Source organism: Streptomyces sp. ITFR-6 (assembly GCF_031844725.1).
Lineage (GTDB): Bacteria > Actinomycetota > Actinomycetes > Streptomycetales > Streptomycetaceae > Streptomyces.
Genome location: NZ_CP134612.1, coordinates 4,907,988 through 5,020,917 on the forward strand (window position 1 = coordinate 4,907,988; position 112,930 = coordinate 5,020,917).

Sequence of the window (112,930 nt, forward strand, 5' to 3'; positions counted from 1 at the left end):
CGGTACCCGCAGGCCTCGCGGGGATGAAGGAGAAGAGTGATGAGCAGCCGGCTCGCCGTACCCGTCCGCCTGGTGCCGCTCCTGGACCAGTTCGACTTCGGCTGCGAACGCCTGCTCGGCCGCATCGGCGGCCCCGTGGTGGACAGCGGCAACGGGGTGGAAGTGGCGGCCGCCCCGATGACCGACGCGGAGTACCTCTGGGAGCCGTTCCCCGACTGCTGGTCGGTCCGCCGCCGGGCGGACGGGCCGGGGGCGCGCGCCACCCAGCTGGTCGGGGCGGGCGACTGGGGCCGGGACTCGGCGGACCAGCCGCACCCCGTGCCGCCGCCCTTCACCACGATCGCCTGGCGGCTGACCCACCTCGCGGAGATGCTGGCCGTCCGCGCCGACCACACCAACGGCACCCGCATCCTCACCAAGGGCGACTACCGGGCTCGCCCCGACGCCGCCGGGGCGATCGCGGGCTTCTCGGCCGCCGCAGGGGCCTGGCGCGAGGCCCTGCTCGCCGCCGACGACGCCACGCTCGACCGGGTCGGCCACTGCACGTACCCGCACGGCAGCGACCCGGAGGAGCCGTTCGTCGACGTCATCTGGTGGGTGAACCAGGAAGTTCTGCACCACGGGGCCGAGATCGCCCTGCTCCGCGACCTCTACCGGTACCGGCCGCAGCGCACCGGGTAGGGGCAGGCGTTCTCCGTGTGTGCCGAAGGCTCGGTTTCGCGGACCGGACGGCATACCTTTGGGCCGTCACTCGACGACGACGGAGGTGTCCTCGCATGCGGATCGGCACAACGATCTTCCTCACCGACGAGACGATCACACCGGTACGGCTCGCGCGCCAGCTCGAACAGCGCGGTTTCGCCGGGCTGTACCTCCCGGAGCACACCCACATCCCGGTGAGCAGGAAGACCCCGTACCCGCAGGGCGGCGAGCTGCCGCCCGAGTACGGCCGCACCCTGGACGCCTTCGTGGCGCTCGGGCAGGCCGCCGCCGTCACCGAACGGCTGACGCTCGGCACCGGCATCACCCTGATCGCCCAGCACGACCCGATCGACCTGGCCAAGCAGATCGCCACCCTCGACCATCTCTCCGGCGGCCGCTTCACCCTGGGGCTCGGCTTCGGCTGGAACGTCGAGGAGGCGGCCGATCACGGAGTGGACTGGCGCACCCGCCGCGACCTCGGCCGTGACCGCATGGCCCTGATGCGCGCGCTCTGGTCTGCGGAACCGACTGCGTACGAGGGCGAGTTCGGCTCCGTCCAGGCCAGCTACGCGTACCCGAAGCCGTTCCAGCAGCCCCGGGGCCCGGTGGTCGGACCACGCACCCTGCTCGGCGGTGCGGCCGGACCGAAGCTGTTCGCGAGCATCGCGGAGTACGCGGACGGCTGGATGCCGATCGGTGGCGGGGGCCTCACGGAGTCGATGCCCCGGCTCCGTACCGCCTGGGAGTCGGCGGGCCGCGACCCGAAGGACCTGCGGGTGGTCCCGTACGCGGTCCTGCCCGACGCGGGCAAGCTGGCGCACTACGCGGACCTGGGCATCGAGGAGGTCGTGCTCCAACTTCCCCCGGCGGGCGAGGCGGAAGTGCTGCGGACGCTGGACGCGTACGCCGATTTCCTCTAGGGACGGCTACTTGGTCGTGTGCGTGGGGAAGACCTGCACGCCGACGTAGGAGCCCTTGACCTTGCCCGCGCCCTCGGGCCACTTCAGGTCGATGGTGTGGGTCTCGTTCGGGGGCGTCACCAGGATGTCGGTGGGGTTGGTGAGGCTGTCGTCGCTGTTGTCGATGTCGTAGGCGATGTCGAAGACAGCGGCGTCGCCGGGCTTCAGGATGGTGATGCGCGGCTCGGCGTGGCCGCGCTCGACGGGGCTCGACGTGTGGTCGACGTCCTTGATGTCGACGCCCGGGAAGCCCGTCGCGGAGCAGGTGGCCGGGCCCCGGTTGATCATGGTGACGTTGATCCTGCCGGAGGTCTCGTCGGGCGCGGCGTTCACGGCATCGATGCCCAGGTCCTCGGTCTTGCAGAACGGGGTCTTGCCGCCGGTCCCCGACGCGTCGCTCGCGGCGTCGGAGTGGGTCTCGACGCTCCCGCCGGAGTCCGGCTTCGCGTTGCTTTCCTGCGAGCCGCCCCTCGACTCCGAGCTGTCGCCGGAGGAGTCCGAGGAGGAGCCCTTGGCAACCGAGGTCTTTCCGGAGCCGTCATTGCCACAGGCGGTGAGCGAGAGGGTGGCGGCGAGCCCGACGGCGGCGATAGCTGCGATGCGGGTGTACTTCACGGTGTTCCCCCAGAAGCGAGGCGGTGCGTGGGGCCGTAAATATCCGTATCGCGCACCGAGTTGCAGACGGTCTGCGACGGCGTCTTCGTTCTGTCACAGCCCGTCCGGACCCGCCGGTCGTCGTGCTGCCGTCCGTGACAGCGCACGTGCTGCGGCTGCGGGGAGGCCGCCCCTGCCGGGGGAGGCGGGTCAGGAGCTGCTGCCTTCCGGTGCCAGCCTCTGGAGCAGCTTCTTGTCGGGTTTCCCCGCATCCGTGAGGGGCAGCGCGTCCACGAAGTCGATGCGGGCCGGTTCGTACATGGGGCCGCGCTGTGCGCGCACCATGGCCCGTAGCTCCCCGGTCTGCACCGCGGTGCCCGGCGCGGGAACCACGGTGGCGTGCACCCGCTCCATGCGGTCGGCGTCCCGAACGCCGTAGACGGCGCTCTGCAGTACTGCCGGGTGGGAGTTGAGGAGGTCTTCCAGTTCGGTGGTGTAGACGTGTCCGCCGACCACCACGATCATGTCCTTGAGCCGGTCGACGACGGTGAGGTAGCCCTTCTCGTCGAGGCGGCCGAGGTCACCGGTGTGCAGCCACCCCTCCCGCAGGACCTCGGCCGTCAGCTCGGGCTGCTTCCAGTAGCCGCGCATGACGCCCGGGGAACGGACGCAGATCTCGCCCAGCTCCCCGGGCGGCAGGTCCCGGCCATCCGCGTCGCGTACGGCGACGTCCACTCCCGGCAGCACGCGGCCTGCCGTACGCATCCGCTCCGGGCGCGCGAGGTCGTGGTCCTGCGCGGGCAGAACGCTGATCCCGCCGGTCTCGTTCTGGGCGTAGACCTGCACCAACACCGGTCCCAGACGCCGGACGGCGTCCGCGAGCCGGGCAGGGGAGGATTGGCAGCCGCTGTAGATCACCGTCGTCAGGCTGCTGAGGTCGCGGTGGTGGACATCGGGGTGGTCCAGGAGCCGGTAGAGCAGCGGCGGCAGCAGGAACAGGCAGGTGATGCGTTCGCGTTCGATGGCGGCGAGCACCTCGCCCGCGTCGAAGTCGTCCTGCAGCACTACGCTCCCGCCCGCACGGAGAACGCCGTCGGCCATCATGCCCCCGGCATGGGCAAGGGTCGTGCACACGAGCTGCCGCGGCGCCCCGCCCCCGCCCCGCTGCCTAGGGGTCATCACCTGGCTGATCCGTCCGGCCGAGTCGAAGGCGGAGACGATGCCCTTGGGGCGCCCCGTCGTGCCCCCGGTGTGCCGGATGACGCAGATGTCGTCCAGCCGGCACCGTGCGGTAAACGGTTCCCCGCTCTGCTCGGCGGCCAGCGCCAGCAGGTTCCGCCCAGGCCCGTGGCCGGGATCTCCCAGCACGAGCACGTGCTCCACCGGCACGGTCTCGGTGATCTGTGCGGCACGGCCGATGAGCCGCGGGTCCACGACCAGCACCTGGGTCTCGACGTCCCGCACGATCGCCGCCTGCAGGTCGGCCGAGATCCTGCTGTAGAGGTGGTTGACCTTGCACCCTGCGAGGTTGGCCGCGTACCGGGCCGCGAGCGTCTCCGGCAGATTCCCGCTCAGCAGGGTCACGGTCGCGCCTCGCTCGATGCCCAGGGCCGCCAGGGCGTGGGCCATGCGGTGCACCAACGCACGGAACTGCCCGGCCGACAGCCGCCGCTCGCCGCACCTGACGAGCTCCCGGCCCGGAACGGACCGCATCGTCTCCAGGATGTCTTCAACGAGAGTGCGCGGCCGTGCGGGCCCCGGGACCACCGCCGCGGCCGGGGAGGCAGCGGCGGAGGCCTTGGGGGACACGGCGGCAGGGCATGCCTCGGACGGGAAGGCTTCTCCGGACACGGGACCCCCTTCAGCGGCAGACATGGTCACCCCACGCGACGACACCGGCGACGCGGCGCGGGAAAGGGGCAGGCTCATTTGTCCTCACCCCTGACTTTCCACTCCCAGTCGCACACCTCTTCGGCCGCCACGAACAGCGTGTGCTCCGGGCACGCGAATCGGTGCGGAATCTCGTTGGTGCAGATGTAGAAGACCGCCGGGTCCTCGGCGTCGGGGAAGATCACAGGACGCGCCTTAGGGTTGGTCACGGGAGGACAGACGGGCACCGCCGTCCCGGCGACACCACGGGGCGGAGTATCCGCGGCAAGAGCGGCCGAGGGCGTCAGCGCGGCGGCGAGAACAAGACCGAGCAGGAAAGTTCGTTTCATATCGAAAGCAACCCGCCAACCACGCTCCGGTCACGTAGGTCCACCCGTGAGAGTGAAAGAGGCTCTGTCGTCGAATGTCACGCCCCGGATGTCCCCCTCCCCATCGGGGAGACACTGCTGCCCAGGGGCCTCTCGTTCCCTCTACTCTCCTTGCTGCTCTTGCTGTTCTTGTTCCGCGCGCATCAGCAGGTGTCCCCGGCGGAACCGCTCGGCTTCGGGGGGCTCGCGCAGCATCCGGCCGATCTCGACGAACCCGGCCTCGCGCGCCAGCCCGGCGAGTTCGTCGACGGGCCACCGGTAGGCCGTCGTCACCTTGTGGTCGAACGCCTCCACCGGCCCGTCCCCGGCCTCGAAGAAGGCAAACAGGAGGACCCCGCCCGGGGGCAGTACCCGGCGGAACTCGTCGAAGCAGGGGGGAGTTCCTTCGGCGGGGTATGGATGACCGAATACCAGGACACGATGCCGCCCAGCTCGCCGTCAGCCAGGTCCAGCGCGTCCATCGAGCCGACCTCGAACCGCAGTTCCGGGTACGCCTCGCGGGCGAGTCCGACCATCACCGGCGACAGGTCGATCCCGAACGCGTCCAGTCCCAGGCCCCGCAGGTGCGGCGAGAGTGCGTGCATGGCGTCGCGCGGCAGACGGCAGTTTGAAAGACAGGCCCTAGGGCGTTCCCAACCGTCCCGCCGCCGGAAGCGGAAGAACAAGCGGAAGGGGAAACGGAGGAAGTGGCAGGCGGATGGAATGCGGCATTCCGCATGCCTGGTGGCCCTTGTGGGGACTTGCCCGAAGTTACGGTACGCGCCGTCAGTTCGCGGCTACGCGTTGTGCGGTGTGACCAAAATAAGTACCCCTTGTGGAGAGATTCCACCTGCTTCGATTGAACTGATTACGAGATGGTCACTATGGTTGGCCCTCGAACCTTCGCACGGTTGGTCACCCATCCGGGGTGCCAGCGAAGGAACCGCCGATTCCGTGACGTGTGCGGAGCCGGGGCTTCGCGTCCCCCCATGGCCCGGTAGGCGGCTCCAGGAAGAAGGAGCTCGCCTTCGTGGCGTCCCACCGTCGTCCCAAGAACCCGAGCCGTGCCCGTGTGACCGTGCTCACCGCGACCGCCGCTGCGGCCGTGGCCCTGACCTCCCAGGCCGCTCACGCCGACCCGAAGCCGACCAAGAGCGAGGTCAAGGCGGAGGTCGACAAGCTCTACCACGAGGCCGAGGTCGCCAACGAGCACTACAACGCGGCCAAGGAGAAGCAGGAGAAGCTGGAGAAGCAGGTCGGCGCGCTGCAGGACAAGGTGGCCCGCGGTCAGCAGGAGCTCAACACGCTTCGGACCGGACTGGGTTCGCTCGCCGCCGCGCAGTACCGCTCGGGCGGCATCGACCCCTCGGTGCAGCTCTTCCTCGCCTCCGACCCGGACAGCTTCCTCGACCAGGCTTCCGCGCTGGACCAGTTGACGGCCAAGCAGTCCGAGGCGCTGACGAAGATCCAGGGCAAGCAGCGGACCCTCGCGCAGGAGCGCAAGGAAGCCCAGGACAAGCTGAGCGACCTGGCCGACGTCCGCAAGACACTCGGTTCGAAGAAGAAGCAGCAGCAGGGCAAGCTCGCCCAGGCCCAGAAGGTGCTCAACACCCTCACCGCCGCCGAGCGCGCGAAGATGCGCGAGGACGACGCCCGCGCCAGCAGCGCCGCCAGTGACAAGGTGCGCGCCAGCCGAGGCTCCGGTGACCGCGTCGAACTCGGCAACGAGGCACCCGCGTCCAACGTCGGCGGCGCCGCCCTCCAGGCCGCCGCGACGCGGATCGGCATGCCGTACCAGGCACGCGCCACCGGTCCCGGTGCCTTCGACTGCTCGGGGCTGACCCAGTGGGCCTACCACCAGGCCGGTGTCGAGATCACCCGCACCACGTTCACCCAGATCAACCAGGGCACGCGCATCTCGACGAGCCAGCTGAAGCCGGGTGACCTGGTCTTCTTCAACGGCAATTCGCACGTGGGGCTCTACGCGGGCGGCGGCAGCGTGCTCCACGCCCCGTACCCGGGCGCCTTCGTCCGCTACGAGTCGATGGGCACCATCGGTTCCATCGTGGGCGCGGTGCGCATCTGATCACGCGTTGACGGGCCTGCTTCCGTGCCCGGTGAGTACTTCTCCTGCCCGTCGGTGACTACAGGTCACCGGCGGGCAGGGCGCGTTCACGGCAGCGGCCCGGCGCGGGACAGTCGCGGTGGTGGCTTGGCGCGCCGATATGAGGTCGCCCGCCAGGGCAAGGCCGCCCTCGCGGCAAGGTGGACGACGCCCCGAGCGGCTGACCCCACCCACGGATCCGGGGAACCGGGGCCTGGGGCACCTGGATCCGGGCGGGGCGCGAAATCGGCCGCGCCGAAGGGCGGGCGCTGTTAGCTTGCGGTCGTGGACGACTTCTCACGCTCCTGGACAGCACTGCTCGCAGCGGTGGCCGGACTGGACGACGCGGACTTCGCGCGGCCGTCCGGCTGCACCGGATGGCTCGTGCGGGATCTGGTGTGTCACCTGGTCATCGACGCCCAGGACATCCTGATCACCCTCGCCACCCCCGCCGCCACCGAACCCACCCGGGACGCGGTGACGTACTGGGAGGTCGCGGACGCGCCGCCGACCGGTGAGGACCCGCTCGACGCGCTGACCGTCCGGCTGGCCGCCGCGTACGAGGAGCCGTGGCTGCTCAAGTTCCACCTCGACGACGTCGACTCCGCGACGGGCCGTGCCGCTGGCCTCGCCGCCCCCGGGCCTCAGGGTGAGCACCCGCGACGAGGTGTTCACCCTGGCCGACTACCTGTCGGTGTACGTCCTGGAGAGCACGCTGCACCACCTCGACCTGATCGCCCACCTGCCGGAGGCCCCGGCGCCGCCCCCCGAGGGCCTGGCCCGGTCGCGCGAGCTGCTGATCGCGATCGCGGGTACGCCGTTCCCGGCATCGTTCTCCGACAGGGACGCACTGCTCATCGGCACCGGACGGCGTTCCCCGACGGAGTCGGAGCGGGCGGAACTGGGTAGCCTGGCCGCGAAGTTGCCACTGATCCTCGGCTGAGTAACGAGTAACGAGTAACGAGTAACGAGTAACGAGTGGCCGAGCGGCCGGGTTTCGCGACCTGCCCGACCGGTCCGGTGTCAGCTCCGGGTCACCCGGTCGACCAGTTCGGTCCAGCCCGCCTCCACCCGCTCCAGCGGCATCCCGCGCTGCTCGGTCAGATGGTGGATCAGGGAGGGATCGAGGTAGGCCAGGAGCGCCTGGGCCTGGAGCTCGTAGTCCGCATCCGGGGTGACCTCCTCCAGCAGCGCGGTGACGTGCGCGAGGAACGCCTGGCGGATGGGGTGGGCGAGACGGCGGGCCGGGTCCGACTGGGAGGCGAGGATCAGCTCCAGCTGCTCGGCCGACCAGCGGATCACCGCCACGCCGAACGCCCGCAACCGCTCGATACCCGGCGCGCCCGGACCCAGCGGCGGCGGGCCGCTCAGCCAGCCGGCCCGGAGCTGCTGGGCGGAACGGTCCAGGAGGGCGAGGAGCAGGCCGGCCCGGTCACCGAAGCGCCGGAAGACGGTTCCCTTGCCCACGGACGCCGCCGCGGCCACCGCCTCCATCGTGACGCCGGCCGCACCGCGCTCCGCCACCAGGCGTCCGGCGGCCTCCAGCAGTCGCGCACGGTTACGGACCGCGTCGGCGCGCAGGCACGGCTCGACCGTCGTGGGGTCGGCGCCGGGCCGTCGTGCCCTGCTCGGGGCCGGGTCTTCTGCGGGTTCTTCTGCGGGTCTTTCCGGGTGTCCTTCCGACGGCGGACAAGGGGGCGGGGTGCTGGCCATGTACTCAGCGTAAGGCACTCCCGGCGAAATGGACCGCGGTCCGGTTCGTCTGGTACACAGTAAACGGACCCGGGTCCGCATGGTCGCAACGGTGCACCGCCCGCCCGAGCTCCGCAGAGTCCGTGACGCCCCATCCCCCTTGGAGCCCCCATGTCTGTCCGCATACTGGCGCTCGTCGGCAGCCTCCGCGCCGCTTCCCACAACCGCCAGCTCGCCGAAGCAGCCGTACGGCTCGCCCCCGAAGGCGTCGAGGTCGAGCTGTTCGAGAGCCTGGCCGATGTCCCCTTCTACAACGAGGACATCGACATCGAGGGCAGCCTCCCGGCCGCCGCCGGCGCACTGCGCGAGGCGGCGCTCAGCGCCGACGCCCTGCTGCTCTTCTCGCCCGAGTACAACGGCACGATCCCGGCCGTCCTGAAGAACGCCATCGACTGGCTGTCCCGCCCCTACGGCGCCAGTGCCATCAGCGGCAAGCCGGTCGCCGTCGCCGGCACCTCCCTGGGCCGGTTCGGTGGCGTGTGGGCCCACGACGAGGTCCGCAAGTCCGTGGGCATCGCCGGTGGCACCGTGATCGAGAACGCCGAGCTCTCCATCCCCGGTTCGCTGACCCGCTTCGCCACGACCCACCCCGCCGACGACGCCGAGGTCGCGGCACAGCTCACCGAGATCGTCGCCCGCCTGCACCAGGCCTCGAAGGAGAGCGCCGCCGTCTGACGGGTCCGCCCGCCGAGGGAGGCGCCCCGGGCGAACGGGCCGGGAGGCGGGATCGTGCCCACGCCCGGACGCGATGATGGGGGCCTGCCCGCCCCGGTCCCGGGGCGGCACCGAGCGGAGGACGACGCGCGTGTACGACGTCAGCGGCTTCAAGGACATCTCCCCGACCACGCTCGCCGACCTCCTGGGGCGCGGGCAGGTCATGGACGCGGGTATCCGTCCGCTGTGGCCGTCGCGGCGGCGGGTCGCCGGTCCGGCGTTCACCGTGCGGTGTCCCGCGGGCGACAATCTCATGCTGCACGCCGCCATCCACCGCGCCGAGCCCGGTTCCGTCATCGTCGTCGAGGCGGGGGACGTGGACTACGCGCTGGCCGGCGGGAACGTGTGCGCGGTGGCGCGGCGCAGGGGGATCGCGGCGTTCGTGACGGACGGGGTGATCAGGGACCTCGCGGAGGTCCGGGAGATGGGCTTCCCCGTCTTCGCCCGGGGCGTCATCCCCATTCCCGGTACCAAGAAGGCCGTGACGCCCCTCAACGAACCCGTGCGGTGCGGCGGGGTGACCGTGCACGCGGGGGACATCGTCGTCGCGGACGAGGAGGGCGTCGTCGTCACGCCCGGGGCCCGGCAGGAGCAGGTGCTGCTCGACGCGCGGGCGAAGGCGGCCGGGGAGGCGGCGGAGAGCCTCGACGCGTGGGAGGCCGCCCACCGCGCCCGGATCGACGAGATCCTCGCCGCCAACGGCTACGAGGGCTGACGGACCGCCGCCCCGGCCACGCCCCGGCCCGCGTAGGCGCCGACGTTCGGCGGGTCCGTGACGGCGTTGCCGTACAGGTCCCGCCGCACGCCGGGTACCGGGGTACCGGCGCCGATCGCGGGCGAGCCCCGGCGCAGCCGCAGTCCGTCGGGGAGTGGGCCGGTTTGCGGTCGGTCAGCAGGGGGTCCGCGGTGGAGCCGCCGGGGTTCGCGGGAGCGCCGGTGACGTTCACCAGGGTGTTGTGGGAGAGCGAGACGCCGGTTACGTCCCTGAGGGCGAACGTCGCGGTGCCCGTACCCTCCTTGACCACGATGTTGTTGGTCAGCGTCAGGCCGTGGCGGCTGTCCGTGGAGAGCGTCCCCGTCGCCGTACAGACCAGGAAGAAGCCGCCCGCGTTGTCATGGCTGACGTTGTACTGGAAGACGGTGCCGAACGTGCCTTCGTCGACGTCGTACGCCATTCCGTCGCGGGTCGTCTCGCCGCCGGACACCTCGTTGTACTGGAAGAGCGTGTTGTCGGCGTTCCAGGGCCACATGCCCGCGTTGTAGCCGGCCGAGCGGCGCTGGAATCCGTCGAGGCGGTTGTGCTCGACGAGCGCGCCGTCGGTGGCCGTCATGACGATGCCGTCGCCCGCGAGGTCCTTGAGCGTGTTGTTTCGGACGACGACCCGGGTGGACGGCAGGTAGGCGGGCCCGGCCGGGTCGTAATCGCCGTGCACCGGGCGGTTGTTCCAGGTCGAGCCGGAGTAGATGCCCTCGCGGTCCACGCCGGTGACGGTGTTCCCGGAGACCTCGACGTCGTCGAACCTGGTGGGTGTGGCCGAGCCCGTGACGGAGAACAGGATGCCCGCGGAGCCGGTGGTGCCCTTGGTGTCGTCGCCCCGGATGTCGTGGATGTCCAGACCGGTCAGCCGGTAGTGGGTCCCGGTGCCGTAGTCCTCCAGCTGGACGCGTACGACGCGCTTGTTGCCGCCCGGGTTGCCCGAGTTGGTGATCGAGAGGTCGCTCGCCTCGACCCACTGGGTGTTCTTCAGCAGCAGCGTCTCGGGGTTGCCGCCGCCGTCGATCACGGGCTTGGCGCCGGTTCCGTAGGCGCCGATCACCATCGGCCTGCCCGGTGCGCCCGAACCGTCGGGTGCCAGGGTGCCGGTGCAGCGGGTGGAGCGCCTGAGCCGGATCTCGCTGCCGGTCCTGAGCTCCAGCCGGTTGACCCGGTCCAGGCTCTGCCAGGGTGCGGTGACGGAACCGGTCTGCCGGCTCCCGGTGGCGGAGCAGTCGACGTACTGGACCGTACTGCTGCTCGCGTGCGGGGCGGCGGCCGACGCCGGGGCGGAGACGGCCGGGAGCGACAGGGCGGCCGTGGCCGCGATCACGGCGGTCACGGAAGCCGCGGCCGGCCTCGTGCGCGGCAGCGGCCTCGTGCGCGGTAGCGGGGGATGCATGGGCTTCCGTTCTCTCGGTACTCGGCGCGGGTGCTTTCGCACAGCACTAGGCGGCGAGGAGCGGGAGGTCCGGAAGTGTGCCGTCGGAGGTTTCTGTTTGTTTCTGTCGGGTCGTCGCGGTCAGGGTGGGGCGAAGTGCGCTATATCTGCGCGTTGTTCGTGGGGGAGTGGGCGGGCTTGCGCCCAGGGATCCGATGAATCCCGGTGGTCTACAGCGCCCGCAGGGCCCTCGGCCGGGGCGGGTCCGGCACCCTGTCCAGGAGCGCCGGAAGGTCCGTCAGCGCGTCGATGCGGAAGTCCGCGGCGGCGACGACATCGGGATGGTCCGCCCACCAGTACCCGCACGGCCCCCGCCGGAGGTGCGCGGCGAGCAGCCCGCACGACTTGGCCGGGAACAGATCGCCGGCCGGGTGGTCGCCCACGTAAAGCGTCGCCCCCGGCTCAGCGCCCGACACCTCCAGCACCCGGGCGAAGAACTCCGGGTCCGGTTTGGCCAAGCCCCACTCGTCCGAGGTGACGACGAGGTCCGCGGGCAGGTCCAGCGCCCGCAGGAGCTCCCCCGCCAGCACCGTCCCGTTGCCCGCGATCACCACTCGTACGCCCAGCGCGCGCAGTTCCGCCAGCACGGGCCGTACGTCCGGGTACAGGTCCGGCTCCGCCAGGTGCTCGCCGCGACCGGCGGCGGTCCGGGCGAGCGAGGCCTCGTTGATGTCTATGTCGGGGCGCAGGAGGCTCAGCGCGTCCGCGCTGTCCCGCCCCTGGACGACCGCGGCACCGACCAGCGCGCTCAGCGTGTGCGGCGGGACGCCGAGCCAGTTGGCCCAGGAGGCCCAGTAGCGGTCGTCGCGGATGAGTGTCTCACCGATGTCGAAGACGATCGTTTCCATCACCGTGCCGACCCTACGGGGCGCGGACCGCTGCGCGTCCGAGGCGCCAGGGGCGAGGGGCTGTCCGGCGGAGATGGCATGCTCAGGGGCGCCCGGGGCGGGCGCTCCCCGCGGCGGACGGGATGCCGGGGGCGGGTGTGGCCTGCGGGAGATCCAGCCGGTCACCGGCCGGCTACCCGCTCGTATGCTCGTTTCATGACCGATCCTCAGAGCGGACGCCCCACCACCAATTCCATGCGCCGTGCCCTCAGGCGGGCCCGCGACGGTGTCGCCCTCGACGTGGCAGAGGCCGCCGTCCTCCTCCAGGCGCGCGGCGAGGATCTGACGGATCTCGCCGCCTCGGCCGCCCGGGTCCGGGACGCCGGACTGGAGGCCGCGGGCCGGCCGGGTGTCATCACGTACTCCCGGAAGGTCTTCATCCCGCTCACCCGGCTCTGCCGCGACAAGTGCCACTACTGCACCTTCGTCACCGTGCCCGGCAAGCTCCGGCGCGAGGGCCACGGCATGTTCCTCTCGCCCGACGAGGTCCTCGACATCGCCCGCAGGGGCGCGGAGCTGGGCTGCAAGGAAGCGCTGTTCACGCTGGGCGACCGGCCGGAGGACCGCTGGCCGGAGGCGCGGGAGTGGCTGGAGGCCGAGGGGTACGACGACACCCTCGCGTACGTACGCGCCATGGCGATCCGGGTCCTTGAGGAGACCGGACTGCTGCCCCACCTCAACCCGGGCGTCATGACCTGGACGGACCTCCAGCGGCTCAAGCCCGTCGCCCCGTCCATGGGCATGATGCTGGAGACCACCGCGACCCGCCTGTGGTCGGAGCCGGGCGGCCCGCACCACGGCTCACCGGACAAGGAACCGACCGTACGGCTGCGCGTGCTGGAGGACGCGGGCCGCTCCAACGTCCCGTTCACCACCGGCATCCTGATCGGCATCGGGGAGTCGTACGAGGAGCGCGCCGACTCCCTCTTCGAGCTGCGCAAGACCGCCCGCGCCTACCACGGCATCCAGGAGGTCATCATCCAGAACTTCCGCGCCAAGCCCGACACCGCGATGCGCGGCATGCCGGACGCGGAGCTGGAGGAGCTGGCCGCCGCCGTCGCCGTCGCCCGCCACATCCTCGGCCCGTCGGCCCGCATCCAGGCCCCGCCGAACCTGGTGGACGCCGAGTACGCGCTGCTCATCGGCGCCGGGATCGACGACTGGGGCGGCGTCTCGCCGCTCACGCCCGACCACGTGAACCCCGAGCGCCCCTGGCCGCACATCGACGAGCTGGCGACGAAGACCGCGCAGAGCGGCTTCACCCTGCGTGAACGGCTCACCATCTACCCGGAGTTCATCCAGCGCGGCGAACCCTGGCTGGACCCGCGCCTGCTCCCGCACGTCCGTGCGCTGGCGGACCCGGAGACCGGGCTCGCGAAGGAGGGGGCGATCCCCGCCGGGCTGCCCTGGCAGGAGCCCGACGAGGGCTTCAACGCCTCCGGCCGTACCGATCTGCACCACACCATCGACACCGAGGGCCGCACCGCCGACCGCCGCGACGACTTCGACGAGGTGTACGGGGACTGGGAGGCGCTCCGCGAGGCCGCCGCCCCCGGCATGGTGCCGTCCCGCATCGACGGCGACGTCCGAGGGGCGCTGAGCCAGGCCGCCGACGACCCGACGAAGCTCACCGACGAGCAGGCGCTCGCCCTGCTGCACGCGGACGGGCCCGCGCTGGACGAGCTGTGCCGGATCGCGGACGCCCTGCGCCGGGACGTGGTCGGTGACGACGTCACGTACATCGTCACGCGCAACATCAACTTCACCAACGTCTGCTACACCGGCTGCCGCTTCTGCGCCTTCGCGCAGCGGCGTACCGACGCCGACGCGTACACCCTCTCCCTGGACCAGGTCGCGGACCGTGCCGCGCAGGCCTGGGACGTCGGAGCCGTCGAGGTCTGCATGCAGGGCGGCATCCACCCGGACCTGCCCGGCACCGCGTACTTCGACATCGCCAAGGCCGTGAAGGAACGCGTGCCCGGCATGCACGTGCACGCCTTCTCGCCCATGGAGGTCGTCAACGGGGCCACCCGTACCGGCATGTCCATCCGTGAGTGGCTGATCGCCGCGAAGGAGTCCGGTCTCGACTCGATCCCCGGCACGGCGGCCGAGATCCTGGACGACGAGGTCCGCTGGGTCCTCACCAAGGGCAAGCTGCCCACGGCGACCTGGCTGGAGGTCATCAGGACCGCCCATGAGGTGGGCCTGCGCTCGTCCTCGACCATGATGTACGGCCATGTCGACCAGCCCCGTCACTGGCTCGGCCACCTGAGGACCCTCGCCAACCTCCAGCAGGAGACCGGCGGCCTCACCGAGTTCGTGACGCTGCCGTTCATCCACACCAACGCGCCCGTCTACCTGGCCGGCATCGCCCGCCCCGGTCCGACCGACCGCGACAACCGCGCGGTGACGGCCATGGCCCGGCTCCTCCTCCACCCGCACATCACCAACATCCAGACCAGCTGGGTGAAGCTGGGCACGGAGGGCGCCGCCGAGATGCTCCGCTCGGGCGCGAACGACCTGGGCGGCACGCTGATGGAGGAGACGATCTCCCGGATGGCCGGGTCGAGTTACGGCTCGTACAAGTCCGTCCAGGACCTGATCGCGGTGGCCGAGGCCGCCGGACGGCCGGCGAAGCCGCGTACGACGCTGTACGGCGAAGTGCCCGAGGAGCGGGTGGCGGCGGCCGAGGCGTCGGACGGCCACCTGCCGCAGCTGCTGCCGGTGCTGCCCGCTTAGGGGCGGGGGCGGCCGCTGAGCCGCCGGCCCGTAACCCGGGCCGGCGGCTCAGCGGATCTACTCGCTGATCAGGCGCGCTTCGAGCGGCGGCGGGACGCCACCACCAGCCCGGCGCCCGCGGCGAGCACCACCGCGGTGCCGGCGATCAGCGGGAGGGTGCCGCTGCTGCCGGTCGTGGCCAGGTCGCCCCCGGCGGGGGCCGTGCTGCTCTGCGACGGGGTCGGCGTGCCCGCTTCCGCAGGCTGCGAGGCGGAGCCGGAGGGCGAGCCGGACGGGGAGGCGGAGCCCGCCGGGGTGTCGCTCGGGGAGGGCGTCGAGGAACCGGACGGGGTGCTGACGACCGGCGGGGTGGTGCCCGGGGTCTCACTCGGCGACGGGGTCTCCCCGGTCTCGGGCAGGCAGCCGCTGAACGGGAAGTGATGCGTCTCCGCACCGCCCGAGCCGTGCAGGGAGGCCACCCATACCGAGCCGTTGACCGGCGCGGCGGTGCCCAGTTCGAGGTGGGCACGAGGCGCCAGCACGCTGCCGGGCCAGGCCGCCTGGCTGTTCTTGGTGATGGTGCGGGCGTCGGGGAAGTTCCACAGCAGGCGGGCGCGGACCTTGCCGTCGGAGGCGCTCTGGAGCTTGTCGTCCAGCACGAAGTCCTGCCCGCCGGACAGGAAGAACCCGGTGGTGCCGGCCGTGGCCATGTCGTAGCTGTCGCCACTGACGTTGACGAGCGAGGTCGCACCGGCCGGGACCTTCAGGAACACCTCCTTGGCCTGCTCCAGCTGACCGGCGGTCACCCGGAAGACGTTGCGGGTGGTGTTGTCGCCCGTCAGGGTGAGCCGGCTGCCGTCCGCCTTCACCTGGGTGCCGTCGGTCGCCGCCTCCCCGGCCAGCGCGGCGGAGTAGCCGCGGAGCTTGGTGAACTCGGCGTCGAAGTCGATCAGCCCGGCCTCCTCGCGGAAGGACCCGGAGTGCAGTTCGACGGCACGGTCGCCGACCTTGCCGCCGACGACCGCGTTGCCCTTCATCACGGCGGTGACCGAGCCGCCGTTGAGGAGGTCGCCGCGCACGACGAGCGACGCCTGTCCGGGCAGCGCGGCGACCTCCGCCGCCGTCAGCTCGTTGGCGACGCTGAACCCGCCGCGGAAGTCGGCGTCGCCGCCCACGGCCACCGCGCCCTCCGCGTCGGGGGAGTGGACGTCGTCACCGAGGACGAACTCGCCGTACTTCCCGGCTACTCCGAACGCGTCGGTGGCGCATTCCGAAGGGCCGGCAGGCGTGGCCTGGGCAGCCGGGACGGATATGAGGCCCAGGGCGAGGCTCCCGCCGAGCACGGTGGCCGCGGTGACTGCGGATATGCGCATGGTGCGTGGTTCTCCTGCGGGTCGATGCGAAGAGTGAATGCGAAGGCCTGGTGAAGGCGTCGCACATGATCTCCGCATCCTCGCGCATTGGTCAAGACCAATGCGCGAGGGGGGTCCCGCGGGGAACCGGCCGGGTCAGTCCAGCCGGCGCGGGACGCCGAGGAGTCCGGCCTCGATGTCGGTCGGCTGGAGCTTGACGAGCTTGCGGTGCTGCGTCGTGCACCACAGCACCATGTCGTCGCCGAGCGAGGGCAGCGCCTCCGCCTGCACCTTCGGCAGCCGCAGGATCCGGCCGAGGACCGCGGCCTCCTCCGGGGAGACCCGCTGGATCCCGACCAGCCCCGCGTTCTCGATCAGCTTCGGCGCCGTCGGGCCCAGGAACGGCATCAGCGTCAGCACGGACTGCCACGGCCCCGTCGCCAGCCGGCTGCGCGGCGGGCGCATTCCGCAGTCCCGTACGACCAGCACGGGGCTGGTGACCGAAGCGCCCTGCGGGCCCACCTGCTTGACGTCGTGCACGGTCATGCACTGCTGACCGCCGCCCGCCGCCTGCGCGAGCCCCGTCCACGCCTGCGGCCTGGCCGTCTCGACGGCGACGCGCGCACCGGTACCGGCCGTGCGCAGCGCCAGCACCTGCGCCGTCCACACACTGCCGATGACCACGACATCGAGCTGGGTGGGGCGGAACAGGCCGAGCACCGCGGGCTGCCCCTTGGCGTCGACACCGGCCACGACCCCGTCGTCACCGAGCGGCAGCCTCAGCGCGGCGAGCTGTTCCACGGGCAGTACGTGCCGGTCGCGGCGCGGGCCGAGCAGCCCGAACCCGGGCCTGCTCCGCCCGGCCGCCCGAGGGGCGGCGGGAGCCGGACCGCTGGTCCCGGCGGGCGTCGTACGGTGGGTGCTCAACGGGTACCTCCGAGGGGCAGGCTGGCCAGCACACCGGGCAGCTGTTCGCGGTCCAGGCGGACGAGGCTGACCTTCACCCCGCGCGCCGCGCGCTCCAGCTGCCGCCGCACCGAGACCAGTTCGTTGCTGCCGCGCGCGGTGAGACGGACGTGTCCGCTGACGGCCGGTGTGCCGCCGGTCCCGCGCGACACCGCCAGGCTGAACGTGCTGGCCAGCGCCGGCATCGAGGTGAGCAGCGCCACCAGCTGCGCGGTGGGCGCGGCCCCCGCGCCCAGGTGCGGCCAGCGGCCGACCCAGTACGTCGTGTGCCAGCGGTCGTCGCAGCGCCAGGCGCGGGTGGACTCCGTGGTCCGCCGCAGCGGGGCGTCCGCCCGTACCGCCAGGGCGCTGGCCTGCGGGCTGACCCCGGCCGAGGTCGCCAGGGCGGACGTCACCTGCGCCTCGGTCATGACCGAGGCGTCGAACCCCGCCCCCGCCAGCCGGCTCGCCAGCTGGTCCGTGGCCCGCAGCAGCGCGCGCTGCGCCCCGCCGACCCCGCCACCGCGGGCCCGCACCGCCTCCGGGCACAGCTCGGGGGCGAGCTTCAGCGCGATCCAGGTCAGCCGGATCGCGGGGGTGCCGGCCTGGGCCTGGAGCGGCGCGTACGAGCGGGCCGCCGCGGCCTGTTCCGGCAGGTGCGGTCCGGGCGCGGGCTGGGTGTGCTGGACGACCTGGACGGACTCCAGCCGGATGTCGTCCACCTCAAGGGCGTCGTGCAGCAGGCCGAGCTCCAGCGGCCGGGCGTCCCGGGCCGTCCGCAGCGGTTCGTCGCGCGGCTGCACGAGCAGCAGAGCCGTCAGGAACGTCCCGTCACCCACCATCCCGATGGAGCGCTCACGCTGCCGGTCGGTGTAGGTGTACGTCCGCAGCGCCGCGTCGCACTCGATGACCGGCGCCAGCCCGGGATCGATCCCGTCCGCGGACCACGGCTGCCGGGCGGCCCGTAGCCGCCCGCGCAGCGCCACGACCGCGTTGAGCCACTCCACCACCGGCCGTCCCCGCCGCCGCAGGACCGCCAGCAGCACCAGTACCGCCGCGACCAGCCCCATCGGCACCAGCATGACCCTGTTCGTCACCCACGCGATCAGCATCAGCGCGCCGGCGACCTCTATCAACACCACCTGGTGCAGCCGAACCCCGCCGATGCGTCCTGGCTTCGGGTGCACACTCATCACTGCGGTCGTCGCGCTGCTCATCCCCCGGTATGTCCCTCCGTGTCACGGCACTACGGCGTGTGTGCGTGGACCGACGCGCTTCGCACACCGGCCCGCGACCGCCAACTGTCCCACGACCGGACCCGAGGCGTTCGAACGGGGGCTCGGGGTGCACGGCCGGACAGGAGCGTTTGGCAGACTCCCTGAATCATGTACCCGCACGGCGGCGGACGAGCGTCGGCGGGCATAGTGGTGGTGGTTCGCGAGGCAGCTACAACCACGGGGAGAAGTCGGGCAGATGGCATCACGGCGGGACGAACTCAACGCCTACACCTTCGCGAAGAAGCGGCTGGTCGCCGCCTTTCTGCAGCCGTCCGCAGCCGGTACGGACGAGGCGGCGCCGCGCCCGCTGCGCGCCATGGTGCCGGGAGTGGTGGTGGGCGCCCTGCTGCTGGCGGGCTTCGGGGCCTGGGGGATCTTCAAGCCGAAGGTTCCCGACGGCTGGGACAAGCCCGGTGCCCATGTCATCGTCGGCAGCGATTCGACGACCCGCTACGTCGTGCTGGAGACCAAGGGCGTCAAGCGCCTGCACCCGGTGCTGAACTTCTCCTCCGCGAAGCTGCTCCTGGACCCGGGCACTTCCACGGTGCTCCAGGTCAAGGAGTCCGAGCTGGACAGCGGGAAGCTGCAGCGCGGGCCGATGCTCGGCATACCGTACGCACCCGACCGGCTGCCCAGCGCGGACGACGCCGGCCGGAACAAGCTCTGGGTGGTCTGCGAACAGCCCGGCGCCGGGGCCGGGGGCGCCGTGCAGAAGGCGGTCTTCCTGCTCGCGGACCGGGACGCGGACAAGGTCGGCGGCAAGAAGCAGCTCCGCGGCGGCCAGGCCCTCTACGTCGAGGCGGACGGCGGCGACGGCACCAGGTACCTGGTGGACGCGGACGGCACGCAGCACGCCATCGGGACCAGCGGCGGCGACAAGCCCTCCGCCCGCGACGAGGTGCTGCGCCGCTCCCTGTTCAGCGAGGGCGCCCAGCCCCAGAAGGTCACCAAGGACTGGCTCGGCACCCTGCACGCCGGCGCACCCATCGACTTCCCGAAGCTGCCCGCCAAGGCCGGTACGCCAGCGGGCGTCAACGGCCTGGACGCCCGCCTGAACAAGGTGGGCACGGTGCTCAAGGCCGTGGCCGGTACCGGCATGCAGCAGTACGTCGTCCTGCCGAACTCGGTCGCACCCGTGTCCGACCTGGTCGCCAGGCTGCTCCTGACGAGCCCGGAGGCGGCGGTGCTGGGCCAGAAGGCACAGGCCACGGAGGTCGGACCGCAGTCCTTCACCTCTTCCCCGGACGGGTTCTACGCGAAGTACGGCTGGCCGGAGAACGTACCGACGCAGGCCAACGACACCGCGTCCCCGACCGGGACCGTCTGCAACGTGCTGCACGGCGTCACCGGGACAGGAGTCCCGAAGCTGACCACCTGGGCCGGTTCCGGATACCCCGTCCGCTTCCTGGACGGTGCGACCAGCGCGTACGTCACCCCGGGCAGCGGTGTGCTGTACCGGCAGTTCAACGGAGCGTCCCCCAGCACCGGCTCACTCTTCCTGGTGACGGACACCGGACTGCGCTACGCCGTACAGACGAACAACGACAGCAGCGCGGACCCCTCGAAGATCGGGGCCACCGGGAAGCCCACGACCCCGGAGGAGCAGGCCGCCGAGGTCAACAAGGCGCAAACCAGGCTCGGTTACAAGGACGTCAAGCCGCTGCCGGTGCCGGACAACTGGTCCAACCTGCTGCCCAAGGGCCCCCGGCTCGATACCAACAGCGCCAAACAGCCGCAGAGCTCCTGAGGACGGAGAGGAGGAAGGCGCGTAATGACTACTCGCACCACTCGTAGCGGAGTCCGCTCCTCGGCCGTCGTGCTGCTCCTGACGATCGCGGCGGGCGCCGCCCTGCCGGGGCTCGCCGCCGCCGACGAATCCGATCCGCAATCGGGCTCCGAGGCCAGCGGTGAGTGCACCTTTCCCATGAAGAAGCAGATCCAGGGCCGCCCCTGGGCGCTCCAGCGGCTGGTCTTCGACCAGCTCTGGCAGGACACCAAGGGCAAGGGCGTCAGGGTCGCGGTGATCGACACGGGTGTCGACGACACGAACCCGCAGCTGAAGTCCGCCGTCGACCGGGCGGCCGGGGCCGATCTGCTGCCGGTGCCGAAGGACGGGTCCCAGGACCCGGACGCCTCGAAGGGCAAGGGCAAGGGCAAGCCGAGCGGCGGTGACGGCACCAACGACGTCGTCGGCCACGGCACCAAGGTCGCCGGCATCATCGCGGCCCGCCCGCGCTCGGGCACGGGGTTCGTCGGCCTCGCCCCGGAAGCGACGATCATCCCCATCCGGCAGAACGACGACAAGGGCACCGGCACCGCCACGACGATGGCCGCGGCCATCCGCCACGCCATCGCGCAGCACGCCCGGGTCATCAACATCTCCCAGGACACCGCCAAGCCCCTGCGAGCCGACTCCGACCTGGCACTCGCGGTGACCGAGGCGCTGAACAAGGACATCGTCGTGGTCGCGTCGGCCGGTAACGACGGGCTCGCGGGCGCGGTCAAGGTGACGTACCCGGCCGCGTACAAGGGCGTCCTGGCGGTGGCCGCCTCCGACCGCAACGACGAGCGGGCGCCGTTCTCCCAGACCGGCGACTTCGTGGGGGTCGCGGCGCCGGGCGTCGACATGGTGTCCACCGTCCCCAAGGGCGGCCAGTGCGTCGACAACGGCACCAGCTTCTCCGCCCCCTACGTCGCCGGAGTCGCCGCGCTCCTGCGGGCGAAGCACCCGGGCTGGAAGCAGAACCAGGTGGTGGCCCAGATCGAGCAGACCGCGGAACGCGCGGTCAACGGCCGGGACAAGTTCGTCGGGTGGGGGGTGGTCGACCCGGTGCGCGCCCTCAACGACGACGAACATCCGGTGAACGCCCCCTCCCCTGACCGCGCGGTATCGAATGGTCCCGCAGGACCGGAACCAATCGCGCTCCAGATGGGTGAAACAAGGAAGGAACGCATCGCCCGGATCTCAACCTACGTGCTGGCTACCACAGGCCTTCTCGTGGCAGTGATCGCGGGCGCCGCGATCGTGTTGCGGGACCGTCGCAGCCGCGTAATTAGGTGAATATCCAACAACTCAAGTCAAGACTAAGGCTGTTGGATTGCGTGGCGGCCGCAGCTAAACTGATAATTGACAACTTTGGTCCGATGTACGCGTGGTAGCGACAGGCAAGCAGCCCGCGACATCCGATTCATGGGGGAAGGTGCGTTATGACAGACAAGCTCAAGCACTCAGCTGATCAGATTGACAGTCTGATCCGCGAGCTCGGCAACATGCACGACACACTCCAGGGCAGGATCACGCACCTCAACGGGGTCATCGACGCCGTGGAAGGTCACTGGAAGGGTGTCGCGGCCAACGCGTACAACGGCCTCCAGACGCAGGTCAACCTCGACGTGCGGGACCTGAAGGATCTCCTCGACTTCACCCAGGAAGCCGTCCGGATGAGCAAGGACGGCTTCGACGCGGAGGAGGTCGAGCAGCTCAACAAGTTCAAGGGCATCGACGGCGTCGGCAACACGGGCAGCAACGGAGTCCTGGACCGGTTCCAGGTCTCCTAGTAACCCGCCCTCGCAGCCCGCCCTCACTTCGCCTCGCATCAGGAGACCGTTCCATGGAGATTACGTACTCAGGGGTCGTAGAAGCCTCGAACCAGGTCAAGTCGACCGCCAACACCATCAAGGGTCAGCTCGACGACCTCAACAGCAAGGTCAAGGCCGTCGTCGCCACCTGGGACGGTGAGACGCAGCGCGCGTTCTACGACCGCCACAGGGGCTGGGACGTCAAGGTCAACCACATGCACGAGACGCTGCTGACGATCTCGACGAGGCTCATGGAAGCCACCGAGGGCTACCGGGCGAACGACCTCGCCCAGTCCCGGCGCTTCCAGGGCTGACCCAAGCTCAGATGAATCACGACGGAACCGGCACGATGTGGATGTGGGATGCGGCCGACGCACCCCACATCCACGCCTGCGGTTCCGCGGCACTTTAGGGGAGGTGCTTGCATGAGACCTGAACTTCCGGGCGACGGGTCACCCGCGTCCGATCTGGACACGCCCAGCGAGTCTCTGCAGAAGTTCAAGATTCGCGTGGACAAGCTGCTGACGAAGCTCGAAGGCTCACCGGCCGCGCACGGCCGCATCACCGAGCAGAAGGTCAGCAGAACCGCCTACGGCAGCAGCGACTTCCCGGAGGCCGTGGGGCTGGACATGGCCTACACAAAGGTGCACGAGCGCTTGACGCTGCTGTCCAAGACGCTCAGCGATCAGCTTGAAGCGATGGGCATCACCGTCGACCTGGCCGACCGCGGCTACGAGAACGTCGACCAGGAACACTCCGAGCGTCTGCACGCCATCCAGCAGCGCACCGAGATCTACTACAAGAAGCCGGACACCGGCAAGGATCCCGGAGCGCACGGAGGCGACAAGGGCAGCACCGGCGACGGTTCGTCCAGCGGTTCAGACGGCTTGTAACACGTAGAAGTGAACGGGGGACAGGGATAACCATGGGCGAGAAGCTGCCACCACTCAACGCCTGCTACAACACCACCAACTTCGAGCAAGCGTCGTACCAGGAGATGCTCAACATGGTCCGCGGCGTCGACGCCGCGGCGATCATGGCTCGCGGCACGGCTCTCGTCGACGCGCAGACCGAGATCGAGAAGATCGGCACCGAGCTCAAGGAGCACGTCGGCCGTACCACCTGGAAGGGCGCGGGCGGTGATGCCTTCCGCGAGTGGGGCGACGGATTCGCCAAGGAGACCCTGAAGCTGGCCGACTACGCGGGCACCGCGGGCACCTCGCTGCAGACGGCCGGCCAAGCCCTCAGCGAGGTGGCCAAGGTGGTTCAGGGACACCCTGACGCCGTGTCGATGTGCTACGCGGACGAAGCGAAGGAAAAGGCCCGGCTCAAGGCCGTCGAGACGGCGCGGAACGAAGCCATTCCGCAGATGAACAAGCTCGCCTCGTACTACCTGATGGCCCAGCAGTCGATCTCCTCGCAGGAGGAGCCGAACTTCAAGCCGCTGCCGAAGGCAGCGCTGCCGGATCGTTCGTACGACGACTGGAAGGCGGGCTACGGCTCTCCTGGGAATAGTGCCGGCAGTACGGACTCGGTGACAGGTGCGCAGACCGGCAACGCGTCGAGGGTCGATCATCATTACTCCACCGTGGGTCCCGATGGTGTCAGCTCGTCTTCCCCGGACGGCACACCCGTGGCACACACGCCGCAGCATGTCTCCGCAGTGCCCGGGGCCCCGGACAACACGGGGACGAACATCGACACGGTGACGATGCCGCAGGCCCCGAACCCCACGGTCCCGCCCACGGGCGGTCCCGTGCCGCAGGGCCCGGGGGGCGGCGGGCACCAGACGCCTCTTCCGCCGGTGATCCCCCCGCGTACGGGACCGGTCGGTCCCGGAGGCGGCCCGGGGCGTACTCTGCCCACGGCGCCGGGTGGCAGGAGTGACGTCGGACGCGTGCGGCCGCCGACGGGCAACCCTGACAGGAGCACCGTGTCTCCGACGGGCACCCCCGGCAGGGGTGGCGTCGAAGGAGCCCGGCCTCCCATGGGCACGCCCGGCAGGGGCGGCGTCGAAGGTGTACGGCCGCCCATGAACACCCGGACCGACACCGGCATCCACGGCGGTACGCCGGCTCAGGGTGGCCGGGGTGGGGTCGGCCCGGCCCGGGGCACCGGGCGCGGGACGGTCATCGGTGGGGAGAAGCCGTCGACCTTGACCGGCCGCGGAATGATGCAGGGCCACGCCGGTGGCGCGCCCGGGATCGCCGGGGGCCGGGCCGGGTCCACCCGCCCCGGTGGCAACGGGCAGCGCCTGGTCAACGAACCGGGCGGCACCGTGCGGGCACCACGCGGCACGCAGTCGGGGGCCGGCGGGGAGTTCACCCCGGGCGGCACCGGGCTCGTCCGCGAATCGCCGCGACAAGGCGGAGCGATGGGCTCGATGGGTGGCGCGATGGGCGGGTCCCAGGCCAAGCGGCGACGTCCGCAGCGGCGTGACGGCGAGATCCCGGACTATCTTGCCGAGGACGAAGAGACCTGGGGCACGGGGGACGACGGCATTGTTCCCCCCGTGATCGACTAGAGCCGGTTCCGGAGCAGCGACGCCGGACGGCGGACAGAGAACGAGTGGGTGGCATGAGGTCAACGGTCAGGTGTCACCGCAGGCGAGCGTCGGCGGTGGTGTCCGCGCTGGGTTCCCTGCTCCTCCTCGGTGGCGCCATCGCCCCGGCCGCGTCCGCGGACACCATGCGCGACCGCGAGTGGTACCTGGACCGGATGCAGGCCGCCGAGATGTGGAAGGTCAGCACCGGGAAGGGGATCACTGTCGCTGTTCTCGACAGCGGCGTTATCCCTTCCGTTCCTGAAATGACGGGGAAAGTTCTGACTGGGAAGAACTTCGTCGAACCTCAGCGGGGCGCACACAAGGACAAGAGCGGGCATGGCACGGCCATGGCGATGCTCATCGCGGGGAACGGGGTGAACGGTTCAGGCGTGAAGGGTCTTGCACCGGATGCTCGCATCCTCCCCTTGACCGTTTTCGGATCCAGTAAGGAATCGGGCACCAATAGCATCCCGGCTCTCGTCGCGGCCATCCGATATGCCGCTGACAGTGACGCCAAGATCATCAACATGTCCCTGGGCTTCGAGGACTTCGAGCTCGAAGGGAGCGAGCAGGCCCAGATCCAAAAGGCAGTGGATTATGCCGTGGGGCGCGGGAAGCTGCTTCTGGCAGCGACCGGTAACAGGGGCGACAAAGAGAACAACGTCTCGTACCCGTCGGCAAGCGCCGGCGTCGCGGGTATCGGGGCCGTCGACAAGACGTCCTCGGTCACGAAGTACTCGGTGTCAGGCCCTCAAGTGGCGCTTGCCGCACCGGGCGAGGAAATCCCGATCCTCTGTGGAGGCGGTCAGGCGGGCTACTGCAACAGCGGCGGCACCAGCCAGGCGACCGCCATCGCCTCCGCCTCCGCAGCCCTGATCTGGTCCAAGCACCCCTCCTGGACCGGCAACCAGGTCCTCCGCGTCCTGATGAACACCGCGGGCAAGCCGACCAAGGGCAAGGTCCCCAGTCGCTACATCGGCTACGGCACGGTCCGCCCCCGGCTGGCCGTCCTCGGGGACCCCGGAGATCCGGGCCCCGCCGATGTGAACCCGCTGGTGGCCGCCCGGACCCCGAAGAAGTCCCCGTCCCCCTCGGCGTCCGCGTCGAAGGTCGGCGGTTCCGGCTCCTCGAACGCTTCGAAGCAGCCCGCGTCGTCCGCAGCCTCCGAGAAGTCGGACGACGGCAAGGGCGTAGGCGCGATCGTCTGGATCATCGTCGGAGTCGGTGTGGTGGTCGTTGTCGGCGCGGTGCTCCTGCTGCGCCGGAGAACCGCCGGTACCCGGCGCTGACCGTGCCATCGTGCACCCACCATCCCATCATTCCAACGGCACCTGTACGCGCACAGGCCAGGAGGAGGCATTGTGAACGACGAATTCATAGACGGCCTGCGGCAGTTCCAGCAGCAAGCCCTGAACCTGCAGAGCATGATGACGGACATGCAGCAGCGGATGCCCCAGGGCGTCGAAGGGACGGACGCCCAGGGCGCCGTGACCGTACGGCTGGCGACGGACGGGCTTCCGGAATTCATCAGGGCCGCATCGGACTGGCAGCGCAGGCAGGAACCCGAGGCTGTCGGTGCCGCCGTCAGTGAGGCTTATGGAGCGGCCATGAGTCAGCAGATGACGGCATGGGCCCAGGCTTTCGAGGACAGCGACTGGCAGGGCAAGGCGGACCGACTGGACAGCCAGTCCGCTCAACCGGAGGCCTCGGCCGATCCCGCAGCGCAGCCCGACATTCCTGAGCGGGACCTGCGCTATGTCGTCTCTCGTCCCCTCGATGTGCTGGCCGAGGATGTCCTTTCGGCCTTTGACGCGGTGGACCGGATGGACGAGACGGCGTCCGGGCCGGCCGAGGTCGAGGGGACGTCCGCCGGCCGCTATGTGACCCTCGCGGTGACCAAGGGCGCTCTGCGCTCCTGTGAGGTGGATCGGCGGTGGGCGCAAGGACAGTCGTACATCCAGCTGAACCAGGCCTTTGAAGAGGCACTCAGCGATGCCCGGGACAAGCTGAGCAGCCTGGAGGCTGCTGACGCGGACGGCATCGCGAGCCTGCAGGTGGACAGCTTGCTTGATGAGGCGCTGGCCATACTCCAAAATCCGCAACGTTTCATTGACTGAGTTTCGAAGGGTAGGTCGAAATGGCAGATCTGAAGCACATCACCGATGCGCTGCGGTCTGAAGCGGGTATGTGGGACAAGCAGAGTGTTTCCATGGGGGAGGTGTCCCGCGCGGCTGACGGGATGAGGCTCACACGCCTTGAGGCCGGCCTGTTCCAACTAGTTGTCAGCAACTACAACGAGGCCATCGATCACATCTCGGCCCGATGCTCCGAGGGAGAAAGTCGCATGGCGGAGGTCGCGGATGCATTGATCAAGAACGCGAACGCCTACGACAATCACGAGGCGGAAACCACCAAATCCGTCGAAGACGCCTACTGATAAGAGGAGTTCGTAATGGCGTTCAATGTGGCTCAAACGCAGGCGACAACAGAGAAGTTGAACACCGGCGTTACGAAGATGTCGGCCAAGTTGGATCTCATCGGCCCGGCCGTCGAAGAGGCGATGAACCACTGGTACATTCCGGATGCCATCGCCAAGCCGGTGATCTGGGCTGCGAACAAGCTGATCGAGCTCGGATCCTGGATCCTGAACAAGGTCGTCGAATGCCTCAAGGGCGTTGCCGCGCCAGTGATGTTCTTCTTGGACGCGCAGGACTGGCAAGGGGCGTCGATCCGGGGGAAGGCCTCGGGCGTTGCCGGGAACGTTGCGGGGGAAGCGCTCAAGGCGCCCCTCAGCTGGACGGGCGAAGGCGCCACAGCGTACACCGGGGCAGTGAAGGGGCAGCCCACCGCGGCCACTCAGATCGAGACGACCTCCGACAAGCTTGCCACGGCGTTGACGGTTTGCGCAGTGGCCGGAGCGGCATTCTATCTGGCGCTGCTGGCCGTTCTGATCAAGGCCATCCTTGTCATGATCGCCGCAGCCGCTGCCGCGGCCACCGGCGTAGGGGCGCCGGTGGGCTTTGCAGCTGCCGTAGGCGAAGCGCTGTCGGATGCCGGCATCATCACCGGACTTGTGGTAACGCTGGTGGGCGTGCTCACAGCGCAGGCTACTCAAATGGCCGTTATCAAGGGTGAAGCAAACGACAGCAGCGCCTTCCCGGGAGGCAAGTGGCCGTCCGCGACTGTCTGACGCAGGTATGGTACGGCGCTGCCGAATTGATTCTGCGAGCTCGGCAGTGCTTGGCGATGCCGGGAAGGCAGGATCTTCTGAATGACGGGTGATGGTTTCGCATGTACTGGATTCGAGTACCGCTTTGGTGTGCCTCCCTGGTCTGCTTCTATGTGGTGTTCGTTGTTCAACCCGATAGCCTGCCGCTGACGATCCTTCTTTACGCCCTGTTCGTTCTCCTTCCGAGCTTTGCCGAGGGATACGCGCAGCGGCGGCGCCAGAAGGACTGGTACGGACAGTTCGGGTCCACCGACGCATTGCGGTCGATCGTGACGGACGAGGCGGAACTTCGCCGGATCCGTGACGAGAAGGGGTTGCTGGTGGCTGCCCGCCGGTTCAGGCGCCAATTTCCTCGGTGCCCCTTGCCCGAAGCCCTGAAGCTGGTTCAGTCGCTGTGACCGCTCCGCGCCCTGCCCCGCAGCCGACGGCGCTTCGCCGTCGGTGAGTTGTGCGCCGCACGTGGGGTGTCCGGGGCCCAACGAGGGAGGGGTGTTGTGTCCACACCGTTCAGCGATGTCTCCGAAGTGCTGTTTCTCCTCGCCGAGCGGGCACGGCGGGGCTGGTTCTACGTCGGCTTGGTTCTCGCCGGGGCGCTCTGTCTGATTCTCCTGGAAGTGCTGACGACAGTTGTGACCGCCTTGCTGATGGCTGATGACGTCAGGGAAACGGTGGGATTCCTGGGTGTCTTTGGGTATGCAGCAATACCGGGGTTCGCGGCGGTGGTGTCCGTGCCGTGGCTGATCGTGCTGGTAAGCCGGCGTTCGGCGCTGCGCATCGATGCGGCAGGTGTCAGCAAAGTGTGGAGTGACCGCACCCAGACCGTGCCGTGGGCTGCTATCGACAGGGTCCAGTTCAACAGCAGACGGAGCTACTTGCTGCTGGTGCTGAAGCCGGGCGGGTACCCGGCGGCGACGAACGGTGTTGTCGGGGAGCGGGCGATTCTGATCCACTCGCTCGGACACGCCCTCTGGAGCCGCCGGAGGCCGGCTCACCCTGGCTTGATCGTTGACGCGGTCGAGCGGTTCGCCCCCGGAAAGTTCAACGACCCCTGGAACCCGGGCAAGGGCCGCGCGAAAGGTGCGGGCGCCTCGGCGTAGCCGGGACGGGTGCGGTCCGGGCACCGCGCTTTTGGACTTGCAGGTCCATTTTGGTCGTCGCACAGTGGCAGAGCGCCCCGACAGCCAGGGGGCGCCCCGTCCGGTCGAACGCTGCCGGCGGTCCGGCCGCGCGGGTTCGCAGCGGCGACCAAACAATGGAGAGAACCATGTCTGTGCGGCTTGCGGGCAAGACCGCCCTTGTCACCGGAGCGACCAGCAACCTCGGGCGTGCGATCGCGGAGGCCTTCGCCACAGAGGGGGCGTACGTCGCCGTCTCGGGCCGCAGTGCCGAGCGCGGCGCGGAGGTCGTCGACGGGATCCGTGCACGGGGTGGACGCGCGGAGTTCGTACGGGCCGACCTGGACGGCAGCGCCGCCGCCTCGTGGGCGCTCGCGCAGGACGCCGCGCGGGTCCTGGGCGGACGTATCGACATCCTGGTCAACAACGCCGGTATCTACCCGCGCAACACCACGCCGACCGTCGACGAGGAGACCTTCGACCAGGTCTACGGGGTCAACGTGAAGGCCCCGTTCTTCCTGACCGCCGCCGTCGCGCCCGCCATGGTGGAGGCCGGTGGCGGGGTCATCGTCAACCTGGGTTCCTGGATCGCGCGGCTGGGCATTCCCGGCGCCCTCTACAGCTCCACCAAGGGGGCGGTGGAGACCCTGACCCGGGCCTGGGCGGCCGAGTTCGGGCCGCAGGGGGTCAGGGTCAACGCGATCTCCCCGGGCGTCGTCCAGACGCCCGCACCCGGCGAGACCCACCCCGGCGAGATCATGATGAAGGGCACCCCGGCCGGAGGGATGGGCGCCCCCGGCGACATCGCGAACGCCGCCGTCTACCTCGCCAGTGACGAGTCCTCGTTCGTGCACGGCATCGTGCTCGACGTCGACGGCGGCCGCACCACTGTCGCCGTCATCGCGGCCTGAGACGCCTGGGGGGCCTGAGCTGCCTGAGACGCCTGGGGCGCCGCCTGACACGTACGGCACGGCCCGCACGGGTGCCCCGCACACCCGGGTCACGCCGCAGGGCCGCCGCCCGCGCGGCGCAGGTCCGCGATCCCCTGGTCGAGCGCGGCGCGCAGGTGCGTGGACCGGCCCGTCGACAGCAGGATCGACACGCCTCCCTGGATCCCGGCCAGCAGCGCCGCGGCCCGCGCGTCGGCATCGACATCGGCGGGCAGCGCCCCGGAGTCCCGCAGCGCCCGGACGCCCGCCGCGAGGCTCTCCTGCCAGCGGCGCAGCAGCTCGACCACGATCGCCCGCGCCCCGGGGGTCGAGCGCCCGATCTGGTGGAACAGCGAGCCGAGCGGGCACTGGTCGCCCTGCGCCTCGTAGCGCTTGATCACCGCGTCCCGCCACTGCTCCCAGGACTCCCACGAATCGAGGCGGCCCAGGTAGGGCTGCTGGTCCTCCAGGACCTGGTCCGCCTCGAACTGGGCTACGGCGACGAGCAGTTCGTCCTTGCCCGCCGGGAAGTAGTGGAAGAGCTGGCTCTTGCTGGTGCCGGTCCGCGCCATGATGTCGTCCAGGGTCGCCCAGGCGACGCCCCTCTCCCGCAGCACCGCTGAGGCCCCCTCGACGATCCGGCTCCGCGTCGCCTTTCCCTTCGCCGTCAGCTTGCTGGGCATGCCACACCTCCGCTACTAGAATGGACCATATGGTCCATTCTAGTAGCGGAGGTGTGGGCGTGGAGTGCACGACCAACCCGCGCGATCTTGGCCGACCCTGCCATTCGCTCGAAGAGCAAGCATGCGCCGGGCTGTATCGGTCGTGGACGTGATGACAGACTTCTCCCGTTCGATCTCCTCGCCCTGTGCTTCGATGAACCGGCGTGCGCCGTCCTTTTGAGCCCCCTGCTCCTCCGGGCTCATCTGTTCCCAGTTTTCTCGGAAGGTGCGGACCCACTCTCCCGACGCTTCCGAATAGGCAGGAACCCGCAGTGCTTCGCGCCGGGGCGCACAGGGTCCATCCTGTGCGCGCTTTCAAAGAACGAAACCCCGATCGCCCCAACCGTACGGACTACCGATACCGGTCTCAGGCATCCTCGATCTTTTGGGCCATCGGGCTTTTCGCCCTTACCGGCTGGATTGGGCTGATTACTTCCGCTATTACGGGAGATTTCGCCATCATCTTCGTAATCCCCATCGGTTTGCTCACTGTCGCGGCGGCGTTGGCGTTCTACGGCCTACGGCACCAGAGGTTCGGTTTCACTGTGCTGGCGGTCGCTGTGACGCTGGGTGGCATGGGCTGGCCCCGATTCACCGAATGACCGACCGGACAGGAGCTCGTCCAGCCGCCCTGGGTGTGGCCCCCTCATCCCCGCACCCGAGGCTTCTCAGCCCACCGCTCAGTCCAGGTCCGTCGGCAGCCAGCCCGTCTGGATCAGGGAGGGCGCGCTGCGGCGGGAGACGAACAGGCCCCGGCCCGGAGGCAGCGGGCGGGCCTTCACGTCGCCGAGGAGTTCGCCCTCGCCGGGGTGGCCGGACAGTACGACGCCCTGGGCGCCCAGCTCCTTGAAGCGCTGGATGAACTGCTCGTACGAGGAGCGGCCGGCTCCCGCGCTGTTGCGGGCGATGATGAAGTTCACCCCGGCGTCGCGGGCGTACGGCAGGTTGTCGACCAGCATCGCCATCGGGTTGTTGGAGGACGTGGCGACCAGGTCGTAGTCGTCGACGATGATGAACGCCCTCGGCCCCCGCCACCAGCTGCGGTTGCGCAGCTGCTGCGGGGTCACGTCCGTGCCGGGGATGCGGCTGGTGATGAGGGTGTTCATGTCGTTGAGGTACGTCTCGAACGCGTTGTGCGTCGTCGCGTAGCCGACCAGGTACGGCTCCGGCACGCACTCCAGCAGGCTGCGCCGGTAGTCACCGACGCAGATCAACGCCTCCTCCGGGGTGTACCGCTCGGTGATCTGCTTGATCAGCAGCCGCAGCAGCGCGGTCTTCCCGGATTCCGACTCACCGAAGACCGCGAACAGCGGGTCGGTGTCGAAGTCGACCAGGACCGGGGCGAGGTTCATCTCGTCGATGCCGATCGCGATGCCACCGCTGGACCGCTCCGGGCCGCTCGGCAGCTCGCGCGCGGACAGCTTCCGGGGCAGCATCCGGACCTGCGGGGCGTGCGGACCCGGCCAGTTGTCGACCGAGGCGCGGACGAAGGCGGCGGTCCCTTCCGACAGGTCGTCGCCGGCCCCCGCGGTGTCGTCGATACGCGGCAGCGCGCCCATGAAGTGGAGCTTCTCCGCGGTCAGGCCGCGGCCGGGTGCGCCCACGGGGACGTTCACCGCGATCTTGCGGTCCAGTTCGGAGTCGGTCGGGTCACCGAGGCGCAGCTCCAGCCGGTTGAGCAGCTGGTCCTTGAGCGCCGCCCGCATCTCCATGTACCGGGCGACGGTCGCGACCAGGTGGATGCCCAGGCCGAGGCCCCGTGCGGCGATGTCCGCGACGACCGGCTCCAGGAACTCGTAGTCCGTCTTGAAGGACTGCCAGCCGTCGATGACCAGGAAGACGTCGCCCCACGGCTCGCCCGGCAGCCGGCCGGCCGCGCGGAGCTGGCGGTAGGTGGTGATCGAGTCGATGTTGTTGTCCCGGAAGAACTCCTCGCGCCGGTTGAGGATCCCGGAGACCTCGGCGACCGTACGGCGGATCTTCTCCGGGTCGAGGCGGGAAGCCACTCCGCCGACGTGGGGCAGGCCCTCGACGGCGATCATGCCGCCGCCGCCGAAGTCCATTCCGTAGAACTGCACCTCGTGCGGCGTGTGCGTGAGGGCGAAGGAGCCGATGAGGGCGCGGAGCAGGGTGGACTTGCCGGAGCGGGGGCCGCCGACGATCAGCATGTGACCGGCCGCGCCGGAGAAGTCCCGCACCAGCGGGTCGCGCCGCTGCTCGAAGGGCTTGTCGACCAGGCCGAACGGAACGACCAGGGAGCCGTTCTTCCCGTACTGCGGGGCGTGGAGTCCGCGCTCGGGCGTCACCGCCAGCGGCGGCAGCATCTGGTCGAGGGACGGCGCCTCGGTGAGCGGCGGCAGCCACACCTGGTGGGCGAGGGGCCCCTGGCCCTCCAGGCGGCGGGCGATGACGTCGAGAACGGTGTCCGCCAGCGCGTCGGCGGTCCGCTGTCCGGGCGCGAGGGAGACGTCCGGGTCGGGCTCCGGGTAATGGACCGCCACCGGGGTCGCGGTGAACAGCACCGGGCGCCGGTCGATGGGCAGTTCCCCGGAGCCGGTGGTCGGGGCGACACCCGGCCGGTAGGTCCCCGACACGTAGGCGGCCTTGAAGCGGGTCATCCCCTCCGTGCCGAACTTCAGGAACCCGGAACCGGGGACCGAGGGCAGGTGGTACGCGTCGGGCACACCCAGGGCGGTACGGGATTCGGCGGCCGAGAACGTACGCAGACCGATCCGGTACGACAGATAGGTGTCCAGGCCGCGCAGCCGGCCCTCCTCCAGGCGCTGCGAGGCCAGCAGCAGGTGCACGCCCAGGGACCGGCCGATGCGGCCGATCTGGATGAACATGTCGATGAAGTCGGGCTTCGCGGTGAGGAGCTCGCTGAACTCGTCGATCACCAGGACCAGCGAGGCCAGGGGCTCCAGCGGGGCGCCCGCGGCGCGCGCCTTCTCGTAGTCGGTGAGGTTCGCGTAGTTGCCCGAGGAGCGCAGGAGCTCCTGGCGGCGCTGCAGCTCACCCGTGATGGAGTCCCGCATGCGGTCGACCAGGGTGAGGTCGTCCGACAGGTTGGTGATGACCGCGGCGACGTGCGGGAGCTCGGACATCCCGGCGAACGTCGCACCGCCCTTGAAGTCGGCCAGGACGAAGTTGAGGGTCTCGGAGGAGTGGGTGACGGCCAGACCGAGCACCAGGGTCCGCAGCAGTTCGGACTTGCCGGAACCGGTCGCTCCCACACACAGCCCGTGCGGCCCCATGCCCTCCTGCGCGGCCTCCTTGAGGTCGAGCATGACGGGCGAGCCGTCCTCACCGATCCCGATCGGCACCCGCAGCCGGTCGGCCGTCGAACGCGGCCGCCAGACGGTCGCGGTGTCGACCGCGGCCGGGTCACCGATGCCCAGCAGATCCGTGAAGTCCAGGTTGGCGAGCAGCGGCTCGTCGTCCTCCGCGCCGATCCCCATCCGCAGCGGGGCGAGCTGGCGGCCCAGCGCCTCCGCGGTCTCGACCGGCAGCAGGTCGGGCGTGCCGTGGTAGATGGCCGCCGCCGACTCCAGCCGCAGCCGGCCCGGCCGTACCGCTATGTGCAGACCGCCGCGGGGCTCGTCCAGCTCCTCCGGGACGATCTCCACGACGGTCACGCCCTGGAGCCCCTCCGGAGAGGCGAGCAGCGACTCCGCCGGTACGAAGGTGCCGTCCAGCACGACGACGACGTGCGGCTGGTCCAGGAGCGGCGCCCCCTCGCGGTTGAACCTCGACCGGCCCGACAGGCGGTCTTCGAGCAGGGCCTCGACCTCCATCAGGTTGTCACCGAACAGCCGCTTCGTACCGGCCCCGTCGGAGGATCCCGGTACCTGGGCGTGCGGAAGCCACTTCGTCCAGTCCCACTGGTCCGTCACGTCCCGGGATGCCGCGACCGCGACCAGGAGGTCGTCGGGCGAGTGCAGCGCGACGAGCCCGGCCACCATCGCGCGGGCGGAATCGCGTACCGAACCGGGCTCGCCCGACACCACGACGTGGTAGAAGGCGCGCAGCGACACCGCCATGGGGAGCCGGTCGAGCGAACCGTGCGCGGCGAGGAACTGGTGCATCGCACCGGCCGACAGCGGCTCCAGCTCATCGAGCGGCGCGGTGCTCGGAGCCACCAGCGGAGTCCACAGCTGCTGCGGTCCCAGACCGATGCGGACCTGGCCGAAGTCCTTGTCGGCGATCCGCCGCTCCCACAGCCGGCTGCCCTCTGCGACCAGTGACCAGAGCTGGTCGGGGTCCGGGTGGAGGTAGAACTGCGCGTCCCGCTGGGTCCGCGCGGTGCGGCGCACCTTGCGCCGGGTCTGCGCGAGGTACTTCAGGTAGTCCCGGCGACCCTCCGACGCCTCGCCCTGGCTGCCCTTGCGGGCCCGCATCACCTGTGCGATCGCCATGGCCACGGTCGACAGCAGCATCATGACGCCCATGATCTTCATGAAGGGCTGTGAGCCCGGCATGAAGAAGAACACCACGGACGAGCCCATGCCGAGCATCGGCAGCAGCTGCATCGCCATGCCCTCCTGCTGCCCGCGCGGGAGCTCAGGAGGCGATTCGAGCCGGAGCTCAGCCGTGGATGTCTCAGGTGGCATGGCGCGCGGCTGGCGCTTGACGACAATCTGGGTCACCGGCGAATCAATCCCTCAGTGCGGCCCGGAGAGTTGCGGGCCGGCACCCCCGTGGCAGCGACCTACCTCCGCGCGCCGACAATCCTACGTGTAGACCATGGGAGGGACCCCGATAGGGTGGCGCCCTTGGCCTGGAGCGTGGTGTACAGCGAACGAGGGGGAAGCATCAGGTGAGTTCGACCCTGACAACCGGTTTTTGCCGAGTAACGGTCGTGGCGCCGGACAGCCGTATCGATGTCGCCCTGCCGGACGACGTCGCCGTCGCGGACCTTCTTCCGGAGATCCTGCGGCTGACCGGCCAGGTCACACCGCCGGGGGCGCCCCCCGGCTACCACCTGGCCCGCCGCGACGGCACCCTCCTGGACGCCACCCACCCGCTGTCCGTTCAGCGGGTCCTGGACGGTGACGTCCTGCGGCTGCGGCCCTTCGCCGAATCGCTCCCGCCGGCCGTCTTCGACGACGTGTCCGACGCCGTCGCGTCCGCCGTCCGCCGCGACCGCGCACTCTGGAGCGATCAGCTGTTCGGCGTCTCCGGGCTCTTCGGCGGCGCGCTTCTCCTCGTCCTCATGGGCTTCGTGCTCTGGTTCGCGGACCCGGTCAAACACGACATGCACGGACTGCCGGGCATCGTCGCCGCCGCCGTCGGCGTACTGCTTGTCACGCTCGCCGGTATCAGGGCACGGAGTTACGGGGACCGGGCCTCCGCGGTCGCGCTCGGCCTCGCCGCTCTGCCGCACCTGATGATCGCCGGGTCCGGGCTCCTCGCGCTCGACCCGGGCACCGGTATCGGACGCCTCCAGTTCCTGCTGGGCTGCGCCGCGGTGCTCCTCGTCTCCGCCGGGCTCGTCGCCGCGATGCCGAGCGGCGACGCACCCTTCGTCGCCATCGTCTTCGCCTCCGCGGTCGGCACCCTCGCGACGTTCTGCGCGATCCTCACCGATTCCAGCCCCAGCGAGACCGCCGGCGTCTGCGCGGTCGTCGCGATCGGCGCCGTGGCCTTCCTGCCCGGCCTCTCCGCCCGGGTGGCCCACCTGCCGATCGGCTACGCCGCCCCGCGCCCCACGACGGACGCCGACCTCGACAACGAGACCGGCGTCGTCGGGGACCCCGACCCCGTGGACGCCGAACGCATCGCGGCGCAGGCCCGGCGCGGGCACGAACTGCTGCTGGGTCTCGTCGGAGGCTGCTGCGTCGTGGTCGTCGCGTCCGCCGCCGTCCTGGGCTTCTCCAGCAACGTCTGGGGCCAGACCCTCGCGCTGGTCGCCGGCCTCGCCATGCTGCTGCGGGCCCGCCTCTTCCGCTACACCGCGCAGGTCGTCGCCGTACTGGGCGCGGGCCTCGCCGCCCTGGGCCTGCTGGTCCTCGGCCTGTCGCTCAACCCGCCGACCGACGCCGTCATCAAGCTCCTGACGGAACACGACCGGGGCCCGCTCGACATCCGCACCCTGTGGCTCGCCGCCGCCGTCACGGCCGGTGCCGCGCTGATGGTCGGCATCGCGCTGATCATCCCGAAGAAGGGGCTCTCACCCTTCTGGGGCCGCCTCTCCGACCTGGCCGAGGTCGTCCTCCTCCTCGCGCTCGTTCCGCTGTGCCTGGCCGTGCTGGACGTGTACTCCTCGGCGCGGGGGATGACGAGCTAGCCGAAGGACGGGTGAACGGGCCGGCATCGGTCCCTCACCCGGACGACGGCCAGAAGTCCGTCGTGTGCGGGGTCCCGTCGAGCGTGGCGTCGACCCGGCCCCGGATGTAGTCGCCGGTCATCGGGCAGTCCAGCGCCCTGTCGGTACGGCAGCCGAGCATGTGGTCGAGCACCGCGACCGCGCCCCGCATCCTCTGGATCTTCTCCAGCATCGCGTCCCGCCGGGCCGCGATCAGCTCCAGGCGGTCACCGACCCGCTCGCTGTCGACGATCGTGCTCGTCTCGGTGAGCGTGAGCATGCCGTCCTCGTGCCAGAGCTGCGCGTAGGCGAGCCCGGCCAGGTCCTCGCGGCTGTACTGGCGTACCCGGCCCCGGCGTTCGCTGTGCCGGACCAGCCCCCGGTCCTCGTAGAACCGCAGGGTCGCGACCGTCAGGCCGAACGCCTCGGCGACCTCACTGATCGAGTACAGCCTCTCCTCGGACATCGCGCACACCTCCGGGTTGCGCTCAAGTTTACTTGAGCGTGAACCCTGGTGGCATCGCCCGCCACCGGAAGGTTCCCGTGTCCGCTCCCACCCCGGCAGTCCGCCCCGCCGATCCGCCCGCGCGGCCCGCCACAGGTGCGCCCTTCCGCACGACGCTCTCGGCCGCGGTGCTCGTCACCGGATTCGTGCTGCTCAGCCTCAACACCCGGGTGGCGTTCGGCCAGCTCGGCCCGCTCGCGCCGGTCGCGGGTTTCTCCACCGGGGCCGTGACGCTCCTGGGCCTGATACCGCCGCTCTGCATGGGCCTCTTCGCCCCGCTCGCCTCGGTGGTACGACGCCGGTTCGGCGAGGAGCGCGGACTGTTCGGGGCGAGCGTGCTGCTGCTCGCCGGGGCGGTCGTACGCATGCTGGGTCTGCCCGGTCTGTTCGCCGGCACCGTGCTCGTCAGCATCGCGACGGCCGTCGTGAACGTGCTGGTCCCGGTGTTCGTGCGCAGCAGGTTCCAGCACCGCAGGGTCGGCGTGATGATGGGCGTCTACGCGCTGTCGATGGGCGCCGGCTCCGCGCTCGTCGCGGCGTTGACGGTGCCGGTGTGGCAGGCGGGCGGGCACTCCTGGGAGCTCGCCATCGGCCTCGCGGTGATCCCGGCGGCCCTGGCGGCGGCCGGGATCGCGCCGCAGCTGGGCCATGCGCGCGGCCGGCGGACGGGGCGGCCCGGTACGGGACGCGGTACGGAGGCGGTACCCGGTACGGGCGCGGGCGGCGGGAAGAGCGCGCCGGTCACGGTGGATGCCGGCGGGCGCGGACTCGTGTGGAGCCTGACGGCGTTCTTCGGGTTCCAGACCCTGCTCTTCTACACCACGCTGGCCTGGCTGCCCGCGATCCTGGTGGACGCGGGAGTCGCAGGGACGGTCGCGGGCGGCATGCAGTCCCTGTTCATCCTGGGCGTCGCCGCCGGAGGCTTCCTGCTGCCCGTCCTGGCCGCCGCCCGTACCGATCAGCGCCCGCACCTCGCCGCGGTCGTCCTGGTCTGCGCGCTCGGATACGCCGGTCTGCTGGTCGCGCCGGGAGCCGCTCCCGCCCTCTGGGCGCTCGTCCTCGGGGCCGGGCTCGGCGGCGGCCAGGCGGTGGCCGGTGTCCTCTACGTGAAGCGCGGACGGGACCACGAACACGTGGCGGCGCTGTCCGCGTTCGCGCAGACCGGGGGCTATCTGCTCGCCGCCACCGGGCCGGTCGCCGCGTCCGTGCTGCACACCGCGACCGGTGCGTGGACCGTGCCGCTGCTGGTCCTGACGGGCGCTCTCGCGCTGAGCCTGGTGGCAAGCCTGCGCGCGGGACACGACAAGCGGTGACCGGCGGGGGCCGATGGCTCAGCCTCTTGTTCCTCTGATTCCTCGGAGCGAGGATCTTGCGCGCAAATTCCCCTGCTCATGCGTGTTCTATGTGATAACTCTCTTTGATAACTGGGAAGTTGGCTTCGTAGGTTCGGCCCGGCTCGAATGTCCGGGTCTGAGGGAAGGGCTCTGGATTCGAACTCGTCACTCATTCCGCGGCGTCGGTCGGGAAGCGTCGGCCTCGAAGTCTCCGCGGTGGGACTCGGCTGCATGGGAATGAGCCAGACCTACGGAGTTCCGGACGACAGGGAGTCGATCGCGACGATCCACCGGGCACTCGAACGAGGCTGCTTCTTCTTCGACACCGCGGAGTCGTACGGCCCCTTCGCCAATGAGGAACTTCTGGGCCGCGCGCTCCGCGGCCGCCGCGACGAGGCGGTCATCGCGACGAAGTTCGGGTGGGAGTACGAAGGAACACGACGCGGAGAGCTGAACAGCAAGCCCGAGCACATTCGCAAAGTGGTCGACGAATGCCTGGAGAGGCTGGAAACCGACCGGATTGACGTCCTCTATCAGCACCGCGTGGACCTGGAAGTCCCGATCGAGGAGGTCGCCGGCACGGTTGGTGAGCTCATCCAAGAGGGAAAGGTGCTCCACTTCGGCCTGTCGGAGGCCGGTGCGGGAACGATCGCCCGCGCCCACGAGGTCTGTCCCGTGGCCCTGCTCCAGACGGAGTACTCGCTCTGGGAGCGCCACATCGAGCAGGAGATCCTGCCGGCGGTCCGGGAGCGGGGGATCGGTCTCGTTGCCTACTCGCCCCTGGGGCGTGGGTTCCTGACCGGGACGGCGCTGCCGGCGGAGGAGTATCCGGAGTCGGACTACCGCCGCTACGACCCCCGGTTCCAGGGGGACAACTTCACCGCCAACTCGGCGGCGGCGTCGGTGGTGCGCGAAGTGGCTACGAAGCACGAGGCGACGCCGGCCCAGATCGCCCTCGCGTGGCTGCTCCACCGGGGCGAGGACATCGTGCCCATTCCCGGGACCAAGCGCAGGGTCACGCTGGAGGAGAACCTCGCGGCCGTGGACGTGGCGCTCGACGCCGAGGACCACCAGCGGCTGGACGAGGCGCTGCCTCCGGAAGCGGTGGCGGGAACCCGCTACCCGGAAGCTGTCATGCATATGAACGGCCGCTGACGGTCGTTGGCGGGAGAGCCTCAGCCGAACCGCTCGTGGTCCTCCAGCACCGCGTCGATCACCCGCAGTTCGTTGGCGGCGCCCACCGGGTCCGTACCGATGCATCCCGTCAGGTTCAGCAGCGACTTCCACAGCGACCACCCGCGGGCCCGTGCCCAGGTGCCGGAATCCTGGCCGACCGCGTGCCGGAACGCCTCCCGGCTCTCGCCGGAGAACAGCCCCCACGCGATCACCAGATCACAGGCGGGGTCACCGACCCCCGACGTACCGAAGTCGATGACGGCCGTCAGCTCACCGCCGTCCACGAGCAGGTTGCCGGAGGCGATATCGCCGTGGAACCACACGGGCTCCCCGCGCCAGGGCGCTGCGAGCGCCGCCTCCCGGACCGCGCGGGCCCGCCCGGTGTCCACGTGGCCCTCCAACGCGGCCAGGCAGCGCCGGGTCTCCGCGTCGTAGTGGGCGGGCGAAGCGCCCCGGTACCAGCTGTGCTCCCCGGCGGCCGGCCCGTCGGTCGCATCGCACCGCTGGAGAGCGAGGACGAAGTCCGCCACGGAGCGCGCGAACCGGGGAACGTCGTCGATACGGTCGAGGGCCGCCGTCTCACCGCGCAGCCAGCGGCGGACCGACCACGGATACGGATAGCCCTCGCCCGGAGCGCCCAGGGCCAGCACCGGGGGAACGGCGACCGGCAGCGAAGGGGCGAGGCGCGGCAGCCAGTGGTGCTCCTTCTCCACGGCGGGGACGTAACCGGCCGCCGTGGGCAGCCGCACCGTCATCGCGTCGCCCAGGCGGTACGTCCGGTTGTCCCAGCCGTCCACCGCCACGGGCGTCACCGGAAGACCGCTCCAGTGCGGGAACTGGGCGTCGATCAGGCGTTGCACGAGCGCGGCGTCGATTCCGGCGCGGCCGTCGGGGTGGGGGGATGCCATCCGGCGATCATCACGCCGCACGATCGGCCGAAGCAACCGGATTTGGCCCGACGGCGCGGTTCACGCCGAGTGCTCCTCCCGGATGTCCTCGATGAACGCGGTCCAGGCGATGGGCCCGAAGGTGAGCGCGGGTGCGGTGGGGGTCTTGCTGTCGCGTACGGGGACGAGGTCGGGGAAGGTGTCGGAAACCTCGACGCAGTTTGTGCCGCCGCCGTCGCTGTAGCTGGACTTGCGCCAGTTTGCGGCGGAGAGGTCGAGCGTGTGGTTCATGGTCTGTGCTCCTCCAAGACGCCCCGGATGAAAGCCAGCGAGTCCGACGGGGACAGCGCCCGATCTCGGACCCGATCGTAGGACAGCCGATAGTCGGCGACCTTGTCGGCCTCGTCGATCAACTCGCCGAATCCGTTGCCTTCCACGTAGGCAACGGAGCTGCCGTCCCGTGCCCACAGCAACCACAAATGACTGCCCATGAGGCCGTGGATTCCCGCGGTGAACGGGAGGACTTGAAGGACGACGGACGGCAGCTGGGTGACCTTGACCAGATGCGCCAGCTGGTCCACCCAGACCCCCGGATCGGCAGTCGGCCGACGGAGAGCGACTTCGTCCAGAATCACCCGCACCTGGGGTGCTGGGTTGCGGTACAGCAGCTCCTGGCGACTCATACGCGCGGCGACCTGCTCCTCGATCAACTCCGCCTTGTCATCCGCTGTCTGTGACGCCGACAGCACCTCGCGCGCGTACTCCTCCGTCTGAAGCAGGCCCGGAACGGCCAGCTGATACATCCACATGATGCGGGCCACGTTCTCCAGCCGCATGAACTCCTTGTACCGGTCCTTGAAGACCTCCTTGCGCGCCACCTTCCAGAGCTGCACCAGCAGCCCCCCGGAGTCGTAGAACCGGTCCAGGTCCTCCATCACCGCCAGCTTGGACAGGCGTTGGCTGACCTCCAGGCGGTACAGGTAGCTCTTGTCGTAGCGGGTCTCCTCGGCGAGCTGGCCGAGGGACCGGCCCGACTTCTCGCGCAGGTACCGCAGCGCCCGCCTGAGCGCGGCGCGGCCGGACTCCTCGTCGGTGGTGGTCAGTTCAGTCATCAACGGCCCTCCGTTGTCCTGTGCGCGGGCAATCGCGTGCCCCTGTCCGAGCGTACGGCGCAGTCGTAATCATCGAGTCACGATCCGTCATCGCCACCCGATGGTGGGACGCCCCCCACCGCGTCAGGAGCAGTCATGGCCCACCTCCCTCCCCGCCTCCTTCCCTGGCTCTCGCCGGAGGGCAAGCCGTGCTGGCTGAGCACCGACGATCCCGACAGCCGGATGTCGCGGCTCGCCGATGACATGGAGGACGAGCAGATGGAGTGCGGCGAGCAGGTCTGCGCCGGGGCGCGGGCCGTGCTGGCGGACCGGGCGGCGGGGGAGCGGGCGGTGCGGTTCGCGCTCAGCCGGGCCACGGAGTCGCTGGCGGACGTACTGCGCATCGCGCACAGCAGGGGGCTTCGGACGCAGCGGGAATCCCCGGCGAATGCCGCGCAAAACTGAACCGAACCGCCACTTCGTACATACTGTTCCGCCCCCTTGACCACATGGCCGTTCGATTACAGTGCTGCGCAGTTACCGCGCGGTCACACCTGGGCGGTCCTACGGGGAGGGGCACGGTGAGCACAGGGACCACGGCTGTCTGGGGCCGTGCCGAACAGCAGGACTTCCGCAGCCGGGTACGGGGAGCGCTGCTCGGCGGCGCCATCGGGGACGCGCTCGGCGCGGGCGTCAGCGGGCTCTCGCTGGAGGAGATCCGCGAGGCGCACGGCCCCGACGCCGTCACCGATCTCGTCCCCGCGCACGGCGGACGCGGCCTCGTCACCGCCGTCACCCAGCTCAACCTGTTCACCGTGGACGGGCTGATCCGCGCCCAGGTCCGCCGCGACATCGGCGCCTGGCACCCGCCCACGGATCTGCACCGGGCGTACCTGCGGTGGGCCGCCACCCAGCACGACTGGGGACCCGACGAGCGCCGCAAGGACAACGGCTGGCTCGCCGGGCAGGAATGGCTCTACGCGCGCCGCGCCCCCACCCGGGAATGCCTCAACGGCCTCGGTGACACCGTCATGGGCACCCTCGACCGGCCCAAGAACCCCGCCGCGCACGATGCGGCGCCGCTCACCCGGTCCGCGCCGTTCGGGCTGCTGGTCGGCTGGGAGCCGCAGCTCGTCCTCCAACTGGCCGTCGAGTGCGCCGCCCAGACCCACGGCCACCCCACCGCCCTGCTCTCCTCCGGCGCCCTCGCCGTGATGGTGCACGGGCTGGCACGCGGCGAGACGCTGGACGGTTCCGTGCAGCAGGCCCTCGCCCTGCTCGCGGAGCGGCCGGGGCACGAACCCGTCACAGAGGCGCTCCGGCAGGCCCTCGGCACCGTGCGGCAGGGCATACCGGGGCCCGCGCTCATCGAGTCCCTGGGCGCCACGGACTCCGCGGAGGAGGTGCTCGCCGTGGCCGTGTACTGCGCGCTGGTGGGCGAGAACATCCGGCACGGACTGCGGCTGGCCGTGAACCACGGCGGACCGTCGGCGGCGACCGGGGCCCTGTGCGGGGCACTGCTCGGCGCGCTGCACGGCGAGACCGCGCTGCCGCCCGCCTGGCTCGCGGAACTGGAGGGCCGGGCGACGCTGCTCGAACTCGCGGACGACTTCGCCATGGAGATGACCCAGGGCCCGGCCCTGCACAGCCCGGCCGCCGTCGCGGCGGGCTGGCTGGCGCGCTACCCGCGCGGCTGAGTGGTGAAGGCCCAGGGCCTGTCTTCAAACTGCCGTCTGCCGGGCGACGCCATGCACGCACTCTCGCCGCACCTGACGCCGCCCGGCCGCCCTTCGGGCAACGACGGCAGTTTGAAGACAGGCCCTAGGGCCGAAGAAGGGGTGCGGGGTGGGTTACGGGACGCCGCCGCATCCCGTGACCCACCCCGCACCCCCGTTCCGTGGAACCGCGCGGGTCAGTCCTTCGCGCCGGGCCCGCTCCGCAGGTTCTCCGTCCCCTCGGTGAGCGCCGCGTCCTGGGGGCCGGCCTGTGCCGGTACGGTCGCGCCGGTGCCGGGACCGTCGCCGTCCGTGTTGATCCGCTCGATGATCGCGTCGCGCTCCGGGGTGTCCTCCGGCTTGATGAAGCCGATGACGATGAAGAGCACCAGCGAGATCGCCAGCGGCAGGGCCACCTGGTACTGCAACGCCACGTCCGTCTTCGTCGAACCGTCGAAGTTGTAGTTGGTGAAGTAGAACGCCAGCAGCCCGGCCGCCCAGCTGACGAGCGCCGCTGTCGGTCCCGACTTACGGAACCGGCGCAGCAGGCCCAGCATGAACGGGATCGCGATCGGACCCATCAGACCGGCGACCCACTTGATGACGACGGAGATGATGTCCTTGAACGTCGGTGAGTTGATCTGGGTCGCCAGCGCCATCGACAGCCCCAGGAAGCCGAGCGTGGACAGGCGCGCGGCCAGCAGCCCGGCGCGGGCGCTCCAGTTGCGGGCGGCCTTGGAGAAGACCGGGGCGATGTCACGCGTGAAGACGGCCGCGATGGCGTTGGCGTCCGAGGAGCACATGGCCATCGTGTGCGAGAAGAAGCCGACGACGACCAGGCCCAGCAGACCGTGCGGCAGCAGCTGCTCGGTCATCAGCGCGTAGCTGTCGGAGGCGTCCGGCTTCTCCGCGTGGACCAGCAGCGGGGCGCACCACATCGGGAAGAACAGGACCGTCGGCCAGACCAGCCACAGGACTGCGGAGAGCCGGGCCGAACGGGTCGCGGAGGCGGCGGAGTCCGTGGCCATGTAGCGCTGGGCCTGGTTCCACATGCCGCCGTTGTACTCGAAGGTCTTGATGAACAGGTACGCCAGCAGGAAGGTCACGGTGTACGGGCCGGCCGTCGGGTCCGTGTGGCCCTCGGGCAGCTTGTCCCAGACCGTCCACAGCGTGCTGAAGCCGTCCAGCTTGCTCATCGCGGTGACGAGCATCGCGACACCGGCGAACAGCTGGATGATGAACTGCCCCAGCTCGGTGAGCGCGTCGGCCCACAGGCCGCCGACCGTGCAGTAGACGGCTGTGATGATGCCGGTGATGAAGATGCCCTGGGTGAGGGTGATGCCGGTGAAGACGGAGAGCAGGGTGGCGATGGCCGCCCACTTGGCGCCGACGTCCACGATCTTCAGCAGCAGACCGGACCAGGCGAGCGCCTGCTGGGTCTGGATGTTGTAGCGGTTCTTGAGGTATTCGAGCGGCGAGGCGACGTGCAGCCGTGAGCGCAGACGGTTGAGCCGGGGCGCGAAGAGCTTGGCGCCGATCCCGATGCCGATGGCGATCGGCAGCGACCACGTCACGAAGGACGTGACGCCGTACTGGTACGCGATTCCGGCGTAGCCGGTGAACATCACGGCGCTGTAGCCGGACATGTGGTGCGAGATGCCGGACAGCCACCACGGCATCTTTCCGCCGGCCGTGAAGAAGTCGCTGACGTTGTCGACACGCTTGTGGGACCAGAGTCCGATCGCGATCATCACGCCGAAGTAGCCGATGAGCACGACCCAGTCGAGACTGTTCATGTGTCCCCTCCTGGGGTCCGCCTTGTGAACGGGTACGCACTTCGTCAGTACGGCCGCTCAGCGGGGCCCCCGTGCGGGAGCGGGGACTTCGGGGATTGAACCGCCTGTTCGGTCCCCCGGTCAAGGTCTCTCGCGGTCAGAGATGTGAACGCAGATCAGTAAGCCGAACGATTTTACGGGTTCTTGACTCGCGGGGGCGTTGTCGCGAACGTGACGGCGGCCACACCATGAGCAGGCACTTCGTCAGGCTGTGCAGAGAACGAGGACACGTCCAGGAACGCCGAAGAACGCAGAGAGACCGCACGGGATGCGGGTCCCGTGCGGCCGAGAAGGAGGAGAGCTCCGTACGAGAGTCTCAGCGCATCAGCTCGCCCGCGTTGACCAGCAGCGACTGCCCGGTGATCGCCCGCGCCCGGTCGGAGGCCAGAAACACCGCGGCCTCCGCCACATCGCCGTCCGTGGCCAGCTCGGGTAGCGCCATGCGCTCGGAGAGCCTCCCCAGCACCTCGGCCTCCGACACCCCCTCGGTGTGGGCGGTGAACTGTACGTAGGCCTGTACCGGCGGCCCCCACATCCAGCCCGGCAGCACCGTGTTCACCCGGATCCGGTGCGGCCCGAACTCTCGGGCCATGGAGTACATCGCGGAGGTCAGCGCGCCCTTGGAGGCCGCGTACGCCGCCTGCCGCACCTGGGACGGCGCGGCCACCGCGGACTGTGTGCCGATGGCGACGACCGAGCCGCCGCGCTCCTTCAGGGCGGGCAGGCAGGCGCGCGTCATCCGCAGGGTGCCGAGGAGGTTGACGTCGATGACCGACTTCCAGGTGTCCAGGTCCGCGTCCTCGATGCCGCCGAAGTAACTGTCCCAGGCGGCGACATGGACGACCGCGTCGATCCGCCCGAACCGCTCGACGGCCAGCGCCGCGAGCGCCTCGCACTGCGCCTCTTCGGTGATGTCGGTCGGCAGGTGCGCGGTGTGCAGCCCCTCGGGATCGATCTCGGCGGCCGACTTCGCGAGATTGGCGGCGGTGCGCGCCCCCAGTACGGCGTTGCCCCCGTCCCGTACGACCGTGGCCGCGATCTGATGGCCGAGCCCGGCGCCCACCCCGGAAACGATGACGGTCTTCCCCGCGAGCAACATCGGCGCCTCCCGGCCCTGGCAGTTTTTCTGACGGGGCGTCAGAGTAGGTGGCTCCGGCGGAGTACGGAAGGGGAACGGCATGAGCGAGGAAACACGGGACGAGGCGGCGGGCGGGACGCGGAGCGGGACCTACGCCGAACTGGCCGCGCTGGGACCGTACGGGGTCCGTCCCGGCCACGCGCTGATCACCATGGTGGAACCGCACCCGGGGCACGAGTACGCGTACAACCGCTGGTACGAGGACGACCATTACTACGCGGGCGCGATGGCGATGCCGTGGATGTTCGCCGGGCGGCGCTGGGTGGCCACCCGGGAACTCCAGGAGCTGCGGTACCCGGAGAAGTCCGCGATCGCGACACCGGTCGGCGCCGGCTGCTACCTGTCCACTTACTGGGTGACGGAGGGGCGCTACGACGACCACATGAAGTGGACCGTCGGGATCAACAAGCGGCTGAACCGGGACGGCCGGGTCTACCAGGACCGCACCCATGTCTTCACGGCGTTCCAGGACCACGAGGCGACGGTCTACCGGGACGGCGCGGCGGGCCCCCGCGACTTCCACGCCCTCGACCATCCCTACCGCGGACTGGTCCTGGAGGTGATCGACGCCGAAGGTCCCGAGCAGCGGGCCGAGTTGTTGGAGTGGCTGCGCTCGCGGCATCTGCCGAAGCGGCTGAGCGGTTCACCCGCGGCGATGGTGACGGTGTTCCGGCCGACGCCGCTGCCGGGCGACCGGATGACGTACGTGAAGCAGGTCGAGGGCGTCGACACCCGGCTGACCCTGCTCTGGTTCCTCCAGGAGGAGCCGGGGCGGTGCTGGGACGAACACTTCACGGGGCTCGACGCGGCGGTCGCGGAATCGGGCCTGGGGCGGGTGGAGCTGGTGGCGCCATTCATCCCGACCGTGCCGGGCACGGACCGCTACGTCGATCAGCTGCGCTGACATCCATCGGCTGCGCTGACGTTCATCGGCTGCGCTGATGTCCATCGGTGGTGCTTCCCACGGCCTCGCGGTGAGCCCCCTCGGCCAGGACGGCGAACCGGGCGAGAGGGCTACCCGCAGCACCGGGTCGGTGCGGCGACACAGCGTGGGAACTCATCGGTCAGGCGTCGAGCGCGCCCTTGGCGACATCGCGCACGAACGCGTTCCAGGCGCCGGGGACGAAACCGATCGAAGGGCCCTCGGGGACCTTCGAGTCACGTACGGCAATAGCACGCACGAGAGGGGACCTGACTTCGACGCAGGCGCCGTTGCCCCCGGAATACGACGACTTCGTCCACTTATCCGTAGCACCCTGACGAATGGCCATGTTCACTCCGGTTCAGAGAGTTGTGTGAGTGGCGCCAACGATGTTCAGCTGGCGTGATCGACGCTACTCGCCAAGCTCCTTGTGTGAAGGGGCCATTCACTCGACCGGATGGCATATACCATGCTGGTCTTCCATTGCGAGGTAGCGGCGGTGTACCGTGCCGCCGCCCCACTCGTCACATCACTTCTCTTCTCTCGTTCCGGGGTTCAGAACGGGTCCAGCCGGGTTCGGAATGGGCTCAGGACGGGTCCAGCCGGGTGTAGCTCTTAGCGATCTCGTCGATGAAGATCCGGGTCTGTTCCACATTCAGGGCCTGTGCCCGCAGGTGCTCGTACATGACGCTGTACAGCTGGACGTCATTCGCCTTCTCCAGATAGAGATCGCTGGTGACTCCCTCGATGTAGACGACGCTGGAATCCGCGGCGTCCGGGAATTCCAGGATGGCGTACTGCCCGTTGATCCCGGGGTGGGCGCCCATGTCGAACGGGAGCACCTGGACGGTCACGTGCGGCAGGTGCGAAAGCTCGACCAGACGTTCCAGCTGCTCGATCATCACCTGCTTGTCGCCGACCAGCCGGCGCAGCGCGGACTCGTCGATCACCGCCCACAGCCGCAGAGGGTGCTCGGGAGAGTTGATCCGCTCCTGGCGGCGCGAGCGGACGCTCACGCGCTTGTCGATGTCGGTCTGCGGCGCCTCCGGCAACGCGCCCTTGATCAGCGCCTCGGCGTACTGCCGGGTCTGCAGCAGGCCCGGGATCACCTGGGGTTCGTACACCCGCAGCGATTCGGCATCGGTCTCCAGACCGATGTAGACGCTGTACGGGATGTCGCCGAAGGCATGCCACCAGCCCTGCTGGCGGGAGTCCTTGGCCATCTGCATGAGCGATTCGACGACCCGGACGTCCTCGACCTCGTACACCCCGCAGAGGTCGCGGACATCGCGCTGGCTGATGGAACGGCGGCCGTTCTCCAGGCGGCTGATCTTCGACTGCGAGACCAGCAGTCGCTCTGCCACCTCTTCTGCGGTCATGCCCTTGATCTCGCGCAGACGGCGCAATTCCTGACCCAACCGGCGTCGTCTGACGGTGGGATTGACGTTGGACGGCACGGAAACGGCACCTCCGGCTATGTAGCTGTGCGTATCTACTGCTCAGCAGATTGCCACCCTCGGCCCCGGCCGCGCTGGAAAACGCACACACGCAGCGGCGCGGGGCAGTCGGTGGTACCGACTGCCCCGCGCTTGGTGCGGCTCCCGGACCGGGTCTTTGGGGACGTCGGTGCGGCGGTATTCGGTTGTTGCGGTGATGCGTCGTGCAGCAGTGTGATGCGGTGGTGCTGCCGTGCGGGTGCTGCGTCGGCGCTCGTGCCGCCCTAGTGGGCCGCGGTGTGCGCCATGCTGTCGCGACGTGACTGCGACTGTGCTTGCGGTTGCAACGGAACGCCGGCCGCCTGGTTGCGGCGCGGCTGTGCGACCGCCCCGTTCTGGACGTCCATGACGGCGTGCGCCACGAGACCGCCCATCGGGTCGTGTCTGATCAGATCCCGGAGCCGGGAGCGCGAAGAGCGCCCCTCGTTCCCGGGGTACAGGTGCTTGCCGAGTCCGACCGCGTGGGCCAGTGCGGCGAGCGCCGCGGTCCGCGGGTCCGGCGGTACGCCGGTGCGGATCGCACTGTCCAGCCGGGCCTTGATGTCCCGGCTGATTGCCGTGTCCGTCGCCTGGTAGCGAGTTGTCGGCAGCACTCCGCACATCTGGCCCGCCACGGCATGCACCATGCCGCACCGCTCCAGATGAGCGAGGTAAATCTGGCGAAGCCCCAGTCGGGGTCCGCCAATCCAGTGGACGGCCCGGACCGGGCTGCCGCGTCTGCGCAGCAGTTCCAGTGCGGAGTCCAGAGTCGGATCTCCTGTCGGCCGTGGCATCACCACGGCGATACGATCCCCGTCAGGGGCTATCCGTCCTGCCAGGGCCAGCTCTACTAGCTGGGCTCCGGCGAGGCCGAGGTCGAGCGACTGCGGCTGCGCTGTGGTACCCGTGGTCGGGTCCAGAGCGAGCAACAGAAGCTCCTCCGGAATTGTTCTGCGGCTCCTGCCCATCCATGCCTCCCCGCGTGGATGAGTGACAGGGTGACCCCTCTCACATCTGTCTGTCGAGGGTGCCTGGGTGCTTTGTGCTGGAACCAGTAGGTATGTCGTTCTCGTCTAGCAGCCCAGCTGAGGGTTCACACGGGACACTGGTAGATGGTTCGGACAGCGCGGGGATGTCCCCGTGCCGCATGGAGGAGGCATCGGTGGCGGGCGAGTCCCCCGACAAGTCGGAGCAGCGGAAGTCGTCGGGAACGGCTCGGAGCGAGCACGATCCGCGGCTCTCGGTGTTCCGCGAACCCGCCGCACCGGCGGAGTCCGGCGGCAGGACGGACACGGCGACGGCCGTTTTCGGCACGCAGCGGTCCGAGTCACCGGCCGACGGCGAGTCCGCGGCCGAGTCCGACGTGGTCGCGGCGGAGGCCCCTGAAGGCCCTGGGAGCCAGGTGGACGCCCCTGAGGCCGCTTCGCGCGCCCCGGAGGAGCCGGAGGAGCCCGAGGAGCCCGCAGGGCCCGCGGAGGGCGACGAGCCCGCTGGGGCGGCGGACGCGGCGGAGGCCGATGCGGCGGATTCGGTGGAGGAGCCGGAGAAGCCGGCTGCCGAGCCGGAGAGCGGTGCGGCGGGGTCCGAGCCCGAGTCGGAGTCGGAGTCGGAGTCGGAGTCGGAGCCCGAGGAGGGCGATGCGCGGCTGCGTGCGGCGGTTGCCGCCTGGGTGTCGACGGACGGCGAGGCTGACGGCGGCCCGTCCGACGAGGAGCCTGTGGCGGTAGCCGACGATCCCAGCTCAGGGTCCGAGGAGTCCGACGAGACCGACAAGGACGGCGGGGACACTGCGTCGGACTCCGAGCGGAAGCCCGAGACGGAGCCCGAGACGGAGCCCGAAACCGAGCCCGAGACGGAGCCCGAAACCGAGGCCAAAACCGGTCCTGACCTCGACGAAAACTCCGCCGCAGAGCCCAAGTCCGACGCAAAGTCCGACGCAAAGTCCGACGCAAAGTCCGACGCAAAGTCCGACGCAAAGTCCGACGCGGAGCCCGGTATCGACCAGGCGACCGCCGTTTTCAAGGCGCCCAAGCTGTCCCGCGTCGACCAGCCGACGACCACGCTGAAGATCAACCCGCCGTCGGCCGCGAAGCCGAAGCCCGGGTCGGGGCCGGACTCCGCCCGGGAGTCCGAGCCCGAGTCCCCCGCGGAGCGGACCAGCAAGTTCGTACCGCTGCGCGCCGACGACGTACGGCCGGCCCCCGCGCCGCGCAGCCCCGGGGCGCCCGCCCCGGAGTCCGGTCCGGACCGGCCGGGGACCACCCCCGCGTGGGGCGCCCAGCTGCCCGGTGACGTGTCGCCCGGTGACGTGTCGCTCGGTGGCGCCGAGCGGACCAGGCAGCAGCCGATGCCGCCCAGGCCGCCGCTCGACCTGCTGGCCGAGCTGACGAACACCCCGCCGCCGCCGGAGACCCCGGTCCGCACGGCGGTGCGGAGGGTCAAGATCTGGACACCGCTGGTGCTCCTGCTGCTGATCGCGTTTGCAATCGTGCAGATGGTGCGTCCGCTGCCCGAGCCCGCGCTCGTGATGTCGGCGGAGTCCACGTACACGTTCAAGGGCGCGGACCTGAAGCTCGAATGGCCTTCGCAGGGGCAGTCGGCGGTCGGCGTGGACGGTGTCGGTTCGCTCGGCTCCACGGGAGCGCAGAAGCCGGCGCCGATCGCCAGTGTCGCCAAGATCATGACGGCGTACGTGATACTCCAGGGCCACCCTCTCGCCGGCAAGGATGAGGGCGAGAAGATCACTGTCGATCAGCAGGCGGAGGACGAGTCCAAGGCGGAGGACGAGTCCAAGGTGCCGATCAGCAAGGGGCAGCAGTTCACGGAGAAGCAGATGCTGCAGCTCCTGATGATCCCCTCTGGCAACAACGTCGCGCGGCTCCTCGCCCGCTGGGACGCCTCGTCGGAGGCCGCCTTCGTCACCAAGATGAACGACGCGGCCAAGAAGCTCGGCATGAGCCACAGCACGTACACGGACCCGAGCGGTCTGAAGAAGACCACCGTCTCCACCGCCGACGACCAGCTCAAGCTGGCCGCCGCCGTCATGAAGAACGAGGTGTTCCAGGGGATCGTCGACACCCCGCAGATCAAGGTCGACGGCATCGACACGACGATCTACAACAACAACACCATCCTGCTGGAGCCGGGCGTGAGCGGCATCAAGACCGGTTCCTCCACCCCGGCGGGCGGCAATCTGATCTGGTCGGCCAACACCATCGTGGACGGCAAGAAGCTGTGGATCTACGGCGCCGTCATGGGGCAGCAGGCGGGAACCGGCCAGCCGTACGACAGCCTTGCGATGTCACTGTCCGACAGCCTCAAGCTGATCAAGGGCGCGCAGGCGGCCGTGACCTCCGCCAAGGCGGTGCACAAGGGCGACGTCGTCGGATATGTGGACGACGGGTTCGGCGGTCACACCCCGCTGGTCGCGACCAAGGACCTCAAGGCGATGGGCTGGCAGGGACTCAAGGTGGAGCTCTCCGTCGCCGGTAAAGGCAAGGAGATCTCGCGCACCATGAAGGCGGGCACGGAGGTCGGCATGGTGACGGTGGGAACGGGCAGCGGCCGGGTGAGCGCCCCCGTCGCCCTCCAGCAGGACCTGACGGAACCGGGCTTCGGCCAGAAGCTGACCCGCGTCAGCTGATCCGGCGAGCGGGGCGGCCGACAGGCCGAGCCCCGGCGGGCGCCGCCCCCTGTGCTCACGTGACGCGGTTCACGCGAGCACAGGGGGTCCGGAACCTTTCCGGCCGACGTCAGAGGCTGCGTGCTAGCGTCCCAGGGGCAACGCGTGTATCCCGGAACGCGTTTTCCGGCACTGACGCCCACGCTGCAAGCAGGCCGGCGGTTCCACCGCGTCCGGGGAAGGACGGGGAGAGTCGCAGTGACCACTGCTGAGCCGACACGGGCGAAGAGCAGCGAAGGCCGGATGCGGGGGCCGGGCGGGGAGACCGTGCCGGAGGGCGTCGGCCGGTTCGACGGTTTCAAGCGGCGCTGCGCACGCCATCCGGTCCTCCTGACGACCGCGGTGGCCGCGGTGGCGCACATCCTCTGGTTCTTCTTCTTCGCGAACAGCGGCGGCGACATCGCGGCCCAGGACGCCTGGGCCGAGTTCGTCGGCCGGCACCCCGGTACCGCGTACAACTTGGCCTGGTACGGGGGGATGCACCCCGTCTCGTACAGCGTCGTGTCGCCGTACCTGATGTCGGTGCTCGGCGTCCGTACGACGATGATGATCGTCGGTACGGTCTCGGCGGGGCTGACCGCGCTGATCCTGGTCAGGGTGCGGGCCGTCCGCAATCCGATCGCGTGCTCGATGGCCGGTGTCTTCGCGTACCTGTGCAACGCGATGTCGGGCCGGGTGACGTTCGGCCTCGGCATGATGTTCGCGGTCGGTGCGGTGGCGGCGGTGTTCTGCTGGCCGTACCGATGGCGGTACAAGCGGTGGGCGAAGGCGGCTGTCGCCGCGCCGCTGGCCGGACTCGCGACCGCCGGCAGCCCCGTGGCCGGGCTCTTCCTCGGTGTGGTCGCGGCGGCCCTGTTCCTGAACAAGCGCCGCCCCGGTGCGTACGCGCTGGGGCTGGCGCCGGTCGTGGTGGTGGCGCTCTCCGCGTGGCTGTTCCCGTTCTCCGGTACGCAGCCGATGTCGATCGCGACGCTGTCGCTGCCGTTCGTCTTCGCGGCCCTGGTCTTCTTCCTGGTGCCGCGCGACTGGAAGACGGTACGGACGGCGGCCGCGGTCTACGGCATCGGGACGCTGCTGACGTACGTCGTGGACTCGCAGATCGGCTCGAACGTGTCGCGGATGGCGATGCTGTTCGCCGGGGTGGTGCTGCTGGCCGCGCTGCCGTACGCGCGGCCCCGCTCCCGGCAGTGGTACGCGCTGGTCCTCGTGTTCGCCGGGCTGAACTTCTGGACCGGGTTCAAGGGCGTGGACGACATAGTCCGCACCGCACCCGACGCGTCCTGGGCGCGGTCGCTGGCTCCGCTGGTCAACCAGCTCCAGACGGTCGGTGCCGAACGGGGCCGGGTCGAGGTGGTCCCGCCGAACAGCCACCGGGAGGCATCCGCGCTGGCTCCGGTGGTGAACCTGGCCCGCGGCTGGAACCGGCAGGCCGACATGGAGCGCAACCCGCTCTTCTACGACGACACCCTGAACTCCGTGAACTACCGGCAGTGGCTGGACCGCTGGGCCGTGCACTACGTGGTGCTGCCGCAGGGGTCGCCCGACTCCAGCGGCGCGGTGCAGGAGGCGGAGCTGGTCAGCAAGGGACTGCCGTACCTGAAGCCGATCTGGTCCAACTCCAACTGGCGGCTCTACTCGGTGGACAGCCCGGTGCCGCTGGCCGATCCGCCGGCGACGGTGGACGAGGCCGGTGCGGGGGAGCTGACCATCCATGTGAAGAAGGCGGGCCGGGTGCTGATCCGCATCCCGTACTCGCGTTGGCTCGCCGTGCTCGACGAGGAGGGCCGCAGCGTGGAGCGGCCCCAGGAGACGGAGGAGTCCAAACGCCGCGAGGACAAGGACATCCCCGGGGACTTCGTCAACGCGAACGGCTGCCTGATCAAGCTGGAAGAGGACCAGTACGGCGACGAGTGGACGGAACTGCTGGCACCGCGCGCCGGTGTGTACCGGCTGGGCGCGCCCTACCAGCTGTCGCCGGGGACCCCGTGCCCGGAAGAACTGCGCTGACGGGAGCGGGGGTCTGACCGGGAGCGGGGGTCTGACCGGGAGCGGCGGCTGACGGGAGCGGCGGATGCCGGAGGGGCGGATGCCGGAGGGGCGGGCGCTGGAGGGGCGGATGCCGGAGGGGCATGAACTTTCCACCTCGGAAAGTTCATGCCATCCCGGCAAGCGTCAGGCCGCTCGTGTCGTGTGTCCTCGGAAAGGATTCGGTGTGCCCATGTCGTCGTCGCTGGAGAACAAGTCCGCGCTCCCGGAGGGCGGTGGCGGGACGACGGTGTGCGCCGAGGACGCGCTGAAAGGTGTGGAGAGCGCCAGGGAGCGGGCTCGCCTCAAGGCCGGGCTGGCTCCCGCGTGGTACGGACCGGCCGCAGCGGTGACGCTGGTGCTGCCGAGCGTGGTGCAGGCCTGGAGCATTGACAGGGGCGGCTGGGCGACGGCGGTGGCGCTTCTCGTGTCGCTCCTCGGGCTCGCGGCCGTGTTCGCGCTCGTCCGGGCGGCGAGGCGGGCGGCGGGAGTACGGGTGACGCGTTCCCTCTCCTCGCGCCTGAGCCGGAGCCGGGTCGCGCTTCCGGCCGTCCTGGCGGCGGGCCTGGTGGCGGGCGGCTGCTGCTGGGCGTCGGGGGCCGGGGCGGCTGCGGCCCGGATCACGGCGTTCGCCGTAGCGGGGCTCGGGGTGTGGGGCGTATGCCTCGTCCGTAACGCGGCGATCGGTCGCGCGCTGAGAGAGCTCGCGTGAAGGACGATCCGCCGGGACGGGAGCGGGCCGCCCTTGACGAGACCATCCACCACTCGACCCGGCTGGCCGTGGTCGCCTTTCTCTCCGCGTGCGACGAGGCGGACTTCGCCGCCGTCCGCGACGGCTGCCAGGTGTCCGACTCGGTCCTCAGCAAGACCGCGTCGGCGCTGGAGGCCGCCGGCTACCTGCACGTCCGCAAGGGGCACGTCGGCAAGCGCCCCCGGACCTGGCTGTCCCTCACCCCCGCCGGCCAACAGGCCCTGGCCGGCCACGTCGCGGCCCTCCAGAACATCGTGACCACGGCCAGTGGAGCGGCCACGACCGCCCGGGAAGCGCAGGAGCCGAGGGTGCGACCGGTGCCGTCCCCCGAATGACTGGCGTCGCGAGGGCTGACGTCGCGCGCGGGTCACCCCCAACCGACGCAGGCCGGTGCCCGGCGGTTGTCCGCCGGGCACCGGCCCTTCCGTTCCGTCGATCGTCCGTGCTGTCAGGGCCTCATCGTGACGGCCCCGGCATCACGGTGCCAGCGTCTGGCCGAGGTGGGCCGCCGCCGGGGTGCCGAGGTTGGAGCGGCCGTAGTAGAGGGCGCCCTTGGCGGAGATGCCCGCGCTGCCGCTGTCCAGCTGGAGGAAGACGCCGTCGCCGGCGTTCTCGCCGTCCGCGCCGATCGCCAGGTCCGCACGGCCGTAGCCGGACAGGTCCTGGAGGAGGACGGAGGAACCCAGCCGGTCACCGGACTCCGTGTCACCGGAGACGTCGGCCGTGTCCTGGCTGTAGGTGACAGAGCCGGTACCGGAGATTCCGGTGGAGGTGCCCTTGAAGAGGATCACCGCGCCGGCGTCCACCCGGCTCACACCGGCCCGGGTGATGTCCTCGTTCGGGGATCCGGCCATGACGTCCGCGTACCCGTCGAGGTCGTAGTCGCCGACGGCGACGGAGGCGCCGAGTTCGTCGCCCGCCTCGCCACCGCCCGGCACACCGGCGGAATCCTGTCCAAGAGTGATCGCGCCGGTCGCGCTGCAGCCCGCCGGACGAACCCTTGAGCCACAGGACACGGGAAATGCCGCTCGGGTCACGGAAGTTGACGGCGGCGTCCGCGTAACCGTCCCGGTTGAAGTCGCCCGTGGCGACGGAGGCGCCGAGCTGCTCACCGGCGGCGCGGGTCGCGGTGGCCGTTCCGTACGACGTGCCGGTGTTGAGCGCGGGGCCGTACAACACGGAGATCAGGCCCGAGTCGGCGTGGCCGCTGGTGTCGTCCTCGCCGGGCGAGCCGATCACGAGGTCACCGTGTCCGTCACCGTTGACATCGCCGTACGTGTTGGACGCACCGAAGAGGTCACCGGACTCGCTGCTGCCCGGGACACCGGGGCTGTTCTGGTCGATGATCGTCCCCGCGGAGGCGACCGGTCCGTCGTCGCCGCCCGGGACTACGGTGAGCGAACCGGCGCCGCTGCCCGTCTGCGGAGCCCCGCGACCAGGTCGGTCACGCCGTCACCGTCGAAGTCCGAGCGGGTGAGGGCGTGCGAGATGCCGGGCGAGGCGGCGAGGGTACGGACCAGTGGCAGCTTGCCGTACAGGGCGTCGCCGCGGCACAGCGTGGCGTTGGTGTCGCGGTGGCCGAAGACCCGGGGCAGTGTGATCGAGTCGCCCTCGGCGACCTTGTTGCCGTCCTGGCCGAGCGGTGAACCGGACACCAGGGTCACGTTGGAGCTCGGGCTGATGCCGTACATGCCGAACTTCCAGGCGACGACCCGGGAAATGGCCTGCAGGCCTGCCCGGGTCGGCTTCAGCGTCATCGTGTTGCCGATGTACGAGATGCCGGCCGTGTTGGTGTTGAGGCCGACGTCGTGGGCGCCGGTCACCGGGAGGTCCATGCCGCCGCTGCGGCCCTCGAAGATCTGACCGCAGCGGTCGACGACGAAGTCGTAGCCGATGTCGTAGCCGATGTCGTAGTAACCGCGGGCGAAGTGCTCCTGCTGGATGGTCCGCATCCGGGCCATCGACTGGCTGCACGGGACGCCGTTGTCCTGGTCGACGCCCGTGTGATGGATGACGGCGGCCTTGTCTCCTGACCGTATTCGGGCGTGCCGTCGTAGTCCGTGGAGGCACCCCACTGGGCCTGGGCGATGATCGGCGGCTTGACGACGGTCGAGGGCAGGGGAGCCGGAGCGGTCGGCGCCGGGGACACCGTCGCCGCCCCGCTGGGCGTGGCCGGGGCCGTCGGGGTCGCGGGACCGGTGGGAGGTGTCGTCAGGGTCGCGGGGTTGGCAGGAGTTGCCGTCGGGGCCGGCGTGACGGCTCGTGCGGACGCGACGGTCTTCGGGGCGCGGCCCGTCGGGTCGGTGCCGGGATCGAGGAGCTTCACGTCCATGCCGGGCGGGAGCGCGGAGGCGGAGCCGTCGGTAGCGACCACCCGCACCTCGACACCGTCCGAGGGCCCGGTCCACACCGCGGAGGTGCCGCCGCCGCAGGTCGCCGCGTCCTCGGCCTCCTTGCCGTCCGCGGAGAAGGGGTCGTCCGGCAGCGCCTGCCAGCCCGACCACTTACCGGTCCCGGCCGCCTTCGAACGTCTCTGGGCCGTCCCCTTGAGCTTGGCGTCCGGGTCCGACCAGGTCAGCAGGGCGGCGCTGTACTCCTTGGTGTCCTGCTTCGGCAGCCCCTTGCGACCGGCACCCTGGCCGGCGAGCTCGACCGTACGCACGGCCGCGGACCGCACCTTGTGGTCGACCGCCGTCCCGTTCCCGGCCGGACCTGGGACGGCGTAGGCCGCCGACCCCACTCCGCTCAGGACGAAGACGCCGACGGTCAGGAGCGCCCGTCTCCTCAGGCTCAGTGGTCTGTGCGTGTGCTCCTTGCGCGTGTTCAATTCCCCACCCCATTGGTTCAATTCGTGGTCACGTGAGTACTGCAAGTGTTCTTGTGAGTCTTGGAGTTCAGCGTCTGTGAAGCGTGGAGCGTCACACCAAGAGGCGATTCGGGCCCGGCTGTTGGGCGCGGCGGCCTGCGAGAAGTGGCGTCAGCCGCTGGTCGCCTCGGCGTTCGCCACCGGGACACCGGCCAAGTGGATCGCGGTGGTGCCGATGACGGCCCAGGCCGCCCGTGATCTGAACATCAGTCCCCCCAGGGATGCCGAGACTCGCGCCGCGATCCCACCAGGTGTGACGTGGAGACCGCGGCTGGAAGGCCTTTCTGTCGGACGGCTCTGACATCGGGCTGGGGTTTTCCGCCACGGAGCCGAATCGATCGGTTCATCACCCGGTCCAGCTGCCACGGTCCGGAACGTGGAGCACCGTCACGCCGGCCGTGCGCAGTGTCTCCACCGACGTGTCGAACTGGGGGTGTTGCGCATAGGCGGCGTTCACACACGGCATCGCGACCGTCGGGATCCGTTTGCCGATACCCTCCGCCACGACGCCGACGACGAACGTCGATGTGATCCCGAGGGCCCACTGATTGATCGTGTTGAAGGTGGCGGGGGCGAGGAGGGTGACGTCCGCCTTGGGCCATACGTCCGGCTGCCCGGGGGAGCTTGTACTCCGAGCGCGCCGGGTGCCCGGTCAGCCCGAAGGGCCGAGCCAGTCACACCGTGTGGCTCCGTGGCGTCCCCGGCGGGACCTGCGGAACCTGCGTGACCCGTCAGGGCATGCGCAGGCCACCGGCCGGCAGACCCAGTTCCGCTTCTGCGAGTGTGCGGCCAAGGTTGGCGAGGGGCTCCATGCGCCGGTCGCCGCTGGTGTTGATGTACGCGCTGGCGCCGTCCACGACGGCGAGGATGCGTACGGCGGCCGCCCACGGATCCTCGCAGCGGAACGCCTGCTCACGTACGCCTCGCGTGATGATCTCTTCGATCCGGTGGCACCAGCGCAGCTCCTGGCTGACGACCTGGTCGCGCAGCACGGGACGGTAGCGGGACAGGTGCCGCGCGTTGATCCAGAGCTTGCTCACGTTGTCGAACTCGGTGTCCGAGATCAGGGTGAAGAAGCGCTGGAGGGTGGCCAGGGGCTCGCCGCTCCCGGGCTCGGCGGCCGCCGTCTCGGGCAGCAGGCCGTCCAGCTCCGCCGTGGTGGCGCTGGTGAACGCCTCTGCCACGAGTTCCTCGACCACGGGGAAGTAGTGGTGGATGAGTCCGGACTGCACACCGAGGCCGTCGGCGATCCGCTGCCGGGTGACGCACTCCAGGCCGTCTTCGAGCCCGACCTGCGCGGCAGCTGCCACGATCTCGCGTCGGCGTTCGGCCGCCGCTTTGCGGACTTGCCTCTCAGGACCCCTTGACGTCATGGCGAGGATGTTATTGGCTGTGCAGCCAAATGACAATTGGCTCTACAGCCAATAAATGGATCGCCGCTCGAACGGCTGCCGTGGTACCAGCCCGTAGCGGGATGAGAACGGCAGGCCGACGACGACCTCCACCGTGTGAGCGCCGCCGAACGCGCGCCCAGCAATGCCAGGAGACGAACGTGGACCACAACCGCGCCGATGCCGGTGATCTGGCTGAATACGGCTACGAACAGGAGCTGAAGCGCACCCTGTCCGCGTGGGCCGTGTTCGCTCTCGGGTTCGCGACGATCTCCCCGGTGGTCGGCATCTACGCCGTCGCCCAGCTGGGGTTCGTCTTCGCCGGCCCCACCTGGATCTGGGCGGTCGTCGTCGCCTTCCTGGGGCAGCTGCTGGTCGCCACGGTCTACGCCGAGCTGTCCTCGCAGTTCCCGATCACCGGCGGGGTCTACCAGTGGGTCCGTCGGCTGGGCGGACCCCGGCTGGGCTGGCTGGTGGGGTGGATCTATCTCGCCTCGGCCATCGCCTCCCTGACCACCGTGGCCTACCTCGGTTCCAGCTGGCTGCACATGCTCTTCAGCGACTCGGAACCGTCACCGGTGACCCATGTGCTGCTCGGAGTGGTCTTCATCGCCGTGGCCCTGGGCATCAACCTGCTCGGTGTCAACCCGGTCAAGCACTTCCTCAACGCGGGCATCGTCGCCGAAGGCGTTGTCTCCATCGCCGTCAGCGTGTTCCTGCTGCTCTTCGCGCGCCACCACGGATTCAGCGTCCTCTTCGACACCCTGGGCGCGGAGTCCGCCTCCGGCGGTTCCGTCGTGGCCGGGTTCGTGACGTGTCTGGCCGTGGCCGGCTGGGCCTTCCTCGGGTTCGACGCGACCACGCAGGTCGCGGAGGAGACCGAGCAGCCGAGGCGCAGCGTGCCCCGGGCTCTGCTGCGCTCCTACGTGTTCGTGGCGTTCACGGTGCTGCTGACCTCGATCGCGGTGACGTTCGCGCTGCGCCGTCCTGAGGACGCCGTCTCCGGGAAGACCGTGGACCCCGTCTTCGACGCGGTGACGCTGGGCCTGGGCAGCTGGAGCGGTAAGCCGTTCATCGTCGTCGTCCTGATCGCGTTCTTCGCCTGCGCCATCTCGATCCAGACCTACATCGGGCGGGCCGTCTACGCCTTCGCGCGGGACCGCCAGCTGCCCTGCTCCGCTCAGCTCGCCAAGGTCGGGGAGCGCCAGATCCCCTGGGTCTCGCTCACCGTGACGGCCGTCCTCGCCGGGCTCGGCCTCCTGCTCGGGCTCAACGGCAACGCGGCGGCCACGCTGATCTCCTTCGGTTCTGGCGGCTTCTACTTCATCTTCCTGGCGGTCGCCCTCGTCGCGCTCGTCGCACGCATCCGCGGCCGCTGGAATCCGGCGGAGGGACAGTTCCGCCTGGGCCGGGCCGGTCTGGTGATCAACGTGTTCGCCGTGGTGTGGCTGCTGTTCGAGGCGGTCAACATCGCCTGGCCGCGCGCCGAACTCGCCCCGCCCTCGGGCAGCTGGGTCCAGGTGTGGGCCGTGGTCCTGGTCTTCTCCGCGCTGCTCGTCATCGGCCTGGTCTACGTCGCCGTCGCCAAACCCCACACCCGGCTCTCCCCCAACAAGTCGACCGAGGAAGTCAAGGCTCTCTGATGTCCGCGCACCTCTCCACCGCCACCGCCCCTGTCCCTGCCCTGGTCTACGACCCCGTCGCAGGACTGCACACCCGCGAGATCTCCCACCGGCCCGCCGGACCGGGCGAGGTCGAGATCGACATCCGCGCTGCCGGGGTGTGCCACTCCGATCTGCACATCCTGACGGGGGACTGGCCCAGCGACCGCCCCCTCGTCATGGGCCACGAGGCCGCCGGCGTGGTCACGGACACGGGTGACGGCGTCGGCGCGGTGCAGGCGGGCGACCACGTCGTCCTCTCCTGGTTCGCGCCCTGCCGCCGCTGCCGGAAGTGCCTGGCAGGCATGGCCTGGCTGTGCACCGGCACCCAGGCCGTGGCGAACACTTTGCCCGACGGCACGACACCGATCACCGACGCCCGGGGGGAAGAGGTCTGGCCCTTCCTGGGACTCGGCGCGTTCACGAGCCGGCTCGTCGTGCCCGAATCAGCCGTGGTCAAGGTCCCCGACGAACTGCCGTTCGGCATCGGGGCCCTCCTGGGCTGCTCCATCTCCACCGGCGTCGGCGCGGTCCTGAACACCGCCGGAGTGCGGGCCGGCGAGTCCGCGGTCGTCGTCGGCGCCGGAGGGGTGGGCCTGTCCGTGGTGATGGGGCTGCGCCTGGTGGGGGCCGATCCGATCATCGCCGTAGACCTCTCGCCCGAGCGTCTGGCCGCCGCCGAACGGTTCGGGGCGACCCACACGCTCGACGCCGCCACGACCGACGTGGCCGCCTGGTGCCAGGAGGAACTCGGCGGGGTCGACTACGCCTTCGAGGCCATCGGCAGCCCCAAGGTCATCGAGACCCTCCCGAACATGCTCACCTCCGGCGGGGCGGCCGTCCTGGTCGGCATGGCCGCCGACGGGGCGACGGGCGCGTTCAACCTCTTCGACCTCGCTGACCAGGGAAAGCGCATCCTCGGCTGCAACTACGGCTCCAGCGTCGGCGCGATCGACATCCCGAAGCTGGCCCGCCTCTACCTGGCCGGCCGGCTGCCGCTGGACGAGCTGATCGGCAAGGTGCGCCCCCTCCACGAAGCGGCCGCCGCCTTCGAGGACCTCAAGTCCGCCGTGGGGGCCCGCACCATTCTGGAACCCTAGGGCCTGTCGTCGAACTGCCGCCCTCCGGGCAACGACGGCAGTTCGACGACAGGCCCTAGGATCCGCGACGTCGGCCTCGCGGCACACCCGCGAGCGAGACCGGCGCCCCACCCCCGCCCCCCTTCTCCCCACACCCCCTGGAGACCTGATGTACGCCGTTACCGACCCGTCCACCGGCACGACCACGCAGACCTACCCGACCGCCACCGACGCCGAGGTGACCGCGGCCGTCGACGCCGCCCACGCGGCCACCGCCTGGGGACGGAGCACCTCCGCGGCCGAGCGCGCCGCGCTTCTGCGCCGGCTCGGGGATCTGCACGCGGAGCACCGGGCCGAACTGGCAGCGGGCATCGTGCGCGAGATGGGCAAGCCGCTCGAAGAGGCGGAGGGCGAGATCGACTTCTGCGTCGACATCTACCACTACTACGCCGACCACGCCGAGGAGTTCCTCGCGGACGAGGAGCTCTCCGTCACCTCCGGCCCCGGTCGCGCGGTCATCCGGCGCGGCCCGGTGGGTGTCCTGCTCGGCATCATGCCGTGGAACTTCCCCGCCTACCAGGTAGCCAGGTTCGCCGCCCCGAACCTCGCCCTGGGCAACACCATCGTCCTCAAGCACGCCCCGCAGTGCCCTGCCACCGCGGCACTGCTTGAGCGGCTGGTGACCGAGGCCGGGTTCCCCGTCGGCGCGTACGTCAACGTGTACGCCTCCAACGAGCAGATCGCAGACGTGATCGCGGACCCGCGCGTCCACGGCGTGTCCCTGACCGGCTCGGAGCGGGCCGGTGCCGCCGTCGCGGAGATCGCCGGGCGGCACCTGAAGAAGGTCGTCCTCGAACTGGGCGGCTCCGACCCGTTCATCGTGCTGTCCACCGACGACCTCGACTCCGTCGTGGACGCCGCCGTGTCCGCTCGCCTCGACAACACCGGCCAGGCGTGCAACGCGGCCAAGCGGTTCATCGTCACCTCCGCTCTCTACGACACGTTCGTCGAGAAGTTCACCGCCGCGCTCCTCGCCCGCCAGTCCGGAGCTCCCCTGTCCTCGGTCACCGCGGCCGACACCCTGGAGCGCCAGGTGGCCGCCGCCGTCGCGGAAGGCGCGACGCTGCACACCGAGGGCGAACGCAGCGGCGCCCACTTCCCGGCCGGGGTCCTCACCGGCCTCACCACCGAGCACACCACCGCACGCCAGGAGCTCTTCGGCCCGGTCGCCATGGTCTTCCGGGCCGCCGACGAGGAGGACGCGCTGCGGATCGCCAACGACACCCCGTACGGCCTCGGCTCGTACGTCTTCACCACCGACCCCGCACAGGCCGACCGCGTCGCCGACGGCATCGAGGCAGGCATGGTGTTCGTCAACGGCGTCGGCGCCGAGGGCGCCGAGCTGCCCTTCGGCGGCATCAAGCGCTCCGGCTTCGGCCGCGAGCTCGGCCGCCCGGGGATCGAGGAGTTCGTCAACAAGAAGCTCATCCGCACGGTGGCGTAGGCATAGGCGGGGGCGGGCCCGGGGCCGTGCCCCCTCATCGGACAGCCCACCGTGAGGTGTCTGCCGGGCGGGCGCAGGAATACTCTAGCGCCCGCCTTTCACATGGCCGGTGGCGGCCTGAAGGACATCCAAGAGGACCCTCGGTCCTGGGCCGGCGCCCAGCCCGGCGAGGCTCACGAGCCCGTACTGGATGGTGTTGATGCGTGGGGGCCGGATGGGGGAGGCGACTCCCGTGTCCGCTCACGCAAACGGCCCCGGACGAGAGGTCCGAGGCCGAGCAAGACTCCTCCCTGGGGGAGAAACCCCAGGTCAGAGCGGTAATGCGCTGTGCCCCCGGCAGGATTCGAACCTGCGACACCCGCTTTAGGAGTTTTCCCTGGACGGGGCTGTGACCTGCGGAAACGCCGACTGAGGGGTGTCTGGCCTGGGGAAACTCCCCTCCGTAGTTCTCACGTGTTCACGGGGTTTCCCGGCCTCATGTGTGCTGAATCTGTTCCGCGCGAGCGCCCGCCTGGCGGGCCACCCGGCACGGCTCTTTGGGAATCTGCTACTACGCAGACACGCGGGTCGCTAGTGTCCTGAGTCGTTAATTCGTGTGCAGTATGCGGCGAGTGTGTCGAGGATGTCGTCGGCGGTCTTCGTCCAGACGAACGGCTTGGGGTTCTTGTTCCACTCGTTGATCCAGCGGCGGATGTCGCGTTCGAGTTCGATGACGCTGCGGTGGGCCGAGCGGCGGAGTTTGCGGGAGGTCAGCTCGGCGAACCAGCGCTCGACGAGGTTGAGCCAGGACGCCGAGGTGGGGGTGAAGTGCAGGTGGAAGCGGGGGTGCCGCAGCAGCCACTTCTTGACCGGTTCGGTCTTGTGGGTGGCGTAGTTGTCCAGGACCAGGTGAAGTTCGAGGTCCTTGGGGACGGCGGCGTCGATGACCTTCAGGAAGCGGAGGAACTCCTGGTGGCGGTGGCGGCGGTAGTGCTGGGCTATGACTGATCCGGAGGCGATGTCGAGGGCGGCGAACAGGCTGGTCGTGCCGTGCCGGACGTAGTCGTGCGTCATCTTCGCCGGCGTAGTCGGTGCCATCGGCAGGACGGGCTGGGTTCGGTCCAGGGCCTGGATCTGCGACTTCTCGTCCACTGCCAGGACCAGCGCGTTCTCCGGCGGCGACAGGTAAATGCCCACCACGTCACGGACCTTGGTCACGAACTGCGGATCGGTCGACAGCTTCCACGTCTCCACGATGTGGGGCTTGAGGCCGAACGCCCGCCAGATCCGCGAGACGGCCGACTGCGACATGCCCTGGGCCTGGGCCATCGAACGTGTCGACCAGTGCGAATCGCCTGTTGGTGGGCTCTGGCCCAGCGTCCTGGCGACCAAGGCTTCGACCTGCTCATCCGTGATCTTCCGCGGTGCACCCGAACGCGGCCGGTCCACCAGACCCTCCAGCCGGTCCGCGGCGAACCGGGACCGCCACTTGCGCACCGTCTCCCGCGAGACACCCAGGTCGTCCGCGACCCGCGCGTTCGACCGGCCCTCTGCACACGCCAGCACAATCCTCGACCGCAGCACCAGTGCCTGCGACGCCGTCTGCTTGCGTAACCAGCCCCGCAGCACGCTGCGTTCGTGATCGGATAGCTCCAGCGACAACGGCTTCGGACCAGGCATCGCCACACTCTACAACCGCACGCGAACTAACGACTCAGGACACTAGGCTTTTGACGCGTGTCTGCGAAGAAGCACACCTGTGCCCTCTGTCCGGCTCAGGTGAAGAAGGCCACCGGCGAGCACGCGCTGCCCGAGCAGCTGCTGAAGCTCCTAGGTGATGCCAACGACCTCGTGCTTGGTGAGGCGTACGACATGTACGCCGCGACCTACCAGGGGCGCAGAGAGAATGAGGCCAGGAAGCTGAACAACAGTCTCAGCGCCATCCGTGTGCCTTGTTGCGTCTCGTGTAACCAGTGGTTGAACGAGACCTTTGAGAAGCCAGCCGCCGAGCACCTGCCGAAGCTGCTCCAAGGCCGCATGATATTCACGTCATCACGGAATGATATCGCTTCGCTGTCTCGGTGGCTCATCAAAACGGTCCTGATGTGCCACCATCCTCGCGTTCATTACACGGGGCTGACATGGAAGGCCAAGGATGGTTTCCCGTCAAGCGGAGCGATTCCGGGCCTCCTCGCAGACCTACGGCAGTCCGGAGAGGTGCCGCAGCACCTCTCTCTTTGGGCAGCCCTGGCCACCAGTGATGAACCCGTCCTTCTTCGACCTGATTCGGACGCGACGATCGAGATAGGCATGAACATCACAAGGCCCGACGGCATCCTCCGGCTCACCGTGACAGACTCCAAGGGCATGTCCGTTGTGCACCTTGATGGCACGCGCCCGGAGGTGCTCAGACTGTGGCCACTCTGCGCCGGTTGCGCATCCTGCCCCTGACGGTGCGTGCCTCTCCGCTGTGCTCCGATCGTCAGAGTTGCTGCAGCGGGCGTGGTTCGTGGCCGATCCGCAGTGATTCCGCCGTTCAGAGGGATGCTTTCCAAACAACTACCGGGAAATGGTGGACGGTTACTCAAGAGCGTCGGTTCTTGGGCTCTGTTGCGAGGGACTATCTATCCGTCACGGACACGCGTAGCGCCGTGCTTGGCATCTATCTCGGGGGTCTTCCATGCTTGACGCAGCAGCGATAGCCGTCGCCACCGGCGCCGCCAGCAACGTTCTCGCCTACCTGCTTCAAGGTCGGGCCGACGTCCTGCGCACCCGGGTCTCTGCGATTTTCCGGCGCGGGACCGCGGAGGAAGAGTCCCATGCGCTACGTGCACTTGATGAGCACGCCGAGGCGCTGGAACAGCGCCGGGTTACCCAGGCCGAGGTCACTGCTCAGTGGAGCAGCGTGCTGACCGCGTTCCTCACCGCCTACCCCGAGGCCCTCGGGGACATCGAGGCGCTGCGCTCTGCGACGCCGTCCGGCACGAAGACGGTCAACATCGGATCTCAGCACAACCATGGGCGCGGCACTTTCATCGGCGGCGACAACCACGGGACTATCCGTGTCGATGGGCAGGAGGAGCAGTGACGTCCGCCGTTCCGGAGCCGGAACGGCACATCACTGAGCAGCACAACCACGGAGACGGTGCCTTCGTCGGTCGTGACAACCACGGCGAGATCCGCATCGAGGCGGTCGATGCGAAGACCAAAGCGCTGCTCAGGAAGATCTCTAAGGATTCCCCCGCCCTGGCCGAGCTGCTTGAAGAGGCTCTGGACGACGGGGTGATCTCCCCCGATACCGCGAGCTTGCTCGCGCTGGCGGCGCGCAGCATCAATGAAGACGTCGCTTACACTCTCATGCGCGCGAGCCACAGCATCAACGAGGACGTCGCAGGTCAGGTTTCCCACGCCGCAGACACCTTCGACAAGGTGTCCAAGCAGCTCGATCTCAACGAGCTCAACAGGGTTGTTGGTCGCTTCGAGGACACCGTCAGCTCGCGAGGCCGCGACGACCTCAACGGCTTGGTCACGCGTCTTGAGGGCAGTCTAAGTTCCCTGGATCAACTGGTCAGGGACATGGACAGATTGCAGAACAGGGACAAGCCTCTAGTGTCCTGAGTCGTTAATTCGTGTGCAGTATGCGGCGAGTGTGTCGAGGATGTCGTCGGCGGTCTTCGTCCAGACGAACGGCTTGGGGTTCTTGTTCCACTCGTTGATCCAGCGGCGGATGTCGCGTTCGAGTTCGATGACGCTGCGGTGGGCCGAGCGGCGGAGTTTGCGGGAGGTCAGCTCGGCGAACCAGCGCTCGACGAGGTTGAGCCAGGACGCCGAGGTGGGGGTGAAGTGCAGGTGGAAGCGGGGGTGCCGCAGCAGCCACTTCTTGACCGGTTCGGTCTTGTGGGTGGCGTAGTTGTCCAGGACCAGGTGAAGTTCGAGGTCCTTGGGGACGGCGGCGTCGATGACCTTCAGGAAGCGGAGGAACTCCTGGTGGCGGTGGCGGCGGTAGTGCTGGGCTATGACTGATCCGGAGGCGATGTCGAGGGCGGCGAACAGGCTGGTCGTGCCGTGCCGGACGTAGTCGTGCGTCATCTTCGCCGGCGTAGTCGGTGCCATCGGCAGGACGGGCTGGGTTCGGTCCAGGGCCTGGATCTGCGACTTCTCGTCCACTGCCAGGACCAGCGCGTTCTCCGGCGGCGACAGGTAAATGCCCACCACGTCACGGACCTTGGTCACGAACTGCGGATCGGTCGACAGCTTCCACGTCTCCACGATGTGGGGCTTGAGGCCGAACGCCCGCCAGATCCGCGAGACGGCCGACTGCGACATGCCCTGGGCCTGGGCCATCGAACGTGTCGACCAGTGCGAATCGCCTGTTGGTGGGCTCTGGCCCAGCGTCCTGGCGACCAAGGCTTCGACCTGCTCATCCGTGATCTTCCGCGGTGCACCCGAACGCGGCCGGTCCACCAGACCCTCCAGCCGGTCCGCGGCGAACCGGGACCGCCACTTGCGCACCGTCTCCCGCGAGACACCCAGGTCGTCCGCGACCCGCGCGTTCGACCGGCCCTCTGCACACGCCAGCACAATCCTCGACCGCAGCACCAGTGCCTGCGACGCCGTCTGCTTGCGTAACCAGCCCCGCAGCACGCTGCGTTCGTGATCGGATAGCTCCAGCGACAACGGCTTCGGACCAGGCATCGCCACACTCTACAACCGCACGCGAACTAACGACTCAGGACACTAGGTCGGATGGAGGAAATAGGGACCGCACTTAATGGCGTGGCCGAGCGGATCGAGGCAACGGTGACACCACCTCCACCTCAGATCCTTCCCGACCACCGGGCGCGAGCCATCGCATTCTTTTGGGGCCTCGGAATCGGCGCAGCCTTCATCTTCTATCTGGTGAACCGTTGAGCCGCTCAGCCTGCGCCACTGAAGTGAACGCCGTGCTCAGCACTCAGTCCATGAGGGGTAGTCAGGCTTCCTCGTACGCCCATGCCCGGCCGGTCTGCCGGTACTCGTCCACGGGGATCGGTTCGACTCCGGGCAGCATCCGGGAGGTATAGAGGAGCCCATTGAGGTGGTCGATCTCGTGATGGATGAGGCGGGCGAGGCCGAGCTCGTACGTGATCGTGGAGGTCTCGCCGCTCAGGGCGGCGGTTTCGACCGTGATCTTCAGGGGGCGGGGGAGGAGGCCGCGGACGTCGAAGAAGCTGAGGCAGCCCTCGTACTGCTCGTCTGTTTCGTCGGAGCGGGCGGTGATCTTCGGGTTGAGCAGGATGATCGCCGGGGCATTACCGGGCGGCTGGACGACGGCGGCGGCTCGGGCGATACCGATCTGTGGGGCCGCGAGGCCCATGCCCTTGGCGAAGGGGTGGACTTGGCCGATCCGCTCCATGGCGGCGAACAGGTCGTCCACGACGCGCTCGGCCTCGTCGCGCTCGGTGGGCAGATTGAAGGGGCGGGCCGGTTCCGCGAGGATGGCGGCACCCTGCTGGACAACCCCGAGGTCTCGCATCTGCTGGCTGGGTCGCACGTCGATCACTTGAACTCCCCTTGATCCGTGGTTGGTTCGGGCCGGGCTCGGAACCGCCATTCCAAACGGTACCGAGCGTGCAGGGCGGGTGTGGCCGTGATCCAGGTGAATTGCCGTAGGCCGTCGGCGTCACTGCGGACGGGTGGGGTTCGCAGCGGGGATGCTTCGGCGGTCATGGACGTCTCGGTGCCCCAGACCACTGGGTCGAGGTCAGCGGGGAAGACGAGTTGGACTTCCAGTTGCTCGGTGGGCAGGCGTACGGCTCGCTGGAACCAGTTGCCCCACTTCTCGTCGCCTACGGTGTAGGCGTACTCGATCCACACAGACTCGCCCGGATAGAGCGGGAAGCGGCCGTGTTCGTTGTCGAACAGCAGCCAGATCTCCTTGAAGGCGTCGCGGTCGTGCTTGGCCTGCCAGCGCATCATCTCGCCGCGACAAGCGGCGGTGAGGTCGAGTTCGTCCCAGGTGAGCGGGTGGGCCCGGTAGTGGGCGTTGGACCGCTCCGGGTCGCCGGGGTAGCGGTCGACGGAGATGCGGATCAGGTAGCGGGTCACCGGCTCGGTGCCGGTGTTCCGCAGCAGCCGGCGCATGGTGAGCCGGTAGGAGTGACCGTCGTACTGGAGGCGGGCGGTGTCGTGTTCGACGACGAGGGCGGAGCCGGTGGCGTACGGCTGCTCGGGCCGTCGTGGGGCCGGCACGGCCCCGGGCGGGCGCCGGACCATCCGGGTCTCCCTGACCTTGGCCTGCTCGTAGTCGCGCCAGCGGCGCCAGATCGCCTTCCCGGCGTTCAAGGTCTCATCAGAGAGTCGGGCGAACTCCTCGGTGGGCTTGTGGCGGCCGGACTCCATGTGGCTGACGTACGACGGATCAAAGCCCATGGCTCGCGCTAATGCCCGCTTGGACATGCCGCGTACCTCCCGCCAGCGAGCCAGCTCGGCCGCGAAGTTCTCGGCCGCCTGCTCGGCGGTGGTCTCCTCGCCTTGTGCGTCCATCGAAGGTCGCCCCCGCGTCATGATCAGTGAGCATGAATGAACCGTGAGTGATCCCAGTTCATCATCCCGTCACGGCCCGCGTCGCCGGTTTCCTTCCCTCACCGACCCGGAACGACCCTTCCGGGCAGACGAGGGAGGCGACGCACATGCGTGTCCTGTACCTGCTGAACATCTCCAACCCCGACCGGTTGTCGGCGGATTCGGGGTGGATCTTCGCGGACCTGCTGGCCCCGGCCCTGGCCGACACCGGGGCGGAAGTGACCGTCGCGGCTCCGGCTCCGGCGGGGGATGTCCGATGCGGCTTCCACCGGACGAAGGTGCCGGGGACGAAGTACCGGGCCCGCTTCTCGGCGGACGTCGACGAGCTGGTGGCGCTGATCGAAGCCGAGAGGCCGGACGCGGTGGTGGCCAACCAGATCGAGGAAGCCCCGGCGATCCGTACGGCTCTGCTGGAGGCCGGATCGGACGCGCTGCTGGCCGGGTACTGCCACTACCTGCCGTTCTCCTTCGCCGATGGCGGGCAGCTCCTGTTGGACCCGTCCTTGGACGACGCGGGGCTCGGGCGGCCGGTGCTGCTGGCGTTCGCCGCAGGGCTCGCGGCGTGCGACCGGGTGCTGGTGCACTCCGCCACTGCCGCCTCCTGGGTGTCGGCTGCAGCCACCCGGATGACCGTGGATATCGGTGAGCGGCTGCGGGTAGTGCCCGCGCCGCGCGACGAGCGACTCGTCCGCGACCCCGCCGCACGGACCACCCCCTCCGGCGCGGGGGCGATCGGCGTCTACAACCACCGGCTGTACGCGCACTACGGCACCGGGCAATTCGTGGACTTGGCCCGCGACCTGGTGGCCTCCGGCACCGTACGGCTGCGGGTGATGGACCTGTTCGGCCAGCGGCGGGCCGAGCGGAGGGGCCTGGACGACAGCCCCGAGAAGATGCGCGACCAACTCGCCGCCCTGCCGCACGTACAGGTCGTCTCGGACCGGGGCGACCGTGTCCGCTACAAGAACCTGCTGGCCGGCGCCGGCTTCGGTATCGCTCCCTTCCGTCCCGGCTGCCCCTGGTCCATGAGCGTGATCGACTGCCAGGGCATGGGCCTGCCGGTCATCTCCCCGCGCCTGGGCTGGCTCGCCGAACACATCGACCCCGAGCTGTGCTTCACGACCTCGGCCGAGGCCGTCGCCCTGGCCGAGCGCTTGGCCACGGACGACGAGTTCCACGCCGTGCATGCCAAACGGGCCCATGCCTCCACCGCCGACTTCGCCCCCGCTCTGGTCGCCGCCCGCTACCTGGAGGCCCTCTCATGACTGGCTTCGACGCGGTGTTCCTGTCCTACGACGAGCCGATGGCCAACTCCCTGCACTCCCGGCTCCAGCGGACACTCAGCGGCACGGTCAAGCGCCTGCACGGCGTGCACGGGATGCGCCTGGCCTACCGGCTGTGTGCTGAGGTCGTCGACCGCGAGCAGTTCTTCCTCGCCGACGGCGACTTCGCCATCGACCCCGGCTTCGACCCTGCCGATGTCAGGCCGCTGGACGAGGGGGTGTCCATGCGGGTGTGGCGAGCGGTCAACCCGGTCAACGGCCTGACCTACGGCTACGGCGGGCTGAAGCTGATCAGCCGCAGTGCCCTGCGCGAGATGGGCGAGGCCGTGGATGTGCTTGCTGCCCTGCCCGGCCGCATCGAGTTCGCCCACCAGACCGCCGGGATCACGCGGTTCAACCAGAGCCCCTTCCACGCCTGGAAGGCCGGCTTCCGCGAGTGCGCCATGCTGGAGCGCGGCAGCGAGTACGGCATGGCGGACGGCGACGCGCACAGGCGCGTCGAGGCATGGACTCTCAGCCGCAGCGGCGAGTTCGCCGCCTACTCCGCCGCCGGGGCCCGGGAGGGCGTCTCCTTCGCCCGCCAGGCCGCACGTGACCCGCAGCAGTTCGACCACCTCAACGACCCCACCTGGCTGCGGGAGAGGTTCACCGCCGCCCATGGGGACCAGGCGGTGTCCGGATGACCGGCCCGCTGGTGCTCATCGAGCCGTACGCGAACCGCCTGGGCGGGCACCACCAGCGCACGCTGGTGGCCCTCGCCCAGGCCCGGCCCAGCAGCCTCGTCATCTCCCCGCACGGGATCGCCACCGAGGCGGTACGTGCCTTGCGCGAGGCGGACGCCCGACTGGTGACCGCACCGGTGGGGCCGGCGGCAACCGTGCTGGGTGCCGTCTCCCGGTTGGCGTCCGGGCTCTCCTCGGCCGGTCAGCGTGTGTTCCGCTCGCGCCGCTGGCCTGGCGGTCTGCGGAGGGTGCCGCACCAGATCACCCTGATCGCCCGGTGCCTGACCGAGGCGTCCGCACTGCGGTCCGCTCGCCGGTTGGAGTCCGGCGCCGACGCGGTGGTGATCCTGACCGCGAGCGAGGCCCTGCACGGGGCCGCCGCCCTCCTCGGCGGGCAGCCGCACTTGCGGTTCGTCCACGAGGCGGTCACGGCCGAGGACACCGTCGTGCGGCTGCTGGGCCGGCTCGCCCGCCGGGGCGAGCAACAGGTTGTCGCCGTGTACCCGACGCAGGCTGTCGGAGATCAGTTCGCTACGGCCTTCGCCGACCTGCCCGCGGTGGTGGGTGCCTTCGCGGTCGACGACGGCCGCCGCCTGAATGACGCCGAGCGTGACGGAGGCCGGGCCGCGTTCGACATCCCCGTCTCCGAGGCGGTGGTCTGCCTGGTCGGCGGCTGGAGGCCCTACAAGGACGTCACCGTCGTCGACGCCGCCCTGGACCGGCTCAAGGAGCCCCTGCACCTGGTGGTCACCGGCTCCCCGCTCGACGAGGCCGTCCTGGAGCGGTGGCGGTCCCTGCCCGATCTGCGGGTGCACATCGTGCCCGGCCCCGTCAGCGATGCCGTGCTGCGGCTGGTGTACGCCGCCGCTGACGCCGCCCTCGTCACCCGCCGCCCAGGGACCGGCAAGGAGTCCGGACTCGTCATGGACGCTGCCCGCCTCGGCATCCCTCTGATCGTCTCCGAGCACGACGGCGCCCTCACCACCCGCCTGCATGGCCAGCCCTGGGCCCTGACGTTCTCGGCCGGCGACCCAGACGCCCTCGCAGACGCCCTGCACACCGTCATCCGCCAGCCGCCCCCGCTGCCCGGACCGGCGGCCCCGGGCCTGCTCGGGATGCGGTCGGCCGCCGAGCAGGCCGACTTCCTCACCCGCACCTTCGCCCTCTTGCGCACGAAGGAGTCCTGAATGCCGAGCACGCCTCCCGCGCTGATCGCCGTCGTCGGCCCCGTCGAGCCGACTCTGCTGGCCGCCTGGGCCCGCCACTACCGGTGGCTGGGCGTCGAGCGGTTCCTAATCGCCTTCCACTTCCCCGACCACGTACCCGACCGGAAACGGCACGAACTCCAGGCCGCCGCCCGCGAGCTGGGCATCATCCCCACCGGCACCAGCACCGGCCCGTGGCACGAGCACACCAACACCCAGCTCCGCGACGCCCTGCGGCACCGGGCCGGTCCCGGCTGGCACCTGCTTGCCGACGCCGACGAGTTCCAGCAGTACCCCGCCCCGCTGAACGAGGTGATCGCCCATGCCGAGAAGTCCGGAAACCCTGTGGTGGGCGGTTTGATGCTCGACCGCGTCGCCGCCAGCGGACGGCTGACCGACTGGCGGCCCGAAGGCGGCCTCGACCTCGCCTATCCCCTCGGCGGTCACCTCACCCACCGGCTCCTGCACGGCGACCCGAGGAAGATCGTCCTTGCCCGCCACGACGTCACCGTCTCCTCCGGCAACCACCGCTCTCCGGGCCACCGGCCGGATGCGGACCGCATCTGCGCGGTTCACCATTTCAAGTGGCGCTCGGGCGTCCTGGACGACCTGCGCCGACGGGTCCAGCACTTCACCACCGGCACCTGGCAGGAACACACCCCGGCCGTCCGCGACGAGGCCGGACGCCTGCTAGCCCATGTCGGACAACACGGCGGCGTGATCAACACCAGCGATCCGCGGTTCGCCTTCCGCCGGGTGAGCCTGGACCGGATGCCCTTCAGCTGGCCCTCTGAAGCCCGCAGCATCTTCACCACCTGGCGTCCGCACGCCCACAGCGGCCAGGATTGACACACAACGCTCTCACGCGCGGACAGCATGTCGTGGAAGGATGACCACGTGCCCCTCGCCGTACTCCTGGCCGGCCTCACCGGCTCCGGGAAGACCACCGTCGCCCAGGCCCTGGCCGACCGTGGCTACCTCCGGCTGTCCGTAGACGAGGAGGTCCACCGCCTGCATGGCCGGTACGGCGTGGACTACCCCGAGCACACCTACTTCGAGCGTGAACGGCCCGTGGTCGAAGCGACCCGGGACCGGTTCATCAAGGAGATCGAGGCCGGAAACGACGTCGTCCTGGACCACGGCCTGTGGCGCCGTGCCGAGCGCGACGCCTGGCGGCAGGCCGCTCGCGAAGCAGGCGGCCTGCCCGTCGTGGTCTACCTCCCCGCCGACCGCGACGAGCTGCTGCGACGCCTGGCCGAGCGCAACGAACGCGAGGACGCCAACGCGCTGACCGTCACCCCCGAAGCCCTGGACGACTTCTTCGCCCGCTTCGACCCCCCTGCCGACGACGAGGACGTGATCGTCCACACCGGCGACCTGGACGTACTGGTGGCGGCACTTACCGAGGCCCGGGGGCGGTAACGCCGACGGGCCTCGGTCCGGAGGGCGTCAGCGACACGACCCGCACGGCCTGGCGCCGCACGTGGAGTCGAAGCCGCATAGCGCCGAGTCCGGGTGAGGCTCGCGGTGGGTGTGTCAGCGTCGCCGTGCCTGCGGCGGCTGAGGCGGACTGGCCGGGGCGGCCGATGGCGATTGGACCGCTGTGCTCGTACGCCGCGCCGGACTCTGTGCCTGTGCCGCACGAGCGCGGGCGCTGGGTGCCGACCTCGTACTGAGGCGTTCAACGCGCCAGGTCAGGACCCGCGCTGGTCGGCGGGCATCGTCTAGCGCTCGCTGGTCGGCGGCCTGCTGCAGGAGCTGGGTGGGGTCGTGTCCGGCCTTCTCGGCGTCCGCGAGCACGGCGGCGAGTGCGTCGAAGGTGGGGTCCTGCAGGATCTGTTCCGCGTGATCGGGCACGGTCTGCCGGACGAAGAGGATGTGCCGCTCCACCAACTGCTGGGGTGGCCGACGCTGGACGAGCACGGTCAGCGGCGCGATGGCAGTTTGTTCGTAGGCGGCCTGCAGATGGACCAGGGTCTGGTGAGCTGCGGCCACCTGTTGGTCGTGGTGGCGCAGTTGGTGCCAGCGGGCGGCGGCGATGACGGTGAGGATCGCGGCGTCGAGGAACATCGCCAGTAGGGCGCCGTCCTTGGGGGCGGGCTCGCGGACCATGGCTCGCACGGCGCCGCGTAGGGCGCGGGCGTGCTGGTGCTCGGCCTGGATGCGGGAGCGGGTAGCGCGCTCGAACGCCTCCGCAGCCTGTCGGAGTTGAGAGCGGATGTCCGGGGGCGCGAGGAAGGGCAGGGCATCGAGGGCTTCACCGAGGGCGGCCAGATGAGCCTGAGCAGCCGCGTCTTCACCGTGCTCAAGGCGATGGGGGATGCGCTCTGCGGCAGCGGTGGCCTGGTGCCACGGGTCGGCCCTGCGCTGGCCGTGCGGCTAGTCGGTGGCGTCGAGGCGCTTGCGAATCTTGGGGAAGGATAGGTCGGGGGAGAGTTCGGAACCTGAGTACCAGATCGGTTCCTGTTTGCCGTTGGTGTCGCCCTGGAGGGCGACGGTGTAGCCGCGTACGTCCCCGGAAGGGAAGTGCTTGACGTCGACGAAGATGCCGTCGGTGTGCTGGAGCAGGCCGATGAACTCTGTGGTGCTGGTGGCGGCGGCCACGGCGGTTCGGACGGTGGTGCGCAGCTGTTCGCGGGCGGTGTGTGCGTGACCGGCTCGCGTGGCCTTCTCCTGCTCGGCGCGGGTGGGTCGCTTGGCAGCGGTGCGATCCCCGCGCACGATCTGGAACAGACCGTACTCCTTCTCGATGGCGGCCAGTTCCCGGTCGGCAGTCAGATAGTCGTTCCAGTGACGTGCGGTGCGCAGATCGGCGCGGACTTTGGTGGCGGCGATGTGGATGTGGTCGGGCGCGTGCCGCACGGCGACCCAGCGGCAGCCGTCCGGGTCGCCGTCGGGGGCGATGCCGGTGGCGGCGACGACGCGGCGGGCGATGTCGGCCCACTCCTCGTCGCTGAGGTGGCGGTCGGTCTCGGCGGCGCGGATCGAGCAGTGCCACACGTACTTGTCGGGGGCGCGGCCGAGTCGCTCGGCTTGCTAGACGTGCAGGTCGAGGTCGGCGACGAGGTGCCGCTTGGTGGCGTCGAAGTCGTCGGCGCGGCCGGGGTCGGGGGCGAAGCCATCCCAGGAGGCGACCAGGTGGGGGTCGGTGTGGTCCTTGGCCTTCTTGGTGTCGTACAGGTAGCGGATCAGGCCGGCGGTGCTCTGGCCGCTGCTGATCTTCGCGATCACCGGGCCGCCTTGTGGCTGACGGCCTGGTTGGCGGCTGCCGCGATGTTGCCCACAGCCGTGCCGACGGCTTTCAGGGTCCGGTCGGTCTGGGCCAGCAGGGCGTTGCCCCCAGGGTGTGGATGGCCGCCGGAGTTGAGCTTCTTGGCGATCTGGTTGACGTTGCGGCCGATGGCGGAGACCTGCTGGCGGAGGGCGTTGAGTTCGTCGATGTAGTCGTCGAGTGGGGTGCGCTGGCCGGGCAGCGTGAGGTCGCCGTGGACGTGGGCCAGGGCGACGACGGCGACGTAGTGGGCGCCGCTGACGTTCAGTGACTTGGCCTTGGCGAGGATGTCGGCCTTCTCTTCGATGCTGTAGCGGGCGTCGACGCGCTGCTTGCGCGGGCCGTTCGGGTCGGGCTTGCGGCGGCGGGCGACGCGGTGGAGGGCGGCTACGTCGGCGGCACGCGGCAGCGGCGCAGCGGCAGCAGCGGCGGCGACGTCAGTGGGCTGTTCCTCCTCGGGCACCCCCTGGTGCCCGAGTGCCTCCGCCACCCCCGGGGCGGAGGTTTCCCCGCGAGACCGGCCTGCGGACGGTCCAGCGGGATACCTTGCTGCGCTGTCTGGGGCTGAGGTGGTGTGCAGTTGCTGCTGAGCTGTGGGGAGTTCGTGGTCCTGTTCGTGCATGAAGGTACTCCGGTGGTGAGGGGGACTTGGGGGCGTCACGTGCGTCGCATGCGTCCCATGCCTGGTCAGGACAGGTACGGACACGCGGGCAGGTACGGAGAAGTCCGTCCCGGTGAGGACATCCGTCCCCGCACTGACCTGCGCGGGGACGGATGCGACGCAGTGATACGGACCCAGAGGGAGGTGGGTCAGTGGGCGCGTTTGGGGCCGGCGGGGCCGCCGGGCGGGCCGATGGGTAGCTGACCCGCCGGGGCGGCGGGCGGCTTGCCCTGAGCGGTCCGCTGCGCGGGGGCGGCATGGTGCGTACGCGCTGCCTCGGTGAGGTCCGGGCAGTGCCGGGCCCAGCTGTCCAGGAACCGGTTACGGGCGTACCCCTTGGCCTGCCTGCCCTGGTCGAAGCGGTAGTTGGCCGGGCGGATGTCGAAGTCCCGTAGCAGTTTCCCCAGGTGGTAGGCGTTGAGCCCGTTGGTGCCGTGCTCTGCCCAGGGGGCGTCGGGGTCTTGGAGCAGGGTGGTGACCAGATCCAGGCTGGACAGGGCTTCGGGGTTGCCGTGTGCCTCGAAGACGTGGTGGATGTCGCGCAGCAACCTCGTCTTCAGGTTGGTCTGCTCGTCCTGGACGGCCTCGAAGCGGGTCATCGCCCCACAGGCCGCACGGGCAAGGGCGGGCCATTGGCCGCCGGCCAGGTCGGCGACGATGACGAGCGGTTCCCAAGTGTCCGCCGCCCGGTCCTCCACCGGCATGGTCGGCGCCATGCGGCCGGCCGTGCCGAGCAGCGGTCCCAGCCAGGCAGTCAGCTTGTCCCGCAGTGTGTTCAGTTCCGGTGTGGCGTAGCGCGAGCGGAACGGGGTCACCTTCTCGCCCGGCGTGCGTTTTTGCATGCGGAGCACGACCGCCCGGTCCGTGATCGTGTCGGGCAGGTCGCCGATCGAGGCCAGCGCGGCCATGGCGAAGGTCGGATACGGGGTCGGCTTGTGCTCCGGACCGGAGATGCGCCAGGCGGGCCGGTTGCGTTGGTGTCCGGCGTTCAGCAGGCCGCGTAGTTCCTCGTTGTCGCCGGCCTTGCTGAAGATGGTGTCGGCCTCGTCCACCAGGAGCGTGCGCGGGTTCTTGCCGATGACGCGGAAGAGCACCGCCGTAGACATGTTCACCGTCATGATCGGCTGGTGCACGGTCTCGTGGAGCACGTCCAGCACCCGGGACTTGCCGCAGCCCTTCGTCGGGCCGACGACCGCCAGGCGTGGTGCGTGCTGCAGGGCGGGCTGGATGTGCGTGGCCGCCACCCACAGGGTGACCGCGGTCAGAGCCTCGTCACTGGGCAGTACAGCGTACTTGCCGATCGCCGCCCGCAATTCATCCAGTAGTTCCGGACCCTCACCGGAACCCCGTTCTCCAAGGTCTTCCGGTCCCCGAGCAGGCCGGGGACCGGTCCCGTGATCCGGTCCCCTCCGCGTTGGCGGATCCCGCCATGGGGCTGTCGGTCCCCAGCGACTGGCGGGGACCGTGGCCACGGTCCTCGTTCCGGTCCCTTGGCGCAGCTGCAGCTTCCTGGGGACCGGTCCTCGTTTTGTCGCCGCTGACCTGCTGGTTTGTTCCGGATGTCGATACGGGGACCGGGGCGTGCGGGGACCGAGCAGCGGGGACGTCGCCGGGACGGTCCCCAACCGTGGCACCGGAAGACGGCTGGGGACGGTCCCCGTGTCCTTCCACATCCGCCGGTTGCTCGGCGGTCCCCGATGCCGGGGACCGTGTGTCCGCCTGGTCCCGGCGTTGCCAGGGGATGCCCTCGCCGGGGACCGCCGGAGTGGGCCAGCTGATCGGGGAGGTGTTCGTGGGGTTGGGGGACGTAGGGTCTTCCATAGGCGTTCCTCTCCGGTGAGGGGCAGGACGGGCAAGGTCTCGCCCCTCACCAGCTCATTCGTTCAGGGATGGGCGATCAGTTGGGAAGTCTTCGGCCCTCGGCGTTGGCGCGCCGGGGGTCGCTTCGTTGTCCGCGCCAGACGCGGGATCAGGCCGTCAGGTCGTACGACGTCTGGGCGTCCAGCCACGCGTCCACCTCCCGCCAGCGGTAGCGCAGGTGACGGCCGACCTTGTGGACGTTGGGGCCGATGCCCCGGTACTTCCACTGGTAGAGGGTCTTCACCGGCACCCCGAGGTAGGCGGCGACGTCGGAGGGGGTGGCGAGCTGGTCACGCTCGGCGCCGGCCAGGCGCGGGGAGTGGTTCGGCAATGAGGTCTCCATATCGGAATCAGGGTTTTGGATGGCAGGCGTGGACAACAAGGCCACACCATCCGCGGAAGCGTCCAGCGTGGATTCTGAGCCCCGGCTACTTCCCTCAGCATGGCCGGGGAAGACCAGAACAGTAAGGGCGGATCGCCGGTTGCCGAAATCCATCCCGCGGAAGCAGAAATTTTCTGTGGAGAAGCGACTGGCTGAGGTGCCGGAATCCGATACCTCGGCAGGTCAGAGGTAGCGTCCAGTCGTCAGCGGCGAAGCCGCCAACCCACCGGACACCGCATCTCGAATCTCCCCAAAACGCCCACAATTTCGACGCGGCGGGAAGATAGCACAACCTCCCGGCTGACACGGCTCGTGATGTGCCGGAATTCAACGAGACGAATGCCACGTCGCCCCGGAACGGCGTTTGTAGAGTTTAAGAACCAACTCTTGCCATGGCGCCCGGATGCAAGTTACAGCTACCTGTCATGGAAACCCGACCTGTCGAAATAGGCCCCGCTGGCCTCCACACCGCCCTCAGTCGCACCGGGCGCACTCGCCGCCGCTGCGACATCGACGAACTCGTCATCGCCACCGTGCTCGGTGTCCCTCCCACGACCCTGCTCCCGCCGCCACCGTCGGTGTTCGGTGATGACCGGAGGGGGTGCTAGTTGGCGCGGGTCTGGATTGAGGACCGCACAGGGCACGCGGCGTACGTACGGGCCGTGGCGGAAGCCAAGCGGGCAGGGCGCACGTCACCCGGGCGCTACCGCGTCCGCTGGTACGACCCCGACGGCAAACCGAAGATGAAGACCTTCGCCCGCAAGGTCGACGCCGAGGCGGAGCGGACGAGGATGGAGTCCCGTCTCAACGACGGCTCCTACCGTGATCCCGCCGCCGCGCGGGTGAAGTTCGCAGAGGTGGCGGAGTCCTGGCTGGCCGCGCAGATCCATCTCAAGCGTTCCACCCGGGGCCGCTATCGCGGCGTTCTCGATGTGCACGTGATCCCCAAATGGGGCACCACTCCGCTGGACCGCATCCACTTCGAGGACATCGCCGAGTGGCTCGCGGACCTGCTGTCCGGCGAGGCAACCGGCGGCAGAAAGCTCAGCCCTCGTTCGGTCCGGAAGGCGCACGTCGTCCTCAGCCGCGTTCTCGGCTACGCGGTCAAGGCCCGTCGTCTGTCGGTCAACCCGGCTGTCGGCGTGCCCCTGCCGAAGGCAATGCCGACTGACCACGTGTACCTCGACGACATGCAGGCCGACGCGCTGGCCAACGCGTCAGGCACCTACCGGGTGTTCATCCTGCTGCTGGCCTACACCGGCCTGCGCTGGGGTGAGGCGTCCGCACTGAAGCTGGGCCGCGTGGACCTGGATGCCTGCCGGGCTCACATTGTGGAGGCGTATGTCGAGGACAACGGCAAGCTCTACCTCGACACGCCCAAGAACCACGAGCGCCGGTCGGTGCCGATCCCGCGGTTCCTGGCCGAGGAGTTGAAGCCGCACGTCGAGGGGAGGGGCGAGGACGAGCTTCTCTTCACCGCTCCCCAGGGCGGTCCGCTGCGGGCCCGCAACTTCCGTCAGCGGTTCTTCGCGCCGGCGGTCGTCAAGGCGGGGCTTGGGCACCTCAAGGTCACCCCGCACAAGCTGCGGCATACGGCGGCTTCGCTGGCCATCGCCAGCGGCGCGGACGTCAACGTCGTCCAGACGATGCTGGGTCACAAGTCCGCGACGCTGACCCTGGACACGTACGGCCATCTCTTCCCGGACCGCCTCGACGAGGTATCCAAGAAGATGCACAAGCGCCGCGCCAAGCAGCTGGCCAAGGCGAAGGCCAAGTTGGAGAAGGCGGAGCGGAAGGCGCGCAAGGCTGCCGAAGCAGTAGCTGATCTGGAGGAGGGCGCAGCGTGATGTGTGCCATTGCTGTGCCGAGCCGCAGCAGTCGTTGGCGTGGACCCACGGCCCTGCTGGGGATCGTCGGTCAGAACGGGAGGTCGGCGGCGTCATCCGCCACGAGGCCCCATTCAGCCGATGATGATGTGTTGCTCGGTGCGTCACATGCCTCGAACGCCTGCCGCCGGACTTGCAGTCCCGCAGTGCCCTCGCCCCATGCGGTGAGGGCTTCCATGGCCCGTTCCTGGTATTGCCACAGGGCGCTGGTGGCCAGCGTCGCTCGCAGCAGCGGGGCCGCGGCCTTCCGGTGGCGGTGCAGGCGAGAGTCGTCCAGCAGCGGGATGCAGGCGGCGAGGGCGGCTTCACGGACGTGTGGGTCGTGGTCGTCGAAGCAGGCGGAGACGGCGGAGAAGAGCAGTGGTCGGATCTCGCGAGTCCGGACGAACGGAGGGTAGTCCTCGGGAGGGAAGCCAAAGTGGCGCATCGTTGCCTCGGCTTGGTCGTCGGCGGCGTTGGCCACCGAGTCCAGCCACTCAAGGAGCGCGGCGCGCATCGGCCCGGGGAAGTCTCGGGGTCTCTTCTCGACGGGCAGGGTGGTGCGTGGGTCGGGGAGGATCGCGGCCACGTAGAGCGCGGCCGGGGCCGTTGCGCCGTAGAGCGTGTTCTGGTGGTGCACCACGTGGTGCAGGTGGTCCAGGGCCTGGGATCTCACGCGCTGGTCTGTGTCCAACAGTGCGACGAGCTGCGCGGGGGTGTCATCCGCTGTCCCGTAGGCGTGATCCAGGGCGTCCCAGTCGGTCTCGGTCAGCACCACGGCAGGGTCGGGCAAGGGAGCCAGGCTCACTGACGTTCCCGCCAGGCTCGGTCCAGCGCCTCTGCAGTCGCATCCGCGGCAAGCTTTTCGATCTTCTCGGGCACCTCCCGCTCGTCGAGGACGAAAAGCCGACCGCCGGTGAGGTGGGTGGTCGGCTTCCAGTCGAGGCGGCGGGCCGCTTCCCGAGCGGCACGACGGACGTCCTTCAGCTCGCCCATCTCTTCGAGGTCGTTGCTGCTCAGGATGAGCTGCCCGTAGTACCCGTTGTACTGGGGCTTGAGGGCGGCCCTCATCAGTGATTCCAGGCGGTCGACCAGCTTCTCGTACCGGCGTCGGGCCAGCTCGTCCCTCTTGGGCATCGTCTGCCGCTCCCCACCCTCTGCGCGGACGCCATGTGTGCCATATGTGTGCTGCTAGACCGGAGGCCCTGTCGCCACTCGGACGACAGGGCCTCTGACCTGGTGTTTCTCCGTGCCCCCGGCAGGATTCGAACCTGCGACACCCGCTTTAGGAGAGCGGTGCTCTATCCCCTGAGCTACGGAGGCGGGGATCTGGCAGCCGTACGAAATGTGCCTAGAACGGTGCAATGTGCGGCACCGAAGCTTGGCATGTTTTGGACAGCCTGGCGATCGACCTGCGACGGTCTGCTCGCCGCCGCCAGTGTAGCGGGTGGCGTGCTCGACGCACGGGGTGTGGGGCGGGCTGGGGATCTTGCCCCGGGGGTGGGCCGGGTGGGGTGGCCTGCGGAGGGTGTCCTTGTTGCCGTGGTCCACCCCCGGTGGCCGCACCACTGGTTCCGGTCGGCGAACCGGGCGGCAATTGGTTCACCTCGGCCACCTCAAGTCGCCGGCCGGTGTGTGAGAGAGGTTCGGGCATCTAGGACGACCGGCGTTGCCGGGGCGCGGTCTCGGGCTCGTCGGCCTGGAGGTCGGCCAGCAACTCGGCCTGGCCCGCCAGCACTCCGGACAGGATCGTCCTTGCCACCCGCAAGAGTTCGGCCACCTGCGGGTTGGCCAGAGAGTAGTGGACGGCCGAGCCCTCGCGGCGGGGTACGACGAGGTTGGCCCGGCGCAGTACGGCCAACTGCTGGGAGAGGTGGGCTGCTTCGACGCCCACCTCCGTGAGCATTTCGGAGACCGCGTGTTCGCGCTCGCTGAGGAGTTCCAGCACCCGGATGCGGACCGGGTGGCCGAGGGTTTTGAAGAACTCCGCCTTCAGTTGGTAGAGCGGCGCGCTCACCACGCCCGCCCCGCGCCCGTGGAGGCCGCAGGGGTGCCGGACGGCCGCTGTCGTGTGTGCGGGGCGCATCGCGTCCACCCAAAACTCTTCGTCATGGGGACATCCTCGCGTCCTCGCGTCCTCGCGTCCGCATGATGACCTTCGTAATTGCCAAGAAGGGCAATTACGAAGCCGCAGAGGGGAAGTCTCGACCGCCCCGACCGCCCCGGGGCGGGGTGGGGTAGCGCCGCCCTCCTGGTCATCCCGTGCTGCCTCGGTCTGTCACAGGGGGAGGGCGATCCAGATGCTCTTGCCCTGGCCGTCCGCATCGCCCCGGACGACTGCGGTACCGCCCAGTCCCAGGGTGAGTTCGATGACGGTGCCCAGCCCACTGCTGGTGGCCGCGGTGAACAGGGAGGGTTGGCAGGGGTGGCGGTCGTGCACGGCGAACGCGAACGTGTCCGTGCCGGCGGCGTAGATGACGGTGACGGTCGGGGAGACCGGCGCGGCGTGCTGGACGCTGTTGGTGACCAGCTCGGACAGGATGAGCAGCGCCGGGTCCACAGTGGGATGGTGTCTGCTGATGCCCCATTCGGTCAGGACCTGTTCGGTGGTCTCACGGGCGATCCGTACCGCTGAGCCCATCGCGGGCAGGGTCAGTACGTGTCGCAGCGGCAGGGATTCGAGCTGGGTGCTCACCGGGCGGACTCGGTGTGGGCCAGGCGGAACCCGGTCACTGTCTGCGGGCTGATGCGCACCAGGGTGTCGTGTGGGCCGTGTGCCCAGCCGGGCAGCGTACGACGGTAGTGAGCGGCCTCGTCCAGGTCGGTGATCACCTCGGCCGGGCCCGTGACCGTCACGGTCCAGCCGGTGCCGCCGGCCACCTTGATCTCGTCCGACTGGTAGGTGAGCGAGGTCCTCAGGGACAGGGCGGCGGCCTGGGCGGGAGTGCGGACGATCAGACGCCCGTACTCCAGGACGTGGACGGCAGGGCGAAGGACCGGCTGCTCGCGCTGGACGTACAACAGCCGCCCCTGGGCCGCGCTCTTCAGCAGCCACAGGGCTTCGGTACCGGAGACCTCGACCATGTGGCGCGCGGTGGGAGTAGTCATCGGGGAGCCTCTTCGGTGACGGGGGCGGGCAGAACTCCGGCGTGGTGAAGGTGTGCGCGGGCCCCGGCGATGGCCTCCGGTGTGGTGGCGTATTCACGGCCTTCCCTGCGCAGCAGGTCCAGCGCGCCGACCGATTCGAGGGCGCGTCGCTGACCGGGGCGGATCCCGGAGGTCAGTACGGCGATGCCGCGCCGGTTCAGCTTTTCCACGGCGTCCTTGAGGACCAGGGCCCCGGTGGCGTCCATCGTGGTGATCCGTGACATGCGCAGGATGACCACCCGCACGTCGGCGACCTCGGACAGTTCGAGGAGGAAGCGGTGGGCGCCGGCGAAGAACAGCGGCCCGTCGATCCGGTAGGCGACGATGTGCTCCGTGAGCAGGGCGTGCTCCTCGGCACTGTGCTCGCCGGGCATGTCGGCCTCGAAGTCGACCTGGTCCATGCGGGCCTGGTTCGCGACGGCCCGCAGGGCCAGGGCGCCCGCGACGGCCAAGCCGATGATCACCGCGTAGACGAGGTCCAGGGCCAGTGTGGCGACAGCCGTCAGGACCAGCACGATCGCGTCCGAGCGGGTCGCGCGGGCCATCGCGCGCAGTGCGCCGACCTCCACCATCCGGATCGCGGTGGCCAGCAGCACCCCGGCCAGTGCGGCCAGCGGGATCCTGGAGACCAGCGGGGCGGCGGCGAACACGATCACCGCGAGGACGGCGGCGTGGGCCAAGGCGGCCAGCCGGGAGCCCGCGCCGGTACGGACATTGACGGCGGTACGGGCGATGGCGGCCGTCGCGGGGACGCCGCCGAACAGCGGCGCGGCCAGGTTTGCGATGCCCTGCCCGAAGAGTTCCCTGTCCGGGTCGTGCTTCTGGCCCACTGTCATCCCGTCCGCGACCGTCGCCGACAACAGTGACTCCAGTGCGGCCAGCGCGGCGACCGCCACGGCCGGGGCGAGCAGCGAACCCATCGCGGACAGGTCGAGGAAGGCCAGCGAGGGGGCGGGCAGCCCGGCGGGCAGCTCGCCGATCGGGGCTGCCGCGTCCAGGTGGAAGAGCTGGGCGGCAAGGGTGGCGGTGATGACCGCGACGATGGAGAACGGGACGGTGGGGCGCCATCGGGCACCGAGCAGCATCACGGCCGCGACCGCGGCCGCCAGGGCGACGGCGGTCCAGTTCGGCGCCCGCACGAACTCCTCGACGGCGCGCCAGGCCACCACCAGGACCTTGTCGCCCTCCGGCTCGGCGACCCCGAGCGCGTTGGGCACCTGCTGGAGGCCGATGACGCAGGCGATGCCAAAAGTGAAGCCCTCCACCACCGGGGCCGGGACATAGCGCATGTAGCGGCCGGCCCTCAGCAGCGCGAGCACGATCAGCAGGACACCGGCCATCAGCCCGACGGTCAGCACCCCGCCGGGCCCGTACCGGGCGACGATCGGCACCAGTACGACCGTCATCGCGCCGGTGGGGCCGGACACCTGGAGGTTGGAGCCGCCGAACAGCGCGGCCAGGGCGCCCGCCACCACCGCGGTCGCGAGCCCGGCTTCGGCGCCGAGGCCGGAGGAGACGCCGAATCCGAGGGCGAGCGGCAGTGCGACGACGGCGACGGTGAGACCGGCGAGCAGGTCGCGGCGCGGGTTGCGGGCCATGACGGCGAAGTCGGCACGGGCGGGCAGCAGAGCGGAGACGCGGCCCCAGGAGCGGGCAGGGAAGGTAGTCAACGGGTGGCGACCTCGGCTTCCCGCAACTCTTCCAGGAGCTCGTTCTGCCCGGCCAGCATCTCGGTCAGGATCCGCCGCGCGGCCCTCATCAGCTCCGCCACGTCCCCGCCCGCCAGTTCGTACACCACTGTCGAACCCTCCCGGGTGGAGGTGACGATGCCGGAGCGCCGCAACACCGCCAGCTGCTGGGACAGTGCCGAGGGTTCCACCTCGATCGCCGCGAGCAGCCCCCGCACCGGCATCGGCCCGTCCTGCAGCAGCTCCAGCACGCGTATGCGGACGGGGTGCCCGAGCATGCGGAAGAACTCGGCTTTGGCCTGGTACAGCGGGACCGGCATGGTTTCCAGCACTCCTCATCACCCTGGGCACCCGAGGCATTGCCTGGTGCTGTGCTGTGTCCGCGACCGTTTGCGGAGACAGCCAGCACAGCACAGCCAGCACAGCATGTAGTGAATTGCAGAGTTTTGCAATTCATGTATTGCGAGTGGGGTTGGTGATGCTGGTGGGGCTCGCCCTCCTGCGGGACGCGGGATGCGGGACGCGGTGCGCTGGGTCCCTTGACGGGGTGCGGGCGTGGGCATAGCGTCACGAAAGCCCTGAGCAAGCGCTTAGAGAGGTCGTTCGTGCCGCACCCCGACCAGACTCCAGCCACCCCCGCCGCCGAGCCCGACCGGGCGGCGGCCCGAGCAGAACGGGTGGCGGCCGCGCTGACCGGGCCCGGGGGGCCGTTCGCCGTCGTGCGTGCCGAGGACGGGCCGCAGGCGGGGGCGCTCGTGTACGCGGACGGGCCCGGGACGCTCCGTGAGTTCGTCGAGACCACCTGGGCGTTCGGCGACCAGCCGTTCCTGATCTCGGAGGAACGCTGCTATACGTACGGGGAGTTCTTCGCCGCGGCCTCCGCGCTGGCGTGCCGGCTGAGCGAGGAGTACGGGCTGCGGCCGGGGGACCGGGCCGTGGTGGCGATGCGGAATCATCCGGAGTGGCAGATCGCCTTCTGGGCGGCCCAGCTGGCCGGGCTGGTCGCCGTACCGCTGAACGCCTGGTGGACCGGGGACGAGTTCAGGTACGCGCTCGACGACTGCGGGCCCCGGGTGCTCCTGGTCGACGGGGAGCGGTTGCCGCGGGTCGCGGACTGGGCCCGTGACTCCGGGGCGCGCGTCATCGTCTTCCGTGACGAGGAGCGCGGGGCCCTCGGCGCGGAGCCGGTGGACGGGATCGAGTGGTACGCGGACCTGCCCGAGCCCGATCCGTACGCCGCACCGCCCGAGGTCGGGATCCGGCCCGAGGACGACGCGACGATCATCTACACCTCCGGCACCACCGGCAGGCCCAAAGGCGCCGTCGCCACCCACCTCGCCCAGGCGGGTGCCGCGCGCAACCCCCGGTTCCACGCGGCGGCCTCCGCGCTCGGCCGGGGCGTCATCCCCGGACAGGGACCGGCGCCCGTCACCCTGCTCACGTTCCCGTTCTTCCACGTCGCCGCGTTCACCAGCTTCTACGCCGCGATGTCGGCCGGCGGCGCCCTCGTGCTGATGCGCAAGTGGGACGCGGAGGAAGCGCTGCGGCTGATCCGCGAGCACGGGGTGACGCACTACGCCGGGGTGCCGGCCACCGCGCTCCAGCTGCTCGCCTCGGCCGCCGGGGAGGAGGACGGGCTGGCGAGCCTCCAGATGCTCAACACCGGCGGGGCCGCCGCCCCGCCGGATCTGGTGGCCCGGCTGACCGCCCGCTACGGGGAGCGGATCGAGCCGCGCAACGGGTACGGGCTGACCGAGACCAGCGGCGGCGTCCTGGCGAACTTCGGTGCCGAGTACCGGGCGCATCCCGGCAGCGTCGGCCGCCCGACCCCCACCACAGAGGTGCGGATCGCCGGTCCGGCGGGCGAGGAGCTGCCCGAGGGCGAGGTCGGCGAGCTGTGGCTGCGCGGACAGGCGCTGGTCCGGGGCTACTGGCAGGACGAGGAGGCGACGGCGCGGGCGTTCAGCGGCGGCTGGTTCCGTACCGGGGACCTGGCGGTGGTCCACGAGGGCCGGGTCGATGTCGTCGACCGGATCAAGGACATGGTGATCCGGGGCGGTGAGAACGTGTACTGCGTCGAGGTCGAGGGCGTGCTGCACGGCCACCCGGATGTCGAGGACGCGGCGGTTCTAGGTGTCCCTCATCCGGTGCTGGGTGAAGAGGTCGCCGCGGTGGTACGGCTCCGGCCCGGCGCCGTGGCCACGGCAGAGGAGCTGCGGGCGCATGTGGCCCGGAGCCTGGCCGCGTTCAAGGTCCCGGCCCATGTGCTGGTGTCCGGGGAGCAGCTGCCCCGCAACGCCACCGGGAAGATCCTCAAGCGCGAGCTGCGCGGACCCGTCGAGGAGGAGATCCGGGGGACAGGGACAGGGGCCGGGGGGTGAGGGGTCAGGGGCGGGTGATCCGGATCCGGTAGTCGTCCTTGGAGTCCTTGTCGACCACCGATATGCGTATCCCGGTGGCCCGGTCGGTGAAGGTCTGGCCGGGCTGGAACGGGGCGTCGGAGAGCTCCGCGTGCACGTTGGGCAGCCGGGTGCAGCCACTGCTGTCCTTGGTGCTGTCCGCGACGGAGATGGGGCCCTGGCCGGTGTCGACGTCCGAGCTCACCTTGTAGATCAGTACGCCAGGACGGCAGACGGCCTGGTCGTTGCCCGCCTGGGTCCGTACCTCCACCGCGTAGCCGGACTCCGCGCTCAGCGGCACGAACGCCAGCTTCGTACCGCCTCTGCCGGCCAGCGGCTCCAGTACGTGGTCGCTGGTGCCGGTCCGCGAGGCGCAGCTGATCTGGTTGTTGTCCAGCCAGCCGAGCTTCCACTTGTGCCAGCCGAGCAGGTCGTTATTGGCGCCCCAGTCCTCGGACATGATGTCCCAGTGCCCGACCGAGCCGCCGCCCTCCATCGTGTAGAGGTCCGGGAGGCCGAAGACGTGGCCGTTCTCGTGCGGCAGGACGCGGTATCCGGTCTGGGCGTACGAGCCAGAGCCGTCGTCCTGCCGGCTGTAGACGAAGGACGTGTTGGGGAGCGGCACGCCGTCCGCGTACGGGGCGTCGTCGTTGCCCGAGAAGGTCACGGAGAGCACGGTGTCCAGGGCGGAGGGCCCGGCGTTCGGGCTGACGAGGATGTTGACCAGGTCGTACGCGCTGAAGTCCACCTTCGGGTCGGCGGCGGCGACGATGTCCTGGACGAGATGGCGGTAGCCCGGTTCGTACGGTGAGCCGCGCTCGATCCCGTAGCCCGAGAACGGCAGCGGCATCCGGAGCCAAGACTTCACCGGGGCTTCCGGCACGTAGGTGAGCCGTCCGTACGAGCTGGTGCGGAACCAGTCGGTGGTCTGCGGGAAGAATTCCGCGAGCCGGTCCATGGCCGGCTCCGTGCCCGGCGCGTCCGGGAAGTCGACCATCAGGTTGAGCGCGTGGATCTGGCCGGTGGAGCGGGCGTAGCCCGGCTGGGTCGGCATGCCCTCCGACATCTGTACGCCCATGGACGCCGATATCCGGCAGGGGCCGATCCCGGCGGTGCCGGTGCTGGACACCGAACCGGCCGAGGCCCGGCTGGGGAGGGGGAGCGTGCTGCTGGCCGAGGCCAGTGCCGCGATGACCAGGGCTGTTGCCGCGCCAAAAACGACCGGGTGGCGGTGGTTGCGTAGCCGGTGGCGGGGCTGCTGCATGAAGGCGCCTTCGGGGCCGCGGCAGCCGGCCGACCCTGGCTGCGCTCTGTCGATCAGCCTCTGCCGGGTGCTGCGGGGCCGCGCGTTGGGTGCGCCGAAGGGGTGGGATTCTCCCGTTTCCGCATGGTGTGACTCAGGTCGCATCGGGCCGGGAAATAACCGGGGACCGTTTCCCCGTTTGCACTCGTGTCCCCGCGAAACGGGGAGGCGGTCCCCGGTTACGCGGAGAGGTCGCCGGAGTAACGCAGGTACCAACCGCCACCGGAAAGAACCACCGGAAGAGAAGGAGCGCCGTCGTGGACACCGTCACCCCCGCGGTCACCGGAACCGCGCAGCCGCGTATGCCCCGCCCGCGGGCCGACGCGCTGCGCAACCGGGAGCGGATCGTGACGGCCGCGCGCGAGATGTTCGTCGAGTTCGGGCCGGACGTGCCGCTCGACGAGGTCGCCCGCCGCGCGGGCGTCGGCAACGCCACGCTCTACCGGAACTTCCCGGACCGGGCCGCACTGACCCGTGAGGTCGTCCTCGCGGTCACCTCCCGCACCACCGAGCGGGCGGAGGAGGCCGCGAACGAAGAGGGAGACCCCTTCGTCGCGCTCAGCCGCTTCGTGCACGCGGCGGCCGACGAACGGATCGGGGCACTGTGCCCGATGCTGTCCGGCGGCTTCGACAAGGACCACCCCGAACTTCTCGCCGAGCGGCGGCGCCTCGAAGAGGCCGTCGAAGGACTCGTCGGGCGTGCCATGTCCGCGGGGCGCCTGCGTACCGACATCGCCGTCGGTGACGTACTGGTCGCCCTCTCCCAGCTCACCCGGCCGCTGCCAGGCATCGCCTGCATGAGCATCGACCGGTTCACCCACCGCCACCTCCAGCTGTTCCTGGACGGACTGGAGGCCCCGGCCCGGTCCGTCCTGCCCGGCACGGCGGCGACCATGGAGGACCTGCGGCGCCGGACCTGACCGGCGTGCCGGGCTCCTGAGACGGCTGCCCGGCCGCGCGTCCGCCCGCCCCGATCACCCCACCCCTTTCTTCCCGACCCTCACCCTTACGGGCCCTCACCGCATCCACGGTTCACGGTCCGGTTCACGGTTCATGACTTCGCGCGCCCGAACGCGCCCTTAGGTGGCTACTCCCATGTCAAAAACAGCTGATATCCGACTCCCTGACCCGAGTCGCTGGAAAGCGCTGGCGTTCATCGCGCTCGCTCAGTTGATGGTCGTGCTCGATGCCACGATCGTGAACATCGCGCTGCCGCACGCCCAGACGGACCTGGGCATCACGGATGCCAACAAGCAGTGGGTCATCACGGCCTACGCCCTCGCCTTCGGCGGACTGCTGCTCTTCGGAGGCCGGATCGCCGACCTCTGGGGCCGTAAGCGCACCTTCGTGGTCGGTCTGATCGGCTTCGCGCTGGCCTCCGCGCTCGGTGGAGCGGCCCAGAACCAGGGCATGCTCTTCGGCTCGCGCGCGCTCCAGGGTGTCTTCGGCGCCCTGCTCGCCCCCGCGGCCCTCTCGCTGCTCGCGGTGATGTTCACCGACGCCAAGGAGCGTGCCAAGGCGTTCGGCATCTACGGTGCGATCGCCGGTGGCGGTGGCGCCGTCGGCCTGATCCTCGGCGGGTTCCTCACCCAGACGCTGAACTGGCGCTGGACGTTCTTCGTCAACATCCCCTTCGCGGTCGTCGCGGCCCTGGGCGCCTACTTCGTGATCCGCGAGCCGGCCGGCGGCCGTAACCGGTCCTCGCTCGACATCCCGGGCGTCGTCCTGTCCGCGCTGGGTCTGGTCTCGCTGGTGTACGGATTCACCCGCGCCGAGTCCAGCGGCTGGTCGGACGCGCTGACCATCGGTACGTTCGTCGCCTCCGGCGTGCTGCTGCTGGCCTTCGTCCTGACCGAGTCCAAGGTCAAGTCCCCGCTGCTTCCGCTGCGCGTCCTGATGGACCGCAACCGCGGCGGCGTCTACCTCTCGCTGGGCCTCGGCGTCATCGCGATGTTCGGGCTGTTCCTCTTCCTCACGTACTACCTGCAGGTCGTCCAGGGCTTCTCGCCGATCAAGACCGGATTCGCCTTCCTCCCGATGATCGCGGGCATGATCACCGGTTCGACGCAGATCGGTGCCCGGCTGATGACCCGGGTCCCGGCCCGGATGCTGATGGGTCCCGGCTTCCTGACCGCCGCCGTCGGCATGCTGCTGCTCACCCAACTGCAGGTCGACTCGTCCTACGCCGCGGTCATCCTGCCGGGGCAGCTCCTGATGGGTCTCGGCATGGGTACGGCGTTCATGCCCGCCATGTCGCTGGCCACGCACGGCATCGAGCCGCGTGACGCGGGTGTCGCCTCCGCGATGATCAACACCTCGCAGCAGGTCGGCGGTGCCATCGGTACGGCGCTGCTCAACACCATCGCCGCCTCCGCCGCCACGGCGTACGCCACCTCGCACGCCGCGCTCGGCGCCACCGACCCGGAGCAGCTGAAGCTCCAGTCGATGGTGCACGGCTTCACCGGCGCCATCTGGTGGGCCGTCGGCATCCTGGTGGTGGCCTCCGCGATCGCGGCGACCTTCGTCAACGCCGGCCGCCCCTCGACGACCACGACGTCCGGTGGTACCGGCACCGGTACCGGTTCGGCCGACGGTGTCGAGGACGAGGTCCGGATTCCGGTCGTCGCCCACTGAGTCACCGCGCGGCGCGCTGAGTCACCGCACAGGCCTCTGCCCCGGTTCCGTCGGACGGAACCGGGGCAGAGGTGCGTGCGGTGGGTGGGTGGGTCAGCGGAGCCAGGGCAGGTCGGCGTCCGCGTCCTCCGGCTGCAGCCCGGCCGCGACGACCCGCATGATCTCCCCGAGCGAGCGCACCTGTTCGGGGGTGAGGCGGTCGAACAGTGCCTGGCGTACGGCGCTGACGTGGCCCGGTGCCGAGCGGCGGAGCATCTCGTGGCCCTCTTCGGTGAGGACCGCGTTCTGGCCGCGCTTGTCGGACGGGCAGTCCTCGCGGCGCACCCAGCCGCTCTTCTCCAGCCGGGCGACGGCGTGCGAGAGCCGGGAGCGGGTGATCTTGGCGTCCTTGGCCAGCTCGGTCATCCGCTTCTGACGGCGGGGTGCCTGGGAGAGCTGGACGAGCAGCCCGTAGTAGATGTGCGGCATACCGGCATCGCGCTGCAACTGGCGGTCGAGATGATCCTCCAGGAGCGTGGCGGCGTGGAGGTATGCCCGCCAGACGCTCTGTTCTTCGTCGGTGAGCCAGCGCGTCTGCTCACCGGTGGATGCCGTGGTCATGTACTCCACTGTACGACCTTTTCTTGAAAGTTGAACTAATAGGAGCTAAGGTCTCCGAAGGTAGGAACTTGAAGGTTAAAGAAGTATTCCTTCTGAACGTTCCACCAGAAGACTTACCTTGAGCAGCAGTGGATGGGGAGTGTCATGACAGTCACCGCGGAGCGCATGCCCGCCCTCTATCTCTCCCACGGCGCCCCGCCGCTGGCCGACGACCCGGTCTGGCCCGGAGAACTGGCCGCCTGGTCCGCCGGGCTGCCCCGGCCCACCGCCGTCCTGATGGTCTCGGCGCACTGGGAGGAGGCCCCGCTCGCCCTCGGCGCCACCGAGACGATCCCGCTCGTCTACGACTTCTGGGGCTTCCCCGAGCACTACTACCAGGTGCGGTACGCCGCGCCCGGCGCACCGCGGCTCGCCGAGAGCGTGCGCAAGCTGCTGCGCGGCGCCGGTACGCCGGTCCAGGACATCCCGGACCGGGGCCTCGACCACGGGGCGTACGTCCCGCTGGTGGAGATGTTCCCGGCGGCCGACATCCCGGTGCTGCAGATCTCCATGCCGACGCTGGATCCGCAGAAGCTGATGGACATCGGCCGCAAGCTCGCGCCGCTGCGCGACGAGGGCGTCCTGATCGTCGGCAGCGGCTTCTTCACCCACAACCTGGCCGCCCTGCGGCATCCGGGCGGCGGCACCCCCGGCTGGTCGGCGGAGTTCGACGACTGGGGGAGCCGCGCACTCCAGGCGCAGGACGTCGACGCGCTGCTGGACTTCGAGAACAAGTCCCCGGCGGGCCGGCTCGCCCACCCGCGCACCGAGCACTTCGCCCCGCTCTTCGTGACCCTGGGCGCCGCAGAGCAGGAGCTCGACCAGGGGCGCAGCGTGATCGACGGGTTCTGGATGGGGCTGGCCAAGCGCTCGCTCCAGTACGGGTAGGGCTTGTTCCGCAGGCGGTCCCGCCCGCCGGGCTCAGAGCTCCGCGGTGATCAGCTCGATCGAGCGGAGCGCGGCGGCCAGCGCCGCCGGGCCGCCGACGTCCAGCGCGGTGTCGGTGAACTTGATGGTGTGGTCGTTGCCGTGTGCGGCGGCCCGCGCGAAGACCTCCTCGGGGCTCAGCCCCTCCGGCGCGGCCGGGTGCTCTGCGGGCGTGGCGGGGGTGTACGCGGCGGTGACCGCCGCACTGGCCGCCCACGCCGCGTCCAGGCTCGGCGCCCACAGCTCCCGGGGGAGCGCGGGCAGTGTACGCAGTACGGCGTTGGGCGCGGTCGCCGCGTGCACCAGCATGACCGGCGAGCCGTGCGCGTGTGCCGCGTACCGGTGGGTCGCGGCGCCCACCAGCTCCTCCAGCCGGGCACGGGCGAGATCCGGGGCAGTCGCGGGCCGGGGGTCGGCGGGGTCGGTGTCGGCCACGGGCCGGGTGCGGGCGGGACCGGTGTCGGTCACGGGCCGGGGCGGCCATACCGGGAACCCGGTGAGCTGTCCCAGCCGTTCCCGGATGCCGCCGCTCTGGTCCGGCACCCGCTCCACGGCGTCCAGCGCGGCGGCCGCGCCACTCGCCGGGGCGAGCGGGGCCAGCGGCGGCAGCGGCTGGTGGCGGGCCGCCCAGTAGCCGAGGCCGTGGGCGAGCTCCGCGACGCGGGGCGCGTTCTCGCCGGAGGCCAGCAGGGTGCGCACGCAGTGGCCGACCCGGATCACCGGCGTGGCACCGGCCGCGATGCCGGGGAGCAGCCGGGGCCACCACTCGGCGAGGACCTCGCGCCAGGGCCGGTCCGCGGTCTCCCGCTCGAAGTACGCCGTCCAGTCGGCGATGCGGCGGGGGTCGCCCAGGGCCTCGCGCCAGTTGTCCGGGGTCACCTCGGTGAACCGGTCCGGCATGTCCTCCAGCTTCGCCCGGTAGTGGTCCAGCCGGCGGTGCACGCCGGGCGCCTGGCCGTGGTGCACCAGAGCCTCGACCGCCATCGGGGCGTGGTTGCTCAGCCAGCCGCCCCGCTCGGGGCCGAAGGAGTGAAGCCGCTCCAGTGCCTCGTCGAGCGTGCCGGAGGTGTCGGGTGAGGTGCGCGTCGTGTCGTCCATGCCGCATCACGCTAGGCACCGCGACCGCTCTCCGTAACGGGCTGCGGACCTAGGGAGACCCACGGCTCCGGTCCTAGGGCGGGCCCCGGCCCAGGTCCTAGGGAGGTACCCGGCCGGGACTAGGCCGAGGGCCCCAGGTGTTTCTCGTACCAGGCGACGTCCCAGTACCGGCCGAACTTCCGGCCGACCTCCGCGTACGTCCCGAGGTGCCGGAAGTCGAAGCGGTCGTGCAGCCGGACCGAGGCCTCGTTCGGCTGGGTGATGCCGGCGTACGCCCGGTGCAGGTCCTCGTCGGCCAGTGCCTCGAAGAGCGCCGTGTAGAGGAGGGTGCCGATGCCGCGCCCGGCGGCGCCGGGCGCGCAGTACACGCTCACCTCGACGGACGTGGAGTACGCCGCCTTGGGGCGGAACGCGCTGCTGGTGGCGTACCCCAGAATCCGGGGAGTCGGGCCACCGGCACCCGACGCGTCGCGCAACCAGGGCAGACGCTGACCCGGAGTGAAGGGAGCCGTGTCGAATGTGAGGGCGGTCTCACGCACGTAATGGTTGTAGATATCGGTGACGGCTTCCAGGTCGCCCTCGGTACCAGGCCTGACCTGCGCCTTTGTGTCTATCTGTGTCATGTGCCCTCCCTTGGTGGCGCGACAGGGTACTGCATGATCGCGAAAATGAATGCCAGGCATGGGAATTCTGTCCGGATTCCAGTCGTTGTTTCCATCGGAAGCTGGGCACCCGAAAGGGTGTCGCGACCTACTCAGCAAGGAGCACGCATGGCAACCCGTGCCGTCGCCCGACGTCCGTCCTCCACCGGCGGGACCAACCGGGCAAGCAGTGTTCGCGCCGTGGGCGGGGAGATCGCCGATCGCGACCTGGTCGGCATGTATCTGGACGAGATAGCGCGCACGCCGCTGCTCGATGCCGCCAAGGAGGTCGAGCTGTCGCAGACCGTCGAGGCGGGCGTCTTCGCGCAGCGGATCCTGGACGGCGTGGTGGAGAGCGATGCCGGCGGTGCCTCGCGCGAGGAGCTGGAGGCGCTGGTCGCCGACGGCGAGCGCGCCAAGGACGTATTCATCCGGTCCAACCTCCGCCTCGTGGTCGCCGTCGCCCGCCGGTATCCGCGGGCCGGGCTTCCCCTGCTCGACCTGATCCAGGAGGGCAACGCGGGCCTGGTGCGTGCGGTCGAGAAGTTCGACTACGCCAAGGGTTTCAAGTTCTCCACGTACGCCACGTGGTGGATCAGGCAGGCCATCACCCGCTCGATAGCCGACCAGTCGCGCACGATCAGGCTCCCCGTCCACCTGGTGGAGGAGCTCGGCCGGATCCGCCGGGTGCAGCGCGAGTTCAACCGCGAGCACGGGCGCGACCCGGAGCACGCGGAGATCGCCGCCGAGCTCGATTCCACGACATCCCGTGTCGGTGACGTGCTGGACTGGGCCCGTGACCCGGTCTCACTGAACATGTCCGTGGACGACGACGGCGACACGCAGTTCGGAGACCTCCTGGAGGACACCTCGGCGGTGTCCCCCGAGCAGTCGGTGATGACACTGCTGCGCAGCGAGGAGCTGGAGGAGCTGATCGGCAGGCTCGACAACCGCACCGCCTCCATCATCCGGATGCGGTACGGAATCGAGGACGGCCGTGAGCGGACGCTGACCGAGGTGGGCAAGCAGCACGGGCTGACCCGGGAGCGAATCCGCCAGATCGAGAAGCACGCGCTGCTCGAACTGAAGCGAATGGCTCACGACACGGGCTTTGACGCTGCGGCGTGAGCCCAAGTCCAGTAACCTCCGAATTGGGCCACTTCATCGCGGCCCCCTGAGCTGAGTCCCGGCGCCCACCCCCCCCTGGCGCCGGGGCTCATCCCTTTCTCCGGGCTCATCCTCCTTGCGGCGCTGACTGCGCGGCCGACGACTGTGCCGCGCGGGTGAGTCTGCCGCCCAGGTCGTCCAGATATGCCACCAGCTGCGGCGGCCCGTGCGCGGTGAATTCGCAGTCGACCAGGGCGAGGCGCACCGCGACCCACTCCAGCGAGTCCGACAGCGCCGCGCGCAGCCGGCAGCTGTGCTCACCGGTCGGTTCCGGCGGGCCGATCGAGGCGGGCAGCCGCGAGGTGACGAACTCCGCCGGAGCCGCGAAGCTCACGTCGATCGCCAGCTCCGGCCTGATGCGTGCCATCGATCTGCCGAGGAGCTCCGCCGCGTCGCCGGTGGGCAGCTCCCGGGGCGTGAAGCGGGACCCCGTCGGATACGGATCGCTCACCCGGTCGACCCGGAAGGTGCGCCAGGCCTCCCGTTCCAGGTCGTACGCGACCAGATACCAGCGCCACCCGGTGCTCACCAGGCGGTACGGCTCGACCTGCCGCCGCGTCTCGGCGCCGTCCCCCGCCCGGTAGGCGAACCGCAGCCGCTCCCGCCCGGTGACCGCGGACGCCATCACGGTGAGCGTCTGCGGGTCGATCGTCGCCCCGTCCCCGCGGGTCAGCGGCACCGTCGCGTTCTGGAGGACGGAGACCCGGTGACGCAGCCGCGAGGGCAGCACCTGCTCCAGCTTGGCCAGCGCCCGGACGGAGGCCTCGTCCACGCCCTCGATGGCGTGACCGGCCCCGGCCCGCAGCCCCACCGCGATGGCCACCGCCTCCTCGTCGTCCAACAGCAGCGGCGGCATGGCCGTGCCCGCCACCAGCCGGTAGCCGCCGATCGCACCGCGCGACGCCTCCACCGGGTAGCCCAGTTCGCGGAGGCGGTCGATGTCCCTGCGGATGGTGCGCGGGCTGACGTCGAGACGGTCCGCGAGTTCACTGCCCGGCCACTCGCGCGGCGTCTGGAGCAGTGACAGCAGATTCAGCAGTCGTGCCGGGGTGTCGGTCATGTCACCCAGGATGCCGACCCATTGGGTCACGAGCTGACCTAATGGGCATTTAACTTCTTCATATGACTTCTTCCGCACCCCAGTCGTCCGGGACAGCTGCCGCCGCGGTACCCCCGGACGCCTCGGACCGCCGCCGGTGGTTCGCGCTGGCCATCGTGATGACCGCGGCCTTTATGGACCTGGTCGACGTCACGATCGTCAACATCGCCATCCCGAGCATCAAGCGTGACACCGGTGCCTCGTTCAGCTCGATCCAGTGGATCACCGCCGGATACGCCCTGGCGTTCGCCGCCGGGCTGATCACCGGCGGCCGGCTCGGTGACATCTACGGCCGCAAGCGGCTGTTCCTCATCGGGATCGGCGGCTTCACCGTGGCCTCCGCGCTGTGCGGACTCGCCGCCAACCCGGAGATGCTGGTCGCCTCCCGCATCCTCCAGGGCGGCACGGCCGCGCTGATGGTCCCGCAGGTGCTGTCGATCGTGCACGCCACCTTCCCGGCGCACGAGCGCGGCAAGGTCTTCGGCCTCTTCGGTGCGATCGTCGGCCTCGGCGCCGTGTCCGGGCCGCTGCTGGGCGCGCTGCTCACCGAGTGGAACATCGCCGGTCTCGAATGGCGCCCGATCTTCCTGATCAACCTGCCGGTCGGCATCGCCGGACTGATCCTGGGCCGCAGATTCATCACCGAGTCCAAGGCGCCCAGGGCGCTGCGCCTCGACCTGATCGGCGTGGTGCTGGTGACGGTCGGGATGCTCATGCTGATCTACCCGCTGACCCGTGGCGAGGAGCTGGACTGGCCGCTCTGGGGCTACCTGTCGATGGCCGGCAGCCTCGTGGTGTTCCTGGTGCTCGTGCTCTTCGAGCGGCGGAAGGCGCGCCGGGACGGTTCGCCGCTGGTCGAACTGTCGCTGTTCCGGGTCAAGAGCTTCGCCGCCGGTATCGCCGTGCAGCTGACCTTCGGTGTCGGCCTCGGCATCTTCTTCCTGGTCTGGACGCTGTACATGCAGGAGGGGCTCGGCTGGAGCGCGCTGCGGGCCGGTACGACGGGTATCCCGTTCTCGGTCGCCGTCTCGGTCGCCGCCGGGATCTCCGTACAGAAGCTGGTGCCGCGCTTCGGGCGCAAGGTCCTCCAGGCGGGGGCGCTGCTGATGATCGCCGGTCTGCTGCTCTACATCTGGGAGTCCGACCGCTACGGCATGGGGATCACCTCCTGGCAGATGGCGTTGCCGCTGGTGGTGATGGGGCTCGGGATGGGCCTGATCGTCGCCCCGCTGGCCGACGCGGTGCTGTCCGAGGTGCCCAGGGAGCACTCCGGCTCCGCCTCCGGGCTCTTCAACACCGTGCAGCAGATGGGCAACGCGCTGGGGCTCGCGCTCGTCTCGGTGATCTTCTTCGGGGCCATCGGTGACCGGCTCACGCCCGCGCAGCTGGGCCCGGCGTTCGCTGACGCCTTCGAGCACTCGCTGTGGTGGGTGGCCGGTGTGCTCGCCGCCATCTTCCTGCTGATGTTCGCGCTGCCGGCCCGGCCGAAGCAGCACGTGGAGGGCGGCGAAGAGGCGGCCGGGGCCGCCTTCCCCGCCGGACCTTCCGAACCTGCCGACGAGCCCGTGCTCACGCACTGAGCGGACGGAGAACGCGAGCGGTGCCCGTACCCCCCCCAGAGGGTGCGGGCACCGCTCACGTTCCGCGCGGGTTCAGCAGATGCGCGTACGGCTCTCCATCGCGCCGCGCGCCGTCTCCTCGTCGGCGTACACCTCGCACATGTGGCGGCCGTCCGGCGTCGCCGTGTGCTCGACCTCCCACAGGCTCGTCTCGCTGCCGTCCAGGAGCAGGAAGGCGTGCTCGTACAGGGTGAAGCCCGCGTCCCGCCCGTCCACCTGGCACTGGCGGCCGAAGATCTGGGTGATGTGGTGGGCGAAGGCGGCCCGCAGCAGCTGGGCGGTCTCCTCGCCGGGGACGTCACCGTTCTCCGCGCGGCGCAGCACGCGGCGGGCGTGGTCCGCGGAGTTGTCCGGGGCGTACATCCGGGGGAGCGGGGCCGGGGGCGCCGCCATCAGGGCCGTGAGGATCTCCAGGTCGCCCTGCGGCCCCTCGTCCCCGAAGACCGGGGCGTCGCGGAAGCCGCCGGCGAGGCGGGCCGCGGCGATGTGCACATCGGCCTCGTCGTCGTACAGCTCGTGCTGCCGGTCGCCGGGCCGCGAGCCGCAGCGGGGGCCCTCCGGGTCCCGCTGACCGCAGTGCACCAGCTCCCAGAGCGTGAACGGGCTGCCGTCGGACAGCAGATAGGTATGCCGGTACGTCTCGCGGTGCAGCGTCGAGCTGTGGTGCGAGGAGTGCAGGGAACTGCTGTGGGCGAGGGCCGAGCCGAGCCGCTCGACCGTACTGTCGGGCAGGTCGAACGAGTTGAGAGCCCGTCGCAGGAGTCGTTCGAGGTGCTGCTCGGTTGTCTCGTACGGATCGCTCAAGGTGCTTCTCCAGGCCGTCGCCGCGTGTTACCCGATGCGTGCTTAACGTAGTCCCTGGGTCTGACATCGTGACCGGGGTTCAGCAAAACGTACGGCGCACGCAGAAGGTTCCCGGCGTTTTGCCCTAACTTCCTTGTGCGGAGGGTGAGTCGGCCGCGGGGGCGCCGTCGCCCTCCGTGCGTCGCGGATGGGGCTGAGTGCCGTAGAGGTCGCTGTACGAGAGATAGGTGCCGCCGCCCTCGCGGCCGTTGACTCCCGTGGCCGCCCGCACGGCCTTCACGATGGCGCGGGTCAAGGTCTCCGCACCCGCCGCGAGCAGGTCATTGAGCGCGATCGGGTTCGCCGGGTCCAGGGTCCGTCCGCCGGTGGCCAGCGCGAAGACGGCGTCCCCGTCGGTCAGCAGATGCACGGGCCGGATGGCGCGGGCCAGCCCGTCGTGGGCGGTGCCCGCGAGCTTCTGCGCCTGTGCCCGGCTGAGGTCGGCGTCCGTCGCGACGACGGCGAGCGTGGTGTTGAGCGGGGGGCGCGCGTTCGCGTCGTGCGCCTGTGCGAGGCGCTGTCGCGCCGTGCGGTGGACCTCCGGCGCGGGGGCGACAGCCGGTTCGGCGGCTCCGTACTCCCCGTACAGCACCCCGGTACGGGGGTCGAGGACAGAGCCCGCCGCGTTCACCACGACCAGCGCACCCACCGTGATGCCGGACGGCAGCAGGGCGCTCGCCGTCCCCACCCCGCCCTTCAGCTGACCGGCGACCGCGCCCGTGCCCGCGCCGACGCACCCCTCGGCGACCGCCGACCCCGGCTCCGTGCGCGCGGCGTCCTCCACGGCGGCCCGGCCGGTCGACGCGTCCGGACGGGCCCGCCAGTCACCGCCCCGGCCCAGGTCGAAGACGCATGCCGCCGGTACCACCGGGACGACCTGCGCCGGATCGGCGCCGACCCGCACGCCGCGCCCCTGCTCCTCCAGCCAGGCCATCACCCCGGACGCCGCGTCGAGCCCGTACGCGCTGCCCCCGGTCAGCACCACGGCGTCGATGCGCTGCACCAGGTTGCGCGGGTCGAGCGCGTCCGTCTCCCGGGTGCCGGGGCCGCCGCCCCGCACGTCGACGGCGGCGACCGCACCGCCCTCGGGGGCGAGGACCACGGTGGTGCCGCTGAGCGCGCCCCGGCCCGCGAGCGAGGCGTGCCCCACCCGGATCCCGGCAACATCGGTCAGCGCGTCCATCCGTGCTCCTCGGGGTCGTGATCGTCGCGGGGGCGTCATCGTGGCGGGCGGTGCGGCGTGGCGGGCGGTACGGGGTGAACCTACCCGCGAGGGAGGGAGAGCGGGAGGGCGGAGAGAGTGCCTGGGCATCCGGGTGTCGTCCCACGGCGACGCGCTCACCCCGTAGCGCCGCAAAACAGGACTAACACTCCTTTATGTCCCTACGGTGGCGGGGTGACCGAGCCACCAGAGCCCTCTGCCGACAGGCTCGCCCGCCTCGCGCCCACGGGCACCCGGTCCGCCGCCGCCCGCGCGACCGCGGCCGGCGTCATCGTCTCCCTCCTGCTCGTCATCGCGATCGTGCTGGGCAGCAGGCTCCTGGAGAACTTCGACTCGGCCCTCCTGCCCTACGCCGTGGCCACCGTCTTCCTCGCCTTCGGCGTGGCCTACCGCTACACGGTCTGGGTCTCCGCGCCCGGGGCCCGGCGGCTGTTCAAGAAGGGCTGGGGGAGCCTCTTCTCGGTGGCCAACTTCCGCAAGGCCCCCACCGCCCTGCCGAAGATGATCGCCACCTACCTCGGCTTCCAGAAGTTCCTCGGAGCCTGCTCCCACGCCCGCTGGGCCGCCCACCAGCTGATCTTCTGGGGCTGAGTCCTCGCCTCCCTGATCACCTTCCCGCTGACCTGGGGCTGGTTCACCTTCACCTCGGGCAGCGGCTCCGGGCCCGGCTACGAGATGCGTATCTGGGGATTCAAGATCATCGGGTTCGACTCCCTGAACGTCCTCGGCTGGCTGATGTTCCACGGCCTGGACATCGCCGCCGTCCTCGTCATCCCGGGCGCCTCCTACTTCCTGTGGCGCCGGATGAAGGACCGGGGCGCCATGACGGGCCAGCGGTTCGCCTACGACCTGGTGCCGCTGATCGCGCTCATCGTCATCGCCGTCACCGGGCTGCTGCTCACCTTCTCCTCGATCTTCCTGCACGGCGGCGGATACGAGTTCCTGGCGATCCTCCACATGGTTTCGGTGGTCTTCACTCTCATCTACATCCCGTTCGGGAAGTTCTTCCACATCGTCCAGCGGCCCGCCGCCGTCGGCATGCAGCTCTTCAAGTACACCGGCCGGCAGGACCAGGAGGTCTTCGGCTGCCGCCGCTGCGAGGAGCCCATCGACACCGCCCCGTACGTCGAGAACCTCCGCGGCACCATGCGCGACCTCAGCCTCGACTTCGACGCGTGGGCCGAGTACTGCCCGCGCTGCAAGCGGGTGCTGCGCGGCAGTGCCTATCTCTCCCAGGTGAAGAAGGGCTTCAATTGACCGCGGACCCCCGAGCGGCCGGCCCCCGGGCGCTCGTCCCCCTCGACCCCTCCCTCGCGCCGCCGGGCACCCGCGCCTTCCGGGACGCGGGCGGCATCCCCGCCGACCAGTGGCACGCCGACCAGAACGGCGAGACGCTCGTCCCCACCCACTGCTGCTTCTGCGGTGTCCAGTGCGGGATGTATCTCCGCGTCGACCGGGCCGGGAAGGTCTTCAACGTCGAGCCCCGCAACCACGACATCAACCGGATGCGGCTGTGCCCCAAGGGCATCAACGCCTACCAGCAGGTCAACCACCCCGACCGGCTCACCGCCCCGCTCATGCGCCGCTCCCGCGACGAGGACTTCCGCGAGGTCTCCTGGGACGAGGCACTCGACTTCACCGTCGCCGAGATCAAGCACATCCAGCAGACCCACGGAAACGACGCCTTCGGGCTGCTCGGCGGGGCCAGCCTGTTCTCCGAGAAGACCTATCTGGTCGGCGAATTCGCCCGGGTCGCCCTCAAGTCCCGGCACGTCGACTACAACGGCCGGCTCTGCATGGTCAGCGCCGCAGGCGCCAACAAGCTCACCTTCGGCATCGACCGGGCGGGCAACCCCTTCTCCGACATCCTGCTCACCGACTGCCTGCTGATCGCGGGCTCCAACGTCGGTGAGTGCTTCCCCGTGATGACCCAGTACGTCTGGGGCGCCCGGGACCGAGGGGCCAGCCTGATCGTCATCGACCCTCGCGAAACGGCCATCGCCCGGACCGCCGACATCCACGTCGCCCTCAAACCCGGCACCGACTCGGCGTTCTTCAACGCCGTGCTGAACGTGGTCATCGAGGAGGGGCTCACCGACGAGAACTATCTCGCCGCCCACGCCACCGGCTGGGAGGAGGTGAAGGCCAAGGCCGCCGAGTACCCGTCGGCCAGGTCCGCCGGGATCTGCGGGGTCCCCGCCGAACAGATCGCCCAGGTCGCCCGCACCTTCGCCCGCGCCCCCAAGGCCATGGCCTGGCACGCCCGGGGCATCGAGCACCACTCGCAGGGCGTCGGGAACTGCCTCACCGTGATCAACCTCTGCACCGCCACCGGGTACATCGGCAAGCCCGGCGCCGGCTACGGCACCCTCACCGGCCAGGGCAACGGGCAGGGCGGCCGCGAGCACGGCCAGAAGTCCGATCTGCTGCCCGGCGGCCGCTCCATCATGAACGAGGAGCACCGCCGGCAGATCTGCGAGATCTGGGGCATCGAGGAGTCCGAACTCCCGCCCGCCGGAACCTCGATGATGGAAATGGTCTGGCAGATGCAGCGCCGTGAGATCCGCGGGCTGATCGGCATCTGCAACAACCCGTTCGTCTCCCTCCCCAACTACAAGGTGGTCAAGGAGGGGTACGACGCGACAGAGTTCCACGCTCAATTCGACTTCTTCCTTTCCGAGACCGCTGCCAACGCGCATGTCGTCTTCCCCGTCACCACCTGGGCAGAGGACGAAGGGGTGATGGCCAACGCCGAGGCCCGGGTGGTCAAGCACAACAAGGCCCAGGACCCGCCCCCGGCGTACGGACCGACACCTGGGTGATGTGCGAACTGGCCGAACGCCTCGGCGCGGGCGACAAATTCGCCTTCACCGACTCCCGCCAGGTCTTCGACGAACTGCGGATCGCCTCCGCCGGCACCGTCAACGACTACTACGGCATCACCTACGAGCGGCTGGAGGAGACGGGCGGCATCGCCTGGCCCTGCCCCTCCACCGACCACCCGGGCACGCCCCGCCTCTTCGAGGACGGCAGGACCTACCACCCCGACGGCAAGATCCATCTGCAGGTCGTCGACTGGCACCCGCCGATGGACCCGTACGACGACGAGCACCCCATGTCCCTCACCACCGGACGCACCGTCGCGCACTTCCTCTCCGGCAACCAGACCCGCCGGCTGGGCGCCCTCGTCGAGCAGACCCCGCGCCCCTGGGCCGAGATCCACCCCTCCCACGGCTTCCGCAACGGCGAACCGGTCCGCGTCGTCACCCGGCGCGGCAGCGAGGTCTTCCCCGCCCTGGTCACCGAGGCGATCCGCCCCGACACCGTCTTCATCCCGTACCACTGGCCCGTCCCCACCGCCGCCAACGCGCTGACCATCGACGCCCTGGACCCCCGCTCCAAGATCCCGGAGTACAAGGTCTGCGCCTGCCGCATCGAGCACGCGGCGGCCATCGACGTGGTCCCCGCGCCCCCGGTCGCGCCGGGCCATGTCGCCTACCCGGAGACCCAGGTCTCCCGCACCGACCCGCTGCCGCCCAGCTCGCCGCGGGGCCGCGGCACCTCGGAGAGGAGCTGATGCCCGCATGATGGGCAGAACGATCTTTATCGACCCGGGGCGCTGCATCGGCTGCCAGGCCTGTGTCTCCGCCTGCCGCGAGTGCGACTCGCACCGGGGCAAGTCGATGATCCACCTCGACTACACCGACGAGGGCCAGTCCGTCGCCTCCCTTCCCACGGTCTGTATGCACTGTGAGGACCCCGTCGCCCCCTGCGCCGAGGTGTGTCCCGCCGACGCGATCCTGGTGACCGCCGACGGGGTGGTGCAGCAGGCCGACACGACCCGCTGCATCGGCTGCGCCAACTGCGTCAACGCCTGCCCCTTCGGTGTCCCGAAGATCGACCTCCAGGCGAAGCTGCAGATGAAGTGCAACTTCTGCTACGACCGCACCGCCTACGGCCTCGCCCCCATGTGCGTCACCGTCTGCCCGACCGGAACGCTCTTCTACGGAACCGTCGAGGAGCTCCAGGCCGAGCGCCCCGGCGTCCAGGTCGCCGACACCTTCGTCTTCGGTGAGAGCGAGGTCCGTACCGGCGTGGCCATGGTCGTCCCCGCCGACCGGGTCCAGTGGCCGGTGCCCGGCGGCCTGCCCGTCGTGGAGATCAACGGGAAGGACGTCCGCCGATGAGCGTCACCGACCAGCCGCCCTCCCCGCCGCCCGCCGGGGACCCGCGCGAGGCCCTGCACGACCGGATCGCCGCGGACTCCCTCACCACCAGGCGCGACTACCTGCGGATCGTCGCCACCGTCTCCGGCGGGCTCGCCGTCGGCGGCCTCGGTGTCGCCGCCGGCATCCTCCCGCGCCACGGCGACCCCGACGACGCCAAGGCGCCCCAGCCGAAGAAGGTCAGCGCCCAGCTGCTGCCCGGGGAGTCCGTGGGCTTCCGCTACCCGGACGAGGAGGACCGGGCGGTCGCCGTCCAACTCAATGACGGGACGCTCGTCGGCTACTCCGCGATCTGCACCCATCTCGCGTGCGCCGTGCTCTGGAGGAAGGACCGGGGAGCCGAGGGCGAGCTGTACTGCCCCTGCCACGAAGGTGTCTTCGACGCCCGTACCGGCGAGGTCACCGCGGGTCCGCCGCCTCGCGGTCTGCCCAAGGTGGTGCTCACCGAGCAGGCCGACGGCAGTGTCTGGGCGGTGGGCACCGCGTACTCCGGCGAGAGCGCCGAGCACGGGCTCTGCCGCCAGCTGGGCGACGACCGCCCGGACCTCGCCTCCCGGATCGGCTGCCCCGGAGCCAAGCGGGGCGCGGAGGCTCCGGACGCGGGCGCCGACGCTACCGGGGCCGCTGACTCCGAGACCTCCGGCAGGCGGACATGAGCGACGCCCAGCAGCCCGAGCCCGGCCCGCGCTACCCGGAGTACCACCCGGGCAGCGCCCGGCCCGAACTCAACCGGCCCGTCCACGAGCGCTATCCCCAGATCCGGCCCACCAGCGGTTACGGCGACCCCCGCGTCCGCCGTACCGGACCGGGGCCGGCACCGACCAGGAGCCGGAACGCTCCTCTAAGCTCACGGCCCGGCTGACCCTTGCCATGACCGTGGTCATCGGGCAGCTCTGGGGGCTGACCGTGATCGTCGACGAATGGATGGAGGGCCACTCCGGCACCGCCTGGTGGTGGTGGTGGTGGTGGGGGCGGATTCCTGTGCCTGTCGTTCCTCGTGGTGCTCGGCCTCTGGGCGCTGGACCCGAAGGACCGCTGAGCGGGGGTACCCTCCGGAGCGGGGGCACGCTCCGGAGGGCGGCCGTATCCCGGAGGGCGACCGCATCGGGCAGGGCGGCCGTATCCCCGAGGGCGGCCGTACCCTGGAGGCATGAGTACCGCCCCCGCCCCCGGACCGCGCGATTCGAAGCCGGGCCCGCCGGACCGGCCGAAGCCGAAGCCGGCACTGGATTTCGACGATCCGCTGGACCAGCAGTCCTCGGACGATACGGACCGGGGCTGGGGTGAGCGGTCCCCCTCCGGCGGCAGCGCCGCCGACCTGGCCCGCTTCCTCGACGACAAGCCGCCCCATCACATCTGAGCCGGCTACTCCCGGCCGCCCGCCCCTGAGCCCCCGGCCCCGGGGCTGTCGCCCGTCGGGCCGCCCCGTTGCGAGACCAGCGCGTCGCGAATCTCCTTGAGCACCTCCAGCTCGCTGACCTCCAGCGTTTCCTGGACGCCCTCCTTCGCCGCCAGCATGGCCGCGCGCCTGGCGAGGTACTTCGCCATCGGCAGGACCATCAGGAAGTAGACGACGGCGGCGGTGATCAGGAAGCTGAGAGTGGCGCTGAGCACCGACCCCCACAGGATCCGGATCCCCTCGGTCGCCTCGCCCGTCGTCGGGTCCGTCGTGCAGGGGTCCTTGAGGCAGGAGCTGTAGTTCTCCAGGTCCTTGGTGCCGAACGCACCGACGAGCGGATTGATGACGCCCTTCACGATCGCGTTCACGATGTTGGTGAACGCGGCGCCGATGACGACGGCGACCGCCAGATCGATCACGTTGCCACGCATCAGGAAGGCCTTGAAGCCGTCCAGCAGATTGGCCTTCTTCTTCTCGCTCAAGGGTGAGCCGTCCTTCGTATGTACCGTAAACGGAGTGAACTCCTCCGCAACTTACGGCAGTACAAAGCGAAACAGCCCAATCAAGCTTAGTCTGAGGGTGACATGATGGCCCGTCAGTTCGAATCAACACAGAATCACCGCAAGTCCGGCTGAGGCTCCCGCGCCCGCCAGTGTGGCGGCCGTGGCTCGCGGTACGGACAGCACGACCAGTGCCCCGTTCTCCGTCGGGCCTCCGGCGGACGTCTGCGGCACCTGGGCCACTCGCGCGCTCCTCGCCAGTACCCTGGCGTCGGTCCCGGACCCCGCGGAGGCGATCACATCGACGCGGTCTCCGGGCCGCAGCAGCCGTACGGTCGCCGCGTCCGCGATCCGTACCGGCGCCGATACCAGGCGGACCGGCGGCGAAGCCCGCTCCCGCGCCGCCCCGGCCGTGCTCGCCGCGGCACCGGCCGCTTCGGCCCCCGTACCGCCGTCGCCGTCCCGGCCCCCGCCGAACCCCGAGGCGGCCAGCGCGGCAGCGGTCAGCGCCAGTCCTGCGGCCATCGCCCGCCGCCGTCGCCACGCGGCCCGCCACATCCGGTGCCCGCCGCCACCGCGCACCCGCAGCGGCGGGAACGCGGGCACCCCGCATGGCGCGGGAGCGGGCGCGCACATCGACGGAGAGCCGGACGACGGGGCGGGGGAGCGGGTGGGGACGGCAGCGGGGGCAGGGACGGGGACGCCCCGAAAGGATTCGGATGAGTCGAGTGAGCCGGGCGAACGCATGACGGACACCGCCTGAGTGAGGGAGTCGCTGAACCGGAGCCGGGCGGCACCGATGAACAGACCTCACGATCCGGCATTCACCAGATTTCCGCTGCGCCCTGTGGACAGCTCAGCGAATGTGGACAACTCCCCCACCCGGCAGAGACGTTCACCCCCGGAAAGCTCCGCAGCCGCCCTACGGCAGCTCGATCCCCGTGTCGATGCCCTCCAGCGCATGCGCGCACGGGCAGTCGCGGTCCTCCTCAGAGGGCAGCTCGGCCACCGCGTCGAAGAGGACCGAGCGCAGCCGGTCGACGTTGGACGCGAAGACCCTGAGCACTTCGGCGTGGGAGACGCCCTCGCCGGTCTCCGCGCCCGCGTCCAGGTCGGTCACCAGCGTCATCGTCGTGTAGCAGAGCCCCAGCTCACGGGCGAGCACGGCCTCCGGGTGCCCGGTCATGCCGACCACCGACCAGCCCATCGCCGCATGCCAGCGCGATTCCGCCCGGGTCGAGAAGCGCGGCCCCTCGACGACCACCAGTGTCCCGCCGTCCACCGCCTCCCAGTCCCTGCCCCGGGCCGCCGACAGCGCGGCCTTGCGCCCCTTCGGGCAGTAGGGGTCTGCGAAGCCCAGGTGCACCACGTTCGGCACCACGCCGTCCGCCCGGGTCTCCCCGTCGTAGAAGGTCTGGACGCGGGTCTTCGTACGGTCCACCAGCTGGTCCGGCACGAGCAGCGTCCCCGGCCCGTAGTCCGGCCGGAGCCCGCCGACCGCGCACGGGCCCAGCACCTGGCGCACTCCGACCGAGCGCAGCGCCCACAGATTGGCGCGGTAGTTGATGCGGTGCGGCGGCACATGATGGCCGCGGCCGTGCCGGGGGAGGAATGCGACCCGGCGGCCGCCGATCTCACCGAGGAAGACGGAGTCGCTCGGCTGTCCGTAAGGGGTGTCCACACGGACCTCGGTGACGTCCTCCAGGAAGGAGTACAGGCCCGAGCCGCCGATCACACCGATCTCTGCGTTTGCCATGCCGTCACACTATCGGGGCCGCGAACGCCGATGACCCCGCCGAGTTGGATCAGCGGGGTCACGGGTGAAACAGGTGGGGCGCCGGCTCAGGTGGCCGACGAACCGCTCGAAGAGCCCGAAGAGGAAGAGCTCGACGACGAAGAAGACGAAGAACTCGAAGCGGAGGACGTCGACGAGGACGAAGAGGCCGAGGACTTGCTGTCCGACCCCGTCGAGGACGACGATCCGGAACCGGAGGTCTTCGCGGCGGCCGGTGCGGGCGTGCTGCTCGAAGAGGAGCCGCGGCTGTCGTTCCGGTAGAAGCCGGAACCCTTGAAGACAATGCCGACCGCCGAGAACACCTTCTTCAGGCGTCCTTCGCAGCTCGGGCACACCGTCAGGGCGTCATCGGTGAACTTCTGCACCGCTTCGAGGCCCTCGCCACACTCGGTGCACTGGTACTGATAGGTCGGCACTTGTTCCTCCTGGCACTCTGACTCAATGAGTGCTAACGACGCTTCATAGTGACGTATTCCGCTGGATCAGTCCACTGTGACCGGCCCGCGGTGACCGATACCACGTGCCACGGTCCGTCCCGAAGGGCTCGGTACGAGCCTGGCACGCAGCGCCAGCAGCGTCACCAGCGCCAGTACCGTGCCCACCAGCGGCACCAGGAATCCGGTGCTCGCGCCATGGGCGTCAGCGAGCTGTCCGGCGACTGTCACGGCCGCCGCCTGCCCGAGCGCGACCGCCCCCGTCAGCCAGGTGAACGCCTCGGTCCGGGCCGATCCGGGCACCAGCGCCTCGACCAGTGTGTAGCCGCTGATCAGGGCCGGGGCGATGCAGAGACCGACCAGCAGCCCGAGCGCGGCCAGCAGGGGCACGGAGTGCACCGCCCACAGGCCGGACGCGGTCAGGGTCAGTGCCGCGTATCCGACGATCAGCCGGCGTCGGGGCCCGGTCTTCCAGGCGATGGCACCGCAGGCGATCCCGGCCAGCATGTTGCCGGCCGCGAAGATTCCGTACAGCACCCCGTTCGAGCCGGGCCTGCCGATCTCCTCCGCGAAGGCGGTCAGCGAGACCTGCATGCCGCCGAAGACCGCGCCGATCCCGAGGAAGGCGACCGCGAGCACGCGCACACCGGGCACCGACAGGGCGGAGGCGTGCCGCGCGGAGCCGGTGGGCCCCGCCTCGCGCACGGACGGCTGGGTGGCGCGCTGCGCGGCGAAGAACAGCCCGCCGATCAGCGTCAGCGCGGCTTCCGCGATCAGCCCCGCCGCCGGATGCACCCCGGTGCACAGCGCGGTGGCGATCACGGGGCCGATGACGAAGGTGAACTCGTCCGTCACCGACTCGAAGGCGGCGGCGGTCGACATCAGGGGCGAGGCCTCACGGCCGGGCGCCGCGCCGAGCACGGCCGCCCAGCGGGCGCGCACCATGGGGCCGATCTGCGGGATCGAGGCACCCGTCGGCACAGCCGCCAGGAACAGCGCCCAGATCGGCGCGTCCGCCAGCGCGAGCGCCGTCAGCGCGCCCACCGAAGCCCCGTGCACCAGGACGCCGGGCAGCAGTACCGCCCGCTGCCCGAACCGGTCCGCGAGCTTGCCGGTCTGCGGCGCGAACAGCGCCATGGAGACGCCGCTCACGGCGGCGACGGCGCCCGCGCTGCCGTAGGAGCCGGTGGTGTGCTGGACCAGCAGGACGATGCCGATGGTCAGCATGGCGAAGGGCTGCCGCGCGGCGAAGCCCGGCAGGAGGAAGGTCCACGCACCCGGAGTACGCAGCAAGTGCCCGTATCCGGGGCGGTCGGAGACCGTGGACACCACGGTCCATGCCTTTCTGCCGCCTGGTGGCCGTGCTCCTGCGGTTCCGGTCCCGCACCTGGGTGCGGACCCGGTCAGGGGCTGCCGAGAGCTGTCCTCTTCGCGCGGAACTGCGGTAGATGCCGGGCGCTCGCAGCAAAGGCGGAGGACGCCACGACCGCCATACGGTCGCGCCAGCTCTGCGTCAGGCAGAGTTGGTCGATCAAGGTCGTTGGATATCGATCGTTCGGATGCCGATCGCTTGTGGATCGCGCGTCATGACCGTACGCATACGGCCGACGGGCAGATCTCCTTCATCGTACAGGCAGGTTTCCAGGTGCACCTGCGATTGTGCGCCAATCACCCTCCGTAACCTGTGAACGCGGGTGCTCCCTCACTGATGGGCCTTCGCGTCACGGTCCTTGGTGTCACGGTGCTTCGGGTCGTGGCCCTTGGCGTCGTGGCCCTTGGCATCGGGGTCCTTCGTCTCCCGGGCCTTCGCTTCGCGGGCCTTCGCCTCGCGGGTCTTCATCTCCCGGGGTGGTGTCTCGTGGGCCTTCGTCTCGTCCGGCGTCCGGCCCAGCTTCTTCACCGCCTTGAGCGCGTTGGAGACATGCGGCCCGGTGAAGGGCTGCTCCGTGCCGGGGCTCCCCTCGGTACCCAGCCAGCCCGCCAGCTTGCCGCCCTCGCCGACCGCGCGCAGCCGCGCCTCTGTCGCGTCGCGCACCGGGTCGGTCGTGACCACCAGCAGCTCGTCGCCGCGCCGCAGCACCGTCGGCGGGGTGGGTACGAAGCTCTTCTCGTCCCGTACGACGAGGGTGACCGCGGCCCCCGAGGGCAGTCGCAGCTCACCGACCTCGACGCCGTGCATCTTCGACTTGGCGGGGATGGCCACCGACAGCAGATGTCCGCGCAGCCGTTCCAGCGGCGCCGACTCGATGCCCAGGTCGGCGGTCTCCGACGGGTCCTCCGCGATCTTGAGGGCCTTCGCGAGCCAGGGCAGCGTCGGGCCCTGGATGAGGGTGTAGACCATGACGAGCACGAAGACGATGTTGAAGACCCGGGTGGAACCCTCGATGCCGGACACCATCGGAATGGTCGCCAGGATGATGGGCACGGCGCCGCGCAGCCCCGCCCAGGACATCAGGGCCTTC

102 protein-coding genes, 1 tRNA gene and 9 pseudogenes (1 of these 112 running past the window's edge) are annotated in these 112,930 nt (G+C 70.1%); 57 read left to right on the forward strand and 55 right to left on the reverse strand.

The features are described from left to right. The first annotated feature begins 39 nt into the window (after window positions 1-39). Both RLT59_RS22310 and RLT59_RS22315 read left to right on the forward strand, forming a co-directional pair. A complete protein-coding gene (locus RLT59_RS22310) occupies window positions 40-681 on the forward strand; it encodes a DinB family protein (protein ID WP_311305031.1) in 642 nt (213 codons plus the stop codon). Window positions 682-776: 95 nt separating this feature from the next. Next, entirely contained in the window at window positions 777-1,622 is an 846-nt protein-coding gene (locus tag RLT59_RS22315; RefSeq protein WP_311305032.1) for an LLM class F420-dependent oxidoreductase, read from the forward strand. A gap of 6 nt (window positions 1,623-1,628) precedes the next feature. Here RLT59_RS22315 and RLT59_RS22320 read toward each other — a convergent pair whose 3' ends face one another. The 4 genes and pseudogenes from RLT59_RS22320 to RLT59_RS22335 all read right to left on the reverse strand — a co-directional run. Continuing rightward, entirely contained in the window at window positions 1,629-2,276 is a 648-nt protein-coding gene (locus tag RLT59_RS22320) for a DUF4232 domain-containing protein (RefSeq protein ID WP_311305033.1), read from the reverse strand. A gap of 189 nt (window positions 2,277-2,465) precedes the next feature. Continuing rightward, on the reverse strand, window positions 2,466-3,968 hold the full coding sequence (locus tag RLT59_RS22325) for an AMP-binding protein (protein ID WP_311307816.1): 1,503 nt from the start codon (window positions 3,966-3,968) through the stop codon (window positions 2,466-2,468). Window positions 3,969-4,180: 212 nt separating this feature from the next. Next, the gene (locus tag RLT59_RS22330) at window positions 4,181-4,330 is read right to left on the reverse strand and encodes a chitin binding peritrophin-A domain-containing protein (RefSeq protein ID WP_311305034.1); all 150 of its coding nucleotides are present in this window, start codon (window positions 4,328-4,330) and stop codon (window positions 4,181-4,183) included. 285 nt (window positions 4,331-4,615) lie between these two features. Then, window positions 4,616-5,088: pseudogene (locus RLT59_RS22335) on the reverse strand (class I SAM-dependent methyltransferase); the annotation flags it as partial. Window positions 5,089-5,522: 434 nt separating this feature from the next. On the opposite strand from RLT59_RS22335, the gene RLT59_RS22340 reads away from it, so the two are divergent. Continuing rightward, a complete protein-coding gene (locus tag RLT59_RS22340) occupies window positions 5,523-6,578 on the forward strand; it encodes a C40 family peptidase (RefSeq protein WP_311305035.1) in 1,056 nt (351 codons plus the stop codon). Window positions 6,579-6,881: 303 nt separating this feature from the next. Further along, window positions 6,882-7,539 (forward strand): annotated as a pseudogene (locus RLT59_RS22345) (maleylpyruvate isomerase N-terminal domain-containing protein). Window positions 7,540-7,619: 80 nt separating this feature from the next. Here RLT59_RS22345 and RLT59_RS22350 read toward each other — a convergent pair. Beyond that, window positions 7,620-8,309 (reverse strand): TetR/AcrR family transcriptional regulator, encoded by a 690-nt coding sequence (locus RLT59_RS22350; RefSeq protein ID WP_399125883.1) that lies wholly within the window; start codon window positions 8,307-8,309, stop codon window positions 7,620-7,622. A gap of 150 nt (window positions 8,310-8,459) precedes the next feature. Between RLT59_RS22350 and RLT59_RS22355 the strand changes: the two genes are divergently transcribed. Both RLT59_RS22355 and RLT59_RS22360 read left to right on the forward strand, forming a co-directional pair. Continuing rightward, complete coding sequence (locus tag RLT59_RS22355; protein WP_311305037.1) at window positions 8,460-9,023, forward strand: NAD(P)H-dependent oxidoreductase; 564 nt, start codon at window positions 8,460-8,462, stop codon at window positions 9,021-9,023. Window positions 9,024-9,153: 130 nt separating this feature from the next. Continuing rightward, entirely contained in the window at window positions 9,154-9,777 is a 624-nt protein-coding gene (locus tag RLT59_RS22360; RefSeq protein ID WP_311305038.1) for an RraA family protein, read from the forward strand. A gap of 298 nt (window positions 9,778-10,075) precedes the next feature. Here RLT59_RS22360 and RLT59_RS22365 read toward each other — a convergent pair. Beyond that, window positions 10,076-11,218 (reverse strand): annotated as a pseudogene (locus RLT59_RS22365) (right-handed parallel beta-helix repeat-containing protein); the annotation flags it as partial. A 209-nt stretch (window positions 11,219-11,427) separates the two neighbouring features. Continuing rightward, entirely contained in the window at window positions 11,428-12,105 is a 678-nt protein-coding gene (locus RLT59_RS22370; RefSeq protein WP_311307817.1) for an HAD family hydrolase, read from the reverse strand. A gap of 195 nt (window positions 12,106-12,300) precedes the next feature. On the opposite strand from RLT59_RS22370, the gene RLT59_RS22375 reads away from it, so the two are divergent. Further along, window positions 12,301-14,883: a bifunctional FO biosynthesis protein CofGH gene (locus RLT59_RS22375; protein ID WP_311305039.1), complete on the forward strand. Its 2,583-nt coding sequence runs from the start codon at window positions 12,301-12,303 to the stop codon at window positions 14,881-14,883. 68 nt (window positions 14,884-14,951) lie between these two features. Here RLT59_RS22375 and RLT59_RS22380 read toward each other — a convergent pair whose 3' ends face one another. The 3 genes from RLT59_RS22380 to eccE all read right to left on the reverse strand — a co-directional run bounded on the left by RLT59_RS22380 (window position 14,952) and on the right by eccE (window position 18,376). Beyond that, complete coding sequence (locus RLT59_RS22380; RefSeq protein WP_311305040.1) at window positions 14,952-16,235, reverse strand: choice-of-anchor A family protein; 1,284 nt, start codon at window positions 16,233-16,235, stop codon at window positions 14,952-14,954. A gap of 135 nt (window positions 16,236-16,370) precedes the next feature. Then, a complete protein-coding gene (locus RLT59_RS22385) occupies window positions 16,371-17,141 on the reverse strand; it encodes a hypothetical protein (protein ID WP_311305041.1) in 771 nt (256 codons plus the stop codon). After that, window positions 17,138-18,376: a type VII secretion protein EccE gene (gene eccE, locus RLT59_RS22390; RefSeq protein WP_311305042.1), complete on the reverse strand. Its 1,239-nt coding sequence runs from the start codon at window positions 18,374-18,376 to the stop codon at window positions 17,138-17,140. The genes RLT59_RS22385 and eccE overlap by 4 nt, the downstream gene beginning before the upstream one ends. Before the next feature lie 256 nt (window positions 18,377-18,632). Between eccE and eccB the strand changes: the two genes are divergently transcribed. The 13 genes from eccB (at window position 18,633) to RLT59_RS22455 (ending at window position 29,815) form a co-directional block, all read left to right on the forward strand. Beyond that, window positions 18,633-20,183, forward strand: a complete 1,551-nt coding sequence (eccB, locus tag RLT59_RS22395) for a type VII secretion protein EccB (RefSeq protein ID WP_311305043.1) — start codon at window positions 18,633-18,635, stop codon at window positions 20,181-20,183. Between the two features lie 24 nt (window positions 20,184-20,207). Then, the gene (gene mycP / locus RLT59_RS22400) at window positions 20,208-21,497 is read left to right on the forward strand and encodes a type VII secretion-associated serine protease mycosin (protein WP_399125887.1); all 1,290 of its coding nucleotides are present in this window, start codon (window positions 20,208-20,210) and stop codon (window positions 21,495-21,497) included. Between the two features lie 146 nt (window positions 21,498-21,643). After that, window positions 21,644-21,994, forward strand: coding sequence for a WXG100 family type VII secretion target (locus RLT59_RS22405; protein ID WP_311305044.1), 351 nt, complete (start codon window positions 21,644-21,646; stop codon window positions 21,992-21,994). A 53-nt stretch (window positions 21,995-22,047) separates the two neighbouring features. Beyond that, window positions 22,048-22,329 carry a WXG100 family type VII secretion target gene (locus tag RLT59_RS22410; RefSeq protein WP_073737209.1) on the forward strand — a complete coding sequence of 94 codons (282 nt, stop codon included), beginning with the start codon at window positions 22,048-22,050 and terminating at the stop codon, window positions 22,327-22,329. 111 nt (window positions 22,330-22,440) lie between these two features. Continuing rightward, window positions 22,441-22,908 (forward strand): DUF2563 family protein, encoded by a 468-nt coding sequence (locus RLT59_RS22415; protein WP_311305045.1) that lies wholly within the window; start codon window positions 22,441-22,443, stop codon window positions 22,906-22,908. 32 nt (window positions 22,909-22,940) lie between these two features. Beyond that, complete coding sequence (locus RLT59_RS22420; RefSeq protein WP_311305046.1) at window positions 22,941-24,539, forward strand: WXG100 family type VII secretion target; 1,599 nt, start codon at window positions 22,941-22,943, stop codon at window positions 24,537-24,539. A 194-nt stretch (window positions 24,540-24,733) separates the two neighbouring features. Continuing rightward, window positions 24,734-25,849, forward strand: coding sequence for a S8 family serine peptidase (locus RLT59_RS22425; protein WP_311305047.1), 1,116 nt, complete (start codon window positions 24,734-24,736; stop codon window positions 25,847-25,849). 72 nt (window positions 25,850-25,921) lie between these two features. Then, window positions 25,922-26,677: a hypothetical protein gene (locus tag RLT59_RS22430; protein WP_311305048.1), complete on the forward strand. Its 756-nt coding sequence runs from the start codon at window positions 25,922-25,924 to the stop codon at window positions 26,675-26,677. 20 nt (window positions 26,678-26,697) lie between these two features. Then, complete coding sequence (locus tag RLT59_RS22435; RefSeq protein ID WP_311305049.1) at window positions 26,698-26,997, forward strand: hypothetical protein; 300 nt, start codon at window positions 26,698-26,700, stop codon at window positions 26,995-26,997. Between the two features lie 15 nt (window positions 26,998-27,012). Further along, the gene (locus RLT59_RS22440; protein WP_311305050.1) at window positions 27,013-27,750 is read left to right on the forward strand and encodes a hypothetical protein; all 738 of its coding nucleotides are present in this window, start codon (window positions 27,013-27,015) and stop codon (window positions 27,748-27,750) included. 101 nt (window positions 27,751-27,851) lie between these two features. Continuing rightward, window positions 27,852-28,187: a hypothetical protein gene (locus tag RLT59_RS22445; RefSeq protein ID WP_311305051.1), complete on the forward strand. Its 336-nt coding sequence runs from the start codon at window positions 27,852-27,854 to the stop codon at window positions 28,185-28,187. Window positions 28,188-28,283: 96 nt separating this feature from the next. Further along, window positions 28,284-28,886 (forward strand): PH domain-containing protein, encoded by a 603-nt coding sequence (locus RLT59_RS22450; protein WP_311305052.1) that lies wholly within the window; start codon window positions 28,284-28,286, stop codon window positions 28,884-28,886. A 167-nt stretch (window positions 28,887-29,053) separates the two neighbouring features. Beyond that, on the forward strand, window positions 29,054-29,815 hold the full coding sequence (locus RLT59_RS22455; protein ID WP_311305053.1) for an SDR family NAD(P)-dependent oxidoreductase: 762 nt from the start codon (window positions 29,054-29,056) through the stop codon (window positions 29,813-29,815). Between the two features lie 89 nt (window positions 29,816-29,904). On the opposite strand, the gene RLT59_RS22460 is transcribed toward RLT59_RS22455, so the two are convergent. Then, window positions 29,905-30,516 (reverse strand): TetR/AcrR family transcriptional regulator, encoded by a 612-nt coding sequence (locus RLT59_RS22460; RefSeq protein WP_311305054.1) that lies wholly within the window; start codon window positions 30,514-30,516, stop codon window positions 29,905-29,907. 344 nt (window positions 30,517-30,860) lie between these two features. Here RLT59_RS22460 and RLT59_RS22465 point away from each other — a divergent pair, with 344 nt between their 5' ends. Continuing rightward, window positions 30,861-31,157 carry a hypothetical protein gene (locus RLT59_RS22465; RefSeq protein ID WP_311305055.1) on the forward strand — a complete coding sequence of 99 codons (297 nt, stop codon included), beginning with the start codon at window positions 30,861-30,863 and terminating at the stop codon, window positions 31,155-31,157. Window positions 31,158-31,235: 78 nt separating this feature from the next. Here RLT59_RS22465 and eccCa read toward each other — a convergent pair whose 3' ends face one another. Then, window positions 31,236-35,201: a type VII secretion protein EccCa gene (gene eccCa / locus RLT59_RS22470; protein ID WP_311305056.1), complete on the reverse strand. Its 3,966-nt coding sequence runs from the start codon at window positions 35,199-35,201 to the stop codon at window positions 31,236-31,238. Window positions 35,202-35,371: 170 nt separating this feature from the next. On the opposite strand from eccCa, the gene eccD reads away from it, so the two are divergent. Beyond that, window positions 35,372-36,841 (forward strand): type VII secretion integral membrane protein EccD, encoded by a 1,470-nt coding sequence (eccD, locus tag RLT59_RS22475; protein ID WP_311305057.1) that lies wholly within the window; start codon window positions 35,372-35,374, stop codon window positions 36,839-36,841. 34 nt (window positions 36,842-36,875) lie between these two features. Here eccD and RLT59_RS22480 read toward each other — a convergent pair whose 3' ends face one another. Beyond that, a complete protein-coding gene (locus tag RLT59_RS22480; RefSeq protein WP_311305058.1) occupies window positions 36,876-37,325 on the reverse strand; it encodes a helix-turn-helix domain-containing protein in 450 nt (149 codons plus the stop codon). 77 nt (window positions 37,326-37,402) lie between these two features. On the opposite strand from RLT59_RS22480, the gene RLT59_RS22485 reads away from it, so the two are divergent. Together RLT59_RS22485 and RLT59_RS22490 are read left to right on the forward strand one after the other, a co-directional pair. Then, entirely contained in the window at window positions 37,403-38,677 is a 1,275-nt protein-coding gene (locus RLT59_RS22485; protein ID WP_311305059.1) for an MFS transporter, read from the forward strand. A gap of 147 nt (window positions 38,678-38,824) precedes the next feature. Beyond that, the gene (locus tag RLT59_RS22490) at window positions 38,825-39,853 is read left to right on the forward strand and encodes an aldo/keto reductase (protein WP_311305060.1); all 1,029 of its coding nucleotides are present in this window, start codon (window positions 38,825-38,827) and stop codon (window positions 39,851-39,853) included. Window positions 39,854-39,873: 20 nt separating this feature from the next. On the opposite strand, the gene RLT59_RS22495 is transcribed toward RLT59_RS22490, so the two are convergent. The 3 genes from RLT59_RS22495 to RLT59_RS22505 are packed head-to-tail and all read right to left on the reverse strand — an operon-like array spanning window position 39,874 to window position 41,873. Further along, a complete protein-coding gene (locus RLT59_RS22495) occupies window positions 39,874-40,782 on the reverse strand; it encodes an aminoglycoside phosphotransferase family protein (protein ID WP_311305061.1) in 909 nt (302 codons plus the stop codon). Between the two features lie 60 nt (window positions 40,783-40,842). Then, entirely contained in the window at window positions 40,843-41,052 is a 210-nt protein-coding gene (locus RLT59_RS22500) for a DUF397 domain-containing protein (protein WP_311305062.1), read from the reverse strand. Then, window positions 41,049-41,873, reverse strand: coding sequence for a helix-turn-helix domain-containing protein (locus RLT59_RS22505; protein WP_311305063.1), 825 nt, complete (start codon window positions 41,871-41,873; stop codon window positions 41,049-41,051). Before RLT59_RS22505 ends, RLT59_RS22500 begins: the two co-directional genes overlap by 4 nt. Window positions 41,874-42,008: 135 nt before the next feature. Between RLT59_RS22505 and RLT59_RS22510 the strand changes: the two genes are divergently transcribed. Together RLT59_RS22510 and RLT59_RS22515 are read left to right on the forward strand one after the other, a co-directional pair. Beyond that, window positions 42,009-42,317, forward strand: a complete 309-nt coding sequence (locus tag RLT59_RS22510) for a hypothetical protein (protein WP_311305064.1) — start codon at window positions 42,009-42,011, stop codon at window positions 42,315-42,317. Between the two features lie 116 nt (window positions 42,318-42,433). Beyond that, window positions 42,434-43,549 carry an ADP-ribosylglycohydrolase family protein gene (locus RLT59_RS22515; protein ID WP_311305065.1) on the forward strand — a complete coding sequence of 372 codons (1,116 nt, stop codon included), beginning with the start codon at window positions 42,434-42,436 and terminating at the stop codon, window positions 43,547-43,549. A gap of 215 nt (window positions 43,550-43,764) precedes the next feature. On the opposite strand, the gene RLT59_RS22520 is transcribed toward RLT59_RS22515, so the two are convergent. Both RLT59_RS22520 and RLT59_RS22525 read right to left on the reverse strand, forming a co-directional pair. Then, complete coding sequence (locus RLT59_RS22520; protein WP_311305066.1) at window positions 43,765-45,363, reverse strand: sodium:solute symporter family protein; 1,599 nt, start codon at window positions 45,361-45,363, stop codon at window positions 43,765-43,767. 355 nt (window positions 45,364-45,718) lie between these two features. Then, entirely contained in the window at window positions 45,719-46,501 is a 783-nt protein-coding gene (locus tag RLT59_RS22525; protein ID WP_311305067.1) for an SDR family oxidoreductase, read from the reverse strand. Window positions 46,502-46,580: 79 nt separating this feature from the next. Here RLT59_RS22525 and RLT59_RS22530 point away from each other — a divergent pair, with 79 nt between their 5' ends. Beyond that, the gene (locus RLT59_RS22530) at window positions 46,581-47,444 is read left to right on the forward strand and encodes a hypothetical protein (protein WP_311305068.1); all 864 of its coding nucleotides are present in this window, start codon (window positions 46,581-46,583) and stop codon (window positions 47,442-47,444) included. Window positions 47,445-47,604: 160 nt separating this feature from the next. On the opposite strand, the gene RLT59_RS22535 is transcribed toward RLT59_RS22530, so the two are convergent. The 3 genes from RLT59_RS22535 to RLT59_RS22545 form a co-directional block, all read right to left on the reverse strand. Beyond that, window positions 47,605-47,811, reverse strand: coding sequence for a DUF397 domain-containing protein (locus RLT59_RS22535; protein WP_024491268.1), 207 nt, complete (start codon window positions 47,809-47,811; stop codon window positions 47,605-47,607). 238 nt (window positions 47,812-48,049) lie between these two features. Beyond that, on the reverse strand, window positions 48,050-48,919 hold the full coding sequence (locus RLT59_RS22540; protein ID WP_311305069.1) for a type II toxin-antitoxin system RelB family anti-toxin: 870 nt from the start codon (window positions 48,917-48,919) through the stop codon (window positions 48,050-48,052). A gap of 263 nt (window positions 48,920-49,182) precedes the next feature. Next, complete coding sequence (locus RLT59_RS22545) at window positions 49,183-49,905, reverse strand: GOLPH3/VPS74 family protein (RefSeq protein WP_024491270.1); 723 nt, start codon at window positions 49,903-49,905, stop codon at window positions 49,183-49,185. Window positions 49,906-50,099: 194 nt separating this feature from the next. On the opposite strand from RLT59_RS22545, the gene RLT59_RS22550 reads away from it, so the two are divergent. The 4 genes from RLT59_RS22550 (at window position 50,100) to RLT59_RS22565 (ending at window position 55,730) form a co-directional block, all read left to right on the forward strand. Next, window positions 50,100-52,580 carry a D-alanyl-D-alanine carboxypeptidase gene (locus tag RLT59_RS22550; RefSeq protein WP_311305070.1) on the forward strand — a complete coding sequence of 827 codons (2,481 nt, stop codon included), beginning with the start codon at window positions 50,100-50,102 and terminating at the stop codon, window positions 52,578-52,580. 237 nt (window positions 52,581-52,817) lie between these two features. Then, window positions 52,818-54,626, forward strand: coding sequence for a DUF8823 domain-containing protein (locus RLT59_RS22555; protein WP_311305071.1), 1,809 nt, complete (start codon window positions 52,818-52,820; stop codon window positions 54,624-54,626). 211 nt (window positions 54,627-54,837) lie between these two features. Continuing rightward, a complete protein-coding gene (locus RLT59_RS22560) occupies window positions 54,838-55,356 on the forward strand; it encodes a hypothetical protein (RefSeq protein WP_311305072.1) in 519 nt (172 codons plus the stop codon). Then, a complete protein-coding gene (locus RLT59_RS22565) occupies window positions 55,353-55,730 on the forward strand; it encodes a winged helix-turn-helix domain-containing protein (RefSeq protein WP_311305073.1) in 378 nt (125 codons plus the stop codon). The genes RLT59_RS22560 and RLT59_RS22565 overlap by 4 nt, the downstream gene beginning before the upstream one ends. Before the next feature lie 141 nt (window positions 55,731-55,871). Here the strand turns inward: RLT59_RS22565 and RLT59_RS22570 are convergent, their stop codons facing one another. From RLT59_RS22570 to RLT59_RS22580, 3 genes and pseudogenes are all read right to left on the reverse strand, one after another. Then, the gene (locus RLT59_RS22570) at window positions 55,872-56,333 is read right to left on the reverse strand and encodes an FG-GAP repeat protein (protein ID WP_311305074.1); all 462 of its coding nucleotides are present in this window, start codon (window positions 56,331-56,333) and stop codon (window positions 55,872-55,874) included. 130 nt (window positions 56,334-56,463) lie between these two features. Beyond that, a pseudogene (locus tag RLT59_RS22575) lies at window positions 56,464-56,742 on the reverse strand (FG-GAP repeat protein); the annotation flags it as partial. Window positions 56,743-56,783: 41 nt separating this feature from the next. Then, complete coding sequence (locus tag RLT59_RS22580; protein ID WP_311305075.1) at window positions 56,784-57,356, reverse strand: N-acetylmuramoyl-L-alanine amidase; 573 nt, start codon at window positions 57,354-57,356, stop codon at window positions 56,784-56,786. 99 nt (window positions 57,357-57,455) lie between these two features. On the opposite strand from RLT59_RS22580, the gene RLT59_RS22585 reads away from it, so the two are divergent. Next, window positions 57,456-58,121 carry a hypothetical protein gene (locus tag RLT59_RS22585; protein ID WP_311305076.1) on the forward strand — a complete coding sequence of 222 codons (666 nt, stop codon included), beginning with the start codon at window positions 57,456-57,458 and terminating at the stop codon, window positions 58,119-58,121. A gap of 486 nt (window positions 58,122-58,607) precedes the next feature. Here the strand turns inward: RLT59_RS22585 and RLT59_RS22590 are convergent. Further along, window positions 58,608-58,917 (reverse strand): annotated as a pseudogene (locus RLT59_RS22590) (flavoprotein); the annotation flags it as partial. Window positions 58,918-58,992: 75 nt separating this feature from the next. Beyond that, window positions 58,993-59,634: a TetR/AcrR family transcriptional regulator gene (locus RLT59_RS22595; RefSeq protein WP_311305077.1), complete on the reverse strand. Its 642-nt coding sequence runs from the start codon at window positions 59,632-59,634 to the stop codon at window positions 58,993-58,995. 179 nt (window positions 59,635-59,813) lie between these two features. Between RLT59_RS22595 and RLT59_RS22600 the strand changes: the two genes are divergently transcribed. The 3 genes from RLT59_RS22600 (at window position 59,814) to RLT59_RS22610 (ending at window position 63,896) form a co-directional block, all read left to right on the forward strand. Next, window positions 59,814-61,295, forward strand: a complete 1,482-nt coding sequence (locus RLT59_RS22600; protein WP_311305078.1) for an APC family permease — start codon at window positions 59,814-59,816, stop codon at window positions 61,293-61,295. Further along, the gene (locus RLT59_RS22605; RefSeq protein ID WP_311305079.1) at window positions 61,295-62,413 is read left to right on the forward strand and encodes a zinc-binding dehydrogenase; all 1,119 of its coding nucleotides are present in this window, start codon (window positions 61,295-61,297) and stop codon (window positions 62,411-62,413) included. The genes RLT59_RS22600 and RLT59_RS22605 overlap by 1 nt, the downstream gene beginning before the upstream one ends. A 148-nt stretch (window positions 62,414-62,561) precedes the next feature. Further along, complete coding sequence (locus tag RLT59_RS22610; protein ID WP_311305080.1) at window positions 62,562-63,896, forward strand: NAD-dependent succinate-semialdehyde dehydrogenase; 1,335 nt, start codon at window positions 62,562-62,564, stop codon at window positions 63,894-63,896. A 570-nt stretch (window positions 63,897-64,466) separates the two neighbouring features. On the opposite strand, the gene RLT59_RS22615 is transcribed toward RLT59_RS22610, so the two are convergent. Beyond that, window positions 64,467-65,555: an IS630 family transposase gene (locus tag RLT59_RS22615; protein WP_311304418.1), complete on the reverse strand. Its 1,089-nt coding sequence runs from the start codon at window positions 65,553-65,555 to the stop codon at window positions 64,467-64,469. A 57-nt stretch (window positions 65,556-65,612) separates the two neighbouring features. Between RLT59_RS22615 and RLT59_RS22620 the strand changes: the two genes are divergently transcribed. The 3 genes from RLT59_RS22620 (at window position 65,613) to RLT59_RS22630 (ending at window position 67,493) form a co-directional block, all read left to right on the forward strand. Then, window positions 65,613-66,326: a hypothetical protein gene (locus RLT59_RS22620; protein WP_125613605.1), complete on the forward strand. Its 714-nt coding sequence runs from the start codon at window positions 65,613-65,615 to the stop codon at window positions 66,324-66,326. 229 nt (window positions 66,327-66,555) lie between these two features. Further along, the gene (locus RLT59_RS22625; RefSeq protein WP_311305081.1) at window positions 66,556-66,963 is read left to right on the forward strand and encodes a hypothetical protein; all 408 of its coding nucleotides are present in this window, start codon (window positions 66,556-66,558) and stop codon (window positions 66,961-66,963) included. Next, window positions 66,960-67,493: a hypothetical protein gene (locus RLT59_RS22630; RefSeq protein WP_311305082.1), complete on the forward strand. Its 534-nt coding sequence runs from the start codon at window positions 66,960-66,962 to the stop codon at window positions 67,491-67,493. The genes RLT59_RS22625 and RLT59_RS22630 overlap by 4 nt, the downstream gene beginning before the upstream one ends. Here the strand turns inward: RLT59_RS22630 and RLT59_RS22635 are convergent. Then, window positions 67,482-68,570 carry an IS630 family transposase gene (locus RLT59_RS22635; RefSeq protein WP_311304418.1) on the reverse strand — a complete coding sequence of 363 codons (1,089 nt, stop codon included), beginning with the start codon at window positions 68,568-68,570 and terminating at the stop codon, window positions 67,482-67,484. The two genes, RLT59_RS22630 and RLT59_RS22635, sit on opposite strands and share 12 nt — an antisense overlap. Window positions 68,571-68,621: 51 nt before the next feature. Here RLT59_RS22635 and RLT59_RS22640 point away from each other — a divergent pair, with 51 nt between their 5' ends. Further along, a complete protein-coding gene (locus tag RLT59_RS22640; RefSeq protein WP_311305083.1) occupies window positions 68,622-68,786 on the forward strand; it encodes a hypothetical protein in 165 nt (54 codons plus the stop codon). Window positions 68,787-68,847: 61 nt separating this feature from the next. Here RLT59_RS22640 and RLT59_RS22645 read toward each other — a convergent pair whose 3' ends face one another. Beyond that, window positions 68,848-69,417 (reverse strand): peptide deformylase, encoded by a 570-nt coding sequence (locus tag RLT59_RS22645; RefSeq protein ID WP_311305084.1) that lies wholly within the window; start codon window positions 69,415-69,417, stop codon window positions 68,848-68,850. After that, the gene (locus tag RLT59_RS22650) at window positions 69,414-70,400 is read right to left on the reverse strand and encodes a helix-turn-helix domain-containing protein (protein ID WP_311305085.1); all 987 of its coding nucleotides are present in this window, start codon (window positions 70,398-70,400) and stop codon (window positions 69,414-69,416) included. The genes RLT59_RS22645 and RLT59_RS22650 overlap by 4 nt, the downstream gene beginning before the upstream one ends. A gap of 146 nt (window positions 70,401-70,546) precedes the next feature. Between RLT59_RS22650 and RLT59_RS22655 the strand changes: the two genes are divergently transcribed. The 5 genes from RLT59_RS22655 to RLT59_RS22675 are packed head-to-tail and all read left to right on the forward strand — an operon-like array spanning window position 70,547 to window position 75,071. Continuing rightward, entirely contained in the window at window positions 70,547-71,704 is a 1,158-nt protein-coding gene (locus RLT59_RS22655) for a glycosyltransferase family protein (RefSeq protein WP_311305086.1), read from the forward strand. Beyond that, window positions 71,701-72,405, forward strand: coding sequence for a hypothetical protein (locus RLT59_RS22660; RefSeq protein ID WP_142229224.1), 705 nt, complete (start codon window positions 71,701-71,703; stop codon window positions 72,403-72,405). The genes RLT59_RS22655 and RLT59_RS22660 overlap by 4 nt, the downstream gene beginning before the upstream one ends. Beyond that, window positions 72,402-73,631, forward strand: a complete 1,230-nt coding sequence (locus RLT59_RS22665) for a glycosyltransferase (protein ID WP_311305087.1) — start codon at window positions 72,402-72,404, stop codon at window positions 73,629-73,631. Before RLT59_RS22660 ends, RLT59_RS22665 begins: the two co-directional genes overlap by 4 nt. Then, window positions 73,632-74,498: a glycosyltransferase family protein gene (locus tag RLT59_RS22670; RefSeq protein WP_125613629.1), complete on the forward strand. Its 867-nt coding sequence runs from the start codon at window positions 73,632-73,634 to the stop codon at window positions 74,496-74,498. It abuts the gene before it with no gap. A gap of 48 nt (window positions 74,499-74,546) precedes the next feature. Then, the gene (locus tag RLT59_RS22675) at window positions 74,547-75,071 is read left to right on the forward strand and encodes a P-loop nucleotide/nucleoside kinase family protein (RefSeq protein WP_229321587.1); all 525 of its coding nucleotides are present in this window, start codon (window positions 74,547-74,549) and stop codon (window positions 75,069-75,071) included. Between the two features lie 114 nt (window positions 75,072-75,185). Here RLT59_RS22675 and RLT59_RS22680 read toward each other — a convergent pair. The 4 genes and pseudogenes from RLT59_RS22680 to RLT59_RS22695 form a co-directional block, all read right to left on the reverse strand. Continuing rightward, window positions 75,186-76,880: pseudogene (locus tag RLT59_RS22680) on the reverse strand (relaxase/mobilization nuclease domain-containing protein). Then, window positions 76,877-77,410 carry a MobC domain-containing protein gene (gene mobC, locus RLT59_RS22685; RefSeq protein WP_311305088.1) on the reverse strand — a complete coding sequence of 178 codons (534 nt, stop codon included), beginning with the start codon at window positions 77,408-77,410 and terminating at the stop codon, window positions 76,877-76,879. The pseudogene RLT59_RS22680 and the gene mobC overlap by 4 nt, the downstream one beginning before the upstream one ends. A 320-nt stretch (window positions 77,411-77,730) precedes the next feature. Then, complete coding sequence (locus RLT59_RS22690) at window positions 77,731-78,894, reverse strand: DUF3631 domain-containing protein (RefSeq protein WP_399125905.1); 1,164 nt, start codon at window positions 78,892-78,894, stop codon at window positions 77,731-77,733. Between the two features lie 656 nt (window positions 78,895-79,550). After that, the gene (locus tag RLT59_RS22695; RefSeq protein ID WP_185900623.1) at window positions 79,551-79,784 is read right to left on the reverse strand and encodes a helix-turn-helix transcriptional regulator; all 234 of its coding nucleotides are present in this window, start codon (window positions 79,782-79,784) and stop codon (window positions 79,551-79,553) included. A 701-nt stretch (window positions 79,785-80,485) separates the two neighbouring features. On the opposite strand from RLT59_RS22695, the gene RLT59_RS22700 reads away from it, so the two are divergent. Continuing rightward, complete coding sequence (locus tag RLT59_RS22700; RefSeq protein WP_311305089.1) at window positions 80,486-81,670, forward strand: tyrosine-type recombinase/integrase; 1,185 nt, start codon at window positions 80,486-80,488, stop codon at window positions 81,668-81,670. A gap of 70 nt (window positions 81,671-81,740) precedes the next feature. On the opposite strand, the gene RLT59_RS22705 is transcribed toward RLT59_RS22700, so the two are convergent. The 8 genes from RLT59_RS22705 to RLT59_RS22740 form a co-directional block, all read right to left on the reverse strand. Further along, window positions 81,741-82,481 carry a hypothetical protein gene (locus tag RLT59_RS22705; RefSeq protein WP_311305090.1) on the reverse strand — a complete coding sequence of 247 codons (741 nt, stop codon included), beginning with the start codon at window positions 82,479-82,481 and terminating at the stop codon, window positions 81,741-81,743. Between the two features lie 11 nt (window positions 82,482-82,492). Then, window positions 82,493-82,825, reverse strand: a complete 333-nt coding sequence (locus tag RLT59_RS22710; protein ID WP_098008702.1) for a hypothetical protein — start codon at window positions 82,823-82,825, stop codon at window positions 82,493-82,495. Between the two features lie 113 nt (window positions 82,826-82,938). Beyond that, window positions 82,939-83,011 (reverse strand) — tRNA-Arg (locus tag RLT59_RS22715). Window positions 83,012-83,342: 331 nt separating this feature from the next. Next, window positions 83,343-83,705, reverse strand: a complete 363-nt coding sequence (locus tag RLT59_RS22720) for an ArsR/SmtB family transcription factor (protein WP_311307820.1) — start codon at window positions 83,703-83,705, stop codon at window positions 83,343-83,345. 261 nt (window positions 83,706-83,966) lie between these two features. Next, complete coding sequence (locus tag RLT59_RS22725) at window positions 83,967-84,383, reverse strand: ATP-binding protein (protein ID WP_311305091.1); 417 nt, start codon at window positions 84,381-84,383, stop codon at window positions 83,967-83,969. Continuing rightward, entirely contained in the window at window positions 84,380-84,796 is a 417-nt protein-coding gene (locus RLT59_RS22730; RefSeq protein ID WP_311305092.1) for a pyridoxamine 5'-phosphate oxidase family protein, read from the reverse strand. The genes RLT59_RS22725 and RLT59_RS22730 overlap by 4 nt, the downstream gene beginning before the upstream one ends. Continuing rightward, window positions 84,793-86,433, reverse strand: a complete 1,641-nt coding sequence (locus tag RLT59_RS22735) for a SulP family inorganic anion transporter (RefSeq protein WP_399126946.1) — start codon at window positions 86,431-86,433, stop codon at window positions 84,793-84,795. Before RLT59_RS22735 ends, RLT59_RS22730 begins: the two co-directional genes overlap by 4 nt. A 68-nt stretch (window positions 86,434-86,501) precedes the next feature. Continuing rightward, window positions 86,502-86,843 (reverse strand): ArsR/SmtB family transcription factor, encoded by a 342-nt coding sequence (locus RLT59_RS22740; protein ID WP_311305094.1) that lies wholly within the window; start codon window positions 86,841-86,843, stop codon window positions 86,502-86,504. 285 nt (window positions 86,844-87,128) lie between these two features. Here RLT59_RS22740 and RLT59_RS22745 point away from each other — a divergent pair, with 285 nt between their 5' ends. Further along, a complete protein-coding gene (locus RLT59_RS22745; RefSeq protein ID WP_399125909.1) occupies window positions 87,129-88,904 on the forward strand; it encodes a class I adenylate-forming enzyme family protein in 1,776 nt (591 codons plus the stop codon). Window positions 88,905-88,908: 4 nt separating this feature from the next. On the opposite strand, the gene RLT59_RS22750 is transcribed toward RLT59_RS22745, so the two are convergent. Next, window positions 88,909-90,186, reverse strand: a complete 1,278-nt coding sequence (locus RLT59_RS22750; RefSeq protein WP_311305095.1) for a M6 family metalloprotease domain-containing protein — start codon at window positions 90,184-90,186, stop codon at window positions 88,909-88,911. Between the two features lie 341 nt (window positions 90,187-90,527). On the opposite strand from RLT59_RS22750, the gene RLT59_RS22755 reads away from it, so the two are divergent. Together RLT59_RS22755 and RLT59_RS22760 are read left to right on the forward strand one after the other, a co-directional pair. Then, window positions 90,528-91,145: a TetR/AcrR family transcriptional regulator gene (locus RLT59_RS22755; protein ID WP_311307822.1), complete on the forward strand. Its 618-nt coding sequence runs from the start codon at window positions 90,528-90,530 to the stop codon at window positions 91,143-91,145. Window positions 91,146-91,320: 175 nt separating this feature from the next. After that, entirely contained in the window at window positions 91,321-92,859 is a 1,539-nt protein-coding gene (locus RLT59_RS22760; protein ID WP_311305096.1) for an MFS transporter, read from the forward strand. Between the two features lie 93 nt (window positions 92,860-92,952). Here the strand turns inward: RLT59_RS22760 and RLT59_RS22765 are convergent, their stop codons facing one another. Further along, entirely contained in the window at window positions 92,953-93,468 is a 516-nt protein-coding gene (locus RLT59_RS22765) for a MarR family winged helix-turn-helix transcriptional regulator (protein WP_199884471.1), read from the reverse strand. Window positions 93,469-93,603: 135 nt separating this feature from the next. Here RLT59_RS22765 and RLT59_RS22770 point away from each other — a divergent pair, with 135 nt between their 5' ends. Then, window positions 93,604-94,386, forward strand: a complete 783-nt coding sequence (locus RLT59_RS22770; protein ID WP_311305097.1) for a dioxygenase family protein — start codon at window positions 93,604-93,606, stop codon at window positions 94,384-94,386. Between the two features lie 33 nt (window positions 94,387-94,419). Here RLT59_RS22770 and RLT59_RS22775 read toward each other — a convergent pair whose 3' ends face one another. Both RLT59_RS22775 and RLT59_RS22780 read right to left on the reverse strand, forming a co-directional pair. Further along, a complete protein-coding gene (locus tag RLT59_RS22775) occupies window positions 94,420-95,523 on the reverse strand; it encodes a questin oxidase family protein (RefSeq protein WP_311305098.1) in 1,104 nt (367 codons plus the stop codon). Window positions 95,524-95,642: 119 nt separating this feature from the next. Beyond that, window positions 95,643-96,146, reverse strand: coding sequence for a GNAT family N-acetyltransferase (locus tag RLT59_RS22780; RefSeq protein ID WP_311305099.1), 504 nt, complete (start codon window positions 96,144-96,146; stop codon window positions 95,643-95,645). Window positions 96,147-96,293: 147 nt separating this feature from the next. Here RLT59_RS22780 and RLT59_RS22785 point away from each other — a divergent pair, with 147 nt between their 5' ends. Then, window positions 96,294-97,292, forward strand: a complete 999-nt coding sequence (locus RLT59_RS22785; protein ID WP_311305100.1) for a sigma-70 family RNA polymerase sigma factor — start codon at window positions 96,294-96,296, stop codon at window positions 97,290-97,292. 106 nt (window positions 97,293-97,398) lie between these two features. Here RLT59_RS22785 and RLT59_RS22790 read toward each other — a convergent pair whose 3' ends face one another. Further along, window positions 97,399-98,391, reverse strand: a complete 993-nt coding sequence (locus tag RLT59_RS22790; RefSeq protein ID WP_311305101.1) for a helix-turn-helix transcriptional regulator — start codon at window positions 98,389-98,391, stop codon at window positions 97,399-97,401. A 62-nt stretch (window positions 98,392-98,453) separates the two neighbouring features. On the opposite strand from RLT59_RS22790, the gene RLT59_RS22795 reads away from it, so the two are divergent. Further along, the gene (locus RLT59_RS22795; protein WP_311305102.1) at window positions 98,454-100,010 is read left to right on the forward strand and encodes an MFS transporter; all 1,557 of its coding nucleotides are present in this window, start codon (window positions 98,454-98,456) and stop codon (window positions 100,008-100,010) included. 72 nt (window positions 100,011-100,082) lie between these two features. Here RLT59_RS22795 and RLT59_RS22800 read toward each other — a convergent pair whose 3' ends face one another. After that, entirely contained in the window at window positions 100,083-100,853 is a 771-nt protein-coding gene (locus RLT59_RS22800; protein ID WP_311305103.1) for a DUF6227 family protein, read from the reverse strand. A 124-nt stretch (window positions 100,854-100,977) separates the two neighbouring features. After that, window positions 100,978-102,075 (reverse strand): P1 family peptidase, encoded by a 1,098-nt coding sequence (locus tag RLT59_RS22805; protein WP_311305104.1) that lies wholly within the window; start codon window positions 102,073-102,075, stop codon window positions 100,978-100,980. 213 nt (window positions 102,076-102,288) lie between these two features. On the opposite strand from RLT59_RS22805, the pseudogene RLT59_RS22810 reads away from it, so the two are divergent. From RLT59_RS22810 to RLT59_RS22835, 6 genes and pseudogenes are all read left to right on the forward strand, one after another. After that, window positions 102,289-103,371: pseudogene (locus tag RLT59_RS22810) on the forward strand (MFS transporter). Beyond that, a pseudogene (locus RLT59_RS22815) lies at window positions 103,368-105,691 on the forward strand (molybdopterin oxidoreductase family protein). Before RLT59_RS22810 ends, RLT59_RS22815 begins: the two co-directional pseudogenes overlap by 4 nt. Window positions 105,692-105,698: 7 nt before the next feature. Next, complete coding sequence (locus tag RLT59_RS22820; RefSeq protein WP_311305105.1) at window positions 105,699-106,301, forward strand: 4Fe-4S dicluster domain-containing protein; 603 nt, start codon at window positions 105,699-105,701, stop codon at window positions 106,299-106,301. Continuing rightward, complete coding sequence (locus tag RLT59_RS22825) at window positions 106,298-106,996, forward strand: Rieske (2Fe-2S) protein (RefSeq protein ID WP_311305106.1); 699 nt, start codon at window positions 106,298-106,300, stop codon at window positions 106,994-106,996. The genes RLT59_RS22820 and RLT59_RS22825 overlap by 4 nt, the downstream gene beginning before the upstream one ends. Continuing rightward, window positions 106,993-107,379: pseudogene (locus tag RLT59_RS22830) on the forward strand (hypothetical protein). Before RLT59_RS22825 ends, RLT59_RS22830 begins: the two are co-directional and overlap by 4 nt. A 111-nt stretch (window positions 107,380-107,490) precedes the next feature. After that, window positions 107,491-107,700 (forward strand): hypothetical protein, encoded by a 210-nt coding sequence (locus RLT59_RS22835; protein ID WP_311305107.1) that lies wholly within the window; start codon window positions 107,491-107,493, stop codon window positions 107,698-107,700. Between the two features lie 5 nt (window positions 107,701-107,705). Here the strand turns inward: RLT59_RS22835 and mscL are convergent, their stop codons facing one another. From mscL to RLT59_RS22865, 6 genes are all read right to left on the reverse strand, one after another. Beyond that, the gene (gene mscL / locus RLT59_RS22840; RefSeq protein ID WP_311305108.1) at window positions 107,706-108,221 is read right to left on the reverse strand and encodes a large conductance mechanosensitive channel protein MscL; all 516 of its coding nucleotides are present in this window, start codon (window positions 108,219-108,221) and stop codon (window positions 107,706-107,708) included. 123 nt (window positions 108,222-108,344) lie between these two features. Further along, entirely contained in the window at window positions 108,345-108,764 is a 420-nt protein-coding gene (locus tag RLT59_RS22845) for a hypothetical protein (protein ID WP_399125915.1), read from the reverse strand. A gap of 397 nt (window positions 108,765-109,161) precedes the next feature. After that, a complete protein-coding gene (locus tag RLT59_RS22850; protein ID WP_311305110.1) occupies window positions 109,162-109,995 on the reverse strand; it encodes an S-methyl-5'-thioadenosine phosphorylase in 834 nt (277 codons plus the stop codon). 86 nt (window positions 109,996-110,081) lie between these two features. Next, a complete protein-coding gene (locus tag RLT59_RS22855) occupies window positions 110,082-110,450 on the reverse strand; it encodes an FmdB family zinc ribbon protein (protein ID WP_311305111.1) in 369 nt (122 codons plus the stop codon). 66 nt (window positions 110,451-110,516) lie between these two features. Next, a complete protein-coding gene (locus RLT59_RS22860; protein WP_311305112.1) occupies window positions 110,517-111,800 on the reverse strand; it encodes an MFS transporter in 1,284 nt (427 codons plus the stop codon). 370 nt (window positions 111,801-112,170) lie between these two features. After that, window positions 112,171-112,930 carry the 3' portion of a potassium/proton antiporter gene (locus RLT59_RS22865; RefSeq protein WP_311305113.1) on the reverse strand. 926 nt of this gene lie beyond the right edge of the window, so only the last 760 of its 1,686 coding nucleotides appear in the window; its start codon lies beyond the right edge, outside the window — the gene reads right to left on this strand; the stop codon is at window positions 112,171-112,173.

What these genes read in the sequence shown, in the direction of transcription:
- RLT59_RS22770 (WP_311305097.1), top strand. Translation starts at nt 93,604, where the DNA reads ATGACAGTCACCGCGGAGCGCATGCCCGCCCTCTATCTCTCCCACGGC.
- RLT59_RS22455 (WP_311305053.1), top strand. Translation starts at nt 29,054, where the DNA reads ATGTCTGTGCGGCTTGCGGGCAAGACCGCCCTTGTCACCGGAGCGACC.
- RLT59_RS22635 (WP_311304418.1), bottom strand. Translation starts at nt 68,570, where the DNA reads ATGCCTGGTCCGAAGCCGTTGTCGCTGGAGCTATCCGATCACGAACGC.
- RLT59_RS22440 (WP_311305050.1), top strand. Translation starts at nt 27,013, where the DNA reads ATGGCGTTCAATGTGGCTCAAACGCAGGCGACAACAGAGAAGTTGAAC.
- RLT59_RS22415 (WP_311305045.1), top strand. Translation starts at nt 22,441, where the DNA reads ATGAGACCTGAACTTCCGGGCGACGGGTCACCCGCGTCCGATCTGGAC.
- RLT59_RS22425 (WP_311305047.1), top strand. Translation starts at nt 24,734, where the DNA reads ATGCAGGCCGCCGAGATGTGGAAGGTCAGCACCGGGAAGGGGATCACT.
- RLT59_RS22650 (WP_311305085.1), bottom strand. Translation starts at nt 70,400, where the DNA reads ATGGACGCACAAGGCGAGGAGACCACCGCCGAGCAGGCGGCCGAGAAC.
- RLT59_RS22435 (WP_311305049.1), top strand. Translation starts at nt 26,698, where the DNA reads ATGGCAGATCTGAAGCACATCACCGATGCGCTGCGGTCTGAAGCGGGT.
- RLT59_RS22850 (WP_311305110.1), bottom strand. Translation starts at nt 109,995, where the DNA reads ATGGCAAACGCAGAGATCGGTGTGATCGGCGGCTCGGGCCTGTACTCC.
- RLT59_RS22750 (WP_311305095.1), bottom strand. Translation starts at nt 90,186, where the DNA reads ATGCAGCAGCCCCGCCACCGGCTACGCAACCACCGCCACCCGGTCGTT.
- RLT59_RS22325 (WP_311307816.1), bottom strand. Translation starts at nt 3,968, where the DNA reads ATGCGGTCCGTTCCGGGCCGGGAGCTCGTCAGGTGCGGCGAGCGGCGG.
- RLT59_RS22795 (WP_311305102.1), top strand. Translation starts at nt 98,454, where the DNA reads ATGACTTCTTCCGCACCCCAGTCGTCCGGGACAGCTGCCGCCGCGGTA.
- RLT59_RS22805 (WP_311305104.1), bottom strand. Translation starts at nt 102,075, where the DNA reads ATGGACGCGCTGACCGATGTTGCCGGGATCCGGGTGGGGCACGCCTCG.
- RLT59_RS22545 (WP_024491270.1), bottom strand. Translation starts at nt 49,905, where the DNA reads ATGGGCAGGAGCCGCAGAACAATTCCGGAGGAGCTTCTGTTGCTCGCT.
- RLT59_RS22480 (WP_311305058.1), bottom strand. Translation starts at nt 37,325, where the DNA reads ATGTCCGAGGAGAGGCTGTACTCGATCAGTGAGGTCGCCGAGGCGTTC.
- RLT59_RS22310 (WP_311305031.1), top strand. Translation starts at nt 40, where the DNA reads ATGAGCAGCCGGCTCGCCGTACCCGTCCGCCTGGTGCCGCTCCTGGAC.
- RLT59_RS22580 (WP_311305075.1), bottom strand. Translation starts at nt 57,356, where the DNA reads ATGGCCCGGATGCGGACCATCCAGCAGGAGCACTTCGCCCGCGGTTAC.
- RLT59_RS22655 (WP_311305086.1), top strand. Translation starts at nt 70,547, where the DNA reads ATGCGTGTCCTGTACCTGCTGAACATCTCCAACCCCGACCGGTTGTCG.
- RLT59_RS22350 (WP_399125883.1), bottom strand. Translation starts at nt 8,309, where the DNA reads ATGGCCAGCACCCCGCCCCCTTGTCCGCCGTCGGAAGGACACCCGGAA.
- RLT59_RS22510 (WP_311305064.1), top strand. Translation starts at nt 42,009, where the DNA reads ATGGCCCACCTCCCTCCCCGCCTCCTTCCCTGGCTCTCGCCGGAGGGC.
- RLT59_RS22610 (WP_311305080.1), top strand. Translation starts at nt 62,562, where the DNA reads ATGTACGCCGTTACCGACCCGTCCACCGGCACGACCACGCAGACCTAC.
- RLT59_RS22825 (WP_311305106.1), top strand. Translation starts at nt 106,298, where the DNA reads ATGAGCGTCACCGACCAGCCGCCCTCCCCGCCGCCCGCCGGGGACCCG.
- RLT59_RS22375 (WP_311305039.1), top strand. Translation starts at nt 12,301, where the DNA reads ATGACCGATCCTCAGAGCGGACGCCCCACCACCAATTCCATGCGCCGT.
- RLT59_RS22615 (WP_311304418.1), bottom strand. Translation starts at nt 65,555, where the DNA reads ATGCCTGGTCCGAAGCCGTTGTCGCTGGAGCTATCCGATCACGAACGC.
- RLT59_RS22445 (WP_311305051.1), top strand. Translation starts at nt 27,852, where the DNA reads ATGTACTGGATTCGAGTACCGCTTTGGTGTGCCTCCCTGGTCTGCTTC.
- RLT59_RS22520 (WP_311305066.1), bottom strand. Translation starts at nt 45,363, where the DNA reads ATGAACAGTCTCGACTGGGTCGTGCTCATCGGCTACTTCGGCGTGATG.
- RLT59_RS22820 (WP_311305105.1), top strand. Translation starts at nt 105,699, where the DNA reads ATGATGGGCAGAACGATCTTTATCGACCCGGGGCGCTGCATCGGCTGC.
- RLT59_RS22525 (WP_311305067.1), bottom strand. Translation starts at nt 46,501, where the DNA reads ATGTTGCTCGCGGGGAAGACCGTCATCGTTTCCGGGGTGGGCGCCGGG.
- RLT59_RS22665 (WP_311305087.1), top strand. Translation starts at nt 72,402, where the DNA reads ATGACCGGCCCGCTGGTGCTCATCGAGCCGTACGCGAACCGCCTGGGC.
- RLT59_RS22490 (WP_311305060.1), top strand. Translation starts at nt 38,825, where the DNA reads ATGTCCGGGTCTGAGGGAAGGGCTCTGGATTCGAACTCGTCACTCATT.
- eccE (WP_311305042.1), bottom strand. Translation starts at nt 18,376, where the DNA reads ATGAGCAGCGCGACGACCGCAGTGATGAGTGTGCACCCGAAGCCAGGA.
- RLT59_RS22355 (WP_311305037.1), top strand. Translation starts at nt 8,460, where the DNA reads ATGTCTGTCCGCATACTGGCGCTCGTCGGCAGCCTCCGCGCCGCTTCC.
- RLT59_RS22420 (WP_311305046.1), top strand. Translation starts at nt 22,941, where the DNA reads ATGGGCGAGAAGCTGCCACCACTCAACGCCTGCTACAACACCACCAAC.
- RLT59_RS22405 (WP_311305044.1), top strand. Translation starts at nt 21,644, where the DNA reads ATGACAGACAAGCTCAAGCACTCAGCTGATCAGATTGACAGTCTGATC.
- RLT59_RS22660 (WP_142229224.1), top strand. Translation starts at nt 71,701, where the DNA reads ATGACTGGCTTCGACGCGGTGTTCCTGTCCTACGACGAGCCGATGGCC.
- eccB (WP_311305043.1), top strand. Translation starts at nt 18,633, where the DNA reads ATGGCATCACGGCGGGACGAACTCAACGCCTACACCTTCGCGAAGAAG.
- RLT59_RS22790 (WP_311305101.1), bottom strand. Translation starts at nt 98,391, where the DNA reads ATGACCGACACCCCGGCACGACTGCTGAATCTGCTGTCACTGCTCCAG.
- RLT59_RS22755 (WP_311307822.1), top strand. Translation starts at nt 90,528, where the DNA reads ATGCCCCGCCCGCGGGCCGACGCGCTGCGCAACCGGGAGCGGATCGTG.
- RLT59_RS22845 (WP_399125915.1), bottom strand. Translation starts at nt 108,764, where the DNA reads ATGGCCGCAGGACTGGCGCTGACCGCTGCCGCGCTGGCCGCCTCGGGG.
- RLT59_RS22740 (WP_311305094.1), bottom strand. Translation starts at nt 86,843, where the DNA reads ATGCCGGTCCCGCTGTACCAGGCCAAAGCCGAGTTCTTCCGCATGCTC.
- RLT59_RS22730 (WP_311305092.1), bottom strand. Translation starts at nt 84,796, where the DNA reads ATGACTACTCCCACCGCGCGCCACATGGTCGAGGTCTCCGGTACCGAA.
- RLT59_RS22560 (WP_311305072.1), top strand. Translation starts at nt 54,838, where the DNA reads ATGTCGTCGTCGCTGGAGAACAAGTCCGCGCTCCCGGAGGGCGGTGGC.
- RLT59_RS22315 (WP_311305032.1), top strand. Translation starts at nt 777, where the DNA reads ATGCGGATCGGCACAACGATCTTCCTCACCGACGAGACGATCACACCG.
- RLT59_RS22780 (WP_311305099.1), bottom strand. Translation starts at nt 96,146, where the DNA reads ATGACACAGATAGACACAAAGGCGCAGGTCAGGCCTGGTACCGAGGGC.
- RLT59_RS22595 (WP_311305077.1), bottom strand. Translation starts at nt 59,634, where the DNA reads ATGACGTCAAGGGGTCCTGAGAGGCAAGTCCGCAAAGCGGCGGCCGAA.
- RLT59_RS22410 (WP_073737209.1), top strand. Translation starts at nt 22,048, where the DNA reads ATGGAGATTACGTACTCAGGGGTCGTAGAAGCCTCGAACCAGGTCAAG.
- RLT59_RS22380 (WP_311305040.1), bottom strand. Translation starts at nt 16,235, where the DNA reads ATGCGCATATCCGCAGTCACCGCGGCCACCGTGCTCGGCGGGAGCCTC.
- RLT59_RS22605 (WP_311305079.1), top strand. Translation starts at nt 61,295, where the DNA reads ATGTCCGCGCACCTCTCCACCGCCACCGCCCCTGTCCCTGCCCTGGTC.
- RLT59_RS22370 (WP_311307817.1), bottom strand. Translation starts at nt 12,105, where the DNA reads ATGGAAACGATCGTCTTCGACATCGGTGAGACACTCATCCGCGACGAC.
- RLT59_RS22625 (WP_311305081.1), top strand. Translation starts at nt 66,556, where the DNA reads ATGCTTGACGCAGCAGCGATAGCCGTCGCCACCGGCGCCGCCAGCAAC.
- RLT59_RS22640 (WP_311305083.1), top strand. Translation starts at nt 68,622, where the DNA reads ATGGAGGAAATAGGGACCGCACTTAATGGCGTGGCCGAGCGGATCGAG.
- RLT59_RS22710 (WP_098008702.1), bottom strand. Translation starts at nt 82,825, where the DNA reads ATGCCCAAGAGGGACGAGCTGGCCCGACGCCGGTACGAGAAGCTGGTC.
- RLT59_RS22460 (WP_311305054.1), bottom strand. Translation starts at nt 30,516, where the DNA reads ATGCCCAGCAAGCTGACGGCGAAGGGAAAGGCGACGCGGAGCCGGATC.
- RLT59_RS22735 (WP_399126946.1), bottom strand. Translation starts at nt 86,433, where the DNA reads ATGGCCCGCAACCCGCGCCGCGACCTGCTCGCCGGTCTCACCGTCGCC.
- RLT59_RS22530 (WP_311305068.1), top strand. Translation starts at nt 46,581, where the DNA reads ATGAGCGAGGAAACACGGGACGAGGCGGCGGGCGGGACGCGGAGCGGG.
- RLT59_RS22775 (WP_311305098.1), bottom strand. Translation starts at nt 95,523, where the DNA reads ATGGACGACACGACGCGCACCTCACCCGACACCTCCGGCACGCTCGAC.
- RLT59_RS22785 (WP_311305100.1), top strand. Translation starts at nt 96,294, where the DNA reads ATGGCAACCCGTGCCGTCGCCCGACGTCCGTCCTCCACCGGCGGGACC.
- RLT59_RS22695 (WP_185900623.1), bottom strand. Translation starts at nt 79,784, where the DNA reads ATGGAGACCTCATTGCCGAACCACTCCCCGCGCCTGGCCGGCGCCGAG.
- mycP (WP_399125887.1), top strand. Translation starts at nt 20,208, where the DNA reads ATGACTACTCGCACCACTCGTAGCGGAGTCCGCTCCTCGGCCGTCGTG.
- RLT59_RS22505 (WP_311305063.1), bottom strand. Translation starts at nt 41,873, where the DNA reads ATGACTGAACTGACCACCACCGACGAGGAGTCCGGCCGCGCCGCGCTC.
- RLT59_RS22495 (WP_311305061.1), bottom strand. Translation starts at nt 40,782, where the DNA reads ATGGCATCCCCCCACCCCGACGGCCGCGCCGGAATCGACGCCGCGCTC.
- RLT59_RS22670 (WP_125613629.1), top strand. Translation starts at nt 73,632, where the DNA reads ATGCCGAGCACGCCTCCCGCGCTGATCGCCGTCGTCGGCCCCGTCGAG.
- RLT59_RS22535 (WP_024491268.1), bottom strand. Translation starts at nt 47,811, where the DNA reads ATGGCCATTCGTCAGGGTGCTACGGATAAGTGGACGAAGTCGTCGTAT.
- RLT59_RS22835 (WP_311305107.1), top strand. Translation starts at nt 107,491, where the DNA reads ATGAGTACCGCCCCCGCCCCCGGACCGCGCGATTCGAAGCCGGGCCCG.
- RLT59_RS22760 (WP_311305096.1), top strand. Translation starts at nt 91,321, where the DNA reads ATGTCAAAAACAGCTGATATCCGACTCCCTGACCCGAGTCGCTGGAAA.
- RLT59_RS22500 (WP_311305062.1), bottom strand. Translation starts at nt 41,052, where the DNA reads ATGAACCACACGCTCGACCTCTCCGCCGCAAACTGGCGCAAGTCCAGC.